Raw genomic sequence first — 95,717 nt, 5'->3', positions numbered from 1 at the left:
GTTAAGCCGCTTAGGAAAATGCGTAATGGTTTCATAAGATTGCCTTTGGGTGGAGCAGAGATTGACTTTACAAATTGAATTACTAGAGTGAAAATGGAGTTGTGTTAAGTGTGTGCATACCTATTTTGACATGCTGGGTAGGCGATTTTAGCAATACACGTCAAATTAGATATACATTATTTTGGGTACATTTTTAAATTCTGCGATCGTGTACCCTCTTTGCAAGATAACAATGAGGTCAAGTCGCTTCGCTCCAAATTAAAAATTAAAAATTAAAAATTATTAATTAAAAATTGCAATCAGTGCTTGCTTTGTACCCACCACTGATTGTAGACCACTGAAATCTTTAATTTCAGTACTTGCTCTCTACCCAAAATTAAATAATTGAAAATTATTCTTTTTCATTAATTTTTAACTTTTAATTAAAAAAAGGTCAAATTTTCTCATAGGATACCCATAAGTAATTAATCAAAAACTCTCAATATCATGTGTTTTTTTAAGTCAAAACTGATTACACCTTCTTCTTGTAATTTGCCGATTAATCGTGTAATTGTTACCCTGGTAGTGCAGCAAGCGCTAGCAATATCTTCGTGAGTAAAGCGAACACTTAGGCGAGTTCCCTCCGGCACAGTTTCACCAACTTCTTGCTTCAAAAGTTGTAATAGATGGTGTAAACGCTCTTGTACCCGTCGTCTTCCACAAATGACTAAAAAAGATTCTGTTTGGCGTAAGCGCTGATTAATTTTTGGTAAAAGGATATGGCTCAGGTTGGGGGAAGCTGCTATCTCTGCTGCGTAAATTGACACCAACTCAACATCCGAGAGGGCTGTCGCTTGGTAAATGTTTAGAGATGTCAAACTAGAACCAAAAACCATTTCTGCTGTTGCCAATCCTATTAAAACTTCTTCACCCGTTTCACAGTAAGTACTAAGTTTCACCAAACCCTGACAAACATACAAAATTACTAATGGGTTAAGGGGAATGGTTTCTCCTTTAGAATATTTCTGCACGGGGCGATCGTACAAGAGGTCGCTATCGTTTTTGACAACTCCTGATTCTACTCCTTTCCGTTCAGTAATATTACGTACCGTCCAGCGTAGAGACGTTGGTTTACCCTGCTGATTGCGGGCAACTGCTACTGTCAAAGCTGCATCAAATAATTCGCCATGACGTTGTTGTAAGCGGATCAATAGCTCTTTAACTCTGTCTGATTCAGATACTTCGATAAGTTCGCTACGAAGGTGCTGACGTTCTTCTAGAGGGACAAAGTTAATCATTGGTTTGCCCACCAGAAATTGCTTTGAAACATTGAGCAATTTAGCTGCGGTGAAGTTAGCTTCTTGAATGATTCCTTCTGTATTAGTCACTAAATAGGCGTCAGGCGCAAACTCGAATAATTCTTGATAGTGTTGGCGTTCTGTTTCTAAGCAATTCCGTGTTTCTATTAGTTCCTCATTTTGCTGATGGAGTTCCTCTGCTGCTAACTGCACTACCTTTGAGGTGTTATAGAGTTCCTTAAAAGCTTGCGGTAGCAGATCCGGTGAAATCCAAGGTAATACACTAGCAGTTTGGTATAAATCTGCTAAACGATTGTGCAATGTTTCTGAGCGTTGGATAAATTTTTCTATGTTCACCTTAAATTACCGCTACTTACTTGCAGAGTTTAAGCAAAAAATCTACTAGGTAAATTCTTGGAAAAATTGCAGCATTTCCTATTATTATATATATAAATTTAGTTTAGTTCTGAACTGCAATTATTACTCAATAGAACCTATAAGAGTACGTCTATTCTAAGTTTTCAACAATTTATGTTTCATAGGACTACAGGTGGTAGGGTTTTGTAAATGACATGTATTGGATTTAACCTAGATGAGCAAAGCAGATTGAATCTAGGAAATTAAACAGTGTCCATTAATACCTTTTCCAATTACATGCTTTTTTATAAAAAAGCTTACAGCATTTTGCTAAGTATTCTTTCTGCCTTTAGTGGGAAGATTTATTAAACTCAGCTAAATACCAATGCAAAATCCGTTGACCTAAGATGATGCTAATTTATGATTAAACTTATAAGCCAGTCACAATTATGACTAGCAGAGAAATTAGATAAAACAGCACATTTACAAAACCCTCGATCTCAACTTTAAGTTCCTATTCTTGTTTAACCCAGTAAATCATTCTCCTAATGAATGATTTAGTGCTAATAATAATTGTTTCCATGATTACTTAGAATAACTGATAATCTTTTCTTTAACTTCCATCACAAGCATCAAGCGACTACTACCAAAGATACATAGTTTAAGTTAAGTTTATTTGTGTTTTTGAATACATTTTTGCCCAAAAAGATTCTCGGCTTCTTAGAAAAGCTGGAAATCTGAGCTTTTCGATTTTGACAAATCTATTAAGGAACTATTTGGCATAACCAAGAGTAAGGCTAATTGATATTAATAAGTTAAAAATGTTTGTATAGAGCATCACACTATAACTTAAGCATTAAGTGAAATGGCGTGAATAATTAAAGGTTCGTAGTAAGGACTGAAGTCCTTACTACGAACTTAATTACAATAATTTTATATTACTTAATATAGTTAAATTTATCCGCCTCTTAAGATTGCTATATTAACTTAACGGATGCCATGATTATCAATAAATACGCTTGGCTTTGTGAAAAATTGCTTTGCTTAACCCAACCAAACCTCGCAAATATTGGGCTACGTCCCTCAAGTATCCGTCCCAGAACGCATACACGTACTTTATAAAAGTCAGCTTTTATTAAAACTTTATATATTGTTGGTTGTAGTTCATTAAATATGCAAGTTAATAGCTGATTTACTGAAAAGCGTCTTTTTCAAAAACTTCAGTAAAATTTCTCTTTTAAGAATAATAAAATGCAACTAAATTATTAATAGTTCTGCTGGCTTAATTGATGAATAAACGTCAATTATTTCAGGTGTATCTATTTGCAGACTATATATAAGAACGATTCCGTAATTATAGAATAACTCCTCTCTTAAAAGGAGAGCAGAGTTTAGCTTTCCCCTACCTTATAGGAAAGGTAACTGAAGGGGTTAAGTTTTTGTGAGTGAATCGATGTACTAAGCTGCGTTCAAATCTGAAGCATAGCTACTAAACCACGTCTATTTTGAAACCTATAGTTGTTCCATGATGAAAAGGATTTGCTCTCATCCCCCAACCCCGAATCCCAAATCCGGGATTCGGGGAGCCAGAATTTCAAACTCCCTCTCCCAGAGAGAGGGAGAGGGATTTAGGGAGAGGGTGAAAACTACGGTTCTCAACTAAGATTTGGTTGAGTCTATTCATCTGAAAATTGCTGTAATCAGGTTTTCTGCAACGGCGGAGTGATTTATCTTGAAAAATCACAGTTTTATTTCCAACTGAGAACAAATACAACTTCTTGAAGCTTTTTTGAAAAATCCCCATGCGACAATATATTTTTAATCTGCTAATACTGGTATTAGGAACAAGCTCGGCTTTTATCATTAGTCCATCTCAAGCTGAAACTCCGGTAAAATCCAACAGCCAAAATACTGATAATATTACTTCCATATCTTCAAATTCACCTTCGGCTATCCAATTGAGTGATTTTGCCAATTCTACTAATAGCAAACCATCTATCCTCTCTGAGGCAGCCAATAACTCTTCTGCTGCTAATGGCAATGTTGCAACTAAGCCGAAACCACGGCTTCCTATATTCAGCAGAATTTTTCCTACAACTTCGATGCAGCAATAATCAGAGGCTAAATATTTAGTTTACTTGTTTGGGCTGGTAGAGACATGAATTTATATAAGTAAGTGGGCGCAAATAATCATCACTGGCTCGTAGTTGCGCTAAAGCGCAAGACAGCGCAACTACGAGCCAAATACAGAGATTTTACTTTTCGTTACATAGTTTGGTTTTATCTTGCCTACCTACTTATCATATATAAGCTTACTTAGTGAAAATACTAAGACAGTGAGAGAGATTTTAATTTTTCTCTCTCATTGGTGTGGGAGGAATATGATTTATAGCGGTTCTCGTTTGGATACAACATACTTAGACTTGTCACACTCACCGACATCTCGCCCAGAACTAAAGTTCATTTATGAGACTCGGAATTCATTCTGAGGCGGGATAGAAACGCAGTGCGAGATTTCTTAATGAAGAGAGGAATAGAAGTTTTATTCCCCAACCCTACAAAGGTTGGGGCTGCTTTTGTGCGATTTATATTGGACTCAACTGAGAACCAATATATATGTGAGGCATACTCTGATTTGCTTTATGCTTGCAGCTGACAGAGCAATAAACCAAACCATTGATTTGCATCTGTCCACACATTAAGAGGTAATAAACCCTGTGCGGTGAGTTGCTGCTTTATGGTATTGAGGTCAAATTTGCGGGAAATTTCGGTGAGGATAGTCTCATTTATTGCAAAATTAACCTTGAGGTTAAGAGCGCGTAATTCTACAATTTGCGATCGCAAGCTGCGTAAATGCATTTCTATTTGATGCTCACTTTCATTGTAAAATGCCCAGTGTTCAAACTGCGTAGGATCAAAATTCCCTTCAAACTGTTGATTTAAATGCTCTAGCATATTGAGGTTAAATGCTGCCGTCACTCCCTGGCTGTCGTTATAAGCTGGTTCTAAAATCTGTTTCGGCTTTCGTAAATCTATCCCTAACAAGAAATACTCACCTACTTGTAGGGCTTCTGTAATTTTAGAGAAGAATACATCACACTCATTAGGCGTAAGATTACCTAAACTGCTACCAATAAAACAAATCATCCTACTGCGTAATTGCGTCGGTAGGAGTTTTGCAAGAGCTAATTCATAGGTTCCCGCTAAAGCATAAACTTGTAGTAAAGAATAATCTCTTAATAACTGCTTGGCGCTACTTTCCAAGATACCTGCACTCACATCAATTGGTAAGTAGTGCAGGGGATAGTCTAGCTGCTGGTAGGCATCTAGTAAAATGCGGGTTTTGGTAGAACTGCCACTGCCAAGTTCTACTAATTCACAAGCGCCAGTTATCTTGGCAATTTCGCCAGCATACTGCTGTAAAATTGTTTTTTCTGTGCGTGTGAGATAATATTCTGGTAAATCACAGATTTGCTCAAATAGCTCAGAACCACGGTCATCATAAAAGTAACAAGGGGGTAGAGATTTAGATGTTTGAGTTAATCCCTTCACTACATCACTCCCAGTACTAGGTGCAACTATTTGAGTTGCTCCTATCAAACGCTCTATCTGCAAGCGTTTTTCAACGGTGTTTTGAGAAGTAACGTTCTTGTTAAGAGCTTTAGATATCGACATTAAACCTCCGTATGCTTGGCGTAATAGGTTAGCTGTGATGGCAAACCTTTACTCTAATTAGTGAAACACATAGGCATAGTTAATAAAATCATGCTTGAGCAATATTGCTCAAGCTTTAAAGGTATTTTTAGGGATTTATATCAAATCCGTTTGTATAGGAATTATTGCTTTGTCGTCTCCCTTTGCGTCTGGAGCGGTTTTTTAATCATTAAAATGCTACCGGATTTGATAAGTAAGTGGGTCAAATTAAATATAAAACCTCACCCTGAATCCGGCTGACCCCGACAATATTAAGCAGAGGGATTGAGGGTGAGGTTTGATATAGATATTTAATTACGCCTACCTACTTATTACTGATTCAAATGACAATATGCCCCAAGTGCCATCCAAGGGGGTTAAAGTCAAGATGAGGCTGACTACAGAATAGACATCTCCGACAATGAATGTAGAGACGCGAAATTTCGCGTCTCTACAAGGGTTTCAGGTTACGCATATTTAATTTCTGGAGATGTCTATTAGTCATTGGTCATTAGTCATTAGTTAATAAAAAATGACTAATGACTAATGACAATTAGACATCAAAATGATATGATACAGCCCCTTCTTCGTTCACCTTAAAGTTTGCATTGAAGTCTTTAGCTTTTTCATCTAAGTATTGCCTAGCATGGGCTGCGGGTAGTTGTGACTGCATGGCAAAGCCTAATACAGTTACGCGCCCATGATTTTCTTGTAGCATTTTATAAAAAATCGATTGCAAGCGATCGCTAACTTGTTGATTAAGCGCCTTTTTCTCCTGTCGGCTTTGACAGTATAATCCCAATACTAACCATGCCCCCAATGTTAGGCTAGGAATGCCAAAAATTAGACGTTCTACCGTAGTATCATCAATTACAGGGGTATTTTGTGAGAACTCAATCGAACCATCCCAAGCTAAGGGTAGCGTGATTGATTTTTCCGTAGTCGTTTTATTAAATACCTCTGCTGCTGATAGAGTTATAAACATGAATCCCATTGTCAGTAGCCAAGCTGCGGCCAATTTTTCAGCAGTTTTCATAGTTCCACTTCAGATTTACACTTTGCTAGCGATTTTAACCTGACTTTCGCAAAGGTTCCAATATATCAATCTACTAGGTTTGTAAACCCTTCTTCTATCTTCTTGGTTTTTTCTCCATAGCATCTAGGCGCTTACGGTTCTCCCACTGTTTATTTGTCACGCAGGAAAGCGATCGCATTAAATGTCAACAATATAGTATAAATTTTGGCTTTATTACTTAAATATGGCTGGGCGATCGCTATAATAATTTTTCATGCTCCCAATCAGAGCGATCGCTGTACTAGAATACTTACCAATATTAAGCTTTCAGATTTTTAAATCGCAGCAAAGGTATAATATTTATCTTGCTGCGATTTTAACTTTAGTTACGTGTAGCTTCAAGTAGGCGGGAAAAATAGAAACGAGTCTTCGTCATCGCTTTTCGTTGCAATGAAAAGCCGTTACTTTCCAAGATTTTCACTACATCAGCCTCACGATGCAAATATGCACGAGTCGCTTTACTTGGGCCGGGAAAGAAACTGCCAATTTTCTTCAATATACTCAGGGCGCAGGTCTTCGGCGCAAAACTAAGAATTATCCGCGACTGTGCCAAAGAACAGAGGTGAGAAATCATCTCATCCGCTTTTTCTTGGGGGTAGTGGATGAGAACATCCAAGCAAATAACAGTATGGTAACTACCACTCAACGATTCCAAATCCTGCACGGCAAAAGTCGGATTTTCGGCAATTGGCAAAGTTTGCTTGGCTCTATCCTTGCCTTCTTCCACCATTTTTTCAGAAATATCGGTGGCATAGACTTTCGCACCATCTACCGCTAGGGGGATGCTGAGACTACCAACACCACAACCAGCATCGCAGATTGATAAATCTGGTAAATTGTTATCAGCCTTCAGCCAGCCGAGAACTGTATCTACGGTTTGCTGGTGGCCATTGCGGATGTCTAGTTGGACTTTGTTGACTTCGCCATCGCCGTAGATTCGCTTCCAACGGTCAAATCCTATGGAATTGAAATACTCACGAACAATCGTTTTATCGTCGGCTGCGTTCATAAACTTTGATTTTTAGGGGTTCCCAATGCTTAAAATTATCATTGATAGGAACCCATAAGAACGGTCTTCTAGATTTTTATAGATATAAAGTAAAAACACTTGCGATCGCTTTTGGGTCTGTGATGGGAATCGACAAGAGCGATCGCGTGGTTTTATAACTATCACTCAAATTGCTCTTTAGATAACAATGGCTCAAATGAGCGATAAACCTCATAATTCCGAAAATGTCGAGTATATAAATCAACAATATCCTCAGATGAATCAAAGTCATCATACAAAACTGAATTCACGTCTACTACTTGCTGTAAAGACCAAGTAATAGTTTCTTTATTCTCATTTGTATAGCTGATACTTTCATTTTTACTATGGTTGAAAGCCTTTGTTTTTGCTTCTTCTAAAGATGTAGATTTAATCAAAACAAAGCTTTCTTGGTACAAAGGTTGATAATCAGCTTGATCTAAAGATGATTTGTAGAGAATTATCGCAATGTAGAATGATTCTAATTTATCTGCATTTTTCGTTTTCATCTCATCTTCTCCACAGCTACTTTTTGAATCTACTATCATTCAATAACTTCCAAGCTTTTTTGCCAGTAGCAGATTTGTTTTTCTTAATATCTTCTAAATAATAGTTAGGAAACTCCCGCCTAATCGGCGCTTTTCGGCAAACACTAATAAAAGTATCAGCAAACAAACTTAAATTGTCATTGGCTTCACAATTATCCTCTGGTCTAAATTGGCTAATTGGCAACAATTGCTGGGATAAACTTGCGTTGTTATAATTATAGTTTAAGACCTGGAAATCAGCATTAATAGGTTGCGTGCCTGTAAACTCGGTCGTTCGTGTTCAGAACTCGGTCGTTCGTGTTCAGAACTCGGTCGTTTGTGTTCAGAACTCGGCTGTTTGTGTTCGGAACTCGGTCGTTTGTGTTCGGAACTCGGTCGTTCGTGTTCAGAACTCGGTCGTTCGTGTTCAGAACTCGGCTGTTTGTGTTCAGAACTCGGTCGTTTGTGTTCAGAACTCGGTCGTTCGTGTTCAGAACTCGAAACATCAAAATTTTTAGGGTGGGCAGTATACTCTATCCAATACGGTTCGGTTAGCTTGTTTACCCTGCGAAGATCCCCCCAACCCCCCGATAAATTGGGGGGCTAATTTCTTCGTTGACCCCCTTTTTAAGGGGGTCGCCATAGGCGGGGGGATATTATCCGAACCGTATTGGGGAACTCCAAGAAATAAATTATCCAATCTTGTGGGGTGGACAATCTTGCCCACCCAGTTTATATGGCGGGCGAGACGCCCACCCCACAAGAGTTAATTGGATATTTTTTTATTTGGAAGTCCCTTGGTACTCTATCCACCCTATTTAATTAAAAACTTACTTGGTTTGCGTCAATTTTCCCAACTTGCTTAATCGTACTTTGGTCGTAAGCATTAGCGCTGACCATTGTTGTAATCACTCTTCTAGGAACTTCCAAATAAAAAAATACTCAACTACTTATTGTGGGGTGGACATCTTGTCTGCCCATGATTAGGGGAGACAAGATGTCTACCCCACAAGATTGAATAATTTATTTGTTGTCAGTCCCCTATGAATGTTTTTCTCTCAGATAACAGGCAGAAATAACAACAAACCTCCACAGAAGTTTCATTTTTCTCCTAAGACAGCAAAACTTCTTCATGCAACAAGAGAAATTTGCTGATTATATTGTTAATTTTTGTAAATTTGATGTCTTCAAGACTAGAAACCTGATATCTAGATAGCTAAACTAACAAACAGTGCATCTGTACTGTTAATTATTAAAAGTAGATGTGGCGCTATAGGGTGAATGATCCCAGTACAACTTATCCTCAAAAATTTTCTTAGTTACCGTGATGCAAGTTTAGATTTTGGCGGTTTGCATACGGCTTGCATTTGTGGTTCCAATGGTGCGGGTAAATCTTCACTTTTGGAAGCAATCACCTGGGCAATTTGGGGTGAAAGCCGTGCCACTGCTGAAGATGATGTGATCTATTCTGGGGCGAAAGAAGTTCGGGTTGATTTTACTTTCCAAAGTAATCAGCAAAAATATCGCGTGATTCGTACCCGAATTCGGGGAGGTACTAGCGTTCTGGAATTTCAAATAGAAATACCATCTGGGTTTCGCTCACTCACTGGCAAAGGGGTAAGAGCAACCCAAGATTTGATTCTAGAACACATCAAGCTCGATTACGATACATTTATTAATTCTGCTTACTTACGCCAAGGCCGTGCAGATGAGTTCATGCTCAAACGCCCTACCGAACGCAAAGAAATTTTAGCGGAGTTGTTGAAACTCAATCAGTATGATGATTTAGAAGAACGGGCAAAGGAATCTTCTCGTCAGTTCAAAGCACAGGCGCTAGAGTTAGAGCGTTCTTTAGAGTCGATTAAAACTCAGTTGCAACAACGCCAGACAACCGAAGCGCAAAGAGTCGAGTTAGAAGCCGAACTCAACCAACTGCAACAGGTGCAAGCCTTTGATAATATTCAATTACAAAGTTTGCAAGTTGTCCAGCACCAGCGCACAAATTGGGAACAACAACTTAGTTTTGTCAAGCAGCAATACCAAAATCTTACCCAAGATTGCGATCGCCTCCAACAAGAACAATCAGCTATTGGCTCTCAGCTATCAGATTTAGAAAAAATATTACACCAAGAAGCTGAAATTAAAGCTGGATACGCCCAATATCAAAGTCTCCAATCTCAAGAAGAAGCTTTTGCTGCCAAATTTGAAGAATACACCCGCGCTGGGCAGACTCGCCAACAAAAGCAACAACAGCTTACCAAACAAATTCACGAAATCGAACGGCAATTGCAACAAGCCCAAGCCCAAATCGAAGCTTTGCAGCAACAAGAGCGAGAAATTCAGCAAACTTTGACTAAATCAGGTGAAGTAGAAGCTGCTTTGTCACAACTAACCGCAGCCCGTCACCATGTTGCTCGTTTAGATCAACTACAAATGCAAGTGACTCCTTTGTTGCAACAACGCGCAACTTTACAAAGCCAACTCGATCGCACTCATGCTGGTTTAGTAGCGCGACTCGAACAACTCCAAAGTACTGAGAACCAATTGCAACGCCAGCACCGCCGCCAACCGCAGCTGCAACAAGCAGTGATGGATGTGGCAATCCAGATTGAAGAACTGGAGAAAAAGCGGGTTTATTTGCAACGAGTGCAGGAAAAAGGGCAAGAAAGGCGACACTTTATTGAACGCCTGCAAGCTCATCAACGCGACTATGAAAAACTGCTGGGAGAATTAGAGCAGAAATTGCAAATGCTCCAAAATCCTGAAGCGCTTTGTCCATTATGCGAGCGTCCTTTAGATGAACATCACTGGAGTCGCGTGGTGGAAAAAACCCAGGCTGAGATAGAGGATACTCAAGGGCAGTTTTGGGTACTACGGGAACAATTGGCTGTGTCAGACAAAGAAATTCAGACACTCAGGCAGGAATATCGGGAAATTTCCCAACAATTGGCGGGCTACGATGGTTTACGCGAACACCGGGGACAGTTGGCAGCCCAGTTAGAAGCTACAACTGATGTGCAACAACAGTTACAACAGATTGCTGCCGAAAAACAGCATTTGGAGCGATCGCTCCAAGCTGGTGATTACGCTCCCGATAAACAAGCCGAACTCCAGCAACTAGACCAATATCTGCAACAAGCTAATTATAATGAACAAGACCACGCTCTCGCCCGGAGTGAAGTTGAGCGATGGCGATGGGCAGAAATAAAACTCCAGCAGATTAAAGATGCAACTAAGCGACAAGCGCAACTATTAGCCCGAAAACCAGAATTACAATCCCAAATTGCTCAATTACAAGCCAAAATACAACAGGATCAGATTGATTCTGAATGTGCTAAACAAATCGCGGCTCTTGAGCATCACATTACCGAAATTGGCTACAGTTCCGAGCAACACAACAATCTGCGTATAGCTGTCCGCCAAGCTCAATCTTGGCATTTGCGGTATCAACAACTGCTGTCAGCCCAGCAGCAATATCCCCAACTCCAGACGAGATTGCAAGAGTTGGAGGAATCCAGAAGCGCCAGAGTAACGGAGCGGCAAAAACTCGGCGGGCAAATCGAAAGCATTATCCAGCAACTACAAGCAACAGCTAACCCCTCTGCCCAAATTCAAGCTCTAGAGCAGCAGTTAGCGATACGTAGACGGCAACTCGATGAGCAAATTGCCAAGTTAGGGCGTTTAGAACAGCTGGCGCATCAACTAGAAACGCTACAAATTCAGTATGAACAACAGCAGCAGCAATTACAATCTTGCAAACAGGAATATCGTGTTTATCAGGAATTAACGCAAGCTTTTGGTAAAAATGGTATCCAAGCACTGATGATTGAAAATGTGTTACCGCAACTGGAAGCTGAGACAAATCAACTACTTTCGCGGCTGAGTGGTAATCAATTTCATGTACAATTTATTACTCAAAAAGCTGGGCGTAGTGCTAAATCAACCAAGAAAAATGCCAAGCTGATAGACACCTTAGATATTTTAATCGCCGATTCTAGAGGAACACGATCTTATGAAACTTACTCTGGTGGGGAAGCCTTTAGAATTAACTTTGCCATCCGTTTGGCCTTGGCGAAATTATTAGCGCAACGGGCGGGGGCGGCGTTGCAATTGTTGATTGTGGATGAAGGTTTTGGTACACAGGATGCCGAAGGATGCGATCGCTTGATTGCAGCGATTAATGCGATCGCTTCCGATTTCGCTTGCATCCTCACTGTCACACACATGCCCCACCTCAAAGAAGCTTTCCAAGCCAGGATTGAGGTGAATAAAACTCAAGAAGGTTCGCAGTTGAGTTTGTCAATTTAATTGTATTTTACCCGTGCATCAAGACCTAATGAGCGGAGCTTTTTCGTTAGTGTTTCGGCTTGGGCGCGATCGCTAAATGCTCCAGCATTCACATAATCCCCTAAATGGGATTGCTCAGTTACAGCATTGGGTATATATTGTTGCACTTTACTCAGAGTATCATTATTGGAAATTGGCACTATTACTCTGTAGGGATTATTCGCAACTAATGTGTTGCCATTAGTCACAGGCACTAAGTTATTAGTAGGAGGTAAATAGCGATTATTTTCAGTTGCTACATAGTCATTAGTATTAGTCAATACATAACCATTTCCCTCAGCAGAATTGCCCACAGTCGGACTATTCAATCCTAATGCTTGCCAAGTTTGCCAATCTACATTTCCAGTAGAATTAAGTCGAGATGATTGCTGAAATGCAATCACAGATTCTTTGGTGTAATCGTTGAAAACGCCATCAGGATTGGTATTAGAAAAACCCAACTGCGATAAACGCTCTTGAACTAATCTGACATTTTCTCCGCGATCGCCTATAGTCAGATAACTTCTACCTGGTTGTTGAGTAGTATATCCAGGTGTGGAGGCTCTACGCACTGACTCCAAGACTTGAGCATTGGCGATGCCATCAACAGGTAGGCGATAATTTCGCTGGAATGCAACTACCGCATCTCTAGTCATTGGGCCAATATTCCCCGTAGCAGCAGTATTAAAATAACCTAGCTGCCGCAAACGCACTTGTAATTCTCTCACTTGTTGAGTTGAGAGACTTGATCTGCCTGGAGTCGGAGAGGAACCTAGTAGTACGTTCCAAGTTTGTTGATTCACAATCCCGTTAGGAGATATGCGATAATTTCGCTGGAATGCAATTACAGCATCTCTAGTCATTGGGCCAAAATTCCCAGTGGGATTAGCATTCAAGTAGCCTAACTGCCGCAAACGCTGTTGTAACCTTGTCACGGCTGCACCAGTTTTGCCTTGAGAGAGAACAGGATATTGACCACTTGGCCGCAATCCACCACTGGTATTCCTGCTAGAAGTTATACTTTGACATGCTCGTTGCAAGGCTCTTTGAGTACTAGCACCCACAACACCATCAGCAGGAATTCTATTGGCTTGCTGGAATTTGATCACAGCATTCTGAGTCAAGCTAGCAAACTTGCCACTCACCGGGCCGTTAAAGTAGCCTAAGTTTTTTAAACACCTCTGGCTACTGCTAACTTCAGCGCCATTACTTCCTATTTTCTGAAGTGCTAAAGCTTGTCCAGCGATACTCAAGAGCCACGTAGTCAGTGCTACGCACAAAAGACGGATCGCCACACCACTAGATAACTTTTTCCAATTTAAAAATTTGAAATTAGCTACGGTAAGAACAACCTTGACACTTGCGGATGCCTCGTAGACTGAGGCAAGCTTGGTTAAATAGCTATTTACCCCTATTTCCACTTGTTTTTTTCAAGTTATGACTACACCTAATTATATGACTTGCTCTATGTTGTGTTTATTTTGTGTATGGTTCTTTACAAGTGATTGAAGTAGGGAGTGGGGAGTGGGGAGTGGGGAGTGAGGGAGTGAGAGACAAGAATTAATAACCAATGCCCAACGCCCAATCTTTATTGTTCATCAACTTTTTGAGTATTACCTGCTTTTACCCAACCTTCTTGTTCGCTACCTTCCAAACGGATCTTTTGCCAAGCTTTATCCTCGCTTTGTTCCAAGATAATAATTTTTTGATTAAAACCAACCCCACCAATTTTTTCAGCTTCTTGATTTGGTTGCGATCGCAAACTCAAGCCTTCAGACCAACTAACACGCCCTCGGTAAGCTCCCGATGGCAATGGTTTTGGTGATGGGGTAGCCTTTGGTGATTCTGTGGCAGTCGAAGTTGGGCTTGGAGACGATTCAGCCTTTGTCCCAGGTGTGGGTTTAGCTCCTTTAGGCTCAGTTGCTTTGGGAGCTTGGGCTTTCACTGAGGGACTATCATTAGAAAAAACCGGTTTGGCAGGGGGTATGCCGGTGCGATTCATGAAATAGAGTCCAATTGCGGCGCCGCCACCTATTAGCACAGCGATCGCTAAGAAAAACCCAAGTATAAACTTTATGAAGCCAGACAACATAGTTAAAACCCGATCGCCAATGGTCAATAGTCAATAGTCAATAGTAATATCATGATTAACTATTAACTATTAACTAGCAATTATCAACTAACCAATTATTCTAGCTGCCGTTGAATGCGTTCATGTAGTCCGCCGCAGGCGATCGCTTAAAGGATTGTGTTTAGATGCTAAACGCGCTCTCCCAGCAGCAGCCCATTCTTGGAGTTGCTGAATTTGCTCTACAGCAGTTCGCGCTAAGGGGATGATCTGACTGGCTGCTTCTAAAATGTCGTCAGTCGCAAAGTCGCGGTTTTGGCTGAATCCAATATGCATCGCTTCAATTAAAGTTTGCTCAATCTCTGCTCCAGAAAAATCGGGCGTTTCATAAGCTAACCTGTCGATGTCATAACTTTTTAAGTTATGGGGGCGCAATCGGGATAAATGAACATCATAAATTGCTTTTCTCTCTTCTTGGGTGGGCAATCCCACAAAGAAAATTTCATCAAATCGCCCCTTACGGAGCATTTCTGGGGGTAAAGCTTGGATGTCGTTAGCGGTGGCGACAACAAAAACGGGTGAGGTTTTTTCGGCTAGCCAGTTAATAAAAGTCCCAAACACCCGGCTGGCTGTTCCTGCATCACCTTTGCTACCAACTCCAGCAAAGGCTTTATCTATTTCATCAATCCACAAAATACAGGGAGCGAGGGCTTCAGCTACTTGGATCATTTGCCGAGTCCGAGATTCTGACTCACCCACCAAACCACCAAATAACCTTCCCACATCCAAACGTAACAACGGTAAATGCCAGTGATGAGCGATCGCTTTTGCGGTTAACGATTTACCAGTCCCCTGAATACCCACCAACATTAAACCACGGGGGTGCGGTAATCCGTACTGTCGCGCTTTATCAGTAAATGATCCTCCCCGCCGAATCAGCCAGTCTTTTAAGTTATCTAGTCCGCCAATATCAGAAATTTGCTCAGTGGCGGGGCAGAAGTCCAAGATTTGGGTTTGGCGGATAGTTTGGCGCTTTTCTTCCAAAACGAGATCCACGTCTTCTGGTTGCAATTCTCCGTGGGTAGCGATCGCTTTTGCCAAAACTCGGCGAATCCGTTCCATCGAAAGCCCTTGACAAGAGCGCACCAAATCATCTAGAACTTTCCCAGAAAGGGAGTTGCCAGTACTTTGTAGTAAGCGTTCCACCTCAGTTTTAATTTCTGGGGCCGCGGGTAAGGGAAACTCGACGACTGTCAACACTTCGGTTAAATCGTCAGGAATGGCGATGCGCGGCGACAATAGGACAATATTTTTTGGTTGCGACTTAAGAAGTCTGGACAGGTTGCGGAGTTTGCGAGCGATCGCTACATCATCTAAAAAGCGATGATAATCTCGGAGAATCAATACCGCAGATGCCGAAGCTGGTAATTTTTCGATAAATTCCAAAGCTTGTAATGGGTTACGCCGCCCAAACCCAACATCATTGAGGTTTCCTTGGTAGCCATCGACAAAATCCCAAGTATACACTGGGCGATTACCCTGGTTGGTGGCTTCTTCCCGGATAGCTGCTTCTACCCTCTCCTCTTCATAAGTGGGAATATAAATTAAGGGGTAGCGGGCGCGTAGCAGCAGTTTAAACTCTTCACGGAAGTTCATATTTAGCTGTGGTTATTAGTTCTTCTATCATTGTTCAGGTTTGTATCACCTCTAACAACTAAAAAACCAACATCTACCAGTTCATAGCGGTTGCGAGTGCGATCGCTGTGTGTGAGATATTTGTTAAAGCGATCGCTCTATTGCGGTAAGCAGCATCTAAATCATTAGGTGATTAAGATAATTTAATTTTTAATAATGAATAGGGATTTTTAAAAATATTTAACATTGCCCTAATTCCAGTGTGAATAGAAATAACCTTTCTAACTACTATTATGTCTAATAATGAAATCGAGAAAATAACTTCAGAACAAGAACCTTTAATATCATTTTATCGAGAAAAATGGAGTAATATTGTAGTTTCAAGTGACATATTAGACCGTTCTCAAGCAAAAGAAGCAGTTAAGACTGCTTATGAATTAGTAGGAAGAAGCAAACCAAAAATTATCTTTTCACATAGCACAAATTCTGCGTTAAAAATAATTTTTCAAAGGTTACATGCACCTTATTTACTTGGTTACTTGGGGACAAAAGATCGGAAAAAACTTAGTGAAAACTTAGGAAAATGTATTGCAAGAGAACTGCCAAAGGAACTAATGGCAGAATTAAATAAACGCTTTACTAATCAAATTGGATACGAACTTGATAGATACCTTGATATGCAGATGTTATCAGATATTCCGGCTGTACATAATTTACCACATCCCAATATTAATTTATATACTGATATTTTTTATGATTGTATTAATCCCAAAACCTGGGAAAACATTGCGAGTAAATATGATTTTATAATTTCAGAATTAAATTGTATTTACTCGCCTAAAGCTTGCGAAGCATTTCAAAATATTATCAAATATTGTGGCTGGATTTTTCCCTTTGAAAAGTTGTGTTTGATATGTGATTACCCTCTAGAATTTCTTTATGACAGCGCTTATCGCCTCCATGCGGAGGGAGAACCAACTATCAAAATAGCAAATGGATGTGACATTTATGCCTATCACGGTGTTATTTTACCCGCAAAATATGGTAGAGTCCGCCCGCAAGATTGGCAAGTTTCATGGTTTTTAGAAGAACAAAATGTGGAATTGCGTCGAGTGTTAATTGAAGAAATCGGCTATGAACGTATTGCTGAGGAGTTACAAGCTACAGTCATAGACTCATATCAAGAATACACTTTATTGAAAATCAGTGAGGGCGAAGACAAAGAACCAATTTATCTTTTGAAGATGACTTGTCCTAGCACTGGTAGAATTCATGCATTGCGGGTACCACCTAATATTCAATCTGCACATCAAGCGATTAGTTGGGTGAATTGGGGTGTTGACCCAGAAGATTTTGCTATACAAACCTAAATAAGCCTGTATAGACAGGCTTAGTTCGTGTAGGTGCAGACTGAAGTCTGACTGAATTACCAAATTACTATCCCGGAAGTTGCTTTTTCAGTGCTTCCAGAGAAGCCCAACGGTTATCAACTGGAGTTTCAGGAATATCAGAATTATCGACTGTACTACTTACAGGAATACCTAGACAATTCCTACTGCACAGCTGGCGCTGGGGAATTGCCAAGCACATTTGCTCATACAGCCATTCGTTGGGATAAAAATAACCATCGGGCGGTAGGGTTTCAAGCAACTCTTCCATAATCACTTCCCGTTCTAGGGGCAAGTCATTTGCCTGATTTGCAGTTTCGTCTAACCAGATGATTTCCTTCGTATCAAGCCCTAAACGTCGATTGTATTGCTGCAAACAGCGATTGCAGGTACAAGTAATAATTGTTTCTGCCTGAGCGGACACTTCCAGGTAATTGCCATGATGCTGCACGCGCACACGACCGCGAACTGGTGTCAACGTTTCCAGACCAGGCAGAAATTCCTCAACTTGAACTTCCTCTGTCCGCTCCGGGGCTTTGGTTAGCTGCGGAATATAAATTGCGTCCATAGGATTTGTGAGACATCCTCACGAAAATTAATGGTCATTATCAGCAATAATACTGATACTACATCTTTATTTTAGCTTTTAGGAACAAGAGAAATTTTGAAATTATATTGACCTTTCAATTAACTCTTGTACAGACGCGATTAATCGCGTCTCTCTTCTTCCAACGAAGCTGGCTGCACAACCAGATGACGATGTGGCTCTTTGCCGCGACTGAAGGTTTCCAAATCTCCAAACTCCTTCAAGAAGGTATGGATTTGTCGCCTTTCAGCAGAACTAAGGGATTTGATTTCCACTTCTCTACCAGAAAAGCGTACTTCATCGGCTGCTGCTTCTGCTAATGCGCGAATTTCGGCTTCTCTTTTGACCCGGTAGCCATTCAACTCAATGGTGTAAGAAGCTTGTTCCTCAGGGGGTTGGCTTAGGTTTAAAACCGAATTTGCTAGATACTGAATTGCATCTAACACAGAACCATCGGCACCAATTAATACCTGGATTTGTTCTGTCGTCAACTTAGTTTGATCAATTGTTAACCAGTAGTTATCTGGTTCTGGCGAATCGCTCTCTTGAGATTGGTCCGCTTCTAAATGACCCTGAATTTCAGCAGGTATTCCAGTGAGTTCCAGCAGGGTTTTTAACCACTGCTGACCTCGCTGCATGGGAATATTGCTCATGATCCCCCTGTCGCCTTTTTCTTGGCACTTTTTGGTTCAAATGGCAATGCCTTTTGTTCTGCCACTACTGCTTCTTTTTCCTGGGTTGCTACGATTTTTTGCAGTTCTTCTGGTAGAGGTTCGCGGGACAGAAGATAAGTTTGTGCAGTTTGGAAAATATTGCCAATTACCATATACATCAGCACCCCAGCAGGTAAGGGGAAGAACAAAAACATGCCAGAAAAAATAACTGGAGTGATTTTGTTAACTGTATCTTGCTGCGGATTGCCACCACTGGAATTTTGCCCGGATAGCATTTGGCTAACATAAAGGCTGATTCCAAAGGAGACGATCATGGCGACGATATCCCAGTGGATTGTGCCATCTGGATCGGTTGCGCCAACCCTGCCTAAGGCGTCAATAAATAGAAAGCCTTTGTCTGCTGCTAGTCCAGGAATTGTTCCTTGAATAGTAACTTCTCCGGGCTGCAATGCTTCTACATTGCCTTGGGCATCAATTTTTACCCTATCTTCACCTTTGGTAATTTTCCAATCAGGAACTAGCTTATTTTCTGGGTGTTCTGCTAAGAGTACCTGAAATGGTTTGCCCTCAACGGTCTGATATTGGATCTTAGTTTGTTCTCCCACCGCTAGTTTGTTACCACTAGGAAGGATGGCAGCTACTTTAACGTGTTCTCCATCAGCAACGTAAATATTTTGAGGAGCAGTGGCAAAGGCTTGCGGTTGAATTTGTTCGATTTGTGCTGCGGGTAAGATTTGCAGGTTAACGCTGTAGTTAGCACTTGCAAAAGGCGAACCCCGTAAAGTGGCAAACAGCGCTAATAAGACCGGCATTTGCACTAGTAATGGAAAACAACCTGCTAAAGGATTGCCAAATTCTTTTTGAACATTGACCATTTCCTCTTGCTGCTTTTGCGGTTCATCTTTATAGCGCTCTTTGATTTCTGCCATCCGCTTCTGCATCAGAGGTTGTACAATTCGCATTTTCCGCATGTTGCGAATTGAGCCAGCACTCAGGGGATAGAGCGCGAAGCGGACTATCAATGTCAAAGCAACGATCGCCAATCCGTAGCTAGGCACAATACCATAGAAAAAATCTATGATTGGCAGCATCACGTTGTTCGAGAGAAAGCCGATACCAAAATCCATTATTCTGAATTCAACCTGAGCTACTGTAAACTGAATCTAATTTATCTAAATCATGAATTATGTGCGACTACCCTTCGCTACGGATAGCCGCACATCCAAAAAAAGGGAGTGGGGAGTGGGGAATTGGGAGTGGTATGTAGTTTTTGGAAAGTGGCAAGTTCTTAACTTTGGATTTTATCTGAGTAAATTTTGCATTCCCTACTCCCTACTCCCTACTCCCATCACTTATTAGCAGCAGCGCTATATTCGGGATTTTTCGCAGCAATTTTTTCGTTGATGTAGTCATATACTTCCCGAAACTTGGGAATTGCCCGCAATTCGAGACGACTGCCGTTTTTTAGGGTTAGTACCATATCTCCCCACAAGCCAATGCCACGGGGGACTGTAACGACTTTGACAATTTCTGAGTAAATTATGTCAGTGCGATCACGTCCCTGCCAACCTCCGATCACAGTAATTCGGCGATCGGTGATGCGGAAACGCAGCCACAATGCTCTGACAATTGCCCCAACTGTTAATGGTATCCCGACAATGGTTAGCCCAATCAACACGTTGACAATTAAATCCCCAAGATGGGGGCCACCTTCATAATAAACATCTTCACGAATTCCCATCGAACACCTCAGCTTGTGCCAACAACTGCTCTAATTCTTGCAGAAATTGTGGGCTTACGCACTTAGATTCTGCTGCTGTGGGTTTGACAATGAACACTAGCCGCCATCCTGGTGATAATTTGGGCAGCAAGCTATATAAAGCAGAAGCAATTTGCCGTTTGATTCGGTTACGAACCACTGCCCTTTTGCTGACTTTTGTGCTTATGGAAATGCCAATCCGCGTACTGGGAAGAGTGCTTAAGTCAGTTGCTTGTGTTGTTTGGGTAGCAGTGGACAAAGAAGGTTTTGTTAAACATAACGGCTTTAAGGCTCTCAATGTTAAATAAGAGCCATGACGCCGAATCCCCTCCCGGAAAACTGCTTGGAAATCCTTGCGGGATTTTAGCCGATTTGCTTTAGGCAAAGCCACAGATGCTCTTTTAGCTTAGATACGCCCTAAACGCTTAGACGGTGACGCCCCTTTCTTCTCCTGGCGCTAATCACGTTCCTGCCGTCTGGTGTCCGCATCCTAGCCCGAAAACCAGAGGTTCTTTTTCTCTTACGGCTAGTGCCGCCTAGTGTTCTTTTCATACTCTTCTCCTCTTAGGTGATTTTTATAAAAACTCACAATCTCTAATTCTATTACTTTATTAGGGAATAGGGAATAGTCATTAGTTATTCTTTCTCCCCCTGCTCCCCACTCCCCAAACTTAATTGATGCTCAAAATCCATGTTCCCATGTAGCGCAGGAGTGGCACATCGCCAGGGGAGAGGACTTGACAGTTAAAATAGTAAACTCCGCCGAAAGATGGATTTTTCACGTTAGATAAGACTACCTCAACTGCGCTACCTGCTGGCACTGGGTCTTGGGGAAAAATATTAATCAGCTTACCTTCTTTGTCCCACTTCACCTCAGAAAGCGGAACTGCTTTGCCTTTGACTCGGACTTCAATTTTTTTCTGATCAAAAGTTCCTTTGTAATAATCAGGGTAGGTAATTGCAAATTGACCAACTGCCAATTTCATTCTTTTAGCTGGAATTCTTAATATGTATCGATCCCAACCATTTGCTTGCCCACCATAATCTAACCGGAAGGGCAGCTGATTTTCGGCTTTGACACCGCTAAAGAGCGTAAATCCAGGTAAACTTTGTGCCAAAGTTAGGGCTGGTAATCCAGTAACTACAAAGCTAGTCAGGGCTAAAGCAGAAAGTAAACGTCGCATAATCAGGCTTCCTCTACCAAAATATAAATCTGTTATCTCAAATAACTGTCTGTTATTATTCGTTACTAAACTTTACTACTGACTTCCTGACAATTGACGTTCAATAACAAAAAAAAGTGCCATCCTCACTAAGGTTTGGGCGACAGGAAAACTACTTAGTTATAAATTTAACGTATACTTAATTTACTTCATTCCCCTTACACAGTGCTAATTTGATGATTAGGTTGGTCATATTTTAAACTAAATATAAACACAGTCGGGATTAGATTGTGTTTCCAAATATGTATAAGTGTATCTAAATTTGAGAATTTTGTTATAAAAATTGAGGCGTGCCATCAGCGATCGCCAGTTAAACTAAACTAAATTGATTAAAATAAGTTGGAATCAAAATCGTAATCATTAAAATTTAATTGGAAAATTATAAAGCTTTCAAAATTGGGTCAATATTACTCTATAAGAAAGGAATACCAAAATTTCTCAATCCCGAAAACAAGCTGAAGATAAAGATGCAAAATTTGGGAATCAATTTAGGATGTGCAATACGTAACCCTGTTTGCAACTATGTGATATGACATCTGCAAACGTCATCAGGCTTTGCCTGGACAGCTAAGAGTGGGAGAGGAAAGTTTCAAGGTTCAATCTACAAGTAAAATTCATGGCTGATGTTCCTGCCTAAGTACTATGAATGCAGGATATCCCCTATCTAGACAATCATTTACTTAGCAGAAATTAGGTATTTATCTTCAGGAGATTTCATGAGAATAGCAGTTGCTAAAGAAATTGAAGTTTGTGAACGTCGTGTGGCATTAATTCCTGACACCGTTGCTCGATTGGTAAAACAAGGTTTGGAAGTGTGGGTAGAATCGGGTGCAGGAGAGCGATCTTTTTTCAGCGATCCGGACTATGAAGCCGCAGGAGCCACAATAATCAGCGATACTGCCAAATTATGGGGCGAAACAGATATTCTCTTAAAAGTCAGCCCACCACAAGAACGAGAAGATGGATGCTCAGAAGTTGAGTTGTTAAAGGAAGGGGCTGTTTTAGTCAGTTTCCTCAATCCTTTGGGAAACCCCGTTGTAGCACAGCAATTGGCAAATCGGAAAGTCACAGCCTTGAGTATGGAAATGATTCCCCGTACTACCAGGGCGCAAAGTATGGATGCTTTGTCCTCACAAGCTTCATTAGCAGGTTACAAAGCAGTATTAATTGCCGCAGCTGCATTACCGAAATATTTCCCGATGTTAACCACAGCCGCCGGCACGATCGCTCCAGCGAAAGTATTTATTATGGGCGCTGGTGTAGCCGGATTGCAAGCGATCGCCACCGCTAGACGTTTGGGAGCAGTGGTAGAAGCCTTTGATATCCGTCCCGCCGTTAAAGAAGAAGTGCAAAGCTTAGGGGCAAAATTCGTTGAAGTCAAATTAGAGGAAGAAACCGTCGCCGCAGGTGGTTACGCCAAGGAAATTTCTGAGGCTAGCAAACAACGCACTCAAGAAGTTGTCGCCGAACACGTCAAAAATTCTGATGTGGTGATTACCACCGCCCAAGTACCTGGAAGACAAGCCCCACGGCTGGTTACAGAAGAAATGGTGGCACAAATGAAACCCGGTTCAGTAATTGTAGATTTGGCTGCGGAACAGGGTGGTAACTGCGCTTGTACTGAACCCGGTAAAGATATTGTCTGGAACGGCGTAACAATTATCGGCCCCATCAATCTCCCATCATCGATGCCAATTCACGCCAGCCAATTGTATGCCAAGAACGTAACATCGTTGATGCAATTGCTAATTAAAGACAAAGCTTTGCAGGTGGACTTTAGCGATGACATCGTTGATGCAGCTTGCGTTACCCACGCTGGTGAAATTCGCAATCAACGAGTCCGGGATGCCCTGCAAGCTTTGAATACTCAACAACCGGCGGTTAATTAGGGACTAGGAATTTTAGATTTTGGATTTTAGATTGAAGTCGAATCCAAAATTGAATTACCCGATTCCCACTTACAAAAGGAGTTTTGATTTTCATGACAGAGGCATTACTTGCTGCTTTGTTTGTATTTGTTTTGGCATCTTTTATCGGCTTTGAAGTCATCAACAAAATCCCACCGACTTTACACACGCCCTTAATGTCAGGCTCAAACGCGATTTCTGGCATTGCGGTACTGGGAGCAATAGTTGCTGCTGGTGCGAGAGACACGAATGTATCAGTAATTCTCGGTTTGATTGCTGTGGTATTGGCAACAATCAACGTTGTGGGTGGTTTTTTAGTGACAGACAGAATGTTGCAAATGTTCAAGAAGAAGGAGATTAAGGCGTGAGCGACTTTTTACCAACTGGCATTCAGCTGACGTACTTAGTCGCTGCATCGTTATTTATTCTGGGCTTGAAAAAGCTGGGATCACCTGCTACCGCGCGGAATGGTAATCTCGTTGCTGCTGTAGGGATGCTGCTAGCGATCGCCGCGACAATGCTCGATCAACATGTGTTGAACTACGAGATGATATTGTTAGGCTTGGCCATTGGATCGGGAATTGGTGCGATCGTAGCCTACAAAGTCCAAATGACCGAAATGCCCCAAATGGTGGGTTTACTCAACGGTTTGGGCGGTGCGGCTTCGGCTTTAGTAGCTGTTGCCGAATTCTGGCGCTTATTAGATAGTTCCCAGGCGATACCCCTAGATGTCAACATTTCCATCCTATTGGATGTGTTAATCGGTGGTATTACCTTCACAGGTAGTTTTTTAGCCTTTGCCAAATTGCAAGGTTTAATTAGCGGTTCCCCGATTACATTTCCTTTCCAGCAACCATTTAACCTCTTGCTTCTGGGTGCTTATATAGTAGGTAGTGCTTACTTAATCATCACACCAAATAGCTTACCCATATTTTTGGGAGTGGTTGGCGTTTCTTTAGTATTGGGCGTGATGTTCGTCATCCCCATTGGTGGCGGTGATATGCCTGTGGTAATCTCGCTGTTGAACTCGTTGTCAGGTGTGGCGGCGGCGGCGGCGGGGTTCGTGGTGATGAACAATATGTTAATCATCGCTGGGGCTTTGGTGGGAGCATCTGGTTTAATCCTTACCGAAATTATGTGTAAGGCGATGAACCGCTCGTTATTTAGTGTGCTGTTCAGCGCTTTTGGTACAGGTTCTAGTTCTGGTGGTGCTGCTGCTAGTGGTGGTGCGACAGATCAAACCGTCCGCAGTATCGATCCTGAAGAAGGGGCGATGATGTTGGGTTATGCCCGTTCTGTGGTAATTGTCCCTGGTTATGGTATGGCAGTTGCCCAAGCGCAACATAGTGTCCGGGAATTGTCAGATCAGTTAGAAAAAATGGGTGTTGATGTTAAGTATGCGATTCACCCTGTTGCTGGGAGAATGCCGGGACACATGAATGTGTTGCTGGCTGAGGCAAATGTGCCTTATACCCAGTTGTACGATATGGATGATATTAATCCCCAGTTTGAGCAAGCGGATGTGGCTTTAGTAATTGGGGCAAATGATGTGGTAAATCCGGCGGCGCGGAGTGATAAAAATAGCCCGATTTATGGTATGCCGATTTTGGAAGTAGATCGGGCAAAGCAGACGATTGTAATTAAGCGCGGGATGAGTACGGGTTTTGCCGGTGTAGATAATGAGTTGTTCTACAAGGATAAAACGACGATGCTTTTTGGTAGCGCTAAGGATATGGTGGCGAAGTTGGTTTCGGAAGTGAAGCAACTTTAACGAACCGCATTCGCGTAGCGTCTCGCAGAGAAGGGCGCGAAGTAAAGAAAGAATTTAGAGAGTTTATTTGCCTTGGGAGTGTGATATTCCCAGGGCAATTTTTTTAGTTAATCAAAAAATACTTATGTCATTAGGGGTATTTATAGAAAATTTTTTTGTTTTAGTTTATGTTTAAATTAATTAAAGGTGAACTTGCCTTTTTTTATAAATTATTATTTTCAACTAATTTTCCGATAAGAATTATGTAATCTTTGTGTCCATATAATTCCATAGAATCCACATAATCTATTAATTTCTTTAGATGACATGAAACTATTAATTCTTTCCAGGCAAGGCCTACATCTAGGGGCATCGAAAATGTCATATAGTCATCATTTTGAGCAACAGTTATCATTGTACGTGCCAATCTATCATGAATTTGTGACCATTGGAGCCAATAGTATTTTACAGGATAGTTTATAACTTCATTAAAGGGAGGTTTTAAATCGTAAATTAGTTTTTCTTCTAGCGCTCTCAGATCATCGTGTGATAAGTTATTAAAAGAACTAGTGTAAATTACTACAGAAGTATTTCCACCTAACTTTTGAATTAACTGTTGAATAAATTTGAAAGCCCTTATTTTATGATGGTTTTGCCAACGCTTTTCAACAGTTTGCTGCGTTGCTACTCCTATATAGAGAATTTGACTAAATTCCTGCAATTCTTTTTTATTGTTTAGTGCTACAACATAAATACCAGGTGAATTAGGTAATGATTGAAGATCATTCAGATCATAAGTTTTTCCAGAGTTAAAAAAATTAAAAAAAGTTGTTATGTCTGTTGTCAGTTTCTTTACTGTTAATATATCTAGCATTTTGTTATGTAAATATAATATTGTTTCTATCTGCTACAGTGTTCTCAACGTCTGGGCAGAGTAAAAGATTGCTGTATACATTAGGGATACAACAATACTTGTCTCCTAAATATCAGATACTATACTACAATTAGTATAATTTCTAGTATAGTAGATATTTAACCGCTATCATGCGATCGCTCCTCTTCTTGCTCTGTGTCCTCTGCGCCTAGAAAGGTTCGTGGAAAAATGCGATCGCCTGTAAAATCTCCACCGTGCGTAGGCGAAGCCCACCGTAGGTATCGCTCCTCTTCTTCCTGTGTGGTTTGTTAAAAAAAGCGATCGCCTGAAAAATCTCTAAAGTGCGATCGCTCTTCCTGTGTGGTTCGTTAAAAAAGAGCGATCGCAGATTTCACATTCTAAATTTCTTGCCATTTTCTAGCATCAATAAAAATAGATAGATGTTTCTTATTGCTTGTGGCAATAGTCACCTCATGCCCATAATTAGCAACTAGAATAGATTGAGATGCCAAAATTACATCACCATCTAAAGCCTTATTATCTGCTGTAGATTTACCTTGATTTCTAACCTCAGCCCATAACTCTGCTGCTTTCAACATCACTTCAGTTGTAATAGGAAGATAGATAATTTCCGACTTGAGTTGATTAAGTTTTTTAAGTCCAGATAATTTATTTGCTCTCAACAATTCCCGTCTAATTTCATAATCTATAATTTCTGGTAAAATTACTTCATATCCTCTCTCAAATAGCGTATAAAACCATTCTTGACATTGCACAGCGAGAGGCGTTGCTTTGGGATTAGTAATTAATCCGACAGGTGCAGAATCTAAGATAATAACCTTACTCATCCTATTTTAAATAGAAATGCCTTTCATAGAGTCAATAATTTCTAAGGTTTGTTGTTGCTCTTGTTGATCATCTAACTCATTCCATGACTCGAATAATTTTTTAATGTTTGTTTTTCTTTCTTGCTGTCTAATGGCATCACTATGATTAATTTCGTTGATAGCATTTTCCCAGTCATTTAATGTTGTCTGTTTCATCGTCACGCTTTGACGAAATAGACGTACAAATTGCAACAATTCTGGTAGATATTCTTCTGGAGTTTGTTCAATTTCTAATAATAAATCAGCGCGGGGTGTAGTTGATGATTGTGCTGTTATCGGTTCATTATTGTTCATATATTACCTTCCAGGTAGATAGTTTAATAACACGAGTAGATATTAATTGATTTTAGGATTGGTAGTTATATTATATTTTAGCGTGAATGGCTAGTTTGGTTTCCTAATCAACTCCCGCCACTTAGATGGTATCCAATTTATCAAAAATCCGTTCACGATCTAAGTATATGCGATCAATTAAGCGATCGCTGACTTCTACAAGATAACTAATGTTACTTACTTTGGAAAATATCGATAAATATCTTTGCGATGTAGCACACGCTGAAATATTAGTGTTTCACCGTCAAATATAATTCCGAGCCGATAATCACCTATACGAATACGATAAATATCATCATATCCTTGCAGCTTTTTAATATTAGTAATTTCTTCAAAGTTAGCTATTTGTGGTATTTCTTCAAAAGCAAGTACTTTAATCGTTCCGTAGTAAGGTGTACTTTTGAGTGCTTTTAAATCTTTAATAAAACTGGATAAATACTGGGTATTCACTCTCTTTCTAATTCGGCTAATGCTTCATTAATATTTAATGGTGTTTCTTGTTGTACTTCCTTGATTGCTAATATCAATCCTTCATCTTCAATCACTTCTAATAAGCGTAGATAGTCTTGAAAATCTATAATTACTTTACGAATGTTACCTTGAGTATCTGTGATTAATTCTTCCGCAAATGGGTATTGATTGATTTTCATTTGGGTATTAGTGTTTGTAATCATAGAGAATTTGATTACCTTTACATAGTACAAGTATAGAAGATTTTGAGTAGCGATCGCTTCCGTGCGACTTTGTGCGAAACAAAAAAGCGTTGGCGTTCGCATAGCGTCTCCAAGAGTTGCCCGCCGTAGGCATCGCTTCGGTAAGATACACTAACAATTAATCAACTTAACTTATATCGGTAATTGCCTTACCCGAAAAGTTTCATTACTGACAGAAATAATTGCCCCTACTTCTAAATCTGACTGACATTCCCTTAAAACTTCCGTCAAACGCTCATTAATTGCGTTGTAATTTTCATTTCCTAATCTAAATAAAATTACACTGGGTAAATTATCCCCACTAGTCGCTAAAAGTTGGGCAAAATCCAAGTCTACAGTTAATAAAATCCTTCCTTATGTACGAGCTTTCACTAAAATCTGATCGTCTGGTAGTCTTTGCAACCCTTCATCACGCAAATGTACCACATCATAACCAGCAGTACGCAACCAAGACACAGTGCGTAGAGAAATTCCCATATCAGCTAAAAATTTCATTTTACTGAATTAAGCCGTTTGGAAGGGATAAACCCGTTCTTGAGTTAACCAAGCTGCGTAAAGTAAAGATTGACGAATATCCTCTAGTTCTAAATCAGGATATTCTTCTAAAATATCTTCTACAGATTTACCATTAGCTACCAAATTAACCACCAATGAAACTGGAATTCGCATCCCACGAATACACGCTTGTCCCGCCATGATCCGAGGATTAAATGTAATTCTTTCGAGACCTAACATAAATTATTTTTTTGTAATATTTTCTAGTTTCTCATAAATTGTCTGAGCATAGAGGGGATAGCCAAAGTTCACCTCTGCACATAATTCTCTGAGTTGTGGAAGTCTTCATCTGGATAGTCGCAAAAATCGTCTCCCTCTAAGTCAGAGAATATATCTAATTCACTACCAGGTGCATAGTCTGCGATCGCTGTGATTGCAGCTAGTGTTAATTGGCGTTTTTGCTGATCCTTGGTGAGTGAGTGTTTTTCTTGAAGAACCAATTGCAGGGCTGATTCAGCTATCTTTAGGCGTTCACGAAGTGACTCCGTAGGAGTATAGCTTATGCTCAAATTTGGAAGTGCTTGGAGAATTTCTTTGGTTTCCATATTAATTTATAGAGCAACTATATTACTAATACTAGTGAAATTATAATAAGCGATCGCCTGAAAAATCTCTATAGTGCGATCGCTGTTCTTCTGTGGTTCGTTAAAAAAGGCGATCGCCTGAAAAATCTCTATAGTGCGATCGCTGTTCCTCTGTGGTTTGTTAAAAAAGGCGATCGCAGATTTCACATTCTAAATTTCTTGCCATTCTCTAGCATCAATAAAAATAGATAAATGTTTTTTATTACTTGTGGCAATAATAACCTCACTCATCCTATTTTAAATAGAAAGACCTTTCATAGAACGTCCCGACGTTTACATCTGTGGAGATTAATTTGGGAAGAAGTCAGAATCTAAGGTTTCATCAATAGAAAAAGGATAGTCTTTAGGAAAAATAGACAGAGGAAGACCTGTTTCAATAGATGCTTCTTTTCTAGCGTGTTGGTAACAACTGTCAAAAACTTCCGTGTAATAGTATTTTAAGCTAGGACTATCGACAAATGCTTCTTGTAACCTTTGACGATGTTCATAGATTGTATATAACCAGCTATTGGATCGGTTCTGGGGTTGAAATCTATATTTGAGAAGGTGCATTAAAAGGACTCTAAGATTACTCCTTAAAGCATTTTTATCACTTCTTCCCATACTTTCAATTTCTTCAATTAAATTTTCTAACTCTAATTCTAAAAATTTTTTATTTCTTAATAAATAAACAGTATGTTCTAACCACAAGTGATAATCCTGTGTATAGAGACTATTGGTTTTAGGAACAGATTGATTGCTCATAATCTTCTCCTTTATGGATATATGATTTTAACATTACTTTTGTTATTTCAGAGTGTGCGTTAGCGTAGCTTACAGCAGGTATTGCATTTTTTATTCTTTCTTTGCGCCTCTGCATCAGACAAAAAAGCGTAAAGCTACGCGTAGTGTTACCTAGAAAAGGCTACCGCAGGTATCGTTAACCCCTAAATTGTCCGTTTTATCGGGATTTCTATCCAGAACTCACAGCCGTTACCAGGTTCAGAAACACACTTGATATTACCGCCGTGTTTTTTCACAATAATTTGGTAGCTAATAGATAACCCCAAGCCAGTACCTTGTCCAGGTTGTTTGGTGGTAAAGAAAGGTTCAAAAATGCGCGATCGCATCATCTCTGGAATCCCACAACCATTGTCAGCAATGCAAATCAGAATAGTATTCCCGGATATCACTTCTGTACGAATCCAAATTTTAGGATTGTCAATTTTTTTTCTACTAGTTTCTGAGTTTTCTAGTGCATCGATCGCATTGTTGAGAATATTCATAAATACCTGATTCATCTGGGCGCCATAGCAGACTAATGCAGGTAATTCACCATATTGTTTAACTACCTCAATAGTAAAAGAATTAGTCTCTGGTTTTAATCGATGTTGTAAAATCAACAAAGTACTGTCGATGCCTTCATGAAGATCAATCGGCTTCATTCCTGTTTCGTCAAGTCGAGAAAAACTTCGCAATGATAAGACCAGTTGAGAGATCCGATCTGCCCCTATTTTCATTGAAGTTAGAATTTTGGGCAAGTCATCATTAATGAAATCTAAATCCAGTGCTGCTGCTTGCTTTTGAATTTCTCCTGTTCTCTTAGGATACTGTTTTTGATAGAGGCGCAGTAATTTTAATAAATTTTCGGCATATTCAGTAACATAAGTGATGTTGCCATAAATAAAACTAATCGGGTTGTTAATTTCATGTGCTATACCAGCAACTAACTGCCCTAAACCTGCCATTTTTTCACTTTGAATCAGCTGGCTTTGAGTGTGCTGTAATTCTTTAAGAGTCTGGGTAATTTCTTCTTTTTGACGTTGAGTTTGTTCGAGTAATTCTGCTTGTTGAAGTCCTACCCCTAATTGAGTACCAATCTGCATCAGCAAATCTACCTCATCCTCTTGCCAATCACGGGGCTTGATATTTTGATAAGCTGCTAGTAATCCCCAGAGTTTCTCACCCTGAAAAATCGGCACAATTATATATGCCCTAGCCTCCATTAACTCAAGCAGGGCAATATGACAAATAGAATAATTGGCGCTATAAATATCTTTAATGACACAACTTCTAGCATTAGCAAACCTTCCGCCTTGCGTTTCTTGTAAGTAATCATCTGCAACTACAGGTACAATTTCTTTTATTGGTGTCCAACCTTGGGCTAAAGACTCAGCAACAAATTCGCCACTCCAATCAGCCCCGAATCGATAGATTGTGACTCGATCAACTTCTAATAGCCGCCGGACTTCTTCTGTACTGGTGGCAAAGATGGTATGAATCTCAAGAGACTGGCGAATTTTCTCCACCGTTGCAGCTAATGCTTTCTCTCTTTCGGCTGCTTTCCGTTCTCGTGCAGCAGCTTGAGCTAGTTTTTGGGTTTGCACCTGCATCTGCTTCAAAGACTCAGCTTGCTGCAATGCTACTCCCAATTGAGCGCCAACTTGTGCCAATAAGTTGATTTCCTCATCTTGCCAATAACGAGGCCGGGAATTTTGATAAGCTACTAGCAATCCCCACAACTTCTCGCCCTGAGAAATTGGCACAAAAACTTCATTCCGTGCATACTTACCCGCTTGCTTTCCTTGTACAAAAACGCCTTCTGTCACAGGCTGCGGCTTAACAATTGGTGTCCAGCCATCAACAATAGAATCAGCGACAAATTCGCCACTCCAATCAGGATAGAAGCGATAAATTGCTACTCGTTCCACTTCTAATAATCGACAGACTTCTTGAGTTGTGGTTTTAAAGATGGCTTCAATATCAAGAGACTGACGAATTTTTTCTACGGTGTTCGCCAACGCCCTTTGCCTTTGGGCAGCTTTGCTGATCTCTGCTGCTTGGGTTTGCATTTGTTGGATAAATTCCGCTTGCTGCAAAGCTACACCTAGTTGGGTTCCAACTTGGGTAAGCAAGTAAACCTCATCTTTTTGCCAATCACGGGTTCTGGCATTTTGGTACACTGCTAGCAAGCCCCAGAGCTTCTGACCCTGGTAAATGGCAATCGTTACATAAGCTCTTGCCTGATAAATCTCTAAGATGTTAATGTAGCAGTCGCTAAAACCTGAATTGTAAATATCATTACAAACACGATACACTTCATTTTGACTAAAAGTACCACCTTCGGTATCTTGTAAGTAGGTGTCAGCGACTGGAGGTTTAGCTAAATCTTTGACGCTACATCCACTGACGTTTTCACTCACTTCCGACCGCTGCAATTGCTCATCTATCAGGGAAATCCAACCCTCTGCCAGTGATTCAAACACGAATTCACCACTCCAATCTGGATTGAAGCGATAAATAGCCACGCGGTCAGCATTTAACAGGTGCCTAAGTTCTCCGGTGGTTGTGTGGAAAATGTTTTTCAAGTCTAGAGACTGACGAATTTTCTCAATGGTTATGGCGATGGTTCTTTGCCATTGGGCTGCTTTTTCTCTGGCTTTCGCTTGTGCTAGTTCTGCTGATTGTAGTTTTACTTGTTCCAGGTAATCTGCTTGCTGTAAAGCAACTCCCAGATGTTCGGCGATTAATTGCACAAACTCAATTTCTGATGCTTCCCATTGCCGAGGGCTACTACACTGATGAATACACAGTAATCCCCATAAATCTTTACCCTTCATCAAGGCGGCAGCTATATTGGCACGCACTTGGAATCTTTCTAGCATTTGGACCTGGCAATCACTGACACCAGCTTGATATATATCAGCCATTGCTTTAATCGGACCTTGCTGATATAGTTGTGCAAACTCCGCAGCAAAGCAGTGATCGTGCAGTTTCGCTGCTAATGCCGAATCCCATTCTGCTCCCACATCTTCATAGATAAATTCCCCTTCCCATCCCAATTGGGGATAAAAACGAAACACACTAACCCGATCGGTTTTCAGAAGCTGGCGGACTTCAGTGACTGTAATTTTGAAGATGTTTTCTATATCTAGAGACTCGCGGATGCGGGCAATAACTCCAGACAAGGCTTTTTGTTGCTCATTCTGGCGTGAATGAGATTCTTGCTGTTCTGAATTTGGTTCTATGGGTTGAGTAGTAGAGGAGTTTTCCATTCCCAGTGGGACTTGAAATATTGAAAGTCTTCTATCTCATGATTCCCGTTGCGATCGCAAAGGTAACAGTTCTTTCTTAGGAATGCCAAATAAAATAGTGTAGGGACAGGATAATAGCGTGTCCCTACAAAAACATTTCTCAACCACAAACAAATTATCGCCGCTTGGGAGTGGCGCTGCGGCTGGTGCGTTTGTCTTCATCTCGGCGACGGCGATCGCGCCAATCTGCCACGGTCAAATAACCAATACCACCTGTGACTACTACGAGTAGCACTATGGCTACTATTGTTAAAATACTCAAAAATGGACTTTCCACAATACCTCTATAGTCCGTTACGTCCCCAAACTACCATTGCGATTGACCAAGTGAACACAACTAACAGTGATACCCAACCTAGTGTCAAAATCTCCATAGTCCCGCTTTTCAAATAATTACAAAACGTTTCTAATATTTATCATACAGGGATTGGGCAGGCTCAGATTTTTTTTATAAATGACATTGCAAGTTTTGCAAGCGAGCGCAAACGATACACCATTTTTTCTTGGTACGCTAGTACTTCAACCATTAATAAAGACAAATGTAAAAAAATAGCGATCGCGCTTTCTGACTTGATGGTTTGGGAATACTAGGGCTATGCGTATATATTTCAAATCTACCATCCCCTAGTATCATGCCGACATTTTTCAACTATCCTTTCCACTCTAACGGTTTTGTTGCCCACGGACATTGTTATCTGTGGAAAACTGGATTAGTTTGGCTCCACATTATTTCTGATGCCACGATCGCTTTGGCCTATTATTCTATTCCCTTCCTAATAATTTACTTTATTTCCAAGCGCAAAGACGTTCCTTTCAATAGAGTCTTTTTGTTATTTGGAGCTTTTATCATTACTTGCGGTACTGGACACTTGATGGATATTTGGACGCTTTGGCATCCAGACTATTGGATTGCAGGTGCTTTAAAAGCTTTAACTGCCATTATTTCGATATATACGGCATTTGCGTTATTTTATCTGATGCCTCAAGCTCTAACACTACCTAGCCCAGCCCAGTTAGAAGTTATCAATCGAGCGCTTTCAACTGAAATTGTAGAGCGCAAGCACATCGAAAAAGAACTACGCCTTGAACAGGAAGTCACTCAAAACTCCAGCCAAGCCAAGAGTGAGTTTCTTGCCAATATGAGTCATGAGCTACGCACACCTCTCAACGGTATTCTTGGCTATACACAAATTATCCAACGCACAGAATCTTTAAGTGAGAAAGGACGCAAAGGAGTCGGCATAATTTATCAATGTGGTTCTCATCTTTTAACCCTAATTAATGATGTCCTGGATCTCTCCAAGATAGAAGCCAGAAAACTAGAATTGTATCCTGTAGATTTTTACTTACCTGCCTTTATCGATAGCGTGACTGAAATTTGCCGCATCCGGGCAGAACAAAAGGTCATCGCATTTCAGATCGAACTCGATCCTGATTTGCCAACGGGTATTCATGCTGATGAAAAACGCTTGCGGCAAGTACTGATTAACTTGCTTAGTAATGCGATTAAATTTACTAATCAAGGTAGTGTCACCTTCAAAGTTCAGGTGATTGGTCAAGAATCAAACGCCAACGGAAAAACTAACTACAAAATTCGCTTTCAGGTAATAGATACCGGCACGGGTATAATCCCTGAACAAGCCGAAAAAATCTTTCTGCCCTTTGAGCAAGTGGGAAATCAGAAACGACAATCTGAAGGTACAGGCTTGGGATTAGCAATTAGCCAAAACATTGTTTTGTTGATGGGTAGCCAAATTCAGGTGCAAAGTACATTAGGCAAAGGTAGCACTTTTTGGTTTGAGGCAACATTGCCAGAATCTAAAGACTGGGCAAAGGTTTCTAGAGTGGTTGAGCAGGGAACCATTATTGGTTATCAAGGACAAAGGCGCACCATTTTGATTGCGGATGACAAATGGGAAAACCGATCGGTAATTGTAAATTTATTAGAGCCTGTTGGGTTTACTGTTGTAGAAGCTAGTCACGGTGAGGAAGCATGGGAACAGGCTTTACTCTACAAACCACAGATGATTATCACTGACCTAGTGATGCCTAGATTGAATGGATTTGAGTTGATCGAACGTTTGCGTAAGTCTGGGTTATTTAAAGAGATTGCTGTCATTGCTTCGTCAGCCAGCGTATTTGCAATCGACCAGCACAAGAGTATTGATGTAGGTGCAGATGCATTTTTACCAAAGCCTGTAGAAGCTGAAATGCTGCTGGAAATACTACGACAATTTTTGCAACTGGAATGGATTTTTGATGGGAAGGTAGACGCAATTAAAAAATACTATACAGGTAGTTTGGATCAACCAAATGAAATGATTTATCCTACTCAAGAGGTTTTACAAGAGTTACTCGAACTGACACAAGACGGTGATATTCAAAAAATATTGGAACTTGCTGAAGAACTTTCTGCATCTGATGAGCAGTTAAGCATTTTTATTCAGCAACTTGTACAGCTTGCTAGTAATTTCCAACTCAAACGTTTAGAAACTTTTATTGTAAGTATTCAAGAGTCAGAATTCAGGAGTCAGAATAAATGATATAAACTGCAAGCTTAAGCTTCAGGAAGTTAGTAAGTGACTAACTATGCTAATTCTATTCTGAGTTATGACTCCTGAATTATTTTATTCAACAATACATCAATTAATTTGAGTTAAATTCCAATTTAAAATTCATCATGGGCAAAACTGCAAATAACGAATTTATTTTGATTGTGGATGATAATCCGACAAATTTATCTGTCCTGTGTGAAGCACTCAATAGTGAGGGTTTTCGTTTCCGTGTTGCAGTTGATGGAGAAACTGCGATCGCTCAAGCCGAACGCAATCAACCAGAGTTGATTTTGCTGGATGTACAAATGCCCGGTATTGACGGTTTTGAAACTTGTCGCCGCCTCAAAGCCAATCCTGTTACCCAAAACATTCCGATTATTTTCACCACTGCCTTAGCGGATACGGAAAGCAAAACGAAGGGATTTTCTCTTGGTGCAGTAGATTATATCCCTAAACCGTTTGCACAAGAGGAAGTGATTGCTAGAGTGCGCGTACATTTACAACTCAAACAATTGACTGAATCTTTAGAACAACAAGTTAGCGATCGCACCAAGGCTTTGCAACAAGCCCAAGTCCAACTAGTGCAGCAAGAAAAACTATCAACACTCGGAGAGTTAATCGCTGGTATTGGCCATGAAATCAACAACCCCATCAACTTTATTTCCAGCAATATTCCACCCTTGCAAGAATACATTGCAGGAATAACCAAGTTGCTCCTACTATATGAACAAGAATATCCAAACCCAACAACCAAAATTACCAATGCTATTAAGGACTTGGAACTGAACTTCGTTCTCGAAGATATGGTAAAAATTTTGAGATCACTTGAAGTAGGAAGTGAACGAATTCAAAACCTTTCTAATTCACTTCGCAGCTTCTGCCGATCGGATACTGATATAAAAATATCTGCTGATTTGCACCAAGGACTAGATAGTACATTAATGATCTTGCAACACCGCCTCAAAGCTAATGGCGATCTTCCCGCCATTGAGGTTATTAAAAGTTATGGAGTATTACCAGAGATAAACTGCTATATTGGGCAGATGAATCAAGTATTTATGAACATTCTGGCAAATGCGATTGATGCCCTTGATGAAGCTATAATGCAGAGCAAAATGAGCAATCTAATTCCTCAGATTAAAATTACAACAGAAATAGATTCTGAATTGGTCATAATTCGGATTGGTGACAATGGCATTGGTATTCCTGAAAGGCTCAAACAACACTTGTTTGAGCCGTTGTTTACCACAAAAACCGTTGGGAAAGGTACTGGACTTGGCTTGTCAATCGCATATCAAATAGTTGTAGAAAAACACAAAGGTGTATTAGATGTGGATTCCCAACCAGGTGTGGGAACCGAGTTTATCATCAAAATTCCCACATAAGAGCAGCATTTAATTAATTACAAAGCTGCTCTAACATTTATCATATTGGAAGCTGGGGAAGAATTTCCCAATACTTAATCTTTATCTATATAGAGTGAACGCAATTTTAGATGCTCAACTAATGGCAGAACGCCTAGAATCCTTGAAAGCTGCAATAATTGGGGGTTTATCTGTGTGTTTTGCTTTTGCTCTTTCTATTCTTTTAAATACTTTCGTTTTTGCAAAGTATTTTCAGACACTCGCATTTCTGCAAAGTGATGTTGACTTGCACTTGTGGGTAAGTGGTGCAGTTGCAACTTTTACTGGCTTACTATTTGGTGTCACCTACCGTTATATCATCCGCTCAGATAAAAATCCTCAACTCAAAGCTGGTGGTGTACTGGCCTTTGGCTTGGTGCGGGGATTAACTCAGATAGAACTTGCTTGGAATTCTCACACCATAATTTGGCCTTTTTTGCTGTTGGCTGGAGAAAGTGTGTTGTGGTTTGCGTTGGCTGCGTTGGCTCTTAATATTGCTATTCAACTCCGTTGGGTTAAACCTTTTTCATCAGTCTAAACTCTAAATTCAGTCTCCAAAATAAATACCCATACCACGGGCAGTTTTAACTAAAGTACCATTGGAATCGACGGGATTATATTGAGCGATCGCTTACACTTCGAGCCGCCATTGGAAAAGCAAAAGGGTCGCCTTTATTGGTTGTCCACAATATTGTACCACCCGCAGTTAACAGCTAGTCAACTTGATTGACTTCCAGTTTAGTGAATTGTGGGGGATGCGCCATTAATCCTAGAGTGGCTTGACGAATTCCCAAAACCTCCTAGCCGTAAGTGTATCTACAGCACAATTCACTATAGCCCTAATCACAGCATCAGGACTTACGCACAAGGAACGGAAAATCGAACCTTATTAGGACGCATCCACGGAGGAATAAGAGTTTGAGAGGTTTTTTGCGTAAGTTCTAAGCATTTAAGCCAGAATAATCACCTCCACTGCTAAGAATTCCTATGCGTTTGGGTTCTCCCATATTTTTTATTGACATTTTGATCCAAATATATTGAGTAATCGATGAAATTTAAGCGAAAGTTAGCAGCAGATTAAAGCTAAAACCAAATCCGCTCCTTGTAAATGCCAAAGTAATTTTATGTTTGTTTTGTATTAAAAACAAAACAAAGTTATCTTAGCTGTAAAATATAGGTGTAGAGCCAGTAGTAGATTAAACCTCGGCAAAAGCAATCCCTAAAAATACCAGGGGAATTTTATGCTTGTTTTATGTCTAAGAAAAAACCAAGTTATCCCAGCTGTAAAATATGAGGGTGGAGCCAAAGGTGACTAGTATTGATAATTACAACTTCTCTTTTCCAGGAGAAGTAACAATTCCACAGGCTCCTCCTGAATTCAAATCAGGTTTTATCGGCATTGTTGGTCGTCCTAATGTCGGTAAATCTACTTTAATGAATCAATTGGTAGGACAAAAAATTGCCATTACCTCACCAGTAGCGCAAACAACACGTAACCGTTTGCGCGGTATTTTAACTACACCAGAAGCCCAGTTAATTTTTGTAGATACCCCAGGAATTCATAAGCCTCATCATCAATTGGGGGAAGTATTGGTACAAAATGCCAAAATTGCCATTGAATCGGTAGATGTAGTGCTATTTGTGGTAGATGGAGCGGTAGCTTGTGGAGCAGGCGATCGCTATATTGCCGAGTTGCTGTGTCGCAGCAAAACACCAGTGATTTTGGGCGTGAACAAAATCGACCAACAACCGTCCGATTCTCAGTTTCTAGATGATAGTTACGCTCACATGGCCCAGTCCCATGAATGGGAAATCGTAAAATTTTCTGCCAAGATGAGTGCAGGATTACCGCAACTTCAAGAATTATTAATAGAACATTTAGAAATTGGACCTTTATACTACCCGCCAGATTTGGTAACTGACCAGCCAGAACGCTTTATTATGGGTGAATTAATCCGAGAACAAATTTTATTATTGACTCGTGAAGAAGTACCCCATTCAGTAGCGATCGCCATTGATCTAGTAGAAGAAACTCCCAGCATTACCCGTATACTTGCGACCATCAACGTCGAGCGCGATTCCCAAAAAGGCATACTCATTGGCAAAGGTGGAGCAATGCTCAAAGCTATTGGTAGTGAAGCCCGCGAACAAATTCAAAAGTTAATCTCTGGTAAAGTTTACCTAGAATTGTTTGTGAAAGTTCAGCCAAAATGGCGACAGTCGCGCATCAGTTTAGCAGAGTTAGGCTATCGCGTCGAACAATAAAATTAAGTTAGGAGTTAGGAGTTAAAGAGTTATCAATAACTCCTGACTTCCTGCTTTGTTTATAATTGGTAGGTTTTCAGATTAGACCAATTTATTGAGTTTGAGAACCAACATAATTGTCTGAAGTCCTAAATCTCAGTTTAATAATTGAGAAATTCCTCAATTATTTCTTGGAAACCTAAATACTTAACTTTGATAGCTATTCGCAACTCCTAACTCCTAACTCCTAACTCTTAACTCCTAACTCCTAACTCCTAATTAATAAAAATGTCTTTAGATACTCGATATCCCTTAAATCTGCCAGCCAATGCTTTGCCATTGCGTGTGTTAATTATTGAAGATGATCCAATGATGCAACTGGGATTAGAGCAATCGTTAATGGCTCATCCTCAGTTAGAAATTGTTGGACAAGCAGAAGATGGTTATTTGGGAGTTCAAGCAGCACTGCAACTAAAACCTGATTTGGTGGTTATGGATATTGGGTTACCACGATTGGATGGGATTGCAGCAACACAGCAAATTAAGGCGGCGTTACCAGCAACTCATGTGGTGATGCTGACATCTCATCAAACGGAGACAGAAATTATTGCGGCACTATCTAGTGGTGCAGATGCGTATTGTATTAAAGGTGCAAGTGTGGAACGATTGTTAAGTGCGATCGCAGCCGCAGTTGATGGTGCAGCCTATCTCGATCCCCAAATTGCGCGGCGAGTAATTGATAATCTCAAACCGCCCTCACCCGCCAAAAACAACGCCAACTTATCTGGGCGCGAGTTAGAAGTTTTGAAACTTATGGTAGACGGGTTGAGTAACCCGGAGATTGCCGAAAAACTCTATCTCAGTCCCAACACCATCAAAACTCACGTCCGAGGGATTATGAATAAATTAGCAGTGGACGATCGCGTACAAGCAGCAGTTGTGGCACTGCGTTCTGGGTTGGTTTAAAAAACAAATGCAGCAAAATAAGTAGCTAGACAAGATAAAACCAAACTATGTAACGAAAAGTAAAATCTCTGTATTTGCCTCGTAGTTGCGCCCTCTTGCGCTTTAGGGCAACTACGAGCCAGTGATGATTATTTGCGCCCACTTACTTACACAAATAAACCTCAAAAAAAGCAACTTTGATTTAAACAATATGAATAAGTATTTCAATCCCTTCCATTTAAAAATAAAGGCGTATTTATGTACGCCTCTATAGCCGATTCATTTGTTGGCAAGATATTTTAAAAATAGTCTATCTCAAGGCATTTTAGTTAAAACAGTTTGAGACTTCATTAGGGTCTAGATTAACAGGAAATAATAAAATTTCCTTGCCTTCTAATTTCGCCTTCTGGTGAAGCAAAATTGCTTTTACCAAAAAACAATATTTAATTGGAACCCATCTGTCGCTATAAAAGTAGACAGTTACTCGGCTCATTGCATACTCTTTCAACGGCAGTGGAAGAGACCACGACGAGTCCATAGTTTGAACCTTACCTGTTGAGTCCATGCTCTGAACCTCAGCTACTAAGTATATTTACTCTCACTCATTACTTTCACTCATCCAAATGAGTTTTAGTAACTATCATAAGAAATAAGCTGATATAGCTTTAAGTTAGATATTTAGGTAAAAGTTCAGGAGTCAAGGAGTTTTTAGTTGAGATTGAGTCTTAAGTAGGTAGTAAGGAATTTTTGGGCAAAGTTTGACAGGTTGTCTTTTGACGCAACTATTCTTTTAAAATTATCCTTCTTAAATATCTGGTGGAAAATAACATAAAAAATCTTTGAATTTTGGTTTAATTGCCTTTCCCCAGTTACCCTGTTCTACTTCGCTTACTCTTAGAAACTCTATGTTCCACTTTACTCTAGAGAAGAATTTGGGATGGCTATTATTAATTTCGGTTTTGATTGCCACACCAGTTAATGCCCATACCGAAAAGGTATCAAACGATGTGGGCGGGATGCTGCATATTGAACCCTATGACAATCCTCAAGCTGGCAAAACCGCTCATGTTTGGATTGTCCTCACCCGTAAAGGCGGGCGACTAATCCCTCTAACACAATGTAACTGTCAGTTGGGTGTCTACCCTGAACCTCACAATGAAACTGATACCCCATTGCTGAAGCCCAGTTTACATAATGTATCAACCAAGCAATATAAAAGCATTCCCGGAGCCGACATCGTATTTCCTAAAGTAGGAGCTTATGAGTTGGAGTTAAGCGGTACTCCCAAATCTGGAGCTAGTTTCAAGCCCTTTGTGTTGTCTTACCCCGTCACTGTCGGCTCATAAAAGCTGAAGTGTGTAAAATCTCATGCTGTAGGAACCCGCATAGTTCAAAATTCATAATGCGATCGCTACCGGTTTGGAAGCGATCGCATCGCATAACCTAGTTTTATAGACTCAGGACTTACGCACAGGTAACGGAACGAACCTTATTAGGCGCAGAGAAGCCAGTGCGCCCTTGCGGTTAAGAGAGTTGAAGCAACTGGCGTGACACGGAGGAATAAGAGTTTGAGAGGTTTTTTGCGTAAGTCCTAAGACTCATTAATGGAGTTCTGATACTCGTTAAAAATTACTCAAGACTCCCAACTAATGACTTTCGCCTTCTTGCTGAGTATCTGATGCTGAAAAATAGCTATTAATCCAATTTAGTAAGGGTACTAATGACACCAGCATACAAGAAGAGTACAGGTCACCACCCCAACCCTCATGCAGCCATTTAAAAGCCGCTTCTTGACCTGTGCCGTGGAAGAAAGTCAGTAAAGTATTACGAATGATATTGGCACAAGTACTAACGATCGCAGCAAGAGATAAAAACGCTATAACTGTGCGGCGTGAAGACAAAGCATCTGTCCAATAAAGCAGCATCAAGCCGACGTAGAGAGTAGTAAACAACATTTTTAGCCCTGCACAATAGGGGGCAACTTCTACAATCCGTCCTCCCACGTAGAGATTGATTTCATCTACGGTTACGTCCATACCAAATTGATTCAGTATAAAGCCTGCTGTACCAGCAATGAAGCTTTGGAGAGGCATGGTATAGGGAGCAATGAGATAGGGTACTGCCGTTGGGGTTGCCAAAAATACTAGTAGTAGGGGGAATCCTTGCGATCGCAAACCTGCTATTCCTTTAAACCACAAGCATAATCCTGCCAGTATAACGGGCAAGGAAAGGTTAACCCACTCTGTAACACCACTAAGATAAAACACTGCTCCGAATAACAACAAAACAGCGCCCAAAGGATGGATCGTATCTGGTAAACGTGTCCACTTTTTCCGGTTCATCCAAACCAAATAAGCCGCAAATGGTAAACCAATAATCCCGTGACTAAAATATTCGTGTTCTGTACTAATATTTTTGTTCAGCCAACCATCCAACCAGTGTAGCAATATAGGAGCATAAAGCAGCACCAAAACGCCTAAAATAGCTAGATTTAATAAGTCTGAGGCGTTTCTGTATTTAACCTGTTGCGGGAGTGCCATGATTTTCAGTAATTCAAAAACTCTCAGTGTTTAAGGGGAGTGGGAAGTGGGGAATGGGGAATGGGGAACCCCATGAATAAATTCAGTTGCTCTGTTTTAAGTAGGAGTATTCCTCATTCCCGTATTACCCTACTCCCTACTCCCCACTCCCTGTTTTGCTTCTGCTTTAGAAGTTGAGACTGCATCAGCGATCGCAGCTACAACTTCTTTAACTTGGCTAATGCTCAAACCAGGATACATTGGTAATGATAATATTTCTTTTGAGAGTTTTTCTGCTTGGGGAAAATCTCCCGCCTGATAGCCTAAGTTGGTGAATGCTGGCTGAAGATGACAAGGAATTGGGTAGTGAATGCCAGTTTGAATTCCTGCGGCTGTGAGTTTTTCCTGGAGTTGCTGGCGTTCTATGGGGCAAGAATCATCAACTCTAATCACATAAAGATGATACACATGGCCGGTATCACTTTGGTTTTCCATAGGAATAATACCAGCAGTTGCTAATGGTGCTAGTTCTACATCATATTGCTGGGCAATAGTCAAGCGATCGCGATTCCATTGTGACAAATATGGTAGTTTATGGTACAAAACTGCTGCTTGTAAAGTATCCAAGCGGCTATTTGTACCTGGTTCAGTATGAAAATACTTTTGCGATGCACCATAATTTCGCAAGCGCATCATCTTCTGGGCTACATCTGAATCTTGTGTCAGCAGCATTCCTCCATCCCCAAATGCTCCCAAATTTTTGCTTGGATAGAAACTAAAGGCTGCTGCTATGCCTACCGAACCAGCGTGATATCCGTCTCTTTGGGCGAGGTGTGCTTGTGCGGCATCTTCAAAAATTAGTAGTTTGTAGGTATCGGCAAAGTTCAATAGTTCATCTGGTGATACCATTTGACCATAGAGATGCACAGGGATAATTGCTTTGGTATGAGGCGTAATTGCCTTTGCTGCTTTTTTTAAGTCAATTAAAGCTGTTTGGCTCACGCAATCTACCAAAATTGGCTTCGCGCCAGCCCGTTGTACCCCAATTAAGGTTGCGATAAAAGTGTTTGTTGGTAAAATCACTTCATCGCCAGCACCAATATTACACGCTTGCAATCCGAGAGCGATCGCATCTGTTCCTGATGCAACCCCAACTCCATAAGCTGCCCCAGACGCTGCCGCAAATGCTGCTTCAAAATCTGAGACTGCTTGCCCTAAAATAAAATCTCCCTGTTCCAATACAGATTGGATTGCTTCTTGCAATTGCGTTTGAATTGGTTCATGTTGTAACTTCAGGTCTACAAAAGGAACTCTAATGGTCATTTTATTCATTACGAATTGTCCTCAAAAAAATATTTCCTCTGATGGAAAAAATAGAAACCCCTGCACAATTTTCAGCATGAAATCGTAATAGGTTTAATCTATTGGATTGAGACTTATATAAACTATCTAGGATTGTCAGCCATCAATGCTAGCTATCATAAGTATTCTTTGCTATAAAAACTACATACTTAAAACGCTTCTAAGTAAATTTACTTTAAATATTTCAGTAAGAATTTTTCCTTCTGTACATAAAGAATCACAGCCCCTTTGTATTGTATCGTTAGCATTAGGTTACCCTGACGGAATCCAAATCTAACGCAGTCTGGCTGTAAAATCCCAAGCAATAAAGGCTACACCAGCGCTAGATAAAGAATATTCAGCAGCAGTAACTAGTAACTTGTGGATAGCGCGTCGCCGACTTAATGTAAGAGATAAAAAATTTTTGCTCAAAATTTGTTTGTCAGAGGCAAAATTAGGGAATGCTTAAAATAGCAATTGATAACCCAGAAATAGGGATTATATCAATTACAGTATCGAGAAATTATTAAGGTAGCAGTGGCAATGATGGAGCCTGAAAATAAATTATTTGCCCTAAAGGATGGTTGGGACTCTCATGAATCAAGAGAACAACAACGCCTCAAAGCTTTGTCAGATTTAGGTTTGCGGCAACCAGAAACGATTCCGGTTTTTGAAGAGGCGACACAAACTGCTGCCCACTTTTTGGAAGCACCAATTTCCATATTGGGATTTGTGGATCAAGAACGTCACTGGTTCAAGTCGGCGGTAGGCTTATCTAGGCTGGGACTGATGAATCATTTGGCACAAAGCCGCCAACTGTCACGCCGAGAATCCTTTTGTACTCAAGTAGTAGAGAGTCTTCAAATATTTGTAATTAATGATACTCGTAACTTGACAAACCCAGTACTTGCTAGCAGCAAGTTGGTGCAGGATTATGGTATTCGTGCTTACTTAGGAGCGCCACTGATTGATGCTGAGGGACATTGTTTGGGTGCATTGGCGGTGATGGATTTAGTACCGCGCAATTTTACAAACCGAGACATTGAGTTTTTACAAATCATAGCTCGTTGGAGCATGAGTGAATTTGAACGTAACCGACTCCTGCAACGGAGACTCGAATCAAGCACTCCGGCGATCGCTCCGATATTTTCAATCAATGGCGAACGTAATACTGAGATTAAAATCACCCCAGCCACTACAGAAAGCGGCTCTGTTTCTACCAAGGAACTGAAACTGGAACTTTTGGATCAGCTAACTCAGGAGTTACGCACGCCTTTAACATCTGTACTCGGTATGGCTAGTGTTTTAGGACGTGAAATTTATGGGCCTTTGACGACTAAGCAGAGAGAATATTTGGAAATTATCCAACACAGTGGTCGGTACTTACTTTCCTTAGTAAACGAAATTACCGAACTAGGAGCTATGGATGAAAACTCAAACGTGCTAAATATTGCTCCTGTGGATATCGAAATGCTGTGTCAACAAGCTATCAACACCCTTGATGAAGCGGCTAATCGCCGCGAACAAGATATCCGCCTCTCTATAGAACCGGGACGCAATCGCATTTGGCCTTTAGATAAAGACAAGGTGCGACAAATTCTCTATCACCTAGTTTTCAGTGTGATTCAACTTTCGGCTACAGGTAGCATTGTTCGCATTCATGTTTCTTACAAGGAAGATACGCTCAACATTACTATTTGGGTTTCCCATCCTTGGCTAGGAGATGGTATTACTGAAGTTGATCCCTACTTCCGTCTCAATTCTTTGTCGCTGCTGGAGCTAACAGGTGAGGTAGCAACTTACAATACTCATGCACAAAGCCAGGAGCAAGGAGAAATTTCATCAGTAGCAGTGGACAACTCAAAAAACTTTACTGGGAATCACTCAAATTTCTTTGCTGCTAGTTCAGGTATAAATTTAGCTAAATCACATGGAAATATTTCTCGTGAAAGCTTAGGCTTATTGCTGAGTTGTCAACTGGCAGAATTGCATAGTGGACAAATTTTGATTCAAGGTTCACCAGAATCAGGATATCGTTATGTGCTTTCTTTGCCACTGCAAGTGGCGACCTCTTCACCAGCAATTGGCGATGTCTAATCATAATAACGATTAGATATTAGGGGTAAGAAAAAGTGAGACGTGGGATGAATGCTGTTTCAGCTGTACATGAACGGCTATCTTAACTTAAGTAAGTCGGTGAGAATAAATCAAACTAGATTAAGTAATGTAAAAAGTCTTGAGATTAGTTAGTAGTGAGCGGCTTCAGCCATCTTATGAGGACTAAAATCCTCACCCAACGGGTTTGTTAGTCGCTCATGGGGGAAACCCCCAAGATCGTGCTGCTTCACTACAAAGCTTGAATTATTCACGCCGCTCTACTTAGTATCGGCTGAAGTAGTTTTTGATTAAACCTAGTAGCTAATGGCTACTACCGCAAGGCGGAAGTCACGCATTCACCCATTCAAAACAATTATATTCCGGCCATTTGCGCCGTATTGTGCCAAGAATAAGAACGCCATCATGCGATGTGCGATTTTCGTTATTACCTTTTTATAGCCATAGGCATTATGATCAATTCCAAGTTCTGCGTCGGCAGACTAATTGATCGCAATGTTTTTTATGAATTTAGTCTGGCAACGATTTACTTTATCATCTTTACCGCTCAAAGAATACCTTGCTACCAGTTACGTACACCGTTCTCTGGTGGGACTGTTAAGTTCTTGGCGGCAAACCAGCGTCTTGATTCAGTGGGGAGATGCGATAGCAGGTGCTTTACTCAGTTTAGTATACGCGCTTGCACCTTTTGCTTCGAGTACATTGGTAGGCTTGTTGCTGGGGGCTTGTGTAGCATTTTGGCTGTTGTTGACTTTATCTGATCAAGTAACACCAGCAAATGTCTCCTCAGTCACTCCGATTCACCTGTTGGTATTGTTCTACTGGGGGGTTGCCGCAGTCGCAACGGCATTGTCACCAGTCAAAAAGGCGGCACTTAACGACTTGGGAACGTTAACCTTGTATTTGCTGCTATTTGCTCTTTGTGCCAGGATACTGAGGTCGCCTCGCCTCCGGTCTTGGATTATCATCCTTTACCTGCACATATCGTTAATTGTCAGTGTATATGGGTTGCGGCAATGGTTTTTTGGAGCCACGGCACTGGCAACTTGGGTTGATCCAGAATCTCCTATGTCTAAGACTACCAGAGTCTACAGTTATTTAGGCAATCCCAACTTATTGGCTGGATACCTCTTACCAGCAGTAATTTTTAGCTTTGTGGCAATTTTTGCATGGCAAAGCTGGATCAAAAAAGCCTTAGCATTAACAATGCTAATTGTCAATACTGCCTGCCTGATCCTCACATTTAGTCGTGGCGGTTGGATTGGACTAGTGGTGGCAATTTTGGCTGTGATGGCATTGCTAGTTTATTGGAAAAGCTTGGAAATGCCTCGTTTTTGGCGTACCTGGTCGCTACCGATTGTGTTGGGAGGTTTAATCGGTGTATTGTTGCTAGCAGTGATATTTGTAGAGCCAGTGCGCCTACGAGTGTTCAGTATTTTTGCTGACCGTCAAGATAGCAGTAATAATTTTCGGCGAAATGTGTGGGATGCTGTTTTCGAGATGATCCGCGATCGCCCGATTTTCGGCATTGGCCCTGGACACAACTCTTTTAATCAAGTTTATCCTCTCTACCAACGCCCTCGTTACACTGCTTTAAGTGCCTATTCGATTTTGTTTGAAGTGACTGTAGAAACTGGCTTTGTTGGTTTAGCCTGCTTTCTCTGGCTAATAATTGTCACATTTAACATGGCATTTCTACAAATGCGACGACTGCGACGATTCAGAAGCGTAGAGGGATTTTGGTTAATTGGAGCGATCGCTATTTTGTTGGGGATGCTAGCTCATGGAACCGTAGATACTGTTTGGTATCGTCCTGAAGTTAATACTCTCTGGTGGCTCATAGTTGCCTTAATTGCTAGCTATTGGACACCTTTAGCTCAAAATAAGACAAATTCATCTAACTTAGAACCAACAGTAAACTAAGATGATTAAGTTGTCAGTTGTTTTCTACTAAACAACTGACAACTAAGTGAATTTTCAATTGTCTAGTACAGGGGGCGCAGAAATAAACCTACCATTTGATTACAGCCAGAAAGCACAAAAAAATTAAACCATCAGTGACTTTTGACTTTTGGATGGGTAACTTGGGCCTTGCGGTACTAGTCTCTGTAGGTAGTGGGGCCTGGAGCATTAGGGTCGCGGTAAGCAGTGGGTTCGTTTCCACTCTTCTTACCACCTAAACCAGCCAAACCAGCTAGACCAATCAACCCTAGCCAACCCCAATCAAAACCGTTGTGATCGTTGTTGCGATCGTTATTGTAAGTGGTCGTTCCTGAACCAGTATTGGCTCCGGAGTCAGTTGTCGTTTGAGCTTGTGCGGATAGAGTTAAGGGTAAAATTCCCATACTCAAGGTGAGAACACCAGCACCAATAGCTCTAATGAAATTACTTTTCATAAGTTTTGACAATTCCTTATGCCATCCGAAGTTACTCACCACTTTATCGATTCTCAACCTAAAGAAAATCAATCTGCGGCTATAAATTAGGAATTTTCACAACTCACGCTGTGGACATACAACATACTTTTTACAGCAATCAGTTTATCACTCTGGTGTGGTAGTTTAGCGACGCTGAGGCTCAATAGTTTTTCATTGCCCGTTGAATGTCACGCTGGTCTTGGCGTCGTTTTAGGTCTTCTCGCTTATCGTGGAGCTTTTTACCTTTGCCAAGGGCTATACTCACTTTTACCCAGCCGCGTTTGAGATACATTTTCAAAGGGATTAAAGTTAAACCCTGCTGTTCTACTGTGCCAATTAGCTTGCGGAGTTCTTTGCGATGCAACAGTAGCTTGCGTGTACGCCGTGGTTCATGATTAAAATATTGTCCACTAGCGTTATAAGGGGAGATATGCACATTGATCAACCATGCTTCACCATTGCGAAGCAAAGCATAGCCATCTTGGAGATTGACTTTACCCGCACGAATCGACTTAACCTCGGTTCCTGTCAACTCAATTCCAGCTTCGTAAGTTTCTAGAATTTCATACAAATAACGGGCTTGGCGGTTGTCGCTAATAACTTTGTAACTGTCGCTCTTGTCGCTCATTGATAATTTCGTGTGCTTTAAATGTACGTGAACTACCTACAGTGGTGCTTTGCGTCACTGTAGGCTTCCTGTCCAACAGAAGGCGTAGTAGTGGATTTCTTACGTCCTCGCTTACTCCGACTTACATCTGGACAACAGGCTTTATCCCCCGTTCCAGAGGTCAAAATTCGTGAGCCACTGTGTTGGACGGGAACGCCTGCTTGAAGCAAGTGGCGTAGACCTTCATCTCGAAGGTTAATACTTGCCTTGATATCCCTATCATGAGTTGTCTGGCACTTTTCATAAGTCCACAATCTTATATCTAGCGGCAAACTACCAACTTGATTTAGGCACATACAACAGGTTTTTGAGCTAGGAAAGAATCTGTCAACCTCTTGATAAATCTTTCCTTCTATCTCTGCCTTGTATTTCAACATTGTGCAAAACATACCCCATCCAACTTGATGAATAGCTTTGGCAAGACAGTGGTTTTGCATCATGCCTTTAACATTAAGATTTTTTAGCACGATTACTTGGTTTTCGTTAACTATCCTACGAGACAGTTTGTGCAGAAAATCTTCTCTTCGAGACGCTACGCGAACACGGCAGTTAGTTATTTTTCTGTGAACTCTAGCAACTTTAATTCTTGCTTTGATACGGTTACTGGAACCTTTCTGTTTTCTAGATAGTTGTTGTTGCGCCGATATTAATTTATTCTCATATTTGTTAAAAATTCTGGCATTGTCAAACATTGACTCATCACTAGTAACAGCGAAGTGGGTTAATCCCAAATCAATGCCTATCGCTTTACCTTCTGTTTTTGGATTGGGTTTGTCTTGACCATCCTCAAACAGAATTGCTGCGAAGTATTGATTAGAACAATTTTTAGAAACAGTTACAGTCTTAATTTTCTCCTCAAAAGGTCTATGAACAATTGCTGACACATCCCCTATTTTTGGCAGAGTTAAATAATTGTCAGTAACTTTGACGTTTTGAGGATACTGTATTGACTGCAAGGCATGTTTAGATTTGAATCTTGGGTATTTAGTTCGTTTCTCAGAAAAGTTTTGAAAAGCTACTCCCAAATTTAAGCAAACTTGCTGGAAACATTGTGAGTAGGTCAATGATAGCCAGTCATGCTCTTTTTTGAGTTGCGGAATTAATTTTTTAACTTCATACCTAGACAATCCTTTGCCTGTTTTTTTGTATGTTTGGTTCATCAAGCTAAGGCAATAGTTCCAAAGCCAACGGCAATTGCCAAAAGCTTGCGCTAGAGACTGTTGCTGTTGAACATCTCGATATAACCTGAGTTTGACAACATTTAACATTTTAGAGCGAGTAGACCTTTGCTATAAAATAATCTAACACAATACTTATTCGTTTCCTGCATGTCCTTCTCCCTGTTTCCCCGTAGGAGAAATTTGTTCAAAGAAGTGTCGTCATGTTTCACCCGCCATTGATCCCACATCTCACCGCGAAGCGGGAGTGTGGGATCAATGGCGGTTCTAGCTAAAAAATTATTTGGATTGGCTTGTTAATTATAGGCTGTATCTTAGAACCGCTATAAATTCTGAACTCATATATCACTAATTTAGCTTTTATCAGTTCACAATTAAGAGTTTGCTGGTAACTTTAAATTATATGATATCGATTACCTGTGAGCTTGGTAAGACTTGAGGCTTAAGCCCTAAGTCTTACCTAGTTTTATTTTGTGTAGTTTCACAAAGAATTGCTATGATGCCAATAATCGTTAGTGATTAGCTAATAATTAATTGCAAAGGGCAAAAAATAAAAGATATTTATCCCTACTTACCCTTTTAATAAATTATTTATTAAGTTAATATTAATTTACAATATAGTAGTATTTATTGTGCTTTATTGATAAGTTGTTACAAAATACAAAGCTCTCTATGCCTCCTAAATAGAGTGAGTCAAAGGTGAGTTACACTTCTTTAAACCTTCTTAAGCATTTAAGATTTTCTTTATAAATCATCCCTAAAGACATCATTAGCTGGTAATACTGTCATAGTATGAAACATAAGAACACTATTATTGGCTGTGTTCACCGATCAAGCGCGTAAAAGCAAATTTCTGAGTAAAAAAAAATGGTAGGGGTGTATTGTCCATGCCCTTGACGATCCTTGTAGTGGATGATGATTTGGGCACTCGTCTGTCTGTTAGTGACTATCTTGAACTGTCTGGCTACTCAGTGATTACGGCTAATGACGGTCAAGAGGCTTTGGTTATGGTGGATGAGCATCATCCAGATTTAATTGTTACGGATATCGTGATGCCACAGATGAATGGCTACGAATTAGTGCGCCGGGTGCGTCAACAACCAGTGTTTCGGTTATTACCTGTAATTTTATTAACAGGGCGAACTAAGACCCAAGAAAGAATTTTGGGCTACCAGTCAGGGTGTGATTTATACTTACCCAAGCCTTTTGAACTGGAAGAGTTAGCAGCAGCAATCCGCAATCTTTTGGAGCGATCGCAAATTATTCAATCGGAGTATCGGTTTTCTCGTAAAGAGAGTTTGGGCATTTCCGCCTCCACAAAAGGGGTAGATGCCCATAATTCTTTGTCCACTCAAATTCAGAAATCCCACTTGCACTCATCCCTAACTCATAGAGAACAAGAAGTCTTAGAGTTATTGACTCATGGTCTTTCTAATGCCGAAATGGGTCATCAGTTACACCTGAGTCCTCGCACAGTGGAAAAATACGTTAGCAGTTTATTAAGAAAAACCTTAACCAGCAATCGAGCGGAATTGGTTCGTTTTGCGATAAAGCATGGTTTGGTGGAATAAAAAAAGTTAGGAGTTAAAAGTGAGGAGTGAGGAATTAAATCAGTGAACAATCAACAGTTATCAGTTATTGGAGTACAGCGTAGGCTTTGAAACAGTTAACAGATATAGTGGGCGACTTAAACCAAATTATTTTAACTGATAACTTTTAAAACTCCTAACTCCTAACTCCTAACTCCTAACTCCTAACTCCTAACTTTTGTAAGCAGACCTTCACAAGCATCGATCAGTAAATCAATAACCCGATTAAATCCCTCTTGACCACCGTAATAGGGATCTGGGACTTCCTTCAGGGTATGTCGAGAGCAAAACTCGCACATCAAACGCACTTTATGCTGATACTGCTTAGTTTGATCGAGAGTGAGAATGTTCTCATAATTTTCTTGATCCATCGCTAAAATTAAATCAAAGTCTTGAAAGTCTGACTTTTGAAACTGGCGGGATCGACCACGTAGTTTAATTCCCAACTTTGTAGCAGCCGCAGCACTCATGCGTCTGTCAGGTGGGCTACCAACGTGATAACTAGATGTACCTGCTGAGTCACAGAGTATCTGTTCGCTCAAGCCAGCCTGCTCAATTAGATGATTCATAATGTTTTCTGCCGATGGCGATCGGCAGATGTTACCTAAGCAGACAAATAGCAACTTGTAAGCCATAGATATGGTTTCTCATTTGTCAATAGTCATTTGTCCTTTGTCCAATGAACAATGACCAATGACTAATGACTAATGACTAATGACTAAAATCCAGGAAGTTCTAGTCCACTGGTCAATTCTTCCATGCGTTCTCGCATTGTTGCTGTGGATTTGTTGTAGGCTTCTTTCATTGCCACTGTTACTAGATCAGAAAGTACTTCTGCACCTTCCCCTAGAGCATCTGGAGAAATTTCTACCCGCTTGGGTTCTTGGTTACCACTGACAATCACCTTCACCAGACCACCGCCAGATTCTCCTAGAATCTCCATTTGCTCCAATTCTTCTTGGAGTCGCTTTGCGCCTTCTTGAACTTGCTGCGCTTTCTTAAAAGCGTCAGCCAGTTCCTTCATTTTTCCTAAGCCAAAGCCAAATCCTTGTCCTTTACCTGTCATAATTATTTGTACGCCTGTGCGCTGAATAACAAATCAAATTCAATTATAGATGCGGTAAGTAATTTGCCTGCTACACAAAACTTGACTAAACTTTTTAAAAGATAGTTATTGAACTAAAGTTTCCAATAAATGGGTCTGCTTCTTGCTTTAACCAAGGGGAGTAGGGAGTGGGGAGTAGGGAATAGGGCATTGGGCATTGGTTATTAATTCTTCTTCCTCATCTTCCTCATTTCCCTCATCTCCCCCACTCCCCACTCCCCATTTTTATCCACAAGCACCTTGAAACTCTCCGAGCATTTTGACTTCTGGCTCTAAATTAATAGACCAACGTTCTTGTACTTGATGTTGGATGTAGCGAATGAGACAGAAGATATCACTAGCTTTTGCTCCACCACGGTTGACGATAAAATTAGCATGGAGTTGTGCTACTTGCGCTCCACCAATTTGGTAGCCTTTGAGACCAGTTTGTTCAATTAACCAGCCAGCGCTGTAAGGTTTGGGATTGCGGAACACACTACCACAACTGGGGAAGTTATATGGTTGAGTGCTTAACCGATGTTTTTTGTGTTCTCTAGTGATAGCCAGAACTTTTGCTGGGTCGGCACCTGGCGCGAGTTGTAATGTGGCTTGGGTGACTATGCGTTGGCGACGCCTTTCCGAAGGAGACTCGCCACCTTGCAATAATGAAGTTCGGTAGCTATAGCCTAAGCGATCGGGGTTAAGAGTTTCCAATGTACCATCGGGTGAAAGTACTTGGGCACTAACTAACATATCTGCAATACAGCTATTATGTGCCCCTGCATTCATCACCACCGCACCACCGGCTGTTCCAGGGATGCCAACAGCCCACTCCAATCCTTGCCACCCTAATTCTGCTGCTGCCCATGCCAAGCTAGGAATTGATTCTCCAGCAGCAACGGTTAATTGACCGGTTTGGGGGTCAAAGTTGCTGAAGCGGAGATGACGAGTAGCAATGACTAAGCCTGATATACCCCCATCGCTCACCAGCAAGTTAGAACCTGCTCCCAAGGTTGTCACCTTTAAATTACGTTCTTTTGCGTATTTAAGACTTGCTTGCAGTGCTTCTACGTTTCGGGGGGCAACGTATAAATCAGCTGCTCCCCCAACTCTATAGGAAGTGAATGCTGACAAAGAAGCCTGGGATTTTATCGCACAATCAGTATTGGGTAAGTAGATTACTTCACTCTCCACCGAATTAGTTGTTTGGGGTTTCTTTGTATTCAAAGCAGAAACTGTGCAGACGTTTCCATCTGCCTGGGAAATGGTCATCTTTACTTTTTTGGTAAAATTTTTACATTTGTCTACCGTAAAAATACGGTAAAAGATTTCACAGATGGAACCGTTGCTAGACGGGCGCTTTGCTCAGAAATCAAACTTCGCAAAGCCTCCACTTAAGATGTGGCTTTAGCTGGTTCGCAAAGTGTCGTAATTATTTCAGGAATTACCTGATTCAAGTTCCCAGCCCCCAAAAACAGCGCCAAGTCTCCTGGGCGTAGTGTTTGTAGCAAGAACTCACACACTGAGGGTAAAGTTGGTTGATAAACTACAGGAGAACGCTGTTTAGCAATTTCCGCTGCTAGATGTTCACCAGTAATTTGCCCTAAATTGGGTTCACCTGCACTATAAATATCAGTCAGTACAACCAAATCAGCATGGGTAAAGGAATCGGCAAATTCTTTTAAAAAAGTCAGTGTACGGCTATAGCGATGGGGTTGGAAGATGGCAACCACTCTTTGTCCTGGTCTTGCTTGTAAGCGTGCTGCGGCAAGAGTAGCGCGAATCTCGCTAGGATGATGAGCATAGTCATCGATGAAGGTAATACCATCGACTTCACCCCGGAATTCAAAGCGGCGTCTTGCTCCTTCAAAGGTGGCGATACCTTTGGCAATTTCTCCAAATTCTAAGCCCAAGAGACGACCAACAGCTACTGCTGCTAAGGCATTACTGAGATTGTGCCGACCTAGCAGGCGTAACTTCAAAACGCCCAAAGCTTTGCCTCTTTCCCAAACTAGAGCCGTGGTACCATCAGCCCGATAATCAATATTAGTAACGCTGTAATCAGCGTCGGTATCTGAGTATAAGCTGTAGCTCAGGGTGGGTTGCAAGCGATCGCGCACTGTGGCACAGTCAATGCTACCTATTAACGTTTTACAACCCTTAGCAAATGTCTGGAAGATGTCAATTACTTCTTCTAATGACTCGTAATGGTCTGGATGATCGAGTTCAATATTGGTGATGATGCCAATCTCTGGAGCGTGTTTTACCAAGGAACCATCAGATTCATCTGCTTCGGCTACCAAATATTGGCTTTGTCCCAATCGAGCATTACCAGACCATGCATTGACTTCGCCACCAACTAAAATCGTTGGGTCAAGACCTGCTTCTAGAAGCATATAGCCAATCATGCTACTGGTTGTAGTTTTGCCGTGTGTTCCTGCCACTGCAATACTGTGGTAATCGGCAATTAAAGCTGCTAGTACATCTGAACGATGTAAAATTGGGCAACCTAATTCTAGCGCTGCTTTGTATTCTAAATTATTCGTGTTAATTGCTGTTGAACAAATGACTTGAGGCAGTATTGAGTTAGTAACAGTAGGTAATTCTTCTTGTGAATTTAATGCTACTGCATTCGTTAATACCTGAGGGCGAAAGAATTCGAGATTGCTTGCCTCTTGTCTACCAAAAATATGAGCGCCGATAGATTCTAACTTGTGCGTAATGTGGTTAGCACGAAGATCCGAACCTGATACTGGAAATTGACGCTTGGCGAGAACGTATGCCAGAGCAGACATACCTATACCACCGATGCCAATAAAATGAAATGGTCTACCACTAAAATCTACAGAATTAGTCATTTCTTGCTCCTTTTACACCACACCACACCATAATCACAAATGACACGCGTATCATAACAGGAATTTGATTTTTACCGTAACTAGCTCCTATATCATGTTTATGTTTGATGGCCAGATGATATTTATGCTCTGGTTTTGCTTGTTCAGAATGATTTTACCTTGGTTGGAGGTTTTTACTATTTTTGAACTGTTTTTAAGATTATTCTGAAAATTTTGGTCGCATCGGGAAAGAAATTCTTGTAATGTCAAATACATCTTTTTGGCTACCTTACTGGAATTGGCTACATCATACATTGTTAGTGAAGCTGATTTTAAATTGCATCCAGTTTAGGCATGAATTGACTACAATAGTACATTGGTAATGAAACTATTTTTCAATTGCATAAAATCCACGCATAACTGGATGCAGCAACTAGCAATTTTTGGTGGCACATTTGATCCAATTCATTGGGGACACTTGCTGGTAGCCGAGAGAGCTTTGCATCAAGTATCCCTTGAAAAGGTAATTTGGGTGCCATCTCTAAATCCTCCGCACAAACAAGCAGCTTTGTTTAAGCATCGTGTGGGGATGCTGCAATTAGCCATAGAAGATAACCCAGCGTTTACTGTCTCACTAGTGGAGGCAAATCGCTCTGGGACTTCTTATGCTATTAACACCCTGATGGACTTATCTGCTTCTTACCCAAATACTCACTGGTACTGGATCGTAGGCTTGGATACTTTCCAAACTTTACCCCGTTGGTACCGTGGACACGAACTAGCACAAATGTGTGATTGGTTAATAGCACCCCGACTGCTAGGTGGTGAGACTATAACTCAAAGCAAATTAATCTGCAAGCAAGTGGAGCAACAACTTAAAGAGCAGTCACATATTATTCACTGGCAACTCTTAGATATACCTTTAGTAGGAGTTTCGTCAAGTCTAATCCGCAAATTTTGCCGCGAATGCCAGTCAATTCGTTATTTAGTCCCAGAATCGGTTAGATCATATATCACTAACAACAATCTCTACTGGAACAAATCTGAATAAATTATGTGTTTTTTTATTGATATAACACTTTATCGTTAAGATTGCCCCCCCCCTTTGCGATATGATTGGGGTCAACGATATCAACATATAAGCATAAATACAGAGGGCAAGACACTGTGATTAGAGTTGCAATCAACGGTTTCGGGCGGATTGGACGTAACTTTGCACGCTGCTGGGTGGGTAGAGAGAATAGTCAAATCGACCTTGTGGCTATTAATGACACTTCAGACCCTAGAACCAATGCTCATCTGCTGAAATATGACTCAATGCTAGGGAAGATCAAGGGTGCTGAGATTAGTGCTGATGATAACTCTATCATCGTTAACGGTAAGACCATTAAGTGCGTATCCGATCGCAACCCAGAAAAGTTGCCCTGGAAAGATTGGGGAATTGACCTAATTATCGAAGCAACCGGAGTGTTTACTAGCAAAGAAGGAGCGCTCAAGCATGTAAATGCTGGAGCCAAAAAAGTTCTGATTACCGCTCCTGGTAAAAACGAGGATGGCACTTTTGTGGTTGGTGTGAATCATCATGATTATGACCACAACAAACACCACATTATCAGTAACGCTAGCTGTACTACCAACTGCTTGGCACCGATTGCCAAGGTGTTGAACGATAAGTTTGGCATCATCAAAGGCACGATGACCACCACCCATAGCTATACAGGTGATCAACGCTTGCTAGACGCTTCTCACCGGGATTTGCGACGGGCCAGGGCCGCAGCGATAAACATTGTACCCACCTCTACTGGTGCAGCAAAAGCAGTTGCACTGGTTATCCCAGACCTCAGAGGCAAGCTAAATGGTGTTGCCTTGCGCGTACCTACCCCGAACGTCTCAATGGTAGATTTCGTAGTTCAGGTTGAGAAGCGTACTATTACTGAAGAAGTTAACCAAGCTCTCAAAGATGCTGCTGAAGGGCCACTTAAAGGTATTTTGGCCTACAGCGAACTAGAATTGGTATCGTCTGATTATCAAGGTCATGATGCTTCTTCGATTGTTGATGCGAACTTGACTTTGGTCTTGGGTAATGACCTGGTAAAAGTTATGGCGTGGTATGACAACGAGTGGGGTTACAGCCAACGAGTTTTGGATTTGGCAGAATTGGTAGCCGAGAAGTGGCAATAATTTGTCATTGGTCATTGGTCATTGGTCATTAGAAAAATGACATAGACGCGCTAGCGGCTACTCTACGAGTTCTCCAACGCAGTACCCGCAGGGTAGGACTATTGACCAAAATGTTGAAATCCCTGGCTAAGACTTAGAACTTGGTCAGGGAATTTTTTTTGTTCGTCGTGCAATACTACTGTTAATCCGGGTGTAATTTTGCCTACGATCGCAGCACCTTTATCAAGATGTTGCACTAAGGCTGATGCTGACTCCTGTGGTAAGCACAGTACTAATTCAAAGTCTTCGCCACCGTATAGAGCATATTCTAGGGCTTGTTGTGTCAGCCAATGGCCAAAAGCTGCTGGAATGGAAATTTGTCTGCGTTCTAGCACAGCGCCAACGCCACTGGCGCGGCAGATTTGAATAATCGCATCTGCCAAACCATCGCTGCTATCCATACCAGCAATGGGGAGTCGATAGTTAGAAGTTAGGAGTTGGGAGTTAGGAGTTAAGATTTTCTGGAGGATTGGTAATACATCTAATCGTGGCTGTGGGCGTTGGTGGGCAAGGATTAGAGCCGTGCGTTCTGCGTCGTTGAGGTCTTGTCCTAATTCGGGATGCAAGAGCAGTTCTAAGCCAGCTCTTGAGGCTCCATGAACGCCTGTAACGACGATCGCATCTCCCACAGCAGCAGCAGAACGGCGGATAATTTGGCTAGGGTTAACTTGACCAAAAGCGGTAATTGCCAGAGTAGTTATAGGCGATCGCACAATATCACCCCCAACAATTGAGGTATTGTATTTTTGCAGGCATTCTGTCATTCCCTGGTATAGCCGTTCTACCCAACTCACCCTAACTTCACCGGGGAGTCCCAACCCAACAGTAATTCCCAATGGAGAAGCCCCCATTGCTGCTAAATCTGATAAATTGGCAGCAGCAGCCCGCCAACCAGCATCTTCTGCGGAAGTGGTGACATTGCTAAAATGCACGCCATCAACCAGCACATCTGTTGTCACTACCAAAGATTGCTCTGGTGCAGTCACAAGCACTGCTGCATCATCGCCGATAATTTCTGGAGGACAGAAGCGCTGCAATCTTTCTAAAAGACCTTGTTCACCGATGTCTTTTACTTGTTGAGAAGATAAATCACTGTTCACAATCGGTTTTCCGTGCTGCGAAATTACTAAGAAAACTGATAATTTGTTTTACTGTTTAATATAAGGGTATCGTCTAGGAGCTAGTTGGGATGGTAACAACACCAGTAACCAGCATCACATTTGAGGAGTACTTAACCTATAATGATGGTAGCGATTTCCATTATGAACTGGTGGATGGCAAGCTAGAGCTAATGAATCCACCTACTATTGAACATTTCCTGATTGCCAAATTTCTTGAGCAATTACTAGATGCAGAAATCAAAGGTTGCAGCTTACCTTGGCTGAGTTTTCGGGAAAGTGGAGTGAGAACAGGTAGAAATAAATCTAGGTTGACTGATTTGTGTGTAGTGACAGTGGAACAAGCCAGAGATTTGTTGAATGCCTCAGCAGTATTTCAGTCACCCCCGTTACTAATTGTCGAGGTGGTAAGTCCTGAATCAATTAAACGGGACTATCGCCATAAGCGCTCTGAATATGCGGCCTTAGAGGTTCCTGAATATTGGATTATAGACCCACTGAAAGCAAAAATTTCGGTGTTACTACTGGAAGATGGATTTTATGAAGAAACAGTTTTTACCGCCAATCAGCAAATTGGATCACGGACTTTTCCAGAATTTAATATTGCAGTTGAAGAAGTGTTGAATGCAGGTAATCTGGGCTAGTAGATCATAGATAGTAGTCGTCCTTCAATCATGATTACACTAAAGATTCCTCAGCGATGCTGAGTTAAAAAATATTGAAGATAAATTCATACTAAATTCCCAATCACTTCAAGGAAATTCTTCAAAATTATAGATCCATTATTACTTCGCCAAACACCAACGATTTCTAATACTGGTGATTGTCCTTGTATAGGACGATAGACTACACCACATCGTTGAAGATTTTGTACGTTTGCCGGAAGTAGTGAAATCCCCATTCCACCAGCAACTAAACTCAGAACAGTTGATATCCATGCTGCTTCTTGTCTTACTTTTGGCTGAAAACCCGCATCCACGCAAAGCCTATTAATTTGATCGCGTAAGTTATATAACAAGTTATGTGGTGGTAAGATAAATTGCTCATTTGCCAGTGCTGCAAGTGAAATGCTAGTTCGCCTTACGAAACGATGGTTTTCCGGTAAAACAATGACCAGCGATTCTCGAAGAATAGGCATAAAAGTCAAAACATCATCGTTATTGCTCTTGATATTTTGTAAATTATGCAGGTGAAAGAAACCTAAATCCAGTTGTTGGTTTCTCAACTTCTCAATTTGGTCATAGGAAGCTATTTCCTGTAACACCAATTCTACTTCTGGAAACTTCTCATGAAATGCTCGGAGGATATCGGGTAGTTTGCTGTTGGCGATAGATGTATTGATTCCTATACTTAATCCTCCTTTCTCACCACGACTTAACCGTTGACCTGATTCAATTGCTCGTTCAACCTGACTGAGAATTTTACGGGCTTCTTGCAAAAAGTCATTTCCAGCATCTGTTAATTTTAACGGGCGCTGCTTGCGATCAAATAGTTGAAATCCAATTTTTTTCTCCAGCGACTTGATTTGCCTACTCAGAAGTCCCTGATCGATTTTCAGATATGCAGCAGCGTTGGTAAATCCCTGCTTTTGGGTTACAGCGATCGCATACTTTAGGTGACGCAGTTCGATCTCATCCCAATTCGACCATTTGTGAGGGGCTAAAGATTCTTGTTTTTTCAGCATTATGACGTTTTAGCATGGAATGTTGCATAAAGAAGATGATTTTATCATGGTTTTCCAAGATATCTTCAGAGCAATACAACCACTTGCCAGCAAAGAGCCAGAAATGAAGCCCAAGAATAAACTGAATCGGGTGTTGATTGTAGGTGGAACTCACGGGAATGAGTTCACTGGAGCATACTTGATCAAAAAGTTTGAGCAATTCCCTGAACAAATTCACAGATCCAGTTTTCAAACACTGACATTGTTCGCTAACCCTCAAGCGTTTACAGCAGGAAGACGATACATCAACAAAGATTTGAATCGGTGCTTCCTGCGCCAAAATTTAGAAGATTCAACACTTTCTGGTTATGAGGATTTACTAGCTCAAGAGATTGACCATCTGTTTGGTCAAAATGGTAAAAATCCTGTTGATTTTATCTTGGATTTACATAGTACAACTGCCAACATGGGCTTGACTATCATTGTGGACAATGATAATCCCTTCAATCTGCAATTAGCTGCTTATCTCAGTTATGTTAATCCTTCAGTCAAGGTTTATAGTTCTGCAAACTCTGGTCGAGGTGATAATTCGCTGCGATCGCTCGGCAGATTTGGCATTTGTATTGAGGTTGGCTCTGTTCCTCAAGGTGTTTTAAATGCAGATTTTTTTCTGAAAACTGAAGCCATAATTCACACAGTTTTAGATTATTTTGAACTGTATAACCAGGGAAAAGTACCACTATTTTCAAATACTCTTATCTTATACAAATACATAGAAGCAATTGATTATCCGAGAAACAAAGACGGAGAAATTCAAGCCATGATTCATCCTCAGCTTCAATTTAAAGATTATGAGCCTTTAAATCCTGGCGATCCTATGTTCTTAACATTTGATGGTCAAATAATTCCCTATGAAGCTAACTCAACTACCTATCCTGTTTTTATCAATGAAGCAGCTTATTACGAGAAAGGTATTGCCATGTGTTTAACCCAAAAGCATCAAATCATAATCTAGAAAGAGGTTGAAAATATAGAAATCCGGTTTGATTTCTGAAAATATACGTAGGATGTGTTAGCGACAGCGTAACGCATCAAACCCTTGATAATAGTGCGTTACGAACTCCGTTCTAACACACTCTACAATACCTAATTTCGTTCAAAAATCAAATAGTAATCCTATAGGAATTAAGGAGTTAACACATATATCTCAATCTTCATCCCATCGGAAATGAGAGCAACTTTGACTACTGCTGAAAAATTAAGGAGAGAAGAATAATGCTAAATTTTATTTTGATAGTCATTCAGCCTATACTACAGTTTAAATCTGAATATGTTTTCTATATTCTAGGCATTTTGAGTCTTATAGTAGGAATATTTTTTTCCTCAAAACCTGTTTTTGTTCCTCCGATGGAAAGTTTAAGAATCAAAGGTTCTGATGCTCATGATGTCGCAGTTCACTTGGCCTTTTTTATAGGATTTTTTTGTATATCACTCGCTGTTACGCTAAAGATTTTTAACATTTTGGGTGATCGATCTTTATTTATATGGTTATGTATTGGTGTTTTCTTTATTTCACTAATAATTTTGTTTGTGTTCATAGTCATTTTAAGTATAATTAATCAACGCAATTCTTTGCGACCAATATATTGTGAGAGATGTCAGCAAAAACTCAGGCTGATAAATAATTCATTAATTGATTTCTTAGATGAAAAAGAGATCATTGCCATGCGAATTAAAAGTATTTGTTTTGAAGCATGGTATTGTCAAAGCTGTTCTAGTAAAATTGAGCGTAATTCTATCCACTTACGTGCCTATGTAAGTTTATCGGATAATTTCAAACTGTGTCAGGATTGTAACGAATTAACTATGACTAAAACTTCTAAGATTGTAAGAAAGGCTACAACTAAAGAAGAAGGAATAAAATCAATTGTTTACACCTGTAACTGTTGTCATAAAAAGGAAGAGAAAATTGAAAAAATTCCTATTATTCAGCAATCAGACATGTAGTTTATTATACTTTATAGCAACTTACATCAGTATTTACTGAATATTGAGCCAGCTTTATGGTTGTTTGTCAATGTTGAGGGTGTGATAAGCTGAAAAACATTTAAATTGCATAATCAAATTAAATCAAACTCTTGTGGGGTGGGCATCTTGCCCGCCCTAATTATACAAATTAAATGTGGAACAGCTTATCAATATATTTTAGATTTTGGATTCAATCCAAAATCTAAAATATATTATGCAGCTTGCGCCTCAACCAGATTTTCTATTCCCTGAACCACGGTTGCCGATTCTATTTTGTCACCCGCCTTCAGTTGATCTAAAACTTCTTTGCCTTCGGTGAGATAGCCAAACACGGCATAGCGACCATCTAATAGGTTGCGTCCGGCGGGGGTGAGTTCTGGTTCAAACAAAAAGAAGAAAAATTGTGATGAACCGCCATTTACTTCACTTTCGGGACGAGCCATCACCACTGCACCAAAAGCAGAAAAAGGTAGAACTGGCATATCAACGTAACGACCAGCTTCTTCTAGGGTAATGCCATAAGTAGGTGCTTTATCGCCTTGAACTAAGACTTCTAAGGGAATAGCGCGATATTTGCCCGTTGTTGGGTCAATAAAACCCACCTCTTTGCCTGCTGGATCTCCAGTTTGCAGAAAGTAAGATTCTTCAGAACGGGTAAATTCTAAGCCATTATAAAAACCCCTCTGTACCAAATCTACAAAATTACCAGCAGTGATAGGGGCGCTATAACCATCTACTACAAGGGTCAAATCGCCTTTGTTGGTTTTGATTTCTACAGTGGCATGACCTTTAAGTTGTGGCAGGTTGCTGTACTCACTAGGTACTTCAAAGGGGAATTCTTTCACCATTGACTCTTCTAGCCCAGTAATGAGATTTAGCAGTTTACCTCTCTCTTGGAGAATTTGTTCTTTATCTTTACTCTTCGCCAATTCTTCTAATTTACCCACCCCAGATTTTAACTCGGTAATCCAAGCTTCGGCTTGGGGTTGGCGTTCTGCGGGAACGCTTGTTAAGATTTGGGAGGGTTTATCAAGAATACGGGATGCTTTGCTGATGTCGTTGGAAATAGCACCCCACCGCCGATTAGCCCGCAGTTGGGCAGAGATGTCCTCTAAACTGGCTTGTAATTGCCGTACAGGTTTGTTATCTATCGGGAGTGCATACCGCAACAAAGCCTTACCGTCGGTAATTGCATTGCCAGATGGCAGTGCGGCGCTACTGGAGGGAGTCCACCCAACTGTAGTTATGCCTAAAAATATTGTTACCAGCAGTATTGCCATTAGGCTGTTCTTCAGCCAGGATTTTAATAAGTTAAGCATGGGATAACTCAAATGCAGCATTAGATTGTTGACTGGACGTAACCCATCAATAATCTTCCCACGTTAAGGGCGGAGGATAAATGACAAATGACTAATGACTAATGACAAATGCCCAATGACGACCCTAGAAGGGTACAATAAATGCCGATTGTCTTCCAAAATTTGAAAGTTTCATGATCTCCAGTAACGACTTTCGACCCGGTGTTTCAATTGTATTAGATGGGTCTGTATGGCGGGTGCTAGAATTCCTGCACGTCAAGCCAGGTAAAGGTTCCGCCTTTGTCAGAACTAAGTTAAAAAATGTCCAGAGTGGCAGCGTGATGGAAAAAACGTTTCGAGCCGGGGAAACGTTGCCGCAAGCCACTCTAGAAAAAAGTACGATGCAGCATACCTATAAAGAGGGCGATGAGTACGTCTTTATGGATATGGAAACCTACGAAGAAGGCAGATTGACCCGCGCACAAATTGGCGATCGCGTCAAATACCTCAAAGAAGGTATGGAAGCTGAAGTGATTAAGTGGGGCGAGCAGGTGCTAGGAGTAGAATTGCCTAAATCTGTGGTTCTGGAAATTGTCCAAACAGATCCAGGTTTAAAAGGTGACACTGCGACCGGTGGCTCAAAACCAGCAACACTAGAAACTGGTGCAGTTGTGATGGTTCCTTTGTTTATTTCTCAAGGAGAACGCATCAAAGTTGATACTCAGGAAGATAAATATATTAGCAGGGAATAACTTTCATCTCTACAAAGATGCAAGTCCCGATTTAAATCCCTACATGGGATTAAATCCCTGCCACACTTAAGATGCTCATTTACGGATAGGTCGAGGTAATAAAAACTGTGCCATTGGACTTTAATGAAATCCGCCAACTACTAGCAACTATCGCCCAAACAGATATTGCAGAAGTGACGCTCAAAAGCGATGATTTTGAACTAACAGTCCGTAAGGCTGCCAGCGTCAGCAATCAGATGTTGTCGGTAGGTCAAGGGACTTTAGGCGGTGTGGTAGGTTCGGGCTTGACATCGGGTTCATCTGGGGGAAACCAGCTGAACACAAGTCAGGGAACGGAGGTGTCCACATCTCGCGTGTTTGAGAATACTAGTACTAGCACACAATTGCAGTTGTCAGTAAGTCCTCCCTCAATTATTGACCAGAGATTAGTAGAAGTGCCTTCCCCAATGGTAGGAACGTTTTATCGCGCTCCGGCACCTGGGGAAACGGCATTTGTGGAAGTGGGCGATCGCATCCGCAAGGGTCAAACTGTCTGTATCATTGAGGCCATGAAGCTGATGAATGAAATCGAAGCCGAAGTCTCTGGACAGGTGATGGAAATTCTTCTCCAAAATGGCGACGCTGTAGAATATGGTCAACCTTTGATGCGAATTAACCCTGATTAAGTATTAATCTATATATGAAATGAGTCATCCCAAATGAGTCATCGTTAAAACTTCAGTCCTTGCGGGTTAATCCTGATGAAACAAACGTTGCCTTTACCGCCAGAAGTGGTGCAACAAGTAGCTGAATACTTCAGTCTGTTAAGTGAGCCGATGCGCCTGCGGCTGCTCCACTTATTACGGGATGAAGAAAAATGCGTGCAAGAGTTGGTAGAGGCAACACAGACTTCTCAGGCAAATGTGTCAAAACACCTGAAGGTAATGTGGCAAGCAGGTATCCTTAGCCGACGCAGTGAAGGAACTTGCGCCTATTACCGGGTGGAAGATGAAATGATTTTTGATTTGTGTAATCGGGTTTGCGATCGCCTTGCCACAAGGTTAGAACAGCAAGCTCGTAACTTTCGTGTGTTAAATAGCAAACGGTAATTCTAAGAGAGTTATGAGTTATGAGTTATGAGTTATGAATTAAAACTCCTCACTCCTAACTTCTAACTCCTAACTTTTTTAAAGCGAATAATTTTTCTGAAAGCTTTCACGAGTTAGTGGCTGTTGTAACTCTAAACCTTCACCGCCTAAAACATCCAACGGTTTGCCGTTCACGTCAATGTACACTTTGGCTTTGGGATTTAAAGTTGTCGCAGTGTAAACAACTTGTCCGACTCGACCCATCATTGATGTGCTTCCACCACCACTGGTAAAATCTTCAGATAAATTAACGTGAACCTCATCATTTTCTGTCTTCAGCCCCAAAAGTTTGGTTCCTTTGGGGATAGTTGTAGAATCTGTCGTCCCTTCTGTTGGGCCTGCTAACAAACTTTGGAAAGCTGCTTCTAATGGCTGGTTCGGGCGTATAGAAGCGACTCTAACAGGCTGGGGGACTAAAGTAACATTTTTGTCTGTTGGTCTGAGCCAATAAACGTTAGGGCTTTGCTCATTAGCTGGCTGCTTAGTTGATGGCTGCTTAGTTGATGGCTGTGGTGGTTGAGCGATGCGCCCAGAGGGGTTTACTGGTGTGGGAGTATTGCTGGAGTGTGTAGTCAACCAAGCCACACCGCCACCCACCGCTACAACCACTGCTGACACGGCTGCAATTGCGCCTGAAGAAATACGATTAGATCCTTGTTGGCCTTTCATGTTCAAAACCTTCCTGACTGAGGGCTGATATGGTAATTATGTGAGGAGCAGCCTGGTTAAGGACGATACTTATAACTGAAGAGTTTCCCGCTACCTGGAGGAGACGATTATTTTTAATTCTGCAAGTCCCTGATTTAATTTTAGAATTTCTATTTCTAATCTGTCACCTGCCAAATTATGTAAATCTCATTCTTTTTGGAGATGATTGATTAACCTATCCCACTAATACAAGAATGTGGTAATCTACTTCTGACCGAATTTTAGATTTTAAATTTTGGATAATCGAATTGAAGATTCAAAATCCAAAATTTAAAAAGGGTTACAAGCCCCCGAATTTAAACGCGCAAACAAATCTAAAATCTAAAATATAGGGACTTCCAAATAAAAAAATACTCAACTACTTCTTGTGGGGTGGGCAACATGAGCGCCCATATACAAAGGCGGGCAAGATGCCCACCCCACAAGATTGGGTAATTTATTTGTTGGAAGTCCCCTAAAATTAAATGACTTGCCCCTGACTTGATTGCTGGGGTCAATCTAAAATCCAAAATTGTTTGACTGAAGTTGGGTATATCATATCGTGTCTCGTTAAAGACTTATCATTAAGACCGTAGTTCTTGCTGAGGGAAAGAGAGTTTTCCGTTACACAGATGTGCTAACTGTAACTAATTAGTCAGACTACCACTGGCAAGCGTTTTGCCATCTGGGCTATATTTGGTTTTGTTGATTTCTAGCCAGTTGCAGAGCGGGAACTGAACTCTGTTGAGTGCTGTATCAATTATGTAGAGCTATTCTACAGCACTCATTTGACAACTGGCATAGCTGGGACATGAGAAGCGGGAAGTTTTGCCCTATCCCTCGTACAACTTCTTCACTGTCCCATTGTGTTGATATCTCTATTGAAACTGCAACTCGAAGTCATGAGATGCCAAATTGCCAAAATTGCTTAGAGAGGGAAGCTAGATACAGACAGGATAAGGAGAGGGAAGCTAAATAATTGATGAAGTTTTGCATTTTATTTTAGGACTTACGCTTTCAAGGCACTGAAAGCCTTGATTTCTCGTAGGGGCAATTCATGAATTGCCCCTACATTTCGTACTTGATGCGTAAGTCCTATATTTAATCCACGTTCCTTAGTTACATTCGCAATGACATACCGTAAATGATTGACCGGACATGATATTATCCCCATATTATTTTGCTGGAACAGCTAATCTTCGCCCAAGATTTGCCACTAGACGGCGCTCATCACTCCAATAGCCCGTTGTACCATCATTGACTATATGATACCTAAAGTTACAGAGGTGTCACAGAAGGCTGTTGCACGCTATTGTTAACAGTTTTTGGTTCTACATTAGCTTCTCGACCTGTAATCAATCTAGAGCGACGATTACGAGTGATATAATTCCATGCCCACTGAAATACTACTAGTAATTTAGTGTCAAACTCGATTAAGAAGTAGATGTGAACTAATAGCCAAAATGCCCAAGCAAGGAAACCTGTGAGTTTGAGGAAGCCTAAATCTACAACAGCTAAATTTTGCCCAATCATCGCCAAACTGCCCACATCGTTGTAATGAAATTGTGGCAAAGTCTTACCTTTAAGCCGTCGTTGAATTAGTTTACCTACATACTCTCCTTGTTGTTTAGCTACGGGTGCAACACCAGGTAAGACTTTACTATCTTGGTGGGAGAAGTTAGCTAAATCTCCAATTACGAAAATGTTGTCATAACCCTCGATAGACAAGTCAGGTTCTACAATTACACGCCCAGAGTAATCGCACTCTACACCTGTACTTTCTGCTAGGACTTTCCCCATTGGAGAACCTTGGACACCTGCTGCCCACAATATAGTTTTTGAGGCAATTTCTGTAAATTCATTGCCTTGTTTGAAAGTAACTATATCACCTTCAATATTTGTCACCCTGGTGTGAGTGTGGAGTTCCACACCCAACTTTTGCAAAGATACTGCTGCTGATGCCGATAACTCTGGTGCAATGTGTGGGAGGATGCGAGGGCCACCTTGTAATAGTAAAATTTTCGTTTCTGAAGTATCGATGCTGCGGAAATCTTCTTTGAGAGTTTTGTATGCTAATTCTGCGATCGCACCTGCTAATTCTACACCAGTCGGGCCACCCCCCACAATCACAAAATTCAACCAAGCACGGCGAATTTCTGGATCAGTTTCTTTTTCTGCTGCTTCAAATGCGCCAAATATCCGCCGACGCATTTCTATCGCATCTTCCACAGTTTTCAAACCAGGAGCAACTTTTTCCCAATGATCTTTACCGAAATAGGAATGGTTCGCACCTGTGGCGACAATTAATGTATCATACGGTACTACTTTATCACCCAAAATAACTTGTTGCGCTTTTGGATCGATATCATTTACTTCTCCCAACAACACCTTTGTATTCTTGCTTTTGCTAAATACAGATCGCAATGGTGCGGAAATATCAGAAGGTGATAGCGTACCTGTGGCAACTTGATATAAAAGCGGCTGAAATAGATGAAAGTTACGTTTGTCAATGAGAGTAACATTTACATTCGCTGCATTCAGACCCTTTGCTGCATACAGTCCACCAAAACCACCACCAATGATAACAACCTGATGTGGTGCATTATTTTCAAGTGAGACTGGCATAAGAAATATTCCCTTGTGTTAAGAACTTGTAACTATTCTTAACAAAGATGTAACAGCATTATGATGGAGGTTGCTGTTTATTTAGAACAATTGAAAAAATTACGAAAGTAGTCAAGGTTATACCATTTTGAATTTTAGATTTTAGATTTTGGATTCAAAACCGCTTACTGTATCTGGGTTTTCTCTGTCCATCTGTCGCAATCATTTTTCAAATTGGTATTAGTGATGAGTCATTATCAAGAGAGAAAAGTTTAGTAATTATCAATTCGGCAAGTAGGTATATTTGCACTCATTGAAATGCTTTCTTTCAACACATCTATATAATAAGATATTCACTATGAGCGATAACTATATTTTCAAACGTATATATACATACAGACAGCAAATCCTAAAATAAAATAAAGAAACCTGTGTTTCGCCTAATCAAATAATAGGATACTAATAGTAGTAGGATATACAGAAAATCGATTTGTAGCCTCATCAAACTGGGAGCATTACAATGAGTGCTTAAATCTTTTCCCTCACCCCCAGCCCCTCTCCCGTCATCTGGGAGAGGGGAGACATAATTCTAGTTACCCGAATCCCATCAGACGGGATTCGGGGTTAGGGGATGAGGGCTATCAAGGTTTTTGCACCTAACGGGATGCTCCCATAAAACTCATATTTGAGTGCATCTGAGTACAGCTTAATATATTGCAAAATATCTAGATGTAATCTTTGTAAAGGCTTACAGATAAAGTTTATTATAGCGAGCAAATAAATTCTTAAACCTTGCCCCAAAAATACTAGTACCCCCATCGTTAAATACTAGCACCCGTACCCCAAGATAAATTTTAAGTTTATCTTGAGTGGGGGTTTGGGCTTTTGAGTACAACCTTAATCAATCCAATAAATCCAATCAGCATTGAGTTTTCTATCGAGTTGGAAGTCACGTGATATAAGCATAAAAATAGCAGATGACTTTTTTACCAGATAGACATTACCGATGCAACAGTCTTTAGACAGTATTAGCGATGTCTACGACAGACTACCAAAACGCAGGATTCTGCACATACATCCATGCTGAAAAATCTCCACTCTGGCGTTTTTTTTGAGCCACTATTGAGTGATTTTCGCATTATTTTTGAGCGTGACCCAGCAGCACGTAATTGGCTAGAAGTGGTGTTTTGTTACCCTGGATTGCACGCGCTATGTTTGCATCGTCTTGCTCACTGGTTACATTGTCGAGGAGTCGGTTTTATCCCCCGCTTAATTTCTCATTTGGGGCGATTTTTGACGGGAATTGAAATTCACCCAGGTGCAGAGATTGGCCAGGGCGTGTTTATCGACCACGGAATGGGTGTTGTGATTGGCGAAACTGCGATTGTGGGCGACTATACACTGATTTACCAAGAGGTCACCCTTGGCGGAACTGGTAAAGAAACTGGTAAGCGTCATCCCACAGTGGGTAAAAATGCAGTGATTGGGGCGGGTGCGAAAGTTTTAGGTAATCTGCAAATTGGCGATCGCGTCCGTATTGGTGCGGGTTCCATCGTCTTGCAAAATGTCCCTAGCGATCGCACAGTCGTAGGAGTTCCCGGCCGAATTATTTCCCAAAATCAAAACGCTAGTCTTTCTCCTTTAGAACATGGAAAGCTACCCGATGTGGAAGCAACCGTGATTCGTTCTTTGCTCTGGCGCATTGAAGAACTGGAAAAACAACTGCAAACTTTAAAAGTCAAGAGTCATTAGTCATTGGTCATTAGCAAAAGACTAGGACTTACGCACAGATAACGGAAAATCGAACCTTATTAGACACAGAGAACACGGAGAAATAAGAGTTTGAGAGGTATTTTGCGTAAGTCCTGAAGACAAATGACAAAGTACAAAGGACAACTGACAAAGCGCAAAGTCTGAGCGGAGGTTTCCTCTGTTGGCACAGCCCGTCGTAGGCATCAGAAGTTTGTAAGACAGGATAAAGGACAAATGACAAATCACACTTTAGGCGATCAAGTTTTGCAGATTCCTTTGAGCGATCGCTGGCGAATCTACCACCGTTTGCAAGAGTTAAAAATTAAGAGTTCCTGTCCCCCCGATGGTTCTTTACGAGTGCAAGTGAACAATTTGCTAGAAGCGATATTGATTCGCAGTACAGTTATGCAATTTCTTGCTTCTCGTCAAGAATTATTAGAGTGGCTAGAGCGTTGCTGGCATTACAGTGATGAGTTTTGAGTACAAATGAAAAGTTTTTCATACCCCACTCCCCACTCCCCACTTTTTACTCCCCTCTTTGTTATAGATGCACAAAGCTCAAATAGCTTTAGAAGTTGAAGCTACTGTACGCTAACTTAATTTGTTGCAGACTGAGGGAGATTAACCGAGTTTTAGATTTTATCCAGTCTGCTAAATCTGAAATTATCCTGACATCTAGCGACAATTACCAAGGTGAAGTTAGCAAACAAGACTGGAGAATTCTGATTTTTAATTTTTTTCCCAATTAAGAAATTCAAAGTTCAATTAATTATGGCGACTCGTAACAGAGATATAAAACTTCTGAATTTTTTGCACAACGAACTTGAACTTTCAAATGCTGATATTGCTGTAGCTCTGCGACACCGTGAATTACAAAATGGGCCACTACCGATGCTTCTGTGGCAGTATGGTTTCGTTGACTTGGAGCAGCTAGGAAAGATTTTTGACTGGCTAGCAGAACAAAGTTAGCTCATTTAAACCCTTTAGCTTTGAGTACCATTACCTGCTGAAATTACACACCAATGCTCTAGAAAATCTGAGGTCACGAAGATGATTATATCCTTAATTGCTGGATTATGTGTTTTACTTTGTTCAGGATTTGCTAATAGCTATATCAGTTCATTGCTAATCGAAGAAATTTCAACTGACATCGGTAAAAACGATTAGTAAATTATACATGGTTTTAGTTCCCTGCCATACAGATGTGATGCTGATAATCGGTTAATAATAAAGGATCATGTATCCTACATTATGAATTGTGATATTTTTAGCATTTACCATCGCTGGGAATTGTAGAGAGAAAGGTTATTAAGAATACTTCCAAGAGAGGGATATTTGCAATGAATCAAATCATAATTAATGACACTACATTACGTGATGGCGAACAAGCAGCAGGTGTTGCATTCACCCTAGAAGAAAAAGTTGCGATCGCTAAGTTTCTCGATGCTATTGGTATCCCAGAATTAGAAGTTGGTATACCGGCAATGGGTGACGAAGAAACACGAGCGATCGCCGCAATTTCTGACTTGGGTTTACAAGCAAAACTCCTGGGCTGGAACCGCGCTGTCATCTCAGATATTAAGGCTTCTATCGCTTGCGGACTGAACCGGGTGCATATTGCCATTCCCGTCTCTGGTATCCAAATCGCCGCCAAATTCCACGGACAATGGCGAGTAAGTTTGCAAAAACTCAAAGACTGTATCAGCTTCGCCGTCGATCAAGGTCTTTGGGTAGCAGTCGGCGGAGAAGATTCTTCTAGAGCGGATGAAAATTTCCTCTTAGATGTAGCGCTTTATGCCCAAGAATGGGGTGCATCCCGGTTCCGCTTCTGCGACACCGTAGGAGTTCTCGATCCTTTCAGCACCTACACCAAGGTAAAACGGCTGGTTTCAGCTTTGATGATTCCCCTAGAAATCCATACCCACAATGATTTTGGTCTGGCAACTGCCAACGCCCTTGCGGGTATCAAAGCCGGAGCTTTATCAGTGAATACCACAGTCAACGGATTAGGTGAAAGGGCGGGAAATGCCGCTTTAGAAGAAGTTGTCATGGCGATCAAACGCATCTACGGCGTTGATTTGGGCATCAACACTCCCAGTTTGTTGGAACTGTCTCAACTAGTTGCAGCCGCATCAGGTGCTAGTGTACCACCCTGGAAAGCGATCGTTGGCGAAAATACCTTTGCTCACGAATCTGGCATCCATGCTCACGGAGTAATGCAAAACCCCATCACCTACGAACCATTTGCTCCCGAAGAAGTGGGTTGGGAACGGCGTTTAGTATTAGGTAAACATTCTGGACGGCATTTGGTTTCAAACTTGCTAGAACAGCACGGAATTTTCTTGAACTCCCAAGAAACTCAATCTGTTTTAGATGCAGTGCGCCATCAATCGGTACAGAAAAAACGCAGTTTGACGACAGAAGAACTATTAAATTTGGTCAGAGAACAGAGGTACTCTCATGCAACGCGATGAATTAGAACTAAACTTGCCACCTGCTTTTGAAATTGGTGAAAAAGTCAGAGTTCGGAAACTGCTAAAAAACGATGGTACTTTTCCTGGTAAGGAAGTCGGCCAAGTTTTAGTGAACAAAGGAGATATCGGCTACATAGCCAGTATAGGGACATATTTGCAGAGTTCCTATATCTATGCTGTGCATTTCTTAGAAACAGGGTTCGTCGTCGGCTGTAAGAAAAAAGAACTAGAATCTGTTGAGGAATCTCATGAAAGTAATGCTAAGGATGAATGACGCCGGCACTTTAGTAGTTTATGTTGCTAAAAAAGACCTGGAAGAAGAAGTTGTCAAACAAACCGATGGAAATGATGGCAAGATTCTCACCTTAGCAAATGGTTGGGAATTAGAATTTAGTAATTTGCCTGACACTGCAAATTTACCCCAAACTGTAGAAGCTAAACGCCTCGCGTAAAAATAGTTAGGAGTTAAAAGTTAAGAGTTATGAGTTGTAAGTTATGAGTTATGAATTTTAACTCATAACTCCTCATTCTTAACTTCTCACTCCTAACTCCTAACTTCTCACTCCCCACTCCTAACTTTTATCAACCATGAGTGACAAATATTTGACGTTATCAGAATTGAACCTTGAGGGAAAGTTACTAGGTTTTGTTGGTGGTGAATCAGGAAAATATAAATATTTGCAACTGTCAATTCCATCTGGAAATGTGGAAATTAAACTATCTAAAGATTTGCGCCGTTCTCTAAGTTCGTCCTTAGTTCCTGGTCAGCAAATTCGTGTTTGTGGCTATAGTAAGTTAGACTCACGCACAAGTGAAATTAAAATTAAAGCTTATCAGGTGACACCAGTTGATGGGTGTCAAAATCAAGGTCTATCGCCTCAAACAAAACCCAGGATTATGGTATGTCAAAAGGGCGGTTGTCTGAAACGTGGTGGTAAAGGGTTATTATCAGAATTAGAAAAAACTTTGTGCGATCGCGGTTTGCTGGACAAAGTTACTATTGAACATACCAGTTGTCAAAAATGCTGTGGTAGCGCTCCCAACTGTGTTTTACAGCTTGGTAAAAAGAAATACAAGAATATTCATCCTGAAGCGATCGCATCTTTGCTAGAAAGTCACTTAACAGAGTAATAATCTCTTAAAATAATACGTAACTTTGTAGGGGTAAAAATTTTACCCCTATTTGTTGTAAGTATCGTATAGTAATCTTGTCAAACTGCGATCGGCTAAGTTATAACTGCTGCAACCCTAGTAATATCGAATACAAACATAACTTATAAATGTCTTTGTTTACCAATCTACTAAATCTGCATTCAGGAAACAAACCGCGTGAAGATTTTTTTACTGAAATTATTGCTTATTTTTTATCCCTGAATAATGATATTTTGCTTGATTGGCTAAAACATCACTCAATCATTAGTGATGAGAATTATTCCAGCATCAAGATTTCAACCCAACAAGAACACAAACGACTTGAAACCCATACTGAAGATAGTAGATTGGACATTGTAGTTGAACTGTCAGATGGTTTAAATACAGATGTAATATTTATGGAATCAAAAATTGGCTCTACAGAAGGATGGCGACAATTAGAAAAATATGCTGAGATTCTGAGTAAATTAAAAAATGTTAGACATCGAATTTTGATTTATATCACCCGTGATTATGATCCAAAAGACGAAATCAAAACTCCAGGATCTAATTTAGAGCCAAAGATAAGTTTTTATCAATTGAGGTGGCATCAATTTTATGCCCGCTTACAACAACACGCGACTGATATCTTAGCCCAAGAAATATTAATTTTCATGAAGAGAAATGGAATGTCTACCACAAATCAATTTTCATCAGTTGACTTATTGACAATGGTTAATTTTAACAAAACTCTCATTTTGATGCAATCAACCCTGAGTGATGAAGTGAAGGAGGAATTCAAGTTAGCTTTTGGAAGGGTCGCAGAAAAGACAGCAAGTATGACCCAATGGACATGGGGTAGTAGATATATTATCTACACTCATTTTTCTGGCTGGAATTTGTGGTGTGGTCTTGGATATTTTAATTTAAATCCAGATAGTTTAACGGAATATCCATATCTAGGTATATGTTTAGAGGTTTCTCCTACTTTTGTAGAACGCCCAAAAATTATTAAATCTATGCAGAATGTAGTTAACGAGAAGCCTGATATATGGACTTCAAAGAATTTAACTGTTACACCAGCTTGGTCAAGTATATTTTATAGAAAAAATCTACAAGAACTTTTATCTGAAAAAGACCAGTTATCTGCTACTAAATTCTTTTTCAAAGACTCAATAAAGGAATTGAAAATGATCCAGGAAAAATATTTTCACTTTCCCTGGAGGGGTGTAGCTATAGAAGAAGCTACACAAGAAGATAAAGAAGACCTCGAAACCTTACCATCCTCTACCACATAACTTTAATTAGTTATCGCTATATTGAGTAATTGTTGTAGTAAACAGACTCATTAACGATTGTTAAGCAGCCCAACTACGAACTATTTCAGACTTTTTTGGCTTCATTAATTCTGATAAAACGTTTGTATCAAGAATAATCATTCTTCAAATGTTGATACGGTGCGAATAGGTTCTCTAGGAATTTATGGTAATTCAAAGTCCCCCAAATTCGCAAAACGTTCCTCAAGTATATTAGCTAAGTTTAAGGGATGGTCGTGATTTTCTGTTAGAGCCAGACAAAGAATTTCTCTAGCTTCTTCTTCGAGGGAACGACCATGTTTTTCGGCTCATTTCTGTAGACGATATTTGATGTCATCATCAAGATTAGATATAGTAATATTGTTCATAATTAATTCCTCATCTTATTTTTCAAATCAATCCTTCCAAGACGTGTTGTAAATCATTTGTGACATCAGCAACAGCTTGTTTAGCAGCCAAACGGTTTTCTTTATATGCCGGGTAATGCTCAGAAATAGATATGGGTTCACCCACAGTAATTTTGACTTTTTGCTTACCCAATTGTGGACGCTGTAAACCTTTATCGCTTTTAATTTTAGCAATCATTTGCCATAAAATTAAACTTGTCTCAGCAAACCTTTCTCCTGTGGGATTTTCCCGAATATAATTACCAGAAACCGCCACAAAACTTTCTACTAAACGCATATGCCACATCCGCGCATTCGCTTCTTCGGCAACGCGATCGCCTAAAGCTTTCTCTACAGCAGATATTCCTTTTGCATCCTTAAAATCTTCTCTAAATATATAATTCCACCCAGCTTGTTCTACTCGCCGACATCGGTCACTTAAAGTGCCTTTTGAGTGCAAATCAAAATACTGTTCTGATATTAGTAACGCCGCATTTAATAAAGCTTGTAAACGAACTGCTAGCGCTTCATTTCTATCTTCAATTTCTCCTATTACTGTTTTCATATCTGGCAGCTTTAGATGATAAAAGCGCGTGTAAAATTTTTCCATCAACGAAAGTAAATGTTCTGCCAAAGTTAATAACCGGGGATAAAGCGACTCTATAGAAGCATTTTCTGGTGGATGCACAGGTAAACCACTAGCCGCTTCTAATTCACTTAAAAGATTAGCGATCGCATCCCAAGGAGCATCAACGTAACTATATTTAATCCCAACTGGTACAATTAGAACCTGTTGGTCGCGTCCAGCTTTGTGCAAATCTTCAGCACACCAAAAGCCTAATTGGGCAATACCGGGTTCTAGGGGGCTAATATTCTCCGATAAACCATTCGTTGCACCCTCTGGCGCCGCCGCCATCGGGAATTTCCCATTGGCAAACAACTCACGCGCCGAACGTAACCCCGTCCAGTCAGCCTTACCTCGCTGAATCGGAGTCCCACCTAAACGAGAAGCAATCCAGCCGACGTAGGAACCTGCCCATAGAGGAATGCCGCGATCGTAGATAAAATGAGCGTGAATCGGAAATTGTAGCGCTGTACCCTGCGATCGTGCTACCTTTGGCACGAGTTGAGACAAGAAGTAGGTCAAACAAAACGGATCGTCTGTTTTAGGGTGGCGAAATGCCAGCATAAAACGGATCTTATCTTCCTGAAACTGGCGATAGAGATCCACCAAAACCTCTACGTTGTCTGCTTCAATTTGGGTAATAGGTGTTTGCCAGTTTATCCAACTGGGTAGCAACAGATGGACAACTCGTAGAACTAAGGGGTTAAACGCCGGAGGAATAAATTCTAAGGGTGGTTGTGCTTGATAAATTACATCTGCCAAGGTAGTTTTCTCCTAAAGGGGATGGGGGATGAGGGGGATGAGGGGGAATAACCAATGCCTTATGCTTTCAAGTAAAAATGAAAAAAAATAACACTGTGTACTTTGTACTTCATCCTTAATACTTCATACTTTAGTTGACATAGAAATTAGTGATCAAAGAAAGGCTATAAACGATGCGACTGTCACAAATGTTATTCGTTACACTCCGGGATGATCCAGCTGATGCTGAGATTCCTAGCCATAAATTGTTACTCCGTGCAGGTTACATTCGTCGCATCGGTAGTGGGATCTATGCTTATCTACCTTTGATGTGGCGGGTATTACAAAAAGTTTCCCAGATTGTGCGGGAAGAAATGAACGCTACAGGCGCACAAGAATGTCTCCTACCACAATTACAACCGGCTGATTTATGGAAGGAATCGGGACGCTGGGACACTTACACCAAAGCTGAGGGGATCATGTTTTCCCTAATTGACCGCCGTGAGCAACAATTAGGATTAGGCCCAACTCATGAAGAAATAATCACAGCGATCGCTCGTGATATGATTCGCTCTTATCGTCAGCTACCGCTACATCTCTACCAAATTCAAACCAAATTCCGCGACGAAATTCGTCCCCGCTTTGGTTTAATGCGCGGACGGGAGTTTATCATGAAAGACGGCTACTCCTTCCATACCGATGAAGCCAGCCTCAAAGAAACTTACCAGGATATGTATAAAGCGTACAGTAATATTCTGCGGCGTTCTGGTTTAGCTTTTCGGGCAGTAGAAGCTGATTCTGGTGCAATTGGTGGTTCTGGTTCCACAGAATTTATGATTTTGGCAGAAGCTGGTGAAGACGAAGTTCTCTACACTGAGGATGGTAAATACGCCGCTAACGTAGAAAAGGCTGTTTCTTTACCAATTGACGCCGAAACCTCACGGTTTACAACCTACGATAAACGGGATACACCTGGAACAGAGACGATTGAAAAGGTTTGTCAACTCCTCAACTGTTCTCCGACTCAATTAGTGAAAAATGTCCTTTATCAGACAGTTTATGATAATGGTGTAACGCTGTTAGTTCTGGTGAACATCCGAGGCGATCAGGAAGTTAATGAGGTCAAGTTACAAAATGAATTGACTAAATTAGCTTCTGAATATGGCGCTAAAACTATTATTAGTTTGAATGTACCAAATGTAGAAGCCCAGCAAACATGGACAGCCAAATCTCTACCTTTAGGCTACATTGCGCCAGATATCGGAGATGAGTATATTACTGCCAATAAACAGATTCATCCCAAGTTTTTGCGCTTGGTGGATCAAACAGCCGTTGATTTAAAAAACTTTGTTACAGGTGCGAATGAAGCTGGTTATCACGTAGTTGGTGCTAATTGGGGTGAGCAATTTAAGTTACCAGAACGAGTAGTAGATATACGAAAGGCAAGACCAGGCGATCGCGCCATTCATAACCCAGAACAAACTCTCTTCAGCGCCCGGGGAATTGAAGCAGGTCACATCTTCCAATTAGGCACTAAATATTCTCAAGCGATGGAAGCAAATTATACCAATGAACAGGGTGAAGAAAAGCCGCTATTTATGGGTTGTTTTGGTGTAGGCGTGTCGCGGTTAGCACAAGCTGCCGTAGAGCAATCTTACGATAAAGATGGGATTATTTGGCCAGTTGCGATCGCACCTTATCACGCGATCGTCACAATTCCCAACATAAAGGATGCTCAACAAGTCGAAATCGCCCAAAAACTTTACACAGAACTCAATTCCAGGGGAATTGAAACCTTATTAGATGACCGCGACGAACGCGCGGGAGTAAAATTTAAAGATGCTGATTTGATTGGTATACCTTACAGAATTGTAACCGGACGTGCGATCGCAAATGGCAAAGTCGAAGTTGTAGAAAGAGCAACCCGCAACTCTCAAGAAATAGTCATTGAGGAAGTTACAACTACACTTCATAAGTGGATTACCGCCGCGATTCAGGTAAAAAATTAAACGCTAAAATTACGCTGAGGATTGAAGAATAATTCAGAAGCAAAGCCGGAGACGTTTTTGTTAACTCCGGTCAGAATCAATAGACCTCTTGCATAAATCAAACAATTTGAACCCCTCCCCGCCAAAGCATCGGGGAGGGGTATTAAACCGATAAGTCTTTAACCGGACAGGATATGACGCATGTATTCTGTTTTGATAAATCACCACACGAATTTTATCAAATTCAATTTATTCTTTGTAAGGGACTTCCAAATAAAAAAATACCCAAAAAACTGGCGAAAAAACTTTCTCCTCCTTATTCCTCTGTGTTCTCTGTGTCTAATAAGGTTCGTTTATTTGAGTAATTTATTTCTTGAAAGTCCCTAACTTTCGATTCCCCCATTTTTGATAATTAAAAAAAAATAATAGTATGTAAAGATATTTTAAGTAATTTAAAAAACTAGTAACCCTGAGTTACCTTTGTTCAAACTCTCAGTAAAATCAGCTAGCTGAGAGTTGTTTGTGCTATAAATTTACACGGCTAGAGGAAAGTTAAAAATGGTTGCATTTGCTCTAAAACCAACACAGATGCTTAGAAGCATCCTATCCGCATTACTACTTAGTGTGATGTCCTTAGAAGTTCTTACCACCGCAGCGATCGCCAAACCGCCCGATGCATCTATTGATACTAAAGTCAAAGTGTCTAGTACAATGACCTTTGCGCCCTTTAATACTAACCGTTACTTGAAAGTGCCGCCCAACTTTTCTGTCTCTGTTTATGCTCGGATTAGCAAAGCTCGCTTTATGGCAGTTGCTCCCAATGGGGATCTTTTAGTATCACAGCCGAGTACGGGTAAAGTGTTAATTGTCCGACCAAATGGCAGCAAAGACCCGATTATATCTGACTTTGTGACGGGTCTACGCAAACCACACGACATTGTGTTTCATAAGATTGACAACACCACATACGTTTATATCTCTGAGACTCATCAAATCAACCGCTTCATCTACAACTCTGGAGACCTAATTGCAAAAAATCGCCAAATCGTTATAACTGGCTTACCAGACAACAGCACCTCAGAACTCAGAGGCACTTATGGTCATGAGCTAAAAAATATCGCCCTTGATGCCAATCACAAACTCTACGTGTCGATCGCCTCTACATGCAATGCCTGCAAGGAAGATACTGTCAGTACCCCAAAACGTGGTGCGATTTACCAATACGACGCTAATGGAACCAATCAGCGATTTTTTGCCCAAGGTTTACGTAATGCCGAAGGATTAGCATTCTTACCTGGCACAAATGACCTTTGGGTAGTGGTTAATAATCGAGATGATATCCTTTATCCCTTCAACGATAGTAGTGGCAATTACGGTAAGAAGATCCTCTCTTACGTAGACGACCACCCGCCAGAGGAGTTCACGAAAGTCCGAGATGGCGGTAACTACGGTTGGCCATTCTGCAACCCCAATCCTGACACGTCAACTGGCCTCAACAATATGCCATTTGACCGCGACTATGAGTTCAATGCTAATGGAAGTGTTAATTGCGATGCAATGGACAGGATTAGCAAGGGTATTCAAGCCCATTCCGCTCCCTTGGGACTAACATTCTTACAAAATACCAACTTTCCCAGCCTGTACTCAAGTGGGGTAGTGGTGGCGCTGCATGGTTCATGGAATCGGCAGAAGAGAACGGGCTACAAAATAGCTTACTTTCCCTGGAACAGTACGACAAAGACTTTAGGAGAGGAGATGGATTTAGTCAACGGTTGGTTACTTCCAACAACGGAAGAACGTTGGGGGCGACCGGTGGATATGGTAGTCGATCTGGAAGGTAATTTGTTAATTTCGGATGACTTGAGTGGTACTATTTACAAGCTCTCCTACACGCCGCCAGAACAGGTTAAGGTCTACAGAGATCCTAATTTGACTGGAGTTTCCCAGTCTTTTCCTACAAGTCCAGGAGTATACGAAGCGATCAAAGGTGACTTAAATGTTGTTGGTAATGACGCTATTAGCTCATTAAGTGTACCACCGGGTAGAGTGGTACGTGTTTGCCAAAATGAAACCGGTGGTCGATGCCGTGAGTTTAGTGCTGGTGATTATAAATCTGTTGGAGGTGACTTAGATAACTCAATATCATTTATAGAAGTCAAGTAGCACTACTCAATGAATTTTAGATTTTAGATTTTGGATTTTGGATTGAATAGCCTAAAATCCAAAGTTTAAAAAAGTTCCAGAGCAGGCGAATTTAAACGCGAGAACAATTTTATGAGCCAAAATCAAAAATTGAGTCGCCTGTGCTGCTTTTGGCTTATTGTTCTCCAATCAACTAGAAACTGCCATATCTACGAGGGGCTGCGCGATCGCAATTTTCCCCACTGCACGCCCAGTTTCGCTATAAGCATGAGCCGCCGCTACTTCTTGTAAGGGATATGTGCGATCGATCACCACACGAATCTTACCCGTTTCAATCAATTCTTTGAGAAAAAGCAAGTCTTTAGCGTTAGGTTTCTCAAAGAGAAATTTAGCTTTTTGACCGGGAAGGAACGCTGTTAAAGCGATCTCTAACATGACTTTGGGGTTGGGTACGGTGGTGATGTAAACTCCGTTGGGTTTGAGGACTTTTTTGGTTTCTGAGAGCGATCGCTTACCTACTGCATCAAAGATAATGTCATACTGCGCTGTATCTTCGGTGAAATCTTGTTGCCTATAATCAATCACGCGGTCTGCTCCCAAAGATTTTACCAAATCCAAATTTTTGGTACTGCAAACTCCCGTCACCTGTGCGCCTAAAGCCTTAGCAATTTGCACCGCAAAAATCCCTACACCGCCCGCAGCACCATTAATTAATACATTTTGTCCTGTTTGAATATTTCCCTGATCTCGCAGCGCTTGCAGAGCCGTGAGCGCTGCTAAAGGCACAGCCGCAGCTTCTTCATAAGATAGGTTGGTTGGTTTGAGCGTCGCCAAGTTTTCTGGGATGGCTGCAAATTCAGCATAACCTCCTCCAGGGAAGTTAGTACTGCCGTAAATAGCATCTCCTAGTTTAAAGCGCGTGACACCAGAGCCAACCTCTACGACTTCTCCCGCCACATCAAACCCCAGAATCTTCGGAAATTTACTGCCGGTAATCAAGCTCAACATCCCTTGGCGGATTTTCCAATCAATGGGATTAACGCTACTAGCACGAACTTTCACAAGTAACTGCGTTGGCTCAATTTTCGGCTGCTCCACATCTTCATACTGCAACACTTCAGCCCCGCCATACCGACGGATAACCACTGCTTTCATCGCATTCCTCCTGTTACCCTGTTTGACTGAATGAACTTAGACAGCCTGTTTTTCCTGATAAATCTAGTGTAGCGATTTCCTAAAATAGAAATATCAGTCTAAGATTACACCTGTATGGCAGCTAGAGACATCTATATAAATAATGTCAAAAATGTCAAAAATGCTTTGATTATTGACCTGATTGATGGCAAAATCTGGATTCAACAAGATGGCACCGAAGAAGGCATTGCTGCCGATTTAGAACGGGCTGGAATTCCTAAAGAACATATCGTCCTTGGCTTTCGTCCACCGGAGTTAAGACCCTACACAGGTTATGCAGTTGCTTAAAGAGCGCATTCTCTTTATTCTTCAGTCGTAAATATAACATCTTCATACAGCAGTTCAATCGGACACTCAAATTCAATACTCGATAAAGTGACGATATCGTAAGCCGTGTAGGGATAGTAAAGCCACATCCTACCCTCACCCCGACAGAAACGCTCAACGGAGATTTTTTCCGAGTCAATCAAGATATATTCTTGCAAACTGGGGATTGTCAGATAATAAGTAAATTTTTCACCCCGATCTTTAGCGCTTGTACCTGGCGAAAGAACTTCGACAATTAGCTTGGGATGTTGAATAAATTTGCGGGCATTGAGGTCTTGAGGGTCACAACTGACAATAAGATCAGGATAATAGTAGCGACTCTGCAAAGTAAGTTGCACTTTCACGTCTGACACATTCACTCGACAACCTCTAGAACGCAAATGAGGGCGTAACGCAGTGTAAAAGTTAAGTGCAATGTCGTTATGGGGAATTGTGCCACCTGTCATGCCAAATACTTCGCCATTGGCATATTCATAGCGAACGTCTTGCTGAGGTTCCCATTCGAGATATTCCTCAACGGTCATTTCTGGCGGCTGTTGGGGGATCGCTATCATAACTAAGATTTTTTCACGCTTGTTTTGATTGTATCTAAATGACGCTCTGACTTTTCACGGTATCGGTAAAACCTCTCTAAATCTAAGAGAGACTTTAAATTTTTCCCCCTTAGAGCGTCGGGAAGAGGGTTACAAGGTTAGGTTTTTTGCTAAGGTTTGTAGTGAGCAATTCAGAAAATTCATTGCGATCGCTCAATCATGTTAGAGTTGAGTTGGTTGTTTCTCTCAAACACAAAATCTGAGAGTTTTCTACCCATCTCCTCATTATGGGAATGAAAAAAAGGACTGGAAACTTAAATTTTTTGAAAAATATGTGCAGGAACACGTCTATTTATAGTCGCTCCGATAGCTTGCCAGATAAGAGTTACAACTCAAATTGAATATCATTGCTAAAGAAAAATTAAAAGAATATGAAGTGCATTTTTACCCTCGAAAAAATGATATGTTAGATACAGAATCGACTTTGGCTTTTTTTATGGAGTAGAAGGATATAGACTACGCCAGTTTTTCACCTTCAAACCCTTATGATTTATTGCTTGTGAAAGAATCTGAGGGGAATATGAGTACACATTTAAATAACCCAAATCCTGTTTCAATTTAGTTAAAGTCATTGCTGGGATTGGGTTATAGCTGAGTACAAAGAAATCCTGAACCCCTATCTATAAACACTAGAACCCCAACCAAAAAATACTAGAACCCCTACCCGAAAAAAAAAATTTAATTCTTGTAAACCTTGAAGAATTAGGGTTTTTATTATTTGAGTACAACCGTAATAAATCCAATAAATTCTATCCTAGAGAGACGCAACATCTGTCTGGGAGACGGCTGCTATAAATCTTATATCGCCAATCACCTAACGCTCTGAAACAAAACAAAGCGAAAAGTGAGTGGAGGGATGACATAGCACCATGCCTGAAGTGAAAAGAAGTCGCGGCTGTAAGCACAAATTCTACCCAAGAACCGAACGTTGACACACACCAGCCGAACATCAGATATCTATTGCCTGCCTTACTTGAAAACAAGTTGCCCGAACCCAAGGGTTTGCAGGCAGTGTGGAAGACGCGACTTCAATTCTGGGCATAGAGAGCAGCAACATCTCCCACAGTGGCAGCCAAGTCCACCGACCTTTTGCGAAACTCAATGACATCACCGTCTACACGACTCCTCAACTCCAACGCTACGGAATCGACAACCCAAGCAAAATCAGGTGGTTGCGGCTGCGACAGCCCCAGCAGCGCCACCGTGGAAAGGGATCAAAAGCTCGAAGAACGCATTGCTAAACATCCCTGCTATAGCGAAGACGCTCATCACCACTATGCCCGTTTGCACGTTGCAGTTGCACCAGCTTGCAACATCCAATGCAACTATTGCAACCGCAAATATGATTGCGCTAACGAAAGCCGTCCTGGAGTAGTTAGCGAATTGCTCACACCAGAAGAAGCAGCACACAAAGCTTTGGTAATTGGTGGTAAGATTCCCCAAATGACAGTTGTGGGAATTGCGGGCCCCGGCGACCCTCTGGCGAACCCAGATAAGACTTTCCGCACATTTGAGTTGATTGCAGAGCAAGCACCAGACATCAAGCTGTGCTTATCAACCAATGGTTTAATGCTGCCAGATTACATCGATCGCATTAAACAATTAAATATAGATCACGTGACGATCACCATTAACATGGTAGATCCAGAGATCGGTGCTAAAATTTATCCTTGGGTTCACTACAACCGCAAGCGTTACAGAGGTCTTGAAGGCGCAAAAATTCTCCACGAAAGACAGATGGAAGGATTGCAAGCCCTCAAAGATGCTGATATCTTGTGCAAAGTCAACTCCGTAATGATTCCCGGAATTAATGACCATCACTTAGTCGAAGTGAATCGAGTCATTCGTGAGAAAGGTGCATTCTTGCACAACATCATGCCATTAATTTCTGCACCAGAACATGGCACACACTTCGGTTTAATCGGTCAACGCGGCCCCACACCCAAAGAACTTAAAGAAGTTCAAGACAACTGCTCGGGTAACATGAAAATGATGCGCCACTGTCGCCAGTGCCGCGCCGATGCAGTAGGATTATTAGGAGAAGACCGCAGCCAAGAATTTTCCAAAGAGAAATTCTTGGAAATGACTCCAGAATATGACATGGAGAAACGTCAAGAAGTTCACGACGGAATTGAGAAGTTTAAAGAAGAACTTAAAGTAGCCAAAGACAAGGCGCTTGCCGGCAAGAAATTTGCCAACAGTCCGAAAATCCTCGTTGCAGTAGCAACTAAAGGCGGCGGATTGGTTAACCAACACTTCGGTCATGCCAAAGAATTCCAAATTTACGAAGTGGATGGAAACGATGCTCGCTTTGTCAGTCATCGCAAAATTGACCAATACTGCCAAGGTGGATACGGCGAAGAAGCTTCTTTTGAGCATATTATGAAAGCGATCGCAGATTGCAAAGCAGTTTTAGTCTCCAAGATTGGTAACAGTCCTCAAGAAAAATTGCTTGAAGCTGGAATACAGGCTGTTGAAGCTTACGACGTGATTGAAAAGGTTGCTTTGGAGTTCTACGAGCAATACGTTAAGGAATTAGAGAATAGGGAATAGGGAATAGGGAGTAGGGAGTAGGGAATTTCAATATTCACCACTCCCCACTCACCACGTACCACTCACCACGAGCTAAACCTGGTTCTTCCGCTAACGCCACTCCCCACTCCCCACTCCCCACTCCCCACTCCCCACTCCCCACTCCCCGCGCCCAAAAGGAGAATAAATCATGGCTTACAAAATTCTTACTAGCCAGTGTATTTCCTGCAATCTCTGTCTAACAGTATGTCCCACAAATGCAGTTAAAGTTGTTGACGGACAGCACTGGATTGACCCTGAACTTTGTACAAATTGTATTGGTAGCATTCATACCGTGCCTCAGTGTAAAGCTGGTTGTCCCACCTGCGACGGTTGCATTAAGCAGCCTAGCGATTATTGGGAAGGCTGGTTTACCAATTACAATCACGTAGTTGCTAAATTAACAAATAAACAAGATTACTGGGAACGTTGGTTTCAAAGCTATTCCCAGAAATACTCAGAGCAGTTGCAAAAGCGTCAACCCCAAACAATGGGTGCAGAAGCTCAAATAATTCGTAATTTGTAATTCGTAATTGAAGACAACAATGCAAAATAACTGCATCTATCTCGATAATAATGCCACCACTAAGGTAGACCCAGAAGTTATAGAGGTAATGTTACCTTACCTCACAGATTATTACGGCAATCCCTCCAGTATGCATACCTTTGGTGGGCAAGTCGGTAAAGCAGTGAGAACAGCAAGAGAACAACTTGCAGCCATCCTGGGAGCCGATGAGTCTGAAATTGTCTATACAAGTTGTGGTACTGAGGGAGATAACGCCGCCATTCGAGCCGCACTGTTGGCGCAACCAGAAAAGCGCCACATTATCACTACCCAAGTTGAACATCCAGCAGTCCTCAATGTCTGCAAACAATTAGAAACCCAAGGTTATAGTGTTACCTATCTATCAGTAAATCATCAAGGGCAGCTTGATCTAGATGAACTAGAAGCTTCCTTGACAGGTAACACCGCCCTGGTGACAATTATGTATGCTAATAATGAAACCGGGACGGTTTTCCCGATTGAGCAAATTGGGTTGCGCGTAAAAGAATATGGTGCTATCTTCCATGTAGATGCGGTGCAAGCAGTGGGAAAAATCCCCTTGAATATGAAGACTAGCACGGTGGATATGTTAACTCTGTCTGGTCACAAGCTGCACGGCCCCAAAGGAATTGGTGCTTTATATATCCGGCGTGGGGTTCGGTTCCGTCCCTTCATTATTGGGGGACACCAAGAACGCGGACGCAGGGCGGGAACTGAGAATGTTCCAGCAATTATCGCTTTGGGCAAAGCTGCCCAACTAGAACTGTTACACTTAGAAGAAGCGACCACAAGAGAAAGAAGGCTGCGCGATCGCCTCGAACAAACTCTACTCGCTAAAATTCCCGATTGTGTCGTTAACGGTGACCCTACGCAGAGATTGCCCAACACCACAAACATCGGCTTCAAGTATATTGAAGGTGAAGCTATCTTACTATCGTTGAATAAATACGGTATCTGTGCATCATCCGGTTCAGCTTGCACCTCCGGTTCACTAGAACCTTCCCACGTCCTGCGGGCAATGGGCTTACCCTACACAACTTTGCACGGTTCTATCCGCTTCAGTCTTTGTCGCTACACTACAGTTGCCGAAATCGATCGAGTCATAGAGGTAATGCCCAGCATTGTCGAACGTTTACGCGCCCTCTCACCCTTCAAAAATGATGACGCGGGTTGGTTGCAAGAACAAGAGCAAGCACTAGCGCATCGCTAGGGATTAGGGACAGAGGATTAGGGACTGGGGACTTGGGAAGAATTTTCCCAATACCCAATACCCAATACCCAGTACCCAATCCCCCAATCTAAAATCCAAAATCTAAAATCTAAAATACGTTATGTGGGACTACACTGATAAAGTATTAGAACTGTTTTACGATCCCAAAAATCAGGGAGCAATTGAAGAAACGAGCGAACCTGGGGTTAAGGTTGCAATGGGAGAAATCGGTAGCATTGCTTGCGGCGATGCTCTAAGATTGCACCTGAAAGTAGAAGTAGAATCTGATAAGATTCTAGATGCTCGGTTTCAAACCTTTGGTTGCACTAGTGCGATCGCTTCTTCTAGTGCATTAACCGAAATGATCAAAGGTTTAACCTTAGATGAAGCCCTGAAAGTGTCCAACAAAGACATTGCAGATTACCTGGGTGGTTTACCAGAAGCAAAGATGCACTGCTCTGTTATGGGACAAGAAGCGCTAGAAGCCGCTATCTATAATTATCGTGGCATACCTCTAGCTACCCACGATGATGATGATGAAGGGGCGTTAGTTTGCAGTTGCTTCGGCATCAGCGAGTCCAAAATTCGTCGCGTGATTCTAGAAAATCATCTCACTGGTGCTGAACAAGTAACAAATTATGTAAAAGCTGGTGGCGGATGCGGTTCCTGTCTGGCGAACATTGATGATATTATAAGATCAGTTCAACAGGAATACGCCTCACCTGCTCTCAACGATTACGGCGTACAAGTTGCCACAGAAATTGTTACATCTAAGCAGCGATCGCTAACAAACGTGCAAAAGATTGCTCTCATTCAAAAGGTTCTCGATGAAGAAGTCAGACCCGTACTCATTGCAGACGGGGGAGATGTAGAACTCTATGATGTAGAAGGCGATCGCGTTAAAGTTGTACTACAAGGTGCTTGTGGTTCCTGTTCTAGTAGTACAGCAACTCTCAAAATTGCGATCGAAGCCAGATTACAAGATCGTGTCAGCAAGAGCCTTGTAGTTGAAGCAGTTTAGGAATTGCTTTCTTGACTTAACGGACTCCACAAATACGCCCTAATATGCATTCAGCCAGGAACAGAAAGTAGGATTTGAACCATATAATTTTCTCCACATCAATGCTTCAATCCTACCAACAACCCATAGCTAAATTAGCTATTACGGCTAACAGCATATAGGCTTCATAGATTAAGTGCCTAAAAAGCAAATTTCATCATCCAACTCGCTTCAAAGGAACAGGATATGACGACATTGTACGACAAACTTGGCGGACAACCAGCTATTGAACAAATAGTAGATGAACTCCACAAACGCATTGCCACAGACAGCCTCTTAAATCCCATCTTTGCTGGTACAGATATGGCCAAGCAACGTAATCATCTAGTTGCTTTCTTATCTCAGATTTTTGAGGGGCCAAAGCAATACAACGGTCGTCCAATGGACAAAACCCACGCTGGAATGAATTTACAGCAACAACACTTTGATGAGATCGCCAAGCTCCTGGGTGAATCAATGGCTGTGCGTGGAGAATCGCCAGAAGATACCAAAGCTGCACTAGAGTGCGTCTCAAATTTCAAGGGCGCTATTTTGAACAAGTAATAGGACTTAGGCATTGATTGTTGACAAATAACAACATCAAGTCCTATAGAGTCTTCCAAGCTGAAACACATTATGACGTATTTGTAAATTGCGTAATTTTCTTTGTTCTTTGTCAAAACAAATGACAAAGGACAAAGGACAAAAAGAAAAAAATTTTAACGAGGAAATAGATGTACTTACTTTCAATAACTTTGGCTGTGGAGCGATCGCCCCCAGCAGGCATTTATGCCAACGCTACCAACGATGCTCTACACGCGCTCACTACTGTCGCTCAACTGGCGTGAACGCAACTGACAAACGCGCATACCCACCAACCAACCAATTGCAGGGAAACACGAATCATGACTGAAGAAAAGATTAGACAGATAGCTTTCTACGGTAAGGGCGGTATCGGTAAATCTACCACTTCCCAAAACACCCTAGCAGCTATGGCAGAAATGGGTCAACGCATCCTCATCGTCGGTTGCGACCCTAAAGCTGACTCCACCCGTTTGATGCTGCACAGCAAAGCTCAAACAACCGTTCTTCACCTCGCCGCAGAACGTGGTGCAGTAGAAGATATCGAACTCGAAGAAGTAATGCTAACCGGTTTCCGTGACGTTCGTTGCGTAGAATCTGGTGGTCCAGAACCCGGTGTAGGTTGCGCCGGTCGTGGTATTATTACCGCCATCAACTTCTTAGAAGAAAATGGTGCTTACCAAAACCTAGACTTCGTATCTTACGACGTATTAGGTGACGTTGTGTGTGGTGGTTTCGCAATGCCTATCCGTGAAGGCAAGGCACAAGAAATCTACATCGTTACATCAGGTGAAATGATGGCGATGTATGCTGCTAACAACATCGCTCGTGGTGTTCTTAAGTATGCTCACACTGGTGGCGTGCGTTTAGGTGGTTTGATTTGTAACAGCCGTAACACTGACCGGGAAATCGACTTGATCGAAACCTTGGCAAAACGGTTGAACACCCAAATGATTCACTACGTACCCCGTGACAACATCGTTCAACACGCAGAATTGCGCCGGATGACTGTTAACGAGTACGCACCAGAAAGCAACCAAGCTAACGAATACCGCACATTGGCTACCAAGATCATCGACAACAAAAATCTATCTATTCCTACACCCATCGAAATGGAAGAACTAGAAGAATTGTTGATTGAATTCGGTATCCTCGAAAGCGACGAAAATACCGCAATGCTAGTTGGCAAAAGTGCTGCTGAAGCTCCTGTAAGCTAAGTCGCTGCTAATAAATAACGCTTTAGCACAAGGAAAAAGGAAAAAGGAAGAATCTCACATTTAACCTTTGACCTTTTACCTTTCCCTCTAATCTCCCCCCTAATCTTAGAGGGGACTCCTAGTCCCCCTATCCCGATCCTTACGAGTCACAGAGGCTAAATATGACACCTCCAGAAAATCAAAACATCATCGAAGAAAGAAAAGAACTAATTAAAGAAGTTCTAGAAGCTTACCCCGACAAAGCTAAGAAAAAACGGGAAAAGCACTTAAGTGTATACGAAGAAGGTAAGTCCGACTGCGGCGTTAAGTCTAACGTTAAATCCCTTCCTGGTGTCATGACCGCTCGTGGTTGTGCTTACGCCGGTTCTAAAGGTGTGGTTTGGGGCCCTATTAAGGACATGATCCACATCAGCCACGGGCCTGTTGGTTGCGGTTATTATTCTTGGTCTGGTCGTCGTAACTACTACATCGGTACTACAGGTATTGACTCCTTTGGTACCATGAACTTCACCTCTGACTTCCAAGAAAGAGATATCGTCTTTGGTGGAGACAAGAAACTTACCAAGCTCATCCAAGAACTTGATGTACTTTTCCCACTCAACCGTGGTGTTTCCATTCAATCTGAATGTCCCATCGGTCTAATTGGGGATGACATCGAAGCAGTTGCTCGCAAGACATCCAAAGAAATTGGTAAGCCAGTAGTACCCGTTCGTTGCGAAGGCTTCCGGGGTGTTTCCCAATCTTTGGGACACCACATTGCTAACGACATGATTCGTGACTGGGTTTTCACCAGATCCGACCAAGCGAAAAAAGACGGTACACTCAATTTTGAAGGTACTCCTTATGATGTAGCCGTTATTGGTGACTACAACATCGGTGGTGATGCTTGGGCTAGCCGCATCCTGTTAGAAGAAATCGGCTTGCGCGTAGTCGCTCAGTGGTCTGGTGATGGCACCATCAACGAAATGTTGATGACCCCCAATGTGAAGATGAACCTCATCCACTGTTACCGGTCGATGAACTACATCAGCCGTCACATGGAAGAAGCTTACGGTATACCCTGTACGAAGTATGATTTAATATATCGTGATACCAGGATTTAGTCCACGTCTAACTTTGCTCAATTTAAACATTGTTCTAAATGGACTAAATTTTAAGACACATTTAAGACACAATGAAAAGCAAGGCACAGGACGTTTTTGAGGATTTCACTCCGCCAGCATCTACCGATGGCAGCTATTTAGGAACGCAGAAACACATGAAAGCTACTCGGCAGCATCTGGAACGCAAGTTTGATAAAGGTTTGACAGACACTAGGGCCCGTCTAAAAGCCGCTAAGGTCAAAGTGGGTTTGGTCGTGGCACGGGACACAATTCAATTGCAAGCATCCCTACCAATCAAGCCGGGCGATCGCGACACCAAAGGAACTGGTTTTAAGCAGTACAAGATTTCGCTAAATATCCCTGCAAGCTTGGACGGGTTAAGAACAGCAGAGGAAGAGGCAAACGAGCTAGGCAAGCTGCTTGCCCGTAAACAGTTTGAATGGACTGACAAATATCTGGGTAAAATCGCTAAGGTCGCCAACAGATCCCAAAGCCTTGGTGATGTTTTAGAAGAGTTTGAAACTGAGTATTTCAAAACACGCAAATTAACAGAAAAAAGTAAACACACTTTCTTCTATTACAAGGACTATTTACGGCGATTGATTGGGCTAGATACTTTGCTGAATCAATCGGAGATTGATAAAAAAATTGCAGAGTTGACGGGAGACTCTGCCAAATACAGCGCCGTTAAATCGTTGAAAGTTTTAAAATCAACCCTTAATTTAACTAGTTTCACTCTCGAACATTTTAAAGCTACACAACCCAAAAGTCAGGCTAGGGACATTCCCAGTGATGAGGATATCATCAAATATCAGGAATCTTTTCATCATTATTCTTGGACTAGAAGCCTAACAATCAAAAAGAGTTGTTTAGACAGTTGGAAAATGTGGGAATGGGTATATGGAATGCTTGCTACTTACGGACTACGCCCAAGAGAACTGTTTGTAAATCCTGAAATTGATTGGTGGTTGAATCCTGAAAATAAAGATAATACATGGAAGGTTCACCCAGATACTAAAACTGGTTATAGAGAAGCTTTACCGCTACATCCTGAATGGGTTTACTTGTTTGATTTAAAAAACGTAGAGTATTTGGAACTGTTAAAAGCTCAAACTGATGACAGAACTAGTTTTACAGATATCAATACTATTCGGGTTAATTGTTCATCATGGTTTAGGCGCGTAAATATTCCCTTTACGCCCTATGACTTACGCCACGCTTGGGCGATTCGAGCGCACATGATGGGCATTCCAATTAAAGCTGCTGCTGACAATTTGGGGCATTCTGTAGAGATTCACACTGAGATTTATCAGAAGTGGTTCAGCTTGGAGAACCGGAAGAAGGTAATTAAGCAGGCCGTGGATAAAAAAGATGACATGGATACGTTGATACAGGAGAATGCACGACTAAGGGCTGAGGTGGAATATCTCAGGCAAGCTCTGGCACGGCATCAAATCAGTGAGGTGCTGTCTAGTTGACTCACAGCAGAATACGGTTTATTAAATTAGCACTGCTACGTTTTTGGGCAATATTTTAGAAAAATGCCTATTTTTGGCAATTTTTTGTTAAAAATAGGCATTTTAAAATTTGTCTAGAGTTGGCTAAAATCGGCTTGGTGAGCGGGTTTTAAGCGTCTACAGTAGTATCTACACCTCTCGACAAACTGTAGGCACCGTAGACAAATTCACGTTGCTCTCTAAATGCACTCTATGGGGTCAATAGTTCCACTGCTCACTGACTACAATCGCTCCGTAGACTGAGATAGTCACACTGTTGGGCGTTGTCTAGAGTTTGTCTAGAAATTGTCTACAGTTTGTCTACAGATTTTTAAGCTGAGGTGGACAGAGGATTGACGAGGTATTGAGCGCCAATAGTGCCACAACAGCACAAGACATGAGCTTAACGAGAACTACTTAAGTTAGGGAAATAGCCAACTATAGACAAGGTATCGACGGTCAAGTGTGCTAGATATACTGCACTGTAATTGGGCTATAACCCGTCTTGTGTTCCACGTGTTAGCTCTTTAATAAAGGCTTCAATCGCCTTTCCTGCCGTTGATTGCTTGCCAACTTTTAGCTTGTTGAGCGTGCGATCGCGGGTTACGATTAACTCTTCATTGCTTAATTGCCCGGTAGTGCTAATCTCCTCTACTACCGGGCTTTCGACTTTCCCCGCAGTTCCTCCAACCGTGCCTCTAGCTGGGTTTCTAGTTGCGCTTCTAGTTGCGATCGCACTTCACCCAAGCTTGCTGCTACCTCTTGCTTCACCAGTTCTTGAACGTCTACAACTGTAGTCAAATCTGTAGACAGAGGATTGTTTCTTTTGACGAAATCAATAAAAAGCCTTTGTCCTGTTTGGTTGAGAGTTTCACCCTCTAACTGTGAGGACTCCACAAATTGAACAATCTCATCTGGCAAACGGAATGAAAACGATTTACTAGCCATAGTTAACAAGTATGCTGCATACGTCTGTCCACAAGATTAACCTATCCGCCTACATATTGCCTACGGATTGTTGACAGTTTAGTTATTGCTTTGTATATTAGTTGTATGCGGATTGTGGGCAGTTATATACAGGTGGTAGCGAGTAAATCGTAGCGTCGTGTCGCTCCCAAGTTGACTACCCACGTGGAATGGATAAATGATTATCCCGGCTAAAAACGAAGTCAGCGCTTGAATGCGCCCCGGCAAGAGAGTCTTTCACCTCTCCCCCACCGGCACGACTTCCCCAAGTTGAGTTAAGCAACATTGAGGCTGATAAATTATGACACAAGATGAATACCACTATTTATTACTCAGTGTAATTAATGAAATTAATTACATTAAGGGTTGTCAAGAGTATCTAAAAATTGCTCGTCAATTGATTGATACTCCAGATAGTAAAACTAGCGAGAGAATAGAACTTTTGCTATCTACTTATTTACAACAAACTGAGGTGAGTTTTGATAATTTAGAGTACTTCTCTAAACAGAGAGAGAAATTATTTAAGAATAATAATCTCGCTGCTGATTACTGTACGTTCGCTGATTTTGACCTTGCGAGGAGGAATTATGTCTTACAGAGCCTAAGTTCCAGTTCATAAAGGAATTCAGGCATTTTCA

At 41.2% G+C, this 95,717-nt stretch carries 88 protein-coding genes and 4 pseudogenes; 44 read left to right on the top strand and 48 right to left on the bottom strand.

Going from position 1 to position 95,717, the window contains the following annotated elements:
• Positions 1-464: 464 nt before the first annotated feature.
• The gene (locus V7K32_RS21585) at positions 465-1,634 is read right to left on the bottom strand and encodes a PAS domain S-box protein (RefSeq protein WP_334995821.1); all 1,170 of its coding nucleotides are present in this window, start codon (positions 1,632-1,634) and stop codon (positions 465-467) included.
• A gap of 1,802 nt (positions 1,635-3,436) precedes the next feature.
• On the opposite strand from V7K32_RS21585, the gene V7K32_RS21580 reads away from it, so the two are divergent.
• Complete coding sequence (locus V7K32_RS21580; RefSeq protein ID WP_334995820.1) at positions 3,437-3,748, top strand: hypothetical protein; 312 nt, start codon at positions 3,437-3,439, stop codon at positions 3,746-3,748.
• A 526-nt stretch (positions 3,749-4,274) separates the two neighbouring features.
• Here the strand turns inward: V7K32_RS21580 and egtD are convergent.
• The 4 genes from egtD to V7K32_RS21560 form a co-directional block, all read right to left on the bottom strand.
• Positions 4,275-5,309: an L-histidine N(alpha)-methyltransferase gene (gene egtD, locus V7K32_RS21575; protein ID WP_334995819.1), complete on the bottom strand. Its 1,035-nt coding sequence runs from the start codon at positions 5,307-5,309 to the stop codon at positions 4,275-4,277.
• Between the two features lie 571 nt (positions 5,310-5,880).
• Positions 5,881-6,363 (bottom strand): hypothetical protein, encoded by a 483-nt coding sequence (locus tag V7K32_RS21570; protein WP_334995818.1) that lies wholly within the window; start codon positions 6,361-6,363, stop codon positions 5,881-5,883.
• Between the two features lie 361 nt (positions 6,364-6,724).
• On the bottom strand, positions 6,725-7,411 hold the full coding sequence (gene bchM / locus V7K32_RS21565) for a magnesium protoporphyrin IX methyltransferase (protein ID WP_334995817.1): 687 nt from the start codon (positions 7,409-7,411) through the stop codon (positions 6,725-6,727).
• 161 nt (positions 7,412-7,572) lie between these two features.
• On the bottom strand, positions 7,573-7,977 hold the full coding sequence (locus V7K32_RS21560; protein ID WP_334995816.1) for a DUF4288 domain-containing protein: 405 nt from the start codon (positions 7,975-7,977) through the stop codon (positions 7,573-7,575).
• A 250-nt stretch (positions 7,978-8,227) separates the two neighbouring features.
• Between V7K32_RS21560 and V7K32_RS21555 the strand changes: the two genes are divergently transcribed.
• Together V7K32_RS21555 and V7K32_RS21550 are read left to right on the top strand one after the other, a co-directional pair.
• Positions 8,228-8,563: a hypothetical protein gene (locus tag V7K32_RS21555; RefSeq protein WP_334995815.1), complete on the top strand. Its 336-nt coding sequence runs from the start codon at positions 8,228-8,230 to the stop codon at positions 8,561-8,563.
• Between the two features lie 674 nt (positions 8,564-9,237).
• Entirely contained in the window at positions 9,238-12,264 is a 3,027-nt protein-coding gene (locus V7K32_RS21550; protein WP_334995814.1) for an SMC family ATPase, read from the top strand.
• Here V7K32_RS21550 and V7K32_RS21545 read toward each other — a convergent pair.
• The 3 genes from V7K32_RS21545 to V7K32_RS21535 all read right to left on the bottom strand — a co-directional run bounded on the left by V7K32_RS21545 (position 12,261) and on the right by V7K32_RS21535 (position 16,006).
• Positions 12,261-13,703: a peptidoglycan-binding domain-containing protein gene (locus V7K32_RS21545; RefSeq protein ID WP_334995813.1), complete on the bottom strand. Its 1,443-nt coding sequence runs from the start codon at positions 13,701-13,703 to the stop codon at positions 12,261-12,263. The genes V7K32_RS21550 and V7K32_RS21545 overlap by 4 nt on opposite strands.
• A gap of 167 nt (positions 13,704-13,870) precedes the next feature.
• The gene (locus V7K32_RS21540) at positions 13,871-14,374 is read right to left on the bottom strand and encodes an SH3 domain-containing protein (RefSeq protein ID WP_334995825.1); all 504 of its coding nucleotides are present in this window, start codon (positions 14,372-14,374) and stop codon (positions 13,871-13,873) included.
• A gap of 120 nt (positions 14,375-14,494) precedes the next feature.
• Positions 14,495-16,006 carry an AAA family ATPase gene (locus V7K32_RS21535; RefSeq protein WP_334995812.1) on the bottom strand — a complete coding sequence of 504 codons (1,512 nt, stop codon included), beginning with the start codon at positions 16,004-16,006 and terminating at the stop codon, positions 14,495-14,497.
• A 272-nt stretch (positions 16,007-16,278) separates the two neighbouring features.
• Between V7K32_RS21535 and V7K32_RS21530 the strand changes: the two genes are divergently transcribed.
• A complete protein-coding gene (locus V7K32_RS21530) occupies positions 16,279-17,355 on the top strand; it encodes a DUF6745 domain-containing protein (RefSeq protein ID WP_334995811.1) in 1,077 nt (358 codons plus the stop codon).
• Positions 17,356-17,422: 67 nt separating this feature from the next.
• Here the strand turns inward: V7K32_RS21530 and V7K32_RS21525 are convergent, their stop codons facing one another.
• From V7K32_RS21525 to V7K32_RS21495, 7 genes are all read right to left on the bottom strand, one after another.
• On the bottom strand, positions 17,423-17,941 hold the full coding sequence (locus tag V7K32_RS21525; protein WP_334995810.1) for a YceD family protein: 519 nt from the start codon (positions 17,939-17,941) through the stop codon (positions 17,423-17,425).
• Between the two features lie 140 nt (positions 17,942-18,081).
• Positions 18,082-18,612: a Jag family protein gene (locus V7K32_RS21520; protein WP_334995809.1), complete on the bottom strand. Its 531-nt coding sequence runs from the start codon at positions 18,610-18,612 to the stop codon at positions 18,082-18,084.
• Positions 18,609-19,760, bottom strand: a complete 1,152-nt coding sequence (gene yidC / locus V7K32_RS21515) for a membrane protein insertase YidC (RefSeq protein ID WP_334995808.1) — start codon at positions 19,758-19,760, stop codon at positions 18,609-18,611. The genes V7K32_RS21520 and yidC overlap by 4 nt, the downstream gene beginning before the upstream one ends.
• A 221-nt stretch (positions 19,761-19,981) precedes the next feature.
• Complete coding sequence (locus tag V7K32_RS21510) at positions 19,982-20,374, bottom strand: PH domain-containing protein (RefSeq protein ID WP_334995807.1); 393 nt, start codon at positions 20,372-20,374, stop codon at positions 19,982-19,984.
• Positions 20,361-20,783 (bottom strand): ribonuclease P protein component, encoded by a 423-nt coding sequence (rnpA, locus tag V7K32_RS21505; RefSeq protein ID WP_334995806.1) that lies wholly within the window; start codon positions 20,781-20,783, stop codon positions 20,361-20,363. The genes V7K32_RS21510 and rnpA overlap by 14 nt, the downstream gene beginning before the upstream one ends.
• A 26-nt stretch (positions 20,784-20,809) precedes the next feature.
• Positions 20,810-20,944, bottom strand: coding sequence for a 50S ribosomal protein L34 (gene rpmH / locus V7K32_RS21500; RefSeq protein WP_094327629.1), 135 nt, complete (start codon positions 20,942-20,944; stop codon positions 20,810-20,812).
• A 119-nt stretch (positions 20,945-21,063) separates the two neighbouring features.
• Positions 21,064-21,576 (bottom strand): DUF2808 domain-containing protein, encoded by a 513-nt coding sequence (locus V7K32_RS21495; protein WP_334995805.1) that lies wholly within the window; start codon positions 21,574-21,576, stop codon positions 21,064-21,066.
• Positions 21,577-22,331: 755 nt separating this feature from the next.
• On the opposite strand from V7K32_RS21495, the gene V7K32_RS21490 reads away from it, so the two are divergent.
• From V7K32_RS21490 to V7K32_RS21480, 3 genes are all read left to right on the top strand, one after another.
• Positions 22,332-23,504, top strand: a complete 1,173-nt coding sequence (locus V7K32_RS21490) for a Re/Si-specific NAD(P)(+) transhydrogenase subunit alpha (RefSeq protein WP_334995804.1) — start codon at positions 22,332-22,334, stop codon at positions 23,502-23,504.
• A 92-nt stretch (positions 23,505-23,596) separates the two neighbouring features.
• Positions 23,597-23,890, top strand: coding sequence for an NAD(P) transhydrogenase subunit alpha (locus tag V7K32_RS21485; protein ID WP_191757267.1), 294 nt, complete (start codon positions 23,597-23,599; stop codon positions 23,888-23,890).
• Entirely contained in the window at positions 23,887-25,293 is a 1,407-nt protein-coding gene (locus V7K32_RS21480) for an NAD(P)(+) transhydrogenase (Re/Si-specific) subunit beta (RefSeq protein WP_334995803.1), read from the top strand. The genes V7K32_RS21485 and V7K32_RS21480 overlap by 4 nt, the downstream gene beginning before the upstream one ends.
• 202 nt (positions 25,294-25,495) lie before the next feature.
• Here the strand turns inward: V7K32_RS21480 and V7K32_RS21475 are convergent, their stop codons facing one another.
• From V7K32_RS21475 to petN, 13 genes and pseudogenes are all read right to left on the bottom strand, one after another.
• A complete protein-coding gene (locus V7K32_RS21475; protein ID WP_334995802.1) occupies positions 25,496-26,146 on the bottom strand; it encodes a hypothetical protein in 651 nt (216 codons plus the stop codon).
• A 398-nt stretch (positions 26,147-26,544) separates the two neighbouring features.
• Positions 26,545-26,994 (bottom strand): type II toxin-antitoxin system VapC family toxin, encoded by a 450-nt coding sequence (locus V7K32_RS21470; protein WP_334995801.1) that lies wholly within the window; start codon positions 26,992-26,994, stop codon positions 26,545-26,547.
• Positions 26,995-27,000: 6 nt separating this feature from the next.
• Positions 27,001-27,327: a hypothetical protein gene (locus V7K32_RS21465; protein ID WP_334995800.1), complete on the bottom strand. Its 327-nt coding sequence runs from the start codon at positions 27,325-27,327 to the stop codon at positions 27,001-27,003.
• A 216-nt stretch (positions 27,328-27,543) separates the two neighbouring features.
• A complete protein-coding gene (locus V7K32_RS21460) occupies positions 27,544-27,816 on the bottom strand; it encodes a type II toxin-antitoxin system RelE family toxin (RefSeq protein ID WP_334995799.1) in 273 nt (90 codons plus the stop codon).
• Positions 27,813-28,142 (bottom strand): hypothetical protein, encoded by a 330-nt coding sequence (locus tag V7K32_RS21455; RefSeq protein ID WP_334995798.1) that lies wholly within the window; start codon positions 28,140-28,142, stop codon positions 27,813-27,815. The genes V7K32_RS21460 and V7K32_RS21455 overlap by 4 nt, the downstream gene beginning before the upstream one ends.
• A gap of 69 nt (positions 28,143-28,211) precedes the next feature.
• Positions 28,212-28,574: pseudogene (locus tag V7K32_RS21450) on the bottom strand (DUF5615 family PIN-like protein).
• A 9-nt stretch (positions 28,575-28,583) separates the two neighbouring features.
• A complete protein-coding gene (locus V7K32_RS21445; RefSeq protein ID WP_334995797.1) occupies positions 28,584-28,814 on the bottom strand; it encodes a DUF433 domain-containing protein in 231 nt (76 codons plus the stop codon).
• A 68-nt stretch (positions 28,815-28,882) separates the two neighbouring features.
• The gene (locus V7K32_RS21440; protein ID WP_334995796.1) at positions 28,883-29,179 is read right to left on the bottom strand and encodes a hypothetical protein; all 297 of its coding nucleotides are present in this window, start codon (positions 29,177-29,179) and stop codon (positions 28,883-28,885) included.
• 6 nt (positions 29,180-29,185) lie between these two features.
• Positions 29,186-29,365, bottom strand: a complete 180-nt coding sequence (locus V7K32_RS21435; RefSeq protein WP_334995795.1) for a hypothetical protein — start codon at positions 29,363-29,365, stop codon at positions 29,186-29,188.
• Between the two features lie 141 nt (positions 29,366-29,506).
• Positions 29,507-29,962, bottom strand: a complete 456-nt coding sequence (locus V7K32_RS21430) for a DUF29 domain-containing protein (protein ID WP_334995794.1) — start codon at positions 29,960-29,962, stop codon at positions 29,507-29,509.
• A gap of 182 nt (positions 29,963-30,144) precedes the next feature.
• On the bottom strand, positions 30,145-33,252 hold the full coding sequence (locus tag V7K32_RS21425; RefSeq protein ID WP_334995793.1) for a GAF domain-containing sensor histidine kinase: 3,108 nt from the start codon (positions 33,250-33,252) through the stop codon (positions 30,145-30,147).
• 154 nt (positions 33,253-33,406) lie between these two features.
• The gene (locus tag V7K32_RS21420) at positions 33,407-33,568 is read right to left on the bottom strand and encodes a hypothetical protein (RefSeq protein ID WP_322641163.1); all 162 of its coding nucleotides are present in this window, start codon (positions 33,566-33,568) and stop codon (positions 33,407-33,409) included.
• 7 nt (positions 33,569-33,575) lie between these two features.
• On the bottom strand, positions 33,576-33,665 hold the full coding sequence (gene petN / locus V7K32_RS21415; protein ID WP_012408302.1) for a cytochrome b6-f complex subunit PetN: 90 nt from the start codon (positions 33,663-33,665) through the stop codon (positions 33,576-33,578).
• Between the two features lie 258 nt (positions 33,666-33,923).
• Here petN and V7K32_RS21410 point away from each other — a divergent pair, with 258 nt between their 5' ends.
• The 6 genes from V7K32_RS21410 to V7K32_RS21385 all read left to right on the top strand — a co-directional run bounded on the left by V7K32_RS21410 (position 33,924) and on the right by V7K32_RS21385 (position 41,784).
• Positions 33,924-35,834 carry an ATP-binding protein gene (locus V7K32_RS21410; RefSeq protein WP_334995792.1) on the top strand — a complete coding sequence of 637 codons (1,911 nt, stop codon included), beginning with the start codon at positions 33,924-33,926 and terminating at the stop codon, positions 35,832-35,834.
• A gap of 137 nt (positions 35,835-35,971) precedes the next feature.
• Positions 35,972-37,231 carry a hybrid sensor histidine kinase/response regulator gene (locus tag V7K32_RS21405; protein WP_334995791.1) on the top strand — a complete coding sequence of 420 codons (1,260 nt, stop codon included), beginning with the start codon at positions 35,972-35,974 and terminating at the stop codon, positions 37,229-37,231.
• A 121-nt stretch (positions 37,232-37,352) separates the two neighbouring features.
• Positions 37,353-37,787 carry a hypothetical protein gene (locus tag V7K32_RS21400; RefSeq protein WP_334995824.1) on the top strand — a complete coding sequence of 145 codons (435 nt, stop codon included), beginning with the start codon at positions 37,353-37,355 and terminating at the stop codon, positions 37,785-37,787.
• A gap of 752 nt (positions 37,788-38,539) precedes the next feature.
• A complete protein-coding gene (gene era / locus V7K32_RS21395; RefSeq protein WP_334995790.1) occupies positions 38,540-39,514 on the top strand; it encodes a GTPase Era in 975 nt (324 codons plus the stop codon).
• A gap of 267 nt (positions 39,515-39,781) precedes the next feature.
• The gene (locus V7K32_RS21390) at positions 39,782-40,459 is read left to right on the top strand and encodes a response regulator transcription factor (RefSeq protein WP_334995789.1); all 678 of its coding nucleotides are present in this window, start codon (positions 39,782-39,784) and stop codon (positions 40,457-40,459) included.
• 884 nt (positions 40,460-41,343) lie between these two features.
• Positions 41,344-41,784: a hypothetical protein gene (locus V7K32_RS21385; RefSeq protein WP_334995788.1), complete on the top strand. Its 441-nt coding sequence runs from the start codon at positions 41,344-41,346 to the stop codon at positions 41,782-41,784.
• Between the two features lie 300 nt (positions 41,785-42,084).
• Here the strand turns inward: V7K32_RS21385 and crtB are convergent, their stop codons facing one another.
• The 3 genes from crtB to V7K32_RS21370 all read right to left on the bottom strand — a co-directional run bounded on the left by crtB (position 42,085) and on the right by V7K32_RS21370 (position 44,730).
• On the bottom strand, positions 42,085-42,978 hold the full coding sequence (crtB, locus tag V7K32_RS21380; protein ID WP_334995787.1) for a cyanoexosortase B: 894 nt from the start codon (positions 42,976-42,978) through the stop codon (positions 42,085-42,087).
• Between the two features lie 129 nt (positions 42,979-43,107).
• Positions 43,108-44,280: a DegT/DnrJ/EryC1/StrS family aminotransferase gene (locus V7K32_RS21375; protein ID WP_334995823.1), complete on the bottom strand. Its 1,173-nt coding sequence runs from the start codon at positions 44,278-44,280 to the stop codon at positions 43,108-43,110.
• 312 nt (positions 44,281-44,592) lie between these two features.
• Positions 44,593-44,730 (bottom strand): hypothetical protein, encoded by a 138-nt coding sequence (locus V7K32_RS21370; RefSeq protein WP_334995786.1) that lies wholly within the window; start codon positions 44,728-44,730, stop codon positions 44,593-44,595.
• Between the two features lie 111 nt (positions 44,731-44,841).
• On the opposite strand from V7K32_RS21370, the gene V7K32_RS21365 reads away from it, so the two are divergent.
• Complete coding sequence (locus V7K32_RS21365) at positions 44,842-46,395, top strand: sensor histidine kinase (RefSeq protein ID WP_334995785.1); 1,554 nt, start codon at positions 44,842-44,844, stop codon at positions 46,393-46,395.
• A 522-nt stretch (positions 46,396-46,917) separates the two neighbouring features.
• Positions 46,918-48,336 (top strand): IctB family putative bicarbonate transporter, encoded by a 1,419-nt coding sequence (locus tag V7K32_RS21360; RefSeq protein WP_334995784.1) that lies wholly within the window; start codon positions 46,918-46,920, stop codon positions 48,334-48,336.
• A gap of 176 nt (positions 48,337-48,512) precedes the next feature.
• Here V7K32_RS21360 and V7K32_RS21355 read toward each other — a convergent pair whose 3' ends face one another.
• The 3 genes from V7K32_RS21355 to V7K32_RS21345 all read right to left on the bottom strand — a co-directional run bounded on the left by V7K32_RS21355 (position 48,513) and on the right by V7K32_RS21345 (position 50,765).
• Positions 48,513-48,809 (bottom strand): WGxxGxxG family protein, encoded by a 297-nt coding sequence (locus V7K32_RS21355; RefSeq protein WP_334995783.1) that lies wholly within the window; start codon positions 48,807-48,809, stop codon positions 48,513-48,515.
• A gap of 181 nt (positions 48,810-48,990) precedes the next feature.
• On the bottom strand, positions 48,991-49,458 hold the full coding sequence (gene smpB, locus V7K32_RS21350) for an SsrA-binding protein SmpB (RefSeq protein WP_100900463.1): 468 nt from the start codon (positions 49,456-49,458) through the stop codon (positions 48,991-48,993).
• A gap of 32 nt (positions 49,459-49,490) precedes the next feature.
• Positions 49,491-50,765, bottom strand: coding sequence for an RNA-guided endonuclease InsQ/TnpB family protein (locus V7K32_RS21345; RefSeq protein WP_334995782.1), 1,275 nt, complete (start codon positions 50,763-50,765; stop codon positions 49,491-49,493).
• Between the two features lie 797 nt (positions 50,766-51,562).
• Between V7K32_RS21345 and V7K32_RS21340 the strand changes: the two genes are divergently transcribed.
• Entirely contained in the window at positions 51,563-52,246 is a 684-nt protein-coding gene (locus V7K32_RS21340) for a response regulator transcription factor (RefSeq protein ID WP_334995781.1), read from the top strand.
• Positions 52,247-52,428: 182 nt separating this feature from the next.
• Here the strand turns inward: V7K32_RS21340 and V7K32_RS21335 are convergent, their stop codons facing one another.
• From V7K32_RS21335 to murC, 4 genes are all read right to left on the bottom strand, one after another.
• Positions 52,429-52,899: a low molecular weight protein-tyrosine-phosphatase gene (locus V7K32_RS21335; protein ID WP_334995780.1), complete on the bottom strand. Its 471-nt coding sequence runs from the start codon at positions 52,897-52,899 to the stop codon at positions 52,429-52,431.
• Positions 52,900-52,982: 83 nt separating this feature from the next.
• On the bottom strand, positions 52,983-53,330 hold the full coding sequence (locus tag V7K32_RS21330) for a YbaB/EbfC family nucleoid-associated protein (RefSeq protein ID WP_100900466.1): 348 nt from the start codon (positions 53,328-53,330) through the stop codon (positions 52,983-52,985).
• Positions 53,331-53,594: 264 nt separating this feature from the next.
• Complete coding sequence (gene murB / locus V7K32_RS21325; RefSeq protein ID WP_334995779.1) at positions 53,595-54,620, bottom strand: UDP-N-acetylmuramate dehydrogenase; 1,026 nt, start codon at positions 54,618-54,620, stop codon at positions 53,595-53,597.
• Positions 54,621-54,742: 122 nt separating this feature from the next.
• Positions 54,743-56,206, bottom strand: a complete 1,464-nt coding sequence (gene murC, locus V7K32_RS21320; RefSeq protein WP_334995778.1) for a UDP-N-acetylmuramate--L-alanine ligase — start codon at positions 56,204-56,206, stop codon at positions 54,743-54,745.
• A gap of 403 nt (positions 56,207-56,609) precedes the next feature.
• Between murC and nadD the strand changes: the two genes are divergently transcribed.
• Together nadD and V7K32_RS21310 are read left to right on the top strand one after the other, a co-directional pair.
• Entirely contained in the window at positions 56,610-57,236 is a 627-nt protein-coding gene (nadD, locus tag V7K32_RS21315) for a nicotinate (nicotinamide) nucleotide adenylyltransferase (protein WP_334995777.1), read from the top strand.
• 116 nt (positions 57,237-57,352) lie between these two features.
• Complete coding sequence (locus tag V7K32_RS21310; protein WP_334995776.1) at positions 57,353-58,366, top strand: type I glyceraldehyde-3-phosphate dehydrogenase; 1,014 nt, start codon at positions 57,353-57,355, stop codon at positions 58,364-58,366.
• A gap of 98 nt (positions 58,367-58,464) precedes the next feature.
• Here the strand turns inward: V7K32_RS21310 and thiL are convergent, their stop codons facing one another.
• Positions 58,465-59,505, bottom strand: a complete 1,041-nt coding sequence (thiL, locus tag V7K32_RS21305; protein ID WP_334995775.1) for a thiamine-phosphate kinase — start codon at positions 59,503-59,505, stop codon at positions 58,465-58,467.
• Between the two features lie 89 nt (positions 59,506-59,594).
• Between thiL and V7K32_RS21300 the strand changes: the two genes are divergently transcribed.
• A complete protein-coding gene (locus V7K32_RS21300) occupies positions 59,595-60,167 on the top strand; it encodes a Uma2 family endonuclease (RefSeq protein WP_334995774.1) in 573 nt (190 codons plus the stop codon).
• Between the two features lie 86 nt (positions 60,168-60,253).
• Here V7K32_RS21300 and V7K32_RS21295 read toward each other — a convergent pair whose 3' ends face one another.
• Entirely contained in the window at positions 60,254-61,207 is a 954-nt protein-coding gene (locus tag V7K32_RS21295) for a LysR family transcriptional regulator (protein WP_334995773.1), read from the bottom strand.
• 103 nt (positions 61,208-61,310) lie between these two features.
• On the opposite strand from V7K32_RS21295, the gene V7K32_RS21290 reads away from it, so the two are divergent.
• Together V7K32_RS21290 and V7K32_RS21285 are read left to right on the top strand one after the other, a co-directional pair.
• Entirely contained in the window at positions 61,311-62,201 is an 891-nt protein-coding gene (locus V7K32_RS21290; RefSeq protein WP_334995822.1) for an aspartoacylase, read from the top strand.
• Positions 62,202-62,461: 260 nt separating this feature from the next.
• A complete protein-coding gene (locus tag V7K32_RS21285) occupies positions 62,462-63,193 on the top strand; it encodes a hypothetical protein (protein ID WP_334995772.1) in 732 nt (243 codons plus the stop codon).
• A gap of 233 nt (positions 63,194-63,426) precedes the next feature.
• On the opposite strand, the gene V7K32_RS21280 is transcribed toward V7K32_RS21285, so the two are convergent.
• Positions 63,427-64,533, bottom strand: coding sequence for a peptidylprolyl isomerase (locus V7K32_RS21280; protein ID WP_334995771.1), 1,107 nt, complete (start codon positions 64,531-64,533; stop codon positions 63,427-63,429).
• Positions 64,534-64,706: 173 nt separating this feature from the next.
• Here V7K32_RS21280 and efp point away from each other — a divergent pair, with 173 nt between their 5' ends.
• The 3 genes from efp to V7K32_RS21265 all read left to right on the top strand — a co-directional run bounded on the left by efp (position 64,707) and on the right by V7K32_RS21265 (position 66,352).
• The gene (efp, locus tag V7K32_RS21275) at positions 64,707-65,264 is read left to right on the top strand and encodes an elongation factor P (RefSeq protein WP_334995770.1); all 558 of its coding nucleotides are present in this window, start codon (positions 64,707-64,709) and stop codon (positions 65,262-65,264) included.
• 107 nt (positions 65,265-65,371) lie between these two features.
• The gene (gene accB / locus V7K32_RS21270) at positions 65,372-65,929 is read left to right on the top strand and encodes an acetyl-CoA carboxylase biotin carboxyl carrier protein (protein ID WP_334995769.1); all 558 of its coding nucleotides are present in this window, start codon (positions 65,372-65,374) and stop codon (positions 65,927-65,929) included.
• Positions 65,930-66,004: 75 nt separating this feature from the next.
• Positions 66,005-66,352, top strand: a complete 348-nt coding sequence (locus V7K32_RS21265; RefSeq protein ID WP_100900476.1) for an ArsR/SmtB family transcription factor — start codon at positions 66,005-66,007, stop codon at positions 66,350-66,352.
• A 78-nt stretch (positions 66,353-66,430) separates the two neighbouring features.
• On the opposite strand, the gene V7K32_RS21260 is transcribed toward V7K32_RS21265, so the two are convergent.
• Positions 66,431-67,060 carry a GerMN domain-containing protein gene (locus V7K32_RS21260; protein WP_334995768.1) on the bottom strand — a complete coding sequence of 210 codons (630 nt, stop codon included), beginning with the start codon at positions 67,058-67,060 and terminating at the stop codon, positions 66,431-66,433.
• Positions 67,061-68,356: 1,296 nt separating this feature from the next.
• Entirely contained in the window at positions 68,357-69,703 is a 1,347-nt protein-coding gene (locus V7K32_RS21255) for an NAD(P)/FAD-dependent oxidoreductase (protein WP_334995767.1), read from the bottom strand.
• A 985-nt stretch (positions 69,704-70,688) separates the two neighbouring features.
• Here V7K32_RS21255 and cysE point away from each other — a divergent pair.
• From cysE to V7K32_RS21215, 8 genes and pseudogenes are all read left to right on the top strand, one after another.
• A pseudogene (cysE, locus tag V7K32_RS21250) lies at positions 70,689-71,434 on the top strand (serine O-acetyltransferase).
• 234 nt (positions 71,435-71,668) lie between these two features.
• Complete coding sequence (locus tag V7K32_RS21245) at positions 71,669-71,914, top strand: Asr1405/Asl0597 family protein (RefSeq protein WP_334995766.1); 246 nt, start codon at positions 71,669-71,671, stop codon at positions 71,912-71,914.
• Between the two features lie 291 nt (positions 71,915-72,205).
• Positions 72,206-72,403 (top strand): DUF2949 domain-containing protein, encoded by a 198-nt coding sequence (locus V7K32_RS21240; RefSeq protein ID WP_334995765.1) that lies wholly within the window; start codon positions 72,206-72,208, stop codon positions 72,401-72,403.
• A gap of 371 nt (positions 72,404-72,774) precedes the next feature.
• Entirely contained in the window at positions 72,775-73,908 is a 1,134-nt protein-coding gene (gene nifV / locus V7K32_RS21235) for a homocitrate synthase (RefSeq protein WP_334995764.1), read from the top strand.
• The gene (locus V7K32_RS21230; RefSeq protein ID WP_334995763.1) at positions 73,895-74,182 is read left to right on the top strand and encodes a nitrogen fixation protein NifZ; all 288 of its coding nucleotides are present in this window, start codon (positions 73,895-73,897) and stop codon (positions 74,180-74,182) included. Before nifV ends, V7K32_RS21230 begins: the two co-directional genes overlap by 14 nt.
• The gene (gene nifT, locus V7K32_RS21225; protein WP_292795429.1) at positions 74,157-74,360 is read left to right on the top strand and encodes a putative nitrogen fixation protein NifT; all 204 of its coding nucleotides are present in this window, start codon (positions 74,157-74,159) and stop codon (positions 74,358-74,360) included. The genes V7K32_RS21230 and nifT overlap by 26 nt, the downstream gene beginning before the upstream one ends.
• Positions 74,361-74,496: 136 nt before the next feature.
• Entirely contained in the window at positions 74,497-75,039 is a 543-nt protein-coding gene (locus V7K32_RS21220) for a (2Fe-2S) ferredoxin domain-containing protein (RefSeq protein WP_334995762.1), read from the top strand.
• 149 nt (positions 75,040-75,188) lie between these two features.
• Positions 75,189-76,337, top strand: a complete 1,149-nt coding sequence (locus V7K32_RS21215; protein WP_334995761.1) for a PD-(D/E)XK nuclease family protein — start codon at positions 75,189-75,191, stop codon at positions 76,335-76,337.
• Positions 76,338-76,400: 63 nt separating this feature from the next.
• On the opposite strand, the pseudogene V7K32_RS21210 reads toward V7K32_RS21215, so the two are convergent.
• A pseudogene (locus V7K32_RS21210) lies at positions 76,401-76,478 on the bottom strand (VapC toxin family PIN domain ribonuclease); the annotation flags it as partial.
• 267 nt (positions 76,479-76,745) lie between these two features.
• Positions 76,746-78,128, bottom strand: a complete 1,383-nt coding sequence (locus tag V7K32_RS21200) for a 1-acyl-sn-glycerol-3-phosphate acyltransferase (RefSeq protein WP_334995760.1) — start codon at positions 78,126-78,128, stop codon at positions 76,746-76,748.
• Positions 78,129-78,301: 173 nt separating this feature from the next.
• Here V7K32_RS21200 and V7K32_RS21195 point away from each other — a divergent pair, with 173 nt between their 5' ends.
• Entirely contained in the window at positions 78,302-80,116 is a 1,815-nt protein-coding gene (locus V7K32_RS21195; RefSeq protein ID WP_334995759.1) for a proline--tRNA ligase, read from the top strand.
• A gap of 537 nt (positions 80,117-80,653) precedes the next feature.
• On the top strand, positions 80,654-82,258 hold the full coding sequence (locus V7K32_RS21190; protein ID WP_334995758.1) for a PQQ-dependent sugar dehydrogenase: 1,605 nt from the start codon (positions 80,654-80,656) through the stop codon (positions 82,256-82,258).
• 168 nt (positions 82,259-82,426) lie between these two features.
• Here the strand turns inward: V7K32_RS21190 and V7K32_RS21185 are convergent, their stop codons facing one another.
• Entirely contained in the window at positions 82,427-83,392 is a 966-nt protein-coding gene (locus V7K32_RS21185; protein ID WP_334995757.1) for an NAD(P)-dependent alcohol dehydrogenase, read from the bottom strand.
• Positions 83,393-83,506: 114 nt separating this feature from the next.
• On the opposite strand from V7K32_RS21185, the gene V7K32_RS21180 reads away from it, so the two are divergent.
• Complete coding sequence (locus V7K32_RS21180) at positions 83,507-83,719, top strand: element excision factor XisI family protein (RefSeq protein ID WP_442938781.1); 213 nt, start codon at positions 83,507-83,509, stop codon at positions 83,717-83,719.
• Positions 83,720-83,733: 14 nt separating this feature from the next.
• Here the strand turns inward: V7K32_RS21180 and V7K32_RS21175 are convergent, their stop codons facing one another.
• Positions 83,734-84,312: a Uma2 family endonuclease gene (locus tag V7K32_RS21175; RefSeq protein ID WP_334995756.1), complete on the bottom strand. Its 579-nt coding sequence runs from the start codon at positions 84,310-84,312 to the stop codon at positions 83,734-83,736.
• Positions 84,313-85,452: 1,140 nt separating this feature from the next.
• Between V7K32_RS21175 and nifB the strand changes: the two genes are divergently transcribed.
• The 8 genes and pseudogenes from nifB to V7K32_RS21135 all read left to right on the top strand — a co-directional run bounded on the left by nifB (position 85,453) and on the right by V7K32_RS21135 (position 94,095).
• Entirely contained in the window at positions 85,453-86,904 is a 1,452-nt protein-coding gene (nifB, locus tag V7K32_RS21170; RefSeq protein ID WP_334995755.1) for a nitrogenase cofactor biosynthesis protein NifB, read from the top strand.
• 169 nt (positions 86,905-87,073) lie between these two features.
• On the top strand, positions 87,074-87,448 hold the full coding sequence (locus V7K32_RS21165) for a 4Fe-4S binding protein (protein WP_334995754.1): 375 nt from the start codon (positions 87,074-87,076) through the stop codon (positions 87,446-87,448).
• A gap of 19 nt (positions 87,449-87,467) precedes the next feature.
• A complete protein-coding gene (nifS, locus tag V7K32_RS21160) occupies positions 87,468-88,676 on the top strand; it encodes a cysteine desulfurase NifS (RefSeq protein WP_334995753.1) in 1,209 nt (402 codons plus the stop codon).
• Between the two features lie 121 nt (positions 88,677-88,797).
• A complete protein-coding gene (nifU, locus tag V7K32_RS21155) occupies positions 88,798-89,697 on the top strand; it encodes a Fe-S cluster assembly protein NifU (RefSeq protein WP_334995752.1) in 900 nt (299 codons plus the stop codon).
• A gap of 225 nt (positions 89,698-89,922) precedes the next feature.
• Positions 89,923-90,279, top strand: a complete 357-nt coding sequence (locus V7K32_RS21150; protein ID WP_334995751.1) for a globin domain-containing protein — start codon at positions 89,923-89,925, stop codon at positions 90,277-90,279.
• Between the two features lie 341 nt (positions 90,280-90,620).
• Positions 90,621-91,514 carry a nitrogenase iron protein gene (gene nifH, locus V7K32_RS21145; RefSeq protein ID WP_196526301.1) on the top strand — a complete coding sequence of 298 codons (894 nt, stop codon included), beginning with the start codon at positions 90,621-90,623 and terminating at the stop codon, positions 91,512-91,514.
• A 161-nt stretch (positions 91,515-91,675) separates the two neighbouring features.
• Positions 91,676-92,590, top strand: a pseudogene (locus V7K32_RS21140) (nitrogenase component 1); the annotation flags it as partial.
• A 98-nt stretch (positions 92,591-92,688) separates the two neighbouring features.
• The gene (locus V7K32_RS21135; RefSeq protein WP_334995750.1) at positions 92,689-94,095 is read left to right on the top strand and encodes a site-specific integrase; all 1,407 of its coding nucleotides are present in this window, start codon (positions 92,689-92,691) and stop codon (positions 94,093-94,095) included.
• Between the two features lie 672 nt (positions 94,096-94,767).
• Here the strand turns inward: V7K32_RS21135 and V7K32_RS21130 are convergent.
• Positions 94,768-95,061, bottom strand: a complete 294-nt coding sequence (locus tag V7K32_RS21130) for a hypothetical protein (protein WP_334995749.1) — start codon at positions 95,059-95,061, stop codon at positions 94,768-94,770.
• 319 nt (positions 95,062-95,380) lie between these two features.
• On the opposite strand from V7K32_RS21130, the gene V7K32_RS21125 reads away from it, so the two are divergent.
• The gene (locus V7K32_RS21125; RefSeq protein ID WP_334995748.1) at positions 95,381-95,698 is read left to right on the top strand and encodes a hypothetical protein; all 318 of its coding nucleotides are present in this window, start codon (positions 95,381-95,383) and stop codon (positions 95,696-95,698) included.
• Positions 95,699-95,717: the final 19 nt, after the last annotated feature.

Origin of the sequence: Nostoc sp. (genome assembly GCF_036917635.1) — a bacterium.
Lineage (GTDB): Bacteria > Cyanobacteriota > Cyanobacteriia > Cyanobacteriales > Nostocaceae > Nostoc.
The sequence above is the reverse complement of the archived record's forward strand: the minus strand, read 5'-3'. Positions and strand labels throughout refer to the sequence as shown.

What these genes read in the sequence shown, in the direction of transcription:
- nadD (WP_334995777.1), top strand. Translation starts at nt 56,610, where the DNA reads ATGCAGCAACTAGCAATTTTTGGTGGCACATTTGATCCAATTCATTGG.
- V7K32_RS21330 (WP_100900466.1), bottom strand. Translation starts at nt 53,330, where the DNA reads ATGACAGGTAAAGGACAAGGATTTGGCTTTGGCTTAGGAAAAATGAAG.
- V7K32_RS21570 (WP_334995818.1), bottom strand. Translation starts at nt 6,363, where the DNA reads ATGAAAACTGCTGAAAAATTGGCCGCAGCTTGGCTACTGACAATGGGA.
- V7K32_RS21125 (WP_334995748.1), top strand. Translation starts at nt 95,381, where the DNA reads ATGACACAAGATGAATACCACTATTTATTACTCAGTGTAATTAATGAA.
- bchM (WP_334995817.1), bottom strand. Translation starts at nt 7,411, where the DNA reads ATGAACGCAGCCGACGATAAAACGATTGTTCGTGAGTATTTCAATTCC.
- rpmH (WP_094327629.1), bottom strand. Translation starts at nt 20,944, where the DNA reads ATGAAAAGAACACTAGGCGGCACTAGCCGTAAGAGAAAAAGAACCTCT.
- V7K32_RS21185 (WP_334995757.1), bottom strand. Translation starts at nt 83,392, where the DNA reads ATGAAAGCAGTGGTTATCCGTCGGTATGGCGGGGCTGAAGTGTTGCAG.
- V7K32_RS21245 (WP_334995766.1), top strand. Translation starts at nt 71,669, where the DNA reads ATGACAAATCACACTTTAGGCGATCAAGTTTTGCAGATTCCTTTGAGC.
- V7K32_RS21445 (WP_334995797.1), bottom strand. Translation starts at nt 28,814, where the DNA reads ATGTTAGGTCTCGAAAGAATTACATTTAATCCTCGGATCATGGCGGGA.
- V7K32_RS21390 (WP_334995789.1), top strand. Translation starts at nt 39,782, where the DNA reads ATGTCTTTAGATACTCGATATCCCTTAAATCTGCCAGCCAATGCTTTG.
- V7K32_RS21580 (WP_334995820.1), top strand. Translation starts at nt 3,437, where the DNA reads ATGCGACAATATATTTTTAATCTGCTAATACTGGTATTAGGAACAAGC.
- V7K32_RS21135 (WP_334995750.1), top strand. Translation starts at nt 92,689, where the DNA reads ATGAAAAGCAAGGCACAGGACGTTTTTGAGGATTTCACTCCGCCAGCA.
- V7K32_RS21470 (WP_334995801.1), bottom strand. Translation starts at nt 26,994, where the DNA reads ATGAGTAAGGTTATTATCTTAGATTCTGCACCTGTCGGATTAATTACT.
- V7K32_RS21240 (WP_334995765.1), top strand. Translation starts at nt 72,206, where the DNA reads ATGGCGACTCGTAACAGAGATATAAAACTTCTGAATTTTTTGCACAAC.
- V7K32_RS21475 (WP_334995802.1), bottom strand. Translation starts at nt 26,146, where the DNA reads ATGCTAGATATATTAACAGTAAAGAAACTGACAACAGACATAACAACT.
- V7K32_RS21440 (WP_334995796.1), bottom strand. Translation starts at nt 29,179, where the DNA reads ATGGAAACCAAAGAAATTCTCCAAGCACTTCCAAATTTGAGCATAAGC.
- murB (WP_334995779.1), bottom strand. Translation starts at nt 54,620, where the DNA reads ATGACCATTTCCCAGGCAGATGGAAACGTCTGCACAGTTTCTGCTTTG.
- V7K32_RS21220 (WP_334995762.1), top strand. Translation starts at nt 74,497, where the DNA reads ATGAGTGACAAATATTTGACGTTATCAGAATTGAACCTTGAGGGAAAG.
- efp (WP_334995770.1), top strand. Translation starts at nt 64,707, where the DNA reads ATGATCTCCAGTAACGACTTTCGACCCGGTGTTTCAATTGTATTAGAT.
- V7K32_RS21485 (WP_191757267.1), top strand. Translation starts at nt 23,597, where the DNA reads ATGACAGAGGCATTACTTGCTGCTTTGTTTGTATTTGTTTTGGCATCT.
- V7K32_RS21360 (WP_334995784.1), top strand. Translation starts at nt 46,918, where the DNA reads ATGAATTTAGTCTGGCAACGATTTACTTTATCATCTTTACCGCTCAAA.
- V7K32_RS21410 (WP_334995792.1), top strand. Translation starts at nt 33,924, where the DNA reads ATGCCGACATTTTTCAACTATCCTTTCCACTCTAACGGTTTTGTTGCC.
- V7K32_RS21530 (WP_334995811.1), top strand. Translation starts at nt 16,279, where the DNA reads ATGTCTAATAATGAAATCGAGAAAATAACTTCAGAACAAGAACCTTTA.
- V7K32_RS21335 (WP_334995780.1), bottom strand. Translation starts at nt 52,899, where the DNA reads ATGGCTTACAAGTTGCTATTTGTCTGCTTAGGTAACATCTGCCGATCG.
- V7K32_RS21465 (WP_334995800.1), bottom strand. Translation starts at nt 27,327, where the DNA reads ATGAACAATAATGAACCGATAACAGCACAATCATCAACTACACCCCGC.
- V7K32_RS21190 (WP_334995758.1), top strand. Translation starts at nt 80,654, where the DNA reads ATGGTTGCATTTGCTCTAAAACCAACACAGATGCTTAGAAGCATCCTA.
- V7K32_RS21165 (WP_334995754.1), top strand. Translation starts at nt 87,074, where the DNA reads ATGGCTTACAAAATTCTTACTAGCCAGTGTATTTCCTGCAATCTCTGT.
- V7K32_RS21280 (WP_334995771.1), bottom strand. Translation starts at nt 64,533, where the DNA reads ATGCTTAACTTATTAAAATCCTGGCTGAAGAACAGCCTAATGGCAATA.
- V7K32_RS21455 (WP_334995798.1), bottom strand. Translation starts at nt 28,142, where the DNA reads ATGCGAACGCCAACGCTTTTTTGTTTCGCACAAAGTCGCACGGAAGCG.
- V7K32_RS21180 (WP_442938781.1), top strand. Translation starts at nt 83,507, where the DNA reads ATGGCAGCTAGAGACATCTATATAAATAATGTCAAAAATGTCAAAAAT.
- era (WP_334995790.1), top strand. Translation starts at nt 38,540, where the DNA reads ATGAGGGTGGAGCCAAAGGTGACTAGTATTGATAATTACAACTTCTCT.
- V7K32_RS21510 (WP_334995807.1), bottom strand. Translation starts at nt 20,374, where the DNA reads ATGGGAATTCGTGAAGATGTTTATTATGAAGGTGGCCCCCATCTTGGG.
- V7K32_RS21400 (WP_334995824.1), top strand. Translation starts at nt 37,353, where the DNA reads ATGGCAGAACGCCTAGAATCCTTGAAAGCTGCAATAATTGGGGGTTTA.
- nifB (WP_334995755.1), top strand. Translation starts at nt 85,453, where the DNA reads ATGACATCACCGTCTACACGACTCCTCAACTCCAACGCTACGGAATCG.
- V7K32_RS21365 (WP_334995785.1), top strand. Translation starts at nt 44,842, where the DNA reads ATGATGGAGCCTGAAAATAAATTATTTGCCCTAAAGGATGGTTGGGAC.
- V7K32_RS21490 (WP_334995804.1), top strand. Translation starts at nt 22,332, where the DNA reads ATGAGAATAGCAGTTGCTAAAGAAATTGAAGTTTGTGAACGTCGTGTG.
- V7K32_RS21230 (WP_334995763.1), top strand. Translation starts at nt 73,895, where the DNA reads ATGCAACGCGATGAATTAGAACTAAACTTGCCACCTGCTTTTGAAATT.
- V7K32_RS21540 (WP_334995825.1), bottom strand. Translation starts at nt 14,374, where the DNA reads ATGTTGTCTGGCTTCATAAAGTTTATACTTGGGTTTTTCTTAGCGATC.
- V7K32_RS21430 (WP_334995794.1), bottom strand. Translation starts at nt 29,962, where the DNA reads ATGAGCAATCAATCTGTTCCTAAAACCAATAGTCTCTATACACAGGAT.
- V7K32_RS21560 (WP_334995816.1), bottom strand. Translation starts at nt 7,977, where the DNA reads ATGATAGTAGATTCAAAAAGTAGCTGTGGAGAAGATGAGATGAAAACG.
- nifS (WP_334995753.1), top strand. Translation starts at nt 87,468, where the DNA reads ATGCAAAATAACTGCATCTATCTCGATAATAATGCCACCACTAAGGTA.
- murC (WP_334995778.1), bottom strand. Translation starts at nt 56,206, where the DNA reads ATGACTAATTCTGTAGATTTTAGTGGTAGACCATTTCATTTTATTGGC.
- crtB (WP_334995787.1), bottom strand. Translation starts at nt 42,978, where the DNA reads ATGGCACTCCCGCAACAGGTTAAATACAGAAACGCCTCAGACTTATTA.
- V7K32_RS21495 (WP_334995805.1), bottom strand. Translation starts at nt 21,576, where the DNA reads ATGCGACGTTTACTTTCTGCTTTAGCCCTGACTAGCTTTGTAGTTACT.
- smpB (WP_100900463.1), bottom strand. Translation starts at nt 49,458, where the DNA reads ATGAGCGACAAGAGCGACAGTTACAAAGTTATTAGCGACAACCGCCAA.
- V7K32_RS21175 (WP_334995756.1), bottom strand. Translation starts at nt 84,312, where the DNA reads ATGATAGCGATCCCCCAACAGCCGCCAGAAATGACCGTTGAGGAATAT.
- V7K32_RS21375 (WP_334995823.1), bottom strand. Translation starts at nt 44,280, where the DNA reads ATGACCATTAGAGTTCCTTTTGTAGACCTGAAGTTACAACATGAACCA.
- V7K32_RS21535 (WP_334995812.1), bottom strand. Translation starts at nt 16,006, where the DNA reads ATGAACTTCCGTGAAGAGTTTAAACTGCTGCTACGCGCCCGCTACCCC.
- yidC (WP_334995808.1), bottom strand. Translation starts at nt 19,760, where the DNA reads ATGGATTTTGGTATCGGCTTTCTCTCGAACAACGTGATGCTGCCAATC.
- V7K32_RS21255 (WP_334995767.1), bottom strand. Translation starts at nt 69,703, where the DNA reads ATGCCAGTCTCACTTGAAAATAATGCACCACATCAGGTTGTTATCATT.
- V7K32_RS21345 (WP_334995782.1), bottom strand. Translation starts at nt 50,765, where the DNA reads ATGTTAAATGTTGTCAAACTCAGGTTATATCGAGATGTTCAACAGCAA.
- V7K32_RS21385 (WP_334995788.1), top strand. Translation starts at nt 41,344, where the DNA reads ATGTTCCACTTTACTCTAGAGAAGAATTTGGGATGGCTATTATTAATT.
- V7K32_RS21355 (WP_334995783.1), bottom strand. Translation starts at nt 48,809, where the DNA reads ATGAAAAGTAATTTCATTAGAGCTATTGGTGCTGGTGTTCTCACCTTG.
- V7K32_RS21285 (WP_334995772.1), top strand. Translation starts at nt 62,462, where the DNA reads ATGCTAAATTTTATTTTGATAGTCATTCAGCCTATACTACAGTTTAAA.
- V7K32_RS21340 (WP_334995781.1), top strand. Translation starts at nt 51,563, where the DNA reads ATGCCCTTGACGATCCTTGTAGTGGATGATGATTTGGGCACTCGTCTG.
- petN (WP_012408302.1), bottom strand. Translation starts at nt 33,665, where the DNA reads ATGGAGATTTTGACACTAGGTTGGGTATCACTGTTAGTTGTGTTCACT.
- V7K32_RS21550 (WP_334995814.1), top strand. Translation starts at nt 9,238, where the DNA reads ATGATCCCAGTACAACTTATCCTCAAAAATTTTCTTAGTTACCGTGAT.
- V7K32_RS21520 (WP_334995809.1), bottom strand. Translation starts at nt 18,612, where the DNA reads ATGAGCAATATTCCCATGCAGCGAGGTCAGCAGTGGTTAAAAACCCTG.
- nifH (WP_196526301.1), top strand. Translation starts at nt 90,621, where the DNA reads ATGACTGAAGAAAAGATTAGACAGATAGCTTTCTACGGTAAGGGCGGT.
- V7K32_RS21130 (WP_334995749.1), bottom strand. Translation starts at nt 95,061, where the DNA reads ATGGCTAGTAAATCGTTTTCATTCCGTTTGCCAGATGAGATTGTTCAA.
- V7K32_RS21215 (WP_334995761.1), top strand. Translation starts at nt 75,189, where the DNA reads ATGTCTTTGTTTACCAATCTACTAAATCTGCATTCAGGAAACAAACCG.
- V7K32_RS21405 (WP_334995791.1), top strand. Translation starts at nt 35,972, where the DNA reads ATGGGCAAAACTGCAAATAACGAATTTATTTTGATTGTGGATGATAAT.
- V7K32_RS21525 (WP_334995810.1), bottom strand. Translation starts at nt 17,941, where the DNA reads ATGGACGCAATTTATATTCCGCAGCTAACCAAAGCCCCGGAGCGGACA.
- nifT (WP_292795429.1), top strand. Translation starts at nt 74,157, where the DNA reads ATGAAAGTAATGCTAAGGATGAATGACGCCGGCACTTTAGTAGTTTAT.
- V7K32_RS21265 (WP_100900476.1), top strand. Translation starts at nt 66,005, where the DNA reads ATGAAACAAACGTTGCCTTTACCGCCAGAAGTGGTGCAACAAGTAGCT.
- V7K32_RS21290 (WP_334995822.1), top strand. Translation starts at nt 61,311, where the DNA reads ATGAAGCCCAAGAATAAACTGAATCGGGTGTTGATTGTAGGTGGAACT.
- V7K32_RS21150 (WP_334995751.1), top strand. Translation starts at nt 89,923, where the DNA reads ATGACGACATTGTACGACAAACTTGGCGGACAACCAGCTATTGAACAA.
- nifU (WP_334995752.1), top strand. Translation starts at nt 88,798, where the DNA reads ATGTGGGACTACACTGATAAAGTATTAGAACTGTTTTACGATCCCAAA.
- V7K32_RS21295 (WP_334995773.1), bottom strand. Translation starts at nt 61,207, where the DNA reads ATGCTGAAAAAACAAGAATCTTTAGCCCCTCACAAATGGTCGAATTGG.
- egtD (WP_334995819.1), bottom strand. Translation starts at nt 5,309, where the DNA reads ATGTCGATATCTAAAGCTCTTAACAAGAACGTTACTTCTCAAAACACC.
- V7K32_RS21300 (WP_334995774.1), top strand. Translation starts at nt 59,595, where the DNA reads ATGGTAACAACACCAGTAACCAGCATCACATTTGAGGAGTACTTAACC.
- V7K32_RS21260 (WP_334995768.1), bottom strand. Translation starts at nt 67,060, where the DNA reads ATGAAAGGCCAACAAGGATCTAATCGTATTTCTTCAGGCGCAATTGCA.
- nifV (WP_334995764.1), top strand. Translation starts at nt 72,775, where the DNA reads ATGAATCAAATCATAATTAATGACACTACATTACGTGATGGCGAACAA.
- V7K32_RS21195 (WP_334995759.1), top strand. Translation starts at nt 78,302, where the DNA reads ATGCGACTGTCACAAATGTTATTCGTTACACTCCGGGATGATCCAGCT.
- V7K32_RS21425 (WP_334995793.1), bottom strand. Translation starts at nt 33,252, where the DNA reads ATGGAAAACTCCTCTACTACTCAACCCATAGAACCAAATTCAGAACAG.